Below are 113,881 nucleotides of genomic sequence, written 5' to 3'. Positions count from 1 at the left end.
GCGAACCCAACGTGGTCAACTCGTGATTTCCCAGTTCTAGATGCTGTGGTGTCGATGCTCGATGACGGTGCAATGGAGGTGACGGACGATCAGATCGTCCAGCGCACCGGTCTCGATCCGAAGACTGTGCAAGTCGCCCTTCGTGGTTTGTCTAGCTCGCCGTCCTATCTTCGGCTCGCCTCCAACCAAGACGCGGGCGGTCGCATTCAGTACGTCTTCGGCGTCACCCACGAGGCCCGTCGCTTGGTGGGCTCGTGGCCAACTGCGGAAACTCTTGCGGACGCTTTGATCAGTCGTCTGCAGAGAATGGCTGACGACGAGACGGTAGAACCGGAGACTCGTGAGAGGGCAAAGGCGGGCCTGAGGGCATTCCTGGGAGCGGGGCGAGACGTTTTGGTGGGTGCTGCGGGGTCGGCACTCAGCGCAGGAATCATCGGCGCATGACCGACACATGGGCCGATCGCGATCCTCCGGTGTTGCGGGCGGCTGTCGCGCCTCGCGAGGAGAAGCGCTCGGCACGACGTGAAGACATCATGGAAGCAACGGGTTTCGGCAAGCGGACTGTCATCGCAGCCATAGATGCACTGTCCGCTGAGCAGCCGCCGTTCTTCGACGATTTACGGAACCACACAGTCAACGCTGGGTACAGATCGGTCGCCATGCCGACCGGCCATGCGCGCCGGACTGTGGGTCGATGGCCGTCGGGGGAATCAGTAATTGCTGCGCTGCTGCAGCAACTGGCGACCACAGCTGAGGACGACACCCAGAATGAGGGCACTCGGTCCCGTGCCAGGAAGATCAGAGACGCCCTGACGGACAATGGGGGCGCTGTATTGACTGGTGTGCTTACGTCGGTTCTCACCGCTCAGATGGGCTTGTAGGGAGTTTGCTGGACACGGGCTCGGGGAGACCCGACAGTAGGGTGTGAGTTCGCGTGTCGGAGCCTTCACGCATTCGAGTCGGAGAGGCCAGATGGGTAACGCGGGTGGGTTCAAGTCGCTGAGAGCGACCAAGCTGCTTCAGATCTTGAAATCTGAGCTGGGATATCGGGCGGTCACTAATAGCGGTCCCGGTAGCCACACGTGGCTGAGGGCCGATGGACGACCGCAGATCCGGTGGGCGTTTCACAACAAGGTCAATCTGTCCCCACGCACCGTCAGGGATGTACTGGTCAAACAAGCTGGGCTTACACTGGATGAAGCTAAGGAGGTGCTCGGTGTCGACTGACCTACATATCGTCTACTCGGAGAGTGGCGAGGACTATGGCTGGACTCTGGAGTCCCCTCAAATCCCCGGTCTGATTGGCGGTCGTTCGAGCAGCTCTGAACTCCTGCGTGACACCGACGAGATCATTAGGTTCGCTGCCCCAGGAGAATCTTGGGAGAAGACGTTCCTTCATGAGCAGCACAGCGTGGAGGACCCAGATGGGAACGAGTACCTGATCAGGTGGCTCGTCGCAGTAGACGGTGATCTGGAGGACGAGGACCGAGCGGAGGGTAGACAGCAAGTCGCTGGTCGGCTGAATGCTGCTGCTCAGGCCGGATTTCCGGAGTCGGAGCGAGCGGCGCAACCGGTACTTCCCACATCCGAGCGGCTACTGATCGCCGTTTTAGCTGACGACACCCTCGGTTTCGTGGAGGACCAGCTCGGCGATGGGTGCGCGGTGCTCAGTCAGTACGGGGGTCAAGATGTGCTGATCTCGATTCCGTTTGGAACTTCTGGGTTGGGGACATCGACTGGCAAGTTCTCCCTGGAGGAGCTGGGTCTCACTCGGCAGAGCACATTCGCTGAGATGTACGACTCGGTCCTTACGCATGAAGCGGGACGTATTGATCGGTCAGTGCACCAGGAGTCCAAAGCGATCGAACGGCCAGTGTCACTGTCAGTTTGATTCTATGAGCCAAGTGATCGTCCCGTGACTCGCTTCGCAGATGCGCCATCCGCACGGGCGTTCGTACCGAGATGCGGCGGAGCTAAGGTGCCCCATCAGTCCCCTCGGTGAGTCACCGACGCGAAGGGGGCTTTGCAACTCCGGTCGCACTGGAATCGTTACGGATCGACCCGGCGGTGGAACAGGCCCACCATTGAATGGAACGCACTGCGACGCTAAGGAATGACCATGAGCTACTTCGGTGATGCACAGAAGGCGATTGCGGACCTGGACCTCGGTGACTTATCTGTCGATCAGAAGATCGAGTTGTCGAAGAGTCGGGCGCTACTTGCGGTCGCTGCGGAACTGTCGATCCTGAGGGAGAGGTTCCCTGAGCGGACCGAGCGCTAGTTGCATGTGAGCCCGGCAAATCCACCCAACACTTTGACCCCCAATCAGCCCCGAAAACCGACGATTAGACGCGATCGTCCGCAACCACTTGAAGCACATAAAACGCCAGCTCTAAGTGGATACAGGCGAACATCTGCGGTCAACGAAAATTCGTGGATACAGCTACGGAGGGTTCCTGGTTCGAGTCCAGGTGGGGGAGCGCATTCCCCGTCAGGCTTGTCCGGGCGGGGATTTTTGCTGTCCGGGGTCGCTCGCCCGTGACCGGGTCGGTCGGCGAGAACGTACCGCACATGTGGTACCGAGAGTCCCGGACAGCTATCAGATCGTGACCGAATCTTCTGTATATCGATCGAATGAATCAGGTCGACGGATGCCAGTTTTGTCGGTGTCTCGCGACATACTGTTCGTGCGATCCGGGACGCTCGGAAGTGCTGGAAAAAGACGGATCGGTCGGGTTCTAAGGGGCTTTGAAGTGAGTTTGAGTTACGCATCGACCGTTCCACGCCAGCTCGTGCATCGGCGCTCTCCGGCGGACGTGCTGTTGACCGACTACGAGACGGTCGACGGTATGCATCGTGCGGCGGTACAGCTGCCGACGTCGCATCGCATGTTCGTGCCGGTACGTCGCACCCACGATTCGTTGATGATCGCCGAGGCGCTGCGGCAGGCAGTGAGCCTGTTCTGTCACGTCGAACACGACGTCCCGCTCGACCACGTGGTCTACATCGAGCACTTCCGGTTCGACATTCTCGACCTGCTGTCGGTCGACAACATCGACGATTCGCTTGTCGCCGAGTCGATCACGACCGACCGCACATTCGAGGACGAGTCGCTGGACAACCTGAAGCTGTCGGCTCGACTGCTCAACCGCGGTCAGGTCGTCGCCTCCGGAACGGCGTCCGTGCGTCCCATCGGACCGGACGTCTACTCCAAGGTCCGCAAGCCGACCATGGCCGACCCACACTTTCGGTACCTTCCCGCCGGAACCGAGGTGGTAGAACCGGCCGGAGTCGGCCGTCTCGACCCCTCAGATGTCGTACTGGCTCGTCATACCTCGGACGGGACGCTCGTGGTGGCTCCGGATCCGCGGAACCTGGCGATGTTCGATCATTCGGTGGAATACCTACCGGGCGTCACCATGCTCGAAGCCGCCCGTCAGGCGTTGCGTTTGGCCACCGGTTGCGTGGGACTGGACTTCACGTCCCTCGAGGTCAGGTTCTTGGGGTTCGCCGAATGGGCCAACCCGTGCACGGTCATCGTCGACAGCGACACGACCGACGGCATTCACCGCATTCAGTTCGAGCACGACGGGGTCGTGCTCTCGGCGATGTCCGTCACGGCGACACCCGAACCGTGGCTACCGCTCAGCGATCGTTCCAGTCGATGAGCGGTGCATCGGCTACCGCTCGTATCCGGGCCAGTCGCCGGCGAGGGGCGATCGACGGTAGCAACAGGTGCCACATCTCGGTCATCCGAAGCTGGAGGTCGGCGCGTCCGGTGAGCATCTCCGAGACGGTCTGAACTCCCGTGAAGGATGCGACGATCATCCTGGCGAGTGCGGCCGTGTCCACGTCGTCGACGATGTCGCCTTCGGTCCGGGCGCGCTCGGTCAACTTCGCGATCATTCCGATCCAGTCGTCGAACGATTGCGCATTCGGATTCTGAGCCGTCGTCGATTCCAACGTCAACCGCATGCCGCCACGTGCGATGGGGTCGGTCTGCAGCTGACGCGCCAACTCCTTGGTGATCAGGATCAGGGCATCGATGGCCTTCGGTGTGCTTTCGATGATGGTGACGGTGGCAGCGGTGGCAAGAGCCATCTGTGCCTCGATCACGGCCTGCGCCAGATCTTCCTTCGACGAGAAGTGGAAGTACATCGCACCCTTGCTGACGCCGGCGTTGGCGATGATGGTGCTCAGACTGGCTGTGCCGTAGCCGAACTTGTCGAAGCTCGATGCGGCTCCCACGAGTACGGCCTGCCTGGTCGATTCTGCGCGCTCTTGCATCGGTAGACAATAGCTGGTACCCGCTTTCGCGGCACTCTCCGAGTCAAAAGACGGCAATTCACCGAAAATCGGTGTCGATGCCCAAGGGGCGAACCGTGCGGGCCTGCTCGAATGGTGATGGGGAATGACGGTGAGCGTGCAAATTGATGGCACGCTCATCACATGGTCAACAAGAGCGCGGGCATTCTGCTGTTTCGGGTGAACGCCGACGTGGTGGAGGTTCTGATCGCCCATCCCGGCGGCCCGTTCTGGGCGCGGAAGGACGACGGTGCGTGGTCGATAGTGAAGGGGGAGTTCACCGAAGCCGAAGACCCGTGGGCGGCGGCTCAGCGTGAATTCCGAGAGGAAGTCGGCATCGAGGTGCCTGCGGGCAACCCCATCGAGCTCGGCACCGTCACACAGCGCGGCGGGAAGATCGTCACCGCGTTCGGGATCGAGTCCGACCTCGATGTCTCCACTGCGATGAGCAACACATTCGAGATCGAGTGGCCGCCGAAATCCGGAAAGATGCAATCGTTTCCCGAGGTAGACCGCATCGAATGGTTTTCGGTGCCGCTGGCGAGGACAAAGCTACTGGCCGCGCAGCACCCATTTCTCGACGCAGTGGAGGCCATTGTGGAGTCGCGCTAGTTTCGGCGTCGAATCCAGGGGTATCCGGCGGCCGGAAACGACGGCCGCGGATGCAGGGTGGGAAGTGGAACATGACACCGATGGAAACGACCGACGCCGACACGGCTCGCGTGGAAACGGCTCTGCTGGAAGGTCAGTGGGCAGGTCGAATCGTGGCCTCGGGGTTCGTGGCTCTGGCCACCGGCCTGTCCTGGATGTTCGCCGCGTCCGCAATGATCGGCTAGCAATACCAGACCGTTCGGTCGATACTGCTCAGCGACTACTACGAAGGGCAGTGCAGTGACCGACGGTATTGCGTCAGCGACCCCACCGGCGATCGAGGTACCCAAGCGCGCCTGGCAAGCCCTGGTGGTTCTGTTGCTCGGCATGTTCATGGCCCTGCTCGACACCACCATCGTCAACGTCGCATTGCCGACGATCAGCACGACGCTGGAGGCATCGGAATCCGTTCTGTCGTGGATCATCTCGGGTTACGCGCTCGCGTTCGGTCTCGCTTTGATTCCGGCGGGCAAGGTCGGGGATCGGATCGGGCACAAGTGGGTGTTCTTCACCGGCCTCGCTCTGTTCACAGTGGCCAGCTTTGCCTGCGGACTCGCTCAGGACGATCTGCAGTTGGTGGTTGCCCGAGTGGTTCAGGGTCTGGCAGGCGGGATGTTCGTGCCCGCTGTCACAGCGTTCATTCAACTGCTGTTTCCAGGCCCTGTGCGCGGCAAGGCATTTGCGATCATGGGTGCGGTCATCGGAGTGTCGACTGCGTTGGGGCCGATCGTCGGCGGGTTGATCATCCAGGCTTTCGGTGAGGAGAACGGCTGGCGGTTGGTCTTCTGGGTCAACCTGCCGATCGGCATCGTCGGTCTGATCGCGGCGGCGGTTCTGCTGCCGAAGAAGGATGAATCCGAGCCGACTGCAAGGCCGGGCATCGACTGGCTCGGGTTGGTGCTGATCTCCGCCGGCCTCATCGCGCTGCTCGTACCGCTGATCGAAGGCCAGGAGCTCGGGTGGCCGTTGTGGACCTACGTGACCATTGCTGCAGGCGTGGGCCTGATTGCAGTGTTCGGCTGGTGGGAGGTGATCCACAGCGGTCGTGGACACAATCCGCTCGTGCCGCCGCGACTGTTCACCCGACCGGCATTCACCGGCGGTGTGATTCTCGCGCTGGTGTACTTCGCAGCGTTCACCAGCATCTTCTTCACCATCTCGTTGTTGTGGCAGACCGGGCTCGGCAATACGGCCCTCTCGTCCGGGTTGGTCTCGATACCGTTCGCGATCGGCAGCATCATCGCGTCCTCGCAGAGCAACAAGCTCACGATCCGACTCGGCCGCACCGTACTGATCCTCGGCGCATCGCTGGTGTCGATCGGCTTGATCTGGCTGTGGATCATCTTGGCGACCAGTTCCGCCGACACCATCTCCCATTGGACTCTGCTGGTCCCGCTGTTCATCGCGGGCTTGGGCAACGGCGCGTTCATCGCTCCCAATGCGCAGTTCATCGTCGCAACCGTCGACCGCGACGACGCAGGGGCCGCGAGCGGCGTCATCTCGACGATGCAGCGCGTCGGCTCCGCAATCGGTATCGCAGTCATCGGTAGTGTGCTGTTCGGCTCACTCACCATCACCGGCCCCGATACCGTGGGATCCGGCTTCCTGCACGGTGCCGCAATGGCCATGGCCGTCAGTGCCGCGTTCAGCGTCGTTGCGTTGGCGTTGGTGTTCGCTCTACCGAAGAAGGTGCAGAGCGGTCACTGATCTCGGCTCGTTCAGCTCGACAGGCCCTTGCCGTGCCGCTGGACGACCGTCGATGCGAGATCGGCGATCTTGACGTTGAGATCCTGCGACGATTTGCGGAGCAGTGCGAACGCTTCTTCGTCGGATACTTTGTGCAGCGCCATGATGAGGCCGATCGCCTTGCCGATCTCACGGTTACTCTCGAGGCCGTCGCGCAAGGTCGATGCCTCTTGGCCGTTCAGCATCGCCCCTACCGTCACAGAAGTGAATGCAGTCAGGATGACGGCTTTGTCGGCGGTGTCGGCATCGAAGGCACCTGCGGTGTCGGTGAACAGGTTGAGAGCACCCACCTTCTGCTCGTCGACCTTGAGGCGGAACCCCATCGCTCCCCGGACCGGCGTGCGGTTCAGGACACCCCGAGCCATTGCGGGCCACTGGGTGGGGCTGCTGAAATCCGGCTCGAGTTGGACGGCCTCGGTGGTCAGCGCATCCAGGCACGGTCCCTGACCTGTGGCGCGTTCGATGTCGTCGACGACGCGTGCCACGTCATCCGAGGCCGCGACGGTGACGGCCTTTCCGTGGCGCAACAACATGAGACTCGCGTGATCGCAGTGAGGGACAACCATCGTCGCGGCGTTGCAGATAGCGGTGTAGACCTCTTCTGCGCTACTGCCGCGATACACGATGTCGGCCAGAGCGGCGAATACAGTTGCCGGGTCGGTCGACGGAGCGTCGAACTGTTCGTCGTCGGTCATTGCTTCTCCCGTCGTGTGGCGCATGCCGGGCAAACCGGTTGCGCAGCACATCAACCGTACCGCCCTGCGCCGGGGTCCCTGCACCAACGGGCTGGCAGTAGCCTCATGTCGTGAGCAATGCGCAGGAATCTACGGGATTCGAGTACGGCCACGACGGCCCGAAGTCCATCGTGGTGGGCGTCGACGGCTCGGATTCGTCCTGGCGGGCCGCCGCATACGCCGGAGGACTGGCCCGTAGGCAACAATCGCTTCTGGTGCTGGTCTACGTGCAGCCCATCGCCACCGCGTCGTGGGGCCAGGCGGGGATCTCGATGGTGGAAACGGGCCGACAGATCGCCGACGAACTCCTCGACTACATCAGAACCTCGGTGGCCCGCTTCGGGGAGCGAGAGCAGGTTCGCTGGGAATTCCGCACTGCGCAGGGTGATCCTTACAACGGACTCGTCGCGGTTGCCGATGGACTCCGCACCGACGCCGTCGTGGTGGGGGCCTCCGAACGCGCCGGGCACCGATTGGCGGGATCTGTGGCAGTGCGACTGGTCAAGGCGGGCCGCTGGCCGGTCACAGTGGTGCCATGAAGGCTCGAATTCCAACCAGTCCGCGGTTTTCCCTGTAAAAATAGGCATTCACCTCGTCGGATGCGAGGCGCATGTGGTGCGGTTCTCGGATTCGGGGAGTTCCATGGCTGGTCTGTCGCGTCGTCAATTCGTCACCCGGGTGGGCACCCTCGCCGCGGCATGGGGAATCGCACCGCAGGTTCTGGGCCACGCCCTTGTCGCTCGGGCGCAGCCGGCGTCAGGAGAGACAGATGTCGGCGGAACGCTGGCGCAGACCATCCTGAGATCGTCGACCGGCCCCGGTCGGTACCGGGTGCTTGCTGCGGGGCCGGGTGAGCCCTACGTCCCTCGCCTCGACATCCTCGGGCGGGCACCCAGCGCGTCTCGGGTGCAGGCCAGGCGGTCGTTGCTCTACCTGGGGCACCTGTCGGACATGCATGTCATCGATGCGCAATCGCCCGGTCGGATCGAGCCCATGATCGTCTCCGACCATGCGGCGTGGGGCTCGGCCTTCCACCCGCAGGACCCGCTGACCGTGCACGTCACGGCAGCGATGGTGAAGGCATTTGCGGATGCACGAATCAGTTCGGTCACCGGCGCTCCCATGGGGGCCGCGGTTGTCACCGGTGACAGCGCCGACATGCATTCTCATCTCGAACTTCGTTGGTACATAGACGTTCTCGACGGCGTCGCGGTCCGGCCTACGAGTGGCGCATCCGACGTCTTCGAGGGCGTGCAAGCGTGGCCCGAGGCGCAGTGGGCGTATCGGCCGGGCGACCCGTCGGGAGGGTCGTTCGGGGACTACGGATTTCCGACGCTTCCCGATCTGTTGACGCAGGCGATGTCGGGGACCGTCGAATCGGTGGGGCTACCCGTCCCGTGGTATTCCGTCTACGGCAATCACGACACGTTGTTGCTCGGCACGTTCGATCTCTCCTCTCAGCTGCATGCCCTCGCGGTCGGCGGACAGAAGGCGTACACACTCGAAGCGACGGCCACGTCGGCATTGGCTGGGTACGCATCGACGGGTAGTCCGCTGCAGAGGATGGTCGATGCGCTCGGAGTCGGATCCGGTGCCCGGCCCGGGTTTCGAGCAGTGTCGGCAGATCCGGCTCGGTACCTCTTCGAGCAGCGTGAGTTCATGCAGGAGCACTTCGAGACGACTCCCACCCCAGGGCCGATCGGGCACGGTTTCACCCAGCACAACCTCGACTCGGGTGAAACCTGGTGGGCGGCGGACCCGACTCCGAACGTTCGCACGTTCGGACTCGACACCTGCAACGCCGTCGCCGGGCCCGACGGTGCGGTGCCCGAGGACCAGTTCGACTGGCTCACCCAGCAATTGGAGAAGGCGCAGGCCGAACGCAAGCTCGTCCTGATCTACACCCACCACAACAGCCTGACCCTGGAGAACCGTGCACAGCGGCCGGGACAGTCGGTGAAGCTGTACGGCGCAGACGAATTCATCGACCTGCTTCTGAAATATCCTGTGGTGATCGGTTGGCTCAACGGTCACACCCACCAGAATCAGATCCTGGCGCATTCGCGAGACGGACGAGGGTTCTGGGAGATCACCACCGCGTCGTGCATCGACTTTCCGCAGCAACAGCAGGTGGTGGAGATCGTCGACAACAGAGACGGGACATTGTCGCTGTTCACGACCGTGCTCGATCACGCGTCGCCGATCACGCCCGGGAACAGCGGCAGCTACCTGGACCTCGCCTCGCGTAGTCGTGAGTTGGCTGCGAACGACTGGGCCGAGAATCCGCTGATGCGACGAGGTTCGCGCCTCGACCGCAACACCGAACTCCTCCTGCCCGCGCCGTTCGACCTGAGCGCCATCACCGACGCTGCTCTGGAACAGCAACACCTCGACGAGCACGCCAGACTGATTGCGTACGAGACGAGGCAGGGACGATGAACGTTGTTCGTAGACATCTCATCTCGGTGGCGGCAGTGCTGGCCTGCGCGGGGTGCTCGCAGACCGCCGCGCTCGCGCCGGTCGGGGGAGCCGAACTCGGGAACCTCCGCTACGCGGTGAACGACGTTCTGTTCGAGCAAGGAATCGAGATCCTGGTTGCGCCCGTGTGCTCGGGCACCGGGGCGGACATCGAATGTGCCGGGACGACAACCGGTAACGAGACGATTACCGGTACGGCCACGTCCGACGATGCCAGTACCGTCGAAGTGAAGGTCGGCGCAACCGTTCTCTACTCGGGTTCGGTGCAGGACGTACTCGACCGCAATTCGACGGTCGGTGCGCCATGAGAGGGGTGCTACTGCTCGCATCGGTGGTTATCGTCTCGGCTCTGATTCAGGCGCTGACCGTGGTGGGGGATCCGGCTCCGACGTCCTCCCTGAGATTCGCTGCGCTGGTCGTCGTTTCCGCCGCAACGGTGGTGTGTGCGCTGTGGTTCACCGCCTCGATAGCACTCGACGTGGTGGACGGTAATGCGTCGGGCGCATCGAGCCGGACGTTGCGACGACCGCGGGTACTGGCGTGGTGCGTGGTGCTGACCGGGATGGCCGTTGCGCTCGCAATTCTCTTCCCCCTGCTCCCGGCTGCCGTCATAGTCATTGCGCTGCTGATACTTCCAGCGGCGGTCGACGGTCGCCGAAACCCTCTGCGCGCTGCACTACACACCGTGAAGCAATCCCCGTGGCGCTGTACCGCAGCGGCGGTCATCACGATCCTCGCCTACCTACTCGGCTGGGTGGTGGCACTCGTGCTGGGATTCTTCGTTACCGGCGTGGTGGCGGCATTCCTGACGTGGCTGTGGTTCGGGGCCACTGCTGCTGCACTGCTGGTGTATTGGTCGGCGTTGTATCGCAAGGTGGTAAGGACTTGATTGGCGCTCGCGAAACGGCTCCACTCAGCCGCGGGCACGTCGACCGATCGCGGCCTCGGCCACGATCTGATCGATTCGACCTGCACGAGTGTCGTCTCGAACGGCGCTGACAATCCACCACAGCATCTGCTTACGGGCGCTGGGAGGGAAGTCGTCCCAATTGTTACGGGCGTTTGGGTCCCGGTCGAGTGCTGTTTTCAACTCGAGCGGTTCTTCGAGATTCTCGACCGGATCGGAAATTGTCCACCACCCGTTCGACTGTGCGGCAGCAATGGCGTGGCGACCTGCGTCGGTCATGAGGTCGCGTTCTTCCATATCGGCTGCGCGTTCTCGGTTGAGTCTGGTCCACGGGCTCTTGGGTCTGCGCGGTGTGAACAGCTGCAGGCCTCGGTCCTCGTCGAGAATGCTGCTGGTGGAGTCGATCCAACCGAAGCAGATGGCTTCCTCGACAGCCGCGGGATAGGGGCAACGGGGTCGGTCGGCACCGGTGCGCCATGAACAGAGCCACACGCCTCGGGTCGAGCTGTGATACTGCGACAACCAGGATCGCCACTGCGCCCGCGTCTCGGCATGGATGATCGGGTAGTCGAACTTCCACGTCGGGGGATGGGCTGACGCGGGCGGCGACGATTCCGACGCAGTCATGCGCTCGCGCGATCGACTCGACCCGGTGTTGCCTCGCTCTGGTTCCACATCGCTTCAGTGTCCCCACCATCGAGGACATCCGCTGTCCTTGATGGCTCGCACATTTCGACAGCCGGCTCGTGGTGGGGCGGGCGGGGCTCGAACCCGCGACCAATGGATTATGAGTCCACGGCTCTAACCGACTGAGCTACCGCCCCAATCCCGTACCAGGTACGAGCCAGCAGAATCGTACAGAATCACGCCGTCTCGTGGTTCCATCGGGGGCGCTACTTGGCCCTCACCTGCACCGGAACGCCGTTGAGAATCGCGTTCGCCGATACCGCGTCGACTCGGGCGGGGTCGGTGATGTCGTTGACGCTCGGTCCGGTGACAGTGGTGGCGACCGAGAGCTGCACGCCGGGGCGCTGATGACCGAATCCGTGCGGCATGCTCACCACCCCGGGCATCATCTTTTCGGACGCCGCAACCTCGATGTCGACGGTACCGGCCGCGGAGGTGACCGACACCATCGAACCGTCCTCGATCCCGCGCTGGAGGAGATCGTTCGGGTGGGCCAGAAGCTGATGTCGCGCTTTGCCTTTGGTGAGCCGAGCGGTGTTGTGCATCCACGAGTTGTTGCTGCGCAGATGCCGTCGACCGATCAGCAGGAGCTCGTCGTCCTTGGGGACAACGCTCGAGTTCATCAGATCCACCAGAGCAGGCAGTTCGCCGACCACCACGTCCTGAATCAGTTGAACGCGCTTGTCCTTGGTCTTCAGTTTCTGTGGAAAGCCCGGCCGCAGCGGACCGAGATCGATGCCGTGTGGGTTGGCTCGAAGCTTTCTCAGCGACAACCCTTTTCGTCGGCTACGGAGCAGGATGTCGAGAGTGCGAGCAGGGGACAGGCGCCGACGGGCCTCGCCGATGACGCTCTTCGGCGTCAATCGTGCCTTCAGGCGATCGACGGTGGAGCCTGCCATGCGGTTCTTGTAGCGCAGTGACAAGTCGCGGAAGATCTCCCAATCGTGCTTGGCGTCAGTCTGTTTGAGTAGAACTGCGGGCATGTACTTGGCAGTGTTGTGTACCGCGAAAGAATTGAAGATCAGATCGTAGTGATCGCGTTCGAGGGACATCGTCGGCGGCAGAATTACGTGTGCGTGCCGCGAGGTCTCGTTGATGTAGAAGTCGAACGACACCATGAAATCGAGTCCCGCGAACGCGTCGTTCAGGGTAGTACCGCCGGGCATCGACAGCACCGGATTGCCGGACAGGACGGCCATGGCACGAATCTGGTCCTTGCCCTCGGTGGTGATCTCGTCGACAAGCGTCGAACAGGGATACTCGCCGGCGAACTCGGGGAGATCGCGAACGCGGCTGCGCCACTTGTCGAAATGGCCACGACCGACGATGCCCTGCGAGATCAGATCGATCGCCGGATCGGTCACCATCGCACCGCCCGGTCGGTCGAGATTGCCCGTGATGATGTTGAGTACCTGGATCGCCCACTGGCACACCGTGCCGAACTGCTGCGTCGACACCCCCATCCTGCCGTACGCCACTGCAGACTTCGCCGCAGCGAATTCCGTTGCGAGAGAGGAGATGTCGTCTGCCGACATGCCGACGATCGGCGCCACCGCCGTCGGCGTGAATTCGGCGACGAGATCGGCAAGTCGATCGGCACCGTCGACGTAGTCGGCGACTCGGACGGAGCCGTCGGCGACAATCGTGTGAATCATCGCCAGCAACAGCAGCGCGTCGCTGCCGGGACGAACGAAGAAGTGGGTGTCGGCAATATCCGCCGTTTCGGTCTTACGTGGATCGACCACTACCAGTCGGCCACCCCGCTTACGGAGTGCGCGTGCTCTTTTGGCGAAGTCGGGCACCGTCATCATGCTGCCGTTGGAGGCCATCGGATTGCCGCCGAGGACGAGGAAGAAATCGGTTCGATCGATATCCGGAATGGGCAGCAGGAGCTGGTGGCCGTAGAGCAGATGGTCGACGAGCTGGTGCGGCAACTGATCCAAGGACGTCGCCGAGTACCGATTGCGGGTGCGCAGCAGCGACGTGAACGGAATGCCGTGGGTCATCGCACCCATCGAGTGCACGTTGGGATTGCCCTGATACAGCCCGACAGCATTGGATCCGTAATTCTTCCGCGTCGAGACAAGGCCATCGACGACGAGGTCGTACGCTTCCGCCCAGCCGATCTTCTCCCACTTCTCACCCACCCGCTTGACCGGTGTGGTGAGCCGATCGGTGTCGGCATGAAGGTCGATCAACGACAGAGCCTTCGGGCAGATGTGGCCCCGGGAGAGTGGGTCCTTCTCGTCGCCGCGGATCGAGACCACCGCGTTGTTCTCCACCGTGAATTCGAGACCACAGATCGCCTCGCACAGATTGCACGATCCATACACAACCGACATCGCATTTCTCCCATTCCTGTCGTCCGAGACTAGCCCGGCGGGGGACCGATCCACCGGCATCGACGGACAATTAGGCTTTGGGGTCGTGACTACCCTCGATCTCACTGCCTCGTGGCCCGTCGACCATGTCAGTGCTGCCGTCGTCACCGACGCCGGAGTGCGGGAGGAGGTGGGGGACACCGCGCGCGTCTTCGAGCTGGCGTCGGTCACCAAATTGCTCGCCGCCTATGCGGTGCTCGTTGCGGTCGAGGAAGGTGCCGTCGAGCTCGATCAGCCCGCAGGGCCGGAGGGGTCGACTGTGCGGCATCTGCTGGCGCATGCCTCGGGACTGGCGTTCTGCGAGCGGAAGGTGCAGGCTCCTGCCGGCACAAAGAGGATCTACTCGAGCGCGGGATTCGAGGTCTTGGCCGAGCTCATCGAAGCAGAGTCGGGAATTACCTTTCCCGACTACCTGGATGAGGCCGTCTGCGGACCGCTCGGGATGGTCGACACGTCGCTGCCCGGGTCGGCCGGTCACGGTGCCCGTTCGTCCGTTGCAGACCTGACCAAGTTCGCCGCGGAGCTGTTGGAACCGACTCTCCTCGCGTCGCAGACACTGTCTTCGGCCGTCGACGTGCAGTTTCCCGGCCTGAACGGAATCGTGCCCGGGTACGGATCGCACAAGCCCTGCGACTGGGGTCTGGGGTTCGAGCTGCGCGACGACAAGACCCCGCACTGGACTGGCAGTAACAACTCGAGGGCCACGTTCGGCCACTTCGGACAGGCCGGGACGTTCCTGTGGGTGGACCCGTCGGTGAGGATCGCGTGCGTGGTGCTGACCGATCGAAACTTCGGAGATTGGGCCAAACCGCTCTGGCCCGAGCTCTCCGACGCCGTCCTGGCCGGGTGAAACACCACCGTTCACAGATTGCACTGGCGCAACAGGGGCAACTCGGGGCACACTAGTGCACACACGCGTTGAATCGCTGCAACCAGTTCGAGCATGTCGAGGTCGTTGGGGAAGACGTCCCTCGTCGAAGCTGGAGGTAGTGCAATGCGTGGATCGAACCAATTCGCAGATGCGACGTCGGGTGTTGTGTACATCCACTCGTCGCCCGCTGCGCTGTGCCCGCATGTCGAATGGGCGTTGTCCGACGCCCTCGATTGCCGTGCCAATTTGAAGTGGTCCGCGCAGCCGGCCTCCGACGGACAGCTGCGTGCCACCACTGACTGGATCGGGCCCGTGGGCACCGGGGCGAAGCTCGCCGGCATCCTGCGGTCCTGGCAGATGCTGCGCTACGAGGTGACCGAGGATGCCAGCGAAGGCGTCGACGGCGAACGGTTCTCGCACGTACCCGGCTTGGGTCTGTGGCGCGGATCGACGAGTGCCAACGGGGACGTGGTGCTCGGCGAGATGCGACTGCGCGCGCTGATGGAGAACAACCAAGGCAATCTCGCCGCCGCAGTGGAGCACGCGCTCGGCTCGGATTGGGATGCCGCTCTCGAGCCGTTCCGCACCGGAGGCGCAGGAGCAGAAGTGACCTGGCTCAGCCGCAACGTCGGCTAGCAGCGGTTGCCGGGAATTCGTCGCGGCGGTAGTTTCGCGTTCGTGCCTGGGGTAGGCATGTGGGAACGACCGTGGAGTGGTGAGTTCGATGTTGTCGACCGGAAAAGTGATTCGATTCGACGAGTTCAAGGGGTACGGATTCGTAGCGCCGGACGAGGGCGGCGAGGACGTGTTCATCCACGTCAACGATCTGGACTTCGACAAACGACTGTTGGCACCGGGAGTACGCGTCGAATACGTTGCCGTAGACGGTGACCGTGGTCTGAAGGCCACCGAGGTCCAGATCATCGACGGGCCGACGTCGACCGCTCTGGTTACCCGTCACAAACCCGACGTCCCATTTCACAACACCGCACCCGTCAGTGGTCACCAGCGCCACGACGACGCAGGCGCGGACGTCCTGTCCGAGGCGGACTTCACCACAGAGCTGACCGAACAACTACTGACGTCGAACGGCACGCTCACGGCTGCGCAGATACTCGACGTGCGATCGGCCGTAGTTCGACTGGCCCACGATCACCGATGGATCCAGGGCTGACCGACCTCGATTGCCCTCGTTCGCCCGCCCTTTGCCCTCGTTTCGCCCGTCCCCGGTGTGAATCAATGTGGCTTTCTTGCACATGGAGTGCCTGAAAGGCGCATTGATCCCAACCGGGGTGGGGTCTCGGGGTGGGTTCTCGGGGCAGGGCTGACGGACCGCAGGAAGTAGCGGTCGGAGTCGATCAGAGCGGGATGTTCTTGTGATTTCCGCGAGCCGCCGGTGCTGCGGCGAGAGCCTTCGCAACCGTGCTTCGGGTCCTGCTGGGCTCGATGACCTCGTCGACGACGCCGATGGCAACTGCGCGATCGACACCGCCTGCGATGCTTTCGTGCTCGACGGTGAGGCGGTCGTGCAGTGCCTCTCGCTCTTCTTCCGGTGCGGCGGCGAGCGCCTTCTTGTGCAGGATGCCGACGGCAGCCTTCGCGCCCATCACGGCGACCTCGGAGCCGGGCCAGGCGTAGACCGCGGTGGCACCGAGTGCGCGGGCATTCATGGCGATGTACGCGCCGCCGTAGATCTTGCGAGTGACCAGCGTGACGCGGGGGACGGTGGCCTCGGCGAACGCGTGCAGCAACTTCGCTCCGCGGCGAACGACGCCTTCCCATTCCATGCTGACGCCCGGCAGGTAGCCCGGAACGTCGACGACCACGATGAGCGGAATGCCGAAGGCATCGCAGAGGCGAACGAAACGCGCTGCCTTCTCGGCACTTTCGGAGTTCAGGCAGCCGCCGAGTCGGATGGGGTTGTTGGCGATCACGCCGACGGTGCGGCCACTGATGCGGCCGAGCCCGATGACGATGCTGCGAGCCCAGCCGCCCTGGAATTCCTCGAACGTCGATTCGCCTTCGACGTTGTCGAGCAGTTCGTGAATGATCGGGTGCACGTCGTAGGCACGACGGTTGGATTCGGGCATCAGTGCGCGTAGATCGGTGTCGCCGTGTTCTGCGGCGGCGATGTCGAACACGCCCTGCTCGCAGAACATCGACACCAGACGGCGGGCGCGGGTGAACGCGTCCATCTCGCTGTCGGCGACGATGTGGCAGACCCCGGACTTCTTGTGGTGCGTGTCGGGGCCGCCGAGCGACTCCATATCGACCTGTTCGCCGGTGACGCTGCGAACGACGTCGGGTCCGGTGACGAAGACGCGTCCCTCGGGAGCCATGATGACGACGTCGGTCAAGGCGGGACCGTACGCTGCACCACCGGCTGCGAAACCGAGGACGACGGAAATCTGTGGGACGAGGCCGGACGCTCGCACCATGGCCTCGAAGACGAGTCCGACGGCATGGAGAGCCTCGACGCCCTCGGCGAGGCGAGCACCACCCGAGTGCCAGACGCCGACGATCGGGGCGCGCTGTTCGATGGCGGTGTCGATCGCGGCAACGATGTGCTTGCAGCCGTCCACCCCCATGGCACCGCCCATGACGGTGGCGTCGGAGCAGTAGGCGATGGTACGGACGCCGTCGATTTCGCCCGATGCGGCCAGAATTCCCGACTTGTCCCGATCATGCAGGGGGACAGTGGTTCCGGCGTCGAAGAGCTTTTCGAGGCGGGTGAGGGGGTCGCGCGGATCGGTGGAGGTGCCGGATCGTGTGACAGGGGCCAGAATGGTCATCGCGTTGTCCTTCTTCAGGGCCCCTGGCGGGGGCGAGGCCCGAGCCGGGGCCGTCCGTCGAAATAACGGCCCCAGCTCGGATCATGCACTGCGAGAGCGGGATTCGCTGAGTCGAGAAGTCGACTCAGCGGATCACGCCTTACCGAAGGCGAGCGCTACGTTGTGCCCACCGAATCCGAACGAGTTGTTGATCGCGTAGTCGATCTGTCCGACGCGGGGCTCGCCCTTGACGACATCGAGATCGATTTCGGGATCCTGGTTCTCCAAATTCAGTGTGGGAGGGATGATTCCCTCTCGCACTGCCAGCACCGTCAGTACCGACTCGAGGGCGCCGACAGCGCCGATCGAGTGGCCCAGAGCGGATTTCGGTGCGTACACCGCTGCGTGATTTCCGACTGCCTTGTTGATCGCCAGCGCTTCGGCGGTGTCTCCGATGGGAGTTGCCGTTGCGTGGGCGTTCACGTGGGTGATGTCGGACTTCTGCAGGCCTGCGGTCTCGATGGCGCGCTGCATCGCACGCGCGGCACCCTTGCCCTCGGGGTCGGGGGCCACGAGGTGGAACCCGTCCGAGGTGATTCCGGCACCGAGCAGGCGGGCGTGGATCGTTGCGCCGCGTGCCTTGGCGTGCTCCTCGGTCTCGATGACCATGAGCGCACCCGCTTCACCGAAGACGAAGCCGTCACGATCCTTGTCGAACGGACGTGACGCACCCTTCGGGTTGTCGTTGTTGGTGCTCATCGCCCGCATCATGGAGAAGCTGGCGATCGGAACCGCGTCGATGTATCCCTCGACGCCGCCGGTGACGACCATGTCCGCGTCGCCCATCACGATCATCCGCCATGCATGCGCAATGGCTTCCGATCCCGAGGAGCAGGCGGAGACGGGCGTGATGACGCCGGCTTGTGCTTTGAGCTCGAGCCCGACGACCGCTGCTGGGCCGTTCGGCATGACCATCTGAACGGCGAGCGGGGACACCTTGCGGTAGCCGCCGGCCTTCATCTTGTCGTTGGCGTCGATGAGAGAATCGCCGCCACCGAGTCCGGTACCAATCGACACGCCGAGGCGGAGGGGATCGACGTCGGGCGAGCCGGCGTTCTTCCAGACCTCACGACCGAGCACCGTGGACAACTGCTCCACGTAGCTCAGGCGACGGATCTCGACCCGCGAGAGCAGACTCTGCGGGTTCACCGCGAGGTGTCCGCCGATCCGCACGGGCAGGTCGTACTCGGTGACGAAATCGTCTTCCAGAGTGCCGATTCCGCTTTCGCCGTTCAGCAGACCCTTCCACGTGGCATCGACGTCACCCGCGAGTGACGTGGTCGCAGCAAGGCTGGTGACGACGACACTGGGGAAGCGTCCGTTGGCGGTGGATGGGTTGGTCATGGGTCGTGTCACTCGCTCGCGGAGTCGTCGAGCTTGGCCTTGATAGCTTCTGCGGCTTCGGGGTTCTCCGCTTCGAGCTTCTGGATGTAGTTGACGGCGTCGCCGACGGTGCGCAGACCTGCGAGGTCTTCGTCGGGGATCTTCACGCCGTACTTGTCCTCGGTCTGCACTGCGATCTCGACCATGGAGAGCGAGTCGATATCGAGGTCGTCCACGAAGGACTTCTCGATGGTCACCTCGGACGGTTCGATGCCCGTGACCTCCTCGATGATCTCTGCAAGTCCGGCGATGAGGTCTTCCTGGCTGGCCACTGTTGTGGCTCCCTTCTCTTCTGTGTCGAACGCCGAAGTCATGTGCTTCGAGACGCGGTTGTGCATTTCTGCCACTCGGGGAGTGGAAGTCGATCCGCAGTACCGAGACTGCGGTGTGAAGGTGACCGAGCTATCCGAGCTCGGCCAATGCGGAGATGTCCGCCGGTGTCTTCAGGCCGAGGTTGGGCACGCCGCGCAGTTCACGCTTGGCGATGCCGACCAGTGCGCCTGCCGGGGGCAGCTCCGCAAGTCCGGTGACCTGCGCGGTACGCAGGTATGCGCTGCACAGATCCCACCGCACGGGGCGGGTGACCTGGGCGGCAAGTTTGGTGAGCGCATCGGCACCCGATGCGACCGGCTGACCGTCCGAGTTGGACAGCAAGGTGTGCGTCGGCTCGGACGGGGTGATGGCGGCTGCGGCCGCGGCGACAGTGTCGCCTGCCGATGCCATGTACTTGGTGTGGAAGGCACCTGCGACCGGAAGTGCCCGGACCCGCGCCTTCTCGGGTGCGCTTTCGGCCAGTTCTGCCAGCTTCGTCAGCAGACCTGCAGCAACGATCTGACCGGCTGCGTTGACGTTGGCCGGGGCGAGATCGAGTTCTTCCAGCCGGGCCAGAACTGCGGCTTCGTCGCCGCCGAGCACGGCGGACATGCCGGTCGGTTCGAGGGCGCAGGCCTTGGCCATCGCAGCACCGCGCACCGCCGCCAGAGATACCGCGTCGTCGGAGGAGATCACGCCGGCAATGGCTGCAGCCGCGAGCTCGCCGACCGAGTGGCCGGCCACGATGGCGTCATCGGGGAACAGTCCACGCGAGGCGATTTCCTCGAAGGCCAGTAGGGCCGACGCCACCACCAGTGGCTGAGTCACCGCAGTGTCGGTGATTTCCTCGGCGGTGGCGGTGGTGCCGAGTCGCACGAGATCCAGGCCGGAGGCCTTGGACCACAGCGCCAGCCGATCGGCCGCGCCCGGGATTTCGAGCCAAGGCAGCAGCATGCCGGGAGTCTGGGAGCCCTGACCGGGCGCAAGCAACGCAATCACAGGGTTAAGAGAACACTGTCGGGCCCTCGATGAGTGATGTCGCGCTCGATGAACTCTCGACAAGCAATTTGTGGGAACCCTACAAATTGCCTCGTGGAGACCCGCTATCGCCGGAAGGCGGTTCGGCGTTACGTGACCACCTCACCAAATGTGACTTGTGTGACATATGGGGCTGGATATGTCGGTTCGTGATGCGTTCGAGCCAACCTACCTACCGTTGCCGCGACCCGAAGGACGTACGCATCGCGCGGGTGAGTGGGATCACGACCGGTCACCTCGGCGATGCGCTTGAGCCGATACCGGACGGTATTTGGATGAACAAACAGCTGCCGAGCGCAGGTTTCCACGGCACCGCCGCAGTCGAGATACGCATCGAGCGTGTCGGCCAAACCCGAACCTGCCGCGGCCAATGGCACGACGACATGATCGTTGAGAGCCGAGATGGCCGCCCCGTCGTTCAGCAGCGCTCGTTCGGGTAGCAACTCGCCGGCGTGCACCGGACGCGGCGCGCCCCGCCAGCCCGCCACGGCCTGCATGCCGGCAAAGGCTTCCACCGCGCTCGAGTGCGCTGCGCCCAGCGTGCGAGTGGTGGGACCGATGACGACCGGGCCGTCGGAGAAGTTCTGCAACATGTCGTCGATGAACGCGTGATGCGCCGCGGTGTCGTCGAGCTGGCCACTGACCACCATCACCAATCGGGTCCCCTGAACCACCGCCAACGCAGCTCGACCGTGCTTCTGAGCGACGGAGTGCACGGTGCCCACCACGGACACGCCGCGGTCTTCCGGGGGAGTCCCCACCAATACCGTCGCGGGCGCAGTGGCGTCCCAGTTCAAAGTGGCAGCACGGGAGAGCATGTCCGATCCTGTATCGCCGCGGACGACGGCGTCGACGACGAGGGCTTCGAGGCGGGTGTCCCACGCCCCTCGTGACTCGGCTGCACTGGCGTACACGGACGCCGCGGCGAACCCCAGCTCGCGGCCGTACCGCAGCACGGCCTCGGTCAGCGCGACCAACTGCTGGTCGTTGCGCGCGAGCGCGGGGAGCCACTGCTCGAAGAACTCCATCGCCACCCGAACCATGTCGACGGTCTGACGCAGCGTGAGGCGTCGGGCAAGGTCTTGCGGGATCACCTGGAAGGCGTCGAGGCTGAATCGAATGTCGCTGTTCGGATTCTTGAGCCATTCGAGAAAGTTGTCGACGGCCGTCTGGATCAGCAGCTGGACGCTGGCCCGCTGGGCGGCGTCGAGGTCGCCGAAGAACGGCAACTGGCCCTGCATCGTGGTCACTGCCTCGGTCGACAGGCGGCCGGAGAACTGTTTGACGCGTCGCAACAGGGCGTCGGGCAAAGGGTCGCGCTTCTGGCGCGAAGGGGCCAACGAGTTGACCGGAAGGTGGACCTCGTTGTCGGTCGTGAGCGAATCACGGGTGGGGGAGTCACGGGCCGGGGAGTCACGAGCCAACGACTCACGCAACGCTTCACGGTAAGCGTCGCGCCGGGAGACATCACGCGCGGACGAACTGTCCGGTGAATCGGGTTTCGCATCGGACATAAGGAGAACCTACGCCCGACCCCCGCCCACCTCGCGCTGGACACTCGTTGCGAGGTGGAACGGGGGTCGGCCGATCACGGCGAAGACCTACGCCGAGCCGGTGTCGGCGTACGACGTCGGAGCTGCGGTGACGTCGTCGATCTTGTACTTTTCGGCAGCCTCGACAGCCTTGGACTTGTCGATCTCGCCCGATGCCGCGAGAGCGGACAGTGTGGCGACGACGATGGACTCGGCATCGACGTTGAACACCCGTCGTGCAGCCGGTCGGGTGTCGGAGAAGCCGAAGCCGTCGGTTCCGAGGGTGACGTAGTCGCCCGGAACCCACTGGCGGATCTGATCCGGCACGGCGCGCATCCAGTCGGAGGACGCGATGACCGGGCCGTTGGCAGAGGCCAGAGCCGAGGTGACGAACGGAACGCGCTTGTCGGCACCCGGGTTACGCAGCGACTCCTTCTCGGCCTCGACGCCGTCGCGGCGCAGTTCGCCCCACGAGGTGACGGACCACACGGCCGAACGAACGCCCCACTCCTCGAACAGCAATTCACGTGCCTTGCGGGCCGAGACGATGCCGACGCCGGACGCGAGCAGCTGTGCCTCGGGTCCGTCGCCCTCCTGCGGTTCTGCGAACCGGTAGATGCCCTTGAGCAGCCCCTCGACGTCGAGGTTCTCGGGCTCGGCCGGCTGTACGTACGGCTCGTTGTACAGGGTGATGTAGTAGAAGATGTTCTCCCCGCCGAAGCCCTCGACACCTTCGGTGCCGCCGTACATCCGTCGCAGACCGTCCTTGACGATGTGCGCGATCTCGTACGAGAACGCCGGGTCGTACGCCACCGCTGCCGGGTTGGTCGACGCCAGAAGTAGCGAGTGACCGTCGGCGTGCTGGAGACCCTCACCGGTCAGCGTGGTGCGTCCTGCCGTGGCACCGAGCACGAACCCGCGGGCCATCTGGTCTGCTGCAGCCCAGAGACCGTCGCCGGTGCGCTGGAAGCCGAACATCGAGTAGAAGATGTACAGCGGGATCATGACCTCGCCGTGCGTCGCGTACGAGGTACCGACCGCGGTGAACGACGACGTGGAGCCTGCCTCGTTGATGCCCTCGTGCAGGATCTGACCGACCGAGCTCTCCTTGTAGGCGAGCATCAGTTCCGAGTCGACCGAGGTGTACAGCTGGCCGTTGCGGTTGTAGATCTTCAGCGACGGGAACCACGAGTCCATACCGAACGTGCGGGCCTCGTCGGGAATGATCGGCACGATTCGGTGGCCGATCTCCTTGTCTCGCAACAGCTCCTTCATGACGCGCACGAGCGCCATGGTGGTGGCGACTTCCTGCTTGCCCGAGCCCTTGCGAAGCGTCTTGTAGGTGTCGTCGCCGGGCTGCGGCAGTGGCTTGACGTCGACGCGGCGCTCGGGGACGAATCCGCCGAGCTTGCTACGACGATCGAGCATGTACTGGATCTCGGGAGCGTCCGCACCGGGGTGGTAGTACGGCGGCATGTACGGATCCTTCTCGAGCTCCTCGTCGGAGATCGGGATGTGCTGGAGATCGCGGAACGTCTTGAGATCGTCGAGCGTCAGCTTCTTCATCTGGTGCGTGGCATTACGGCCCTCGAAGTGCTTGCCCAGGGTGTAGCCCTTGATGGTGTGCGCCAGGATGACCGTCGGCTGGCCCTTGTGCGACATCGCAGCTGCGTAGGCAGCGTGCACCTTGCGGTAGTCGTGGCCGCCGCGCTTGAGGTTCCAGATCTCGTCGTCCGAGAGATCCTTGACGAGCTCCTTCGTTCGCGGGTCGCGGCCGAAGAAGTGATCGCGGACGTAGCTGCCGTCGTTGGCCTTGTAGGTCTGGAAGTCGCCGTCGGGCGTGGTGTTCATGAGGTTCACCAGTGCGCCGTCGCGGTCCTTGTGCAGCAGCGAGTCCCACTCGCGGCCCCACACGACCTTGATGACGTTCCAGCCGGCACCGCGGAAGAACGACTCCAGTTCCTGGATGATCTTGCCGTTACCGCGCACCGGGCCGTCGAGACGCTGCAGGTTGCAGTTGACGACGAACGTGAGGTTGTCGAGGCCTTCGGTCGCAGCCACGTGTGCGAGTCCACGCGATTCCGGCTCGTCCATCTCGCCGTCGCCGAGATACGCCCAGACGTGCTGGTCGGAGGTGTCCTTGATGCCGCGGTCGTTCAAGTAGTGGTTGAAGCGCGCCTGGTAGATGGCGTTCATCGGACCGAGGCCCATCGACACCGTCGGGAACTCCCAGAAGTCCTGCATCAGCCGGGGGTGCGGGTAGGACGGCAGTCCGCCGCCCTCGTTCACGTGGCTCGCTTCCTGACGGAAGCCGTCCATCCGCTCGGCCGGGATGCGGCCTTCGAGGAAGGCGCGGGCGTAGATGCCGGGGGAGGCGTGGCCCTGAATGAAGATGTGGTCGCCGCCGCCCGGGTGATCCTTGCCGCGGAAGAAGTGGTTGAAGCCGACCTCGTACAGCGCAGCCGACGACGCGTAGGTCGAGATGTGGCCACCGACGCCGACGCCCGGACGCTGTGCGCGGTGCACCATGATCGCGGCATTCCAGCGGATCCAGGCTCGGTAGCGGCGTTCCATCGACTCGTCGCCGGGGAACCACGGCTCGTTCTCGGTGGGAATCGTGTTGACGTAGTCCGTCGATGTCAGCGACGGGAGCGCAACGCGGCGCTCACCGGCGCGCTCGAGCAACCTGAGCATCAGGTAGCGAGCGCGGTTGGGTCCGGACCTCTCCAGCAAGCCGTCGAACGACTCGATCCATTCGTTGGTCTCGTCGTTGTCGATATCGGGCAGGTACGACGCGACACCCTCACGGATGACGCGGACCCGGCCGTCCGAGCCCTTCTTGCCTGCAGACGATGTGTTCTGCCGTTCGCCGCTGTTCACTTCGGACAACGTGTGCACTCCTCAATGTGGCGGACGCTCGGTGTGGCGCCCGGTCCGGTAGCTCGCCCCTGTGACGGCGATCTACATTCCTCGTTCTCGTGATTCCTCCCCAATCCTGCCGCATCTCGTCGGTTCTGGTAGTACAGAGGTCCGATACCCACCAGTAGAAATTTATGTACGCAATTTCGGCGCGGTCAGCTTGCGCGAACGGCTTCGACCCTGTTCGCTTTGTCTACTGCACCCACAATTCAAGGAGGTCACCACCGTGGTCGCCGCGGCGGACGCTCAGAACTACGCTCAGAAACTTGGCATCACTCGCGACATGGTCGTTCAAGAGCTGGGCTGGGACGAGGACACCGACGATGATCTGCGCGCCGACGTAGAAGATGCGATCGGTGGCGAGACCCTCGACGAGGATTCCGACGAGGTGATCGATGTCGTACTGCTGTGGTGGCGCGACGGAGACGGTGACCTGGTCGATGCACTCATGGATGCCATCGGTCCGCTCTCGGACGATGGAATCGTGTGGGTCCTCAGCCCCAAGACCGGCATGTCCGGTCATGTGGAGCCCAGCGAGATTGCCGAGTCCGCTCCGACAGCCGGATTGACGCAGACCTCTGCGGCCAATCTCGGTGACTGGATCGGAAGTCGATTGGTTCAGCCCAAGACCCCTGCCAGCAAGCGGTAGGCCCATGCTCGACACAGGAAGACGGTTCTAGATGCCGATCGAGGTTGGCGCTGTTGCGCCCGACTTCACCCTCAAAGACCAGAACAACCAATTGGTCACGTTGTCGTCGTACCGGGACGTGAAGAACGTTCTGCTCGTGTTCTATCCACTGGCCTTCACCGGAACGTGCCAGGGCGAGCTGTGCCGAGTGCGCGACGAGCTACCGACATTCGAGAACGACGACACCGCGATCCTGGCGATCTCGGTGGGTCCGCCTCCGACCCACAAGATCTGGGCAGCAGAGCAGGGTTACACCTTTCCGCTGCTGTCCGACTTCTGGCCACACGGTGAAGTGGCTCAGGCGTACGGCGTGTTCAACGACAGCGCAGGATTCGCCAATCGTGGAACCTTCGTGGTCGACAAGTCCGGAATCATCAGATTCGCCGAAATGAACGGTCCCGGGGAAGCCCGAGACAGTTCATCGTGGGCTGAGGCACTCGCACAGGTAAGCTGACCTGCGGAATTGTAGTTAGACAGCAGACACGATAAATTTCTCCAAGCGTTCCGGTGGCCCGGGGATGTCCCCAGGCCACCGGTACTCGGGCGTATAGCTCAGCGGTAGAGCTCTGGTTTTACACACCAGCGGTCGGGGGTTCGAACCCCTCTGCGCCCACGGAAAACAGATGGCCTCACTCGTAGAAGCGAGTGAGGCCATTTGTCATTTTTGAGTCTCTTGATTTTCAGTTGCCGACGGAGGCGGCTTCCCGCCTCTCGGCTCTCGAACCTGAGTATGTCTTGGTGCGGATGGTGGCCACGGTGACCAATCCAACGATGCAAGAGCCGACGACGAAATACGCCGGAGACACCGAGTTGCCGGTGCGATCGATGAGCCACGTCGCGATGTAAGCAGCTGTACCGCCGGTAGCGATGGTTGCGACGTTGAAGCCGAGAGCGACACCCGTCAGCCGTACCCGGGCGTCAAACAGCGACGGAAACAGGGGAGCGGTAGCGGTCTGGATCAGCGGGGTGCCGAACGCGAAGAACGCGAAAGCTATTGCTGCGACGAACAGTCCGTGATCCCCCATCATCACCATCGCGGGGTAGGCGAGAATTGCGGATGCGAGTAGCCCGGTGATCAGTACGCGGATGCTGCCGAACTTGTCGACGAACAATCCTGCGATCGGCATCGACAGTGCCACGAGAACGATGACGAGTGCAGCTGTCCACGTGACCGCTGTCTGACTGTAGCCGCCCTCGCGGACGAGATGAATTCCTATGTAGGTGAGCACCATGTACCCGGTTGCGTTCTGCGCGACTCCGAGGCCGAAGACCTGAAGCACCTGCTTGGGGTGCGTACGCAGCAGATCTCCCAGCGGCGCTTTGGCGAGCTTGTTGTCGTTCGCTGCCCTCTCGAACTCGGGAGTGTCCTCGATACGACTACGCGTCCACAAGCAGAACAGGACGAGGGGAACTCCGAGTAGGAACGGAATCCTCCACCCCCAGTTCGTCATCTGAGCATCGGAAGTGAACGCAGACGTTGTTGCCACGGCGATAGCCGCCAGAGCGAAGCCGCTGTTGCTGCCTAGCGCAACGAACGAGGCACCCAGGCCTTTTCGTTTCTCCCCAACGGTCTCGTAGACGTAGGTCAGTGCGCCGCCCAGCTCTCCGCCGGCCGAAAAGCCCTGTACCAGACGCGCAATCACCAACAGAATGGGCGCAAGGACTCCTGCGCTCTCGTAGGTTGGGAGAAACGCCATCAACGCGCTGCCGACACCCATCAGAAGAACCGAAATCAACAGGGCGCGCTTGCGTCCGTGCCGATCTCCGAGACGTCCGAAGAAGATTCCGCCGATCGGGCGCATTAGGTAGGCCGAAGCGAATACGGCCAAGCTTTTGAGCAGCGACGCCGTGGGATCGTCCCCGGGGAAGAATAGCGGGCTGACCACGACGGCGAGATAGGCGTACACGGTCAGGTCGTAATACTCGACGATGGTGCCGACGGCTGCAGCGATTACGCCGCGGCGTCGGGTCTGCTCGAGTGTGCGAGATGTGGCCACGATCGGCTCCGGTTCTGTGTGAGTGGCGTAGAGCGCACCGTCGTCGCCGTGGATATTGCGGCCTTTGGAGTGTGCGCGATCACACCCTAACTCCAAACATGTCAAATGTGAACAGGTTTTGAACGGGCCGTGGATTTCAAAGCTGCCAGTGAACCGGACGAGAAATAATCGAGGCCAACCGCTTTCGGTAGTAGAGCGCAGTGTCATGGACGAAGACGCTCATGGCCGCAGATGCGCCGTCGGCATCGTGAAGCCGAAGGGCGTCCAGAATCTTTTGCTGCGCCGCGATGGCAGCCTTCCTGGTTGCCATCGGATGTTCGGACGGTTCGGCGTCGCGCACGAGCAGCCACAGAGCTTCCATGACGATCCGAAATGCGGGGTTCCCCGCCGCCCTGTAGATCGTGGTCTGAAACGTCGCATTGTTGCTCTGGAAGTTTGCGTAGTCGCTTGGATCGGCGCGCATGCTGTCGAGCGCTGACTGCATCGTGTCCAGTTGATCGTCGGTGACGCTGGTTGCGGCCTGTGCTGCCACGATGGGTTCCAAAGTCAGGCGAACGTCGATGACATCGCTGATATTCGCGCCTTCGAGCTGAAGAAACAGTTTCATCGTGTTGCCGAGGGATGCGTACTGCGGGCGGCACGCCACTGGACCGCCGCCGATGCCGGCTTTGATGGTCACCAGTCCTCGGCTCTCCAATAGGCGGAGTGCCTCGCGGACGGTAGTTCGAGCTACTCCGTATTCCGCGACCATCTCCTTTTCGGTGGGCAGCCTTTGGCCGGCGACGATGCCACCGCCGAGAATGTCGTCCGCGATCACGTTCGCCACCTTTTCGGACATCTTCTGGGGGCGGCCGAGTCGGGGTCTGTGCTGTTCTTCGCTCATGGGCGTCCTAACGGATTCGGCGTCGACGGAATCTCACCTTATCGAGCGGCCGAAAATGTGACGCGCGACAAATCTGTACATATTTGACACATTTAGCTACGATGGGTCGGATGCAGTTCGCTGCTCCATGTTCCGGAGGTCTCAATGTTTCCGACCCGATTGCCCATTTAGGCTGTAGCGCAGTCGTTTCGCGCTGGCGGCCATTGGCAGGACAAGCCGGTCGGCTATTTCTTGACCCGGGCTGCACGCAGATTTCCGAACGCGCTCGCTGTTGTCGACGGACACCGAAGGCTCACGTTCTCGGACGTTGAACAACAGGTGAACGTGTTGGCGAGCGCATTGCGAGGCCGGGGGATCGGGGCAGACAGTGTCGTGTCGTTTCAGTTGCCCAACTGCGCCGAGGCCGTGATCGTTTTTCAGGCACTCATGAAGTTGGGAGCCGTCGCCAACCCGATCGTGCCTATCTATCGTGGCCGGGAAGTTCGCTTCATTCTCGGCCAAGCTCGCAGCGCCATGGTCTTCGTGCCGTCGACCTACCGGGGATTCGACTACGAGGCCATGTATCGGGACCTGGGTATCGACGTCGAGGTGGTCGTCGTAGGCGGCGAATCGTGGGCAGCTCTGCTGGACGAGGCAACACCCGACGGCTTGGCCGGCAACGCTGAACCCGACGCGGACAGCGTGTGCCTGCTTCTCTATACCTCGGGCACCACAGCCGATCCGAAAGGTGTACTGCACAGCCACAATACACTCGTCTACGAGAACCAATCCATCATCGATTGGTTCGGTCTCAACGAACGAGACGTGGTGTTCAATCCATCCCCGGTGACCCATGTAACCGGGGTGAACTGTGCTCTCACCCTGCCGTTTCTGCTCGGGGCTCCTGTCGTCCTCCAGGAGATCTGGGATCCTTCTGTCGCGATGGAGCGCATCGTTTCCGAGGGTGCTAGTTTCATGATCTTTTCGACGCCGTTCCTTCGGGGGCTACTCGACGCGGCGGATGCTTCGGCTGTTTCGACGCCGTCGATCCGCTACATCGTCTGTGGAGGCGCCGACATCCCCGATGCTCTCACCGCGGCCGCGACGACTCGACTGGGCACAGTGGTGCGTATGTTCGGTGCTACGGAGGGCCCGTCGGTGTCGTGTACCGACCGATGGGACACCGATCGGCTGCGAATGCAGTCCGACGGGCGACCGATGACACCGACCGAGGTGATCGTCTCCGTCGACGGTGCAGGTGTCGCGGAGCCCGGTGTCGTCGGTGAAGTGCTTTGGCGTGGCCCGGATACCTTCCTTGGCTATTTAGACAGTTCACTCAACGACGCAGCTTTTACCCCCGACGGCTTCTTCCGTTCTGGTGATCTCGCCACCACCGACAGCGAGGGCGGGTTGCACATCGTAGGGCGGATCAAGGACATCATCAACCGTTCCGGTGAAAAGATAAGTACCCACGACGTAGAGAACCTGCTGAGCGAGCATCCCGACGTACTGGAAGTGGCCGTGGTTGCAGGTCCGGATCCGCGAACGGGTGAGCGCGGATGTGCCTTTGTCGTCACCCGGGACGCGCACGGGCTCAGCCTGCGACAGGTGTACGACTTCCTTTCGGGCCGTGAGGTCGCGATCCAGAAAATCCCCGAAAGCGTGTTCGTCGTCGATTCGCTCCCCAAGACGGCCAGCGGAAAGATCCAGAAGTTCGCGCTTCGGGATTGGACGCGTGATAGGTCCGTGATCCCGCCGCCTATGGCCGAGATGACTGTCACGGCGAGTGACGAAAAGTGAGGAACGTAGTGGTCGAGGGGATTACGGTCACCGTACCCGAGCCAGGCATCGCGGTGGTCGAGCTCGCGCGGGGCAAGGTGAACGCACTCGACTCGTCGATGTACGAGCAGATCGCATCGGTGTTCGACGCCCTGTCCGACGACGCCGACATCAAGGTGGCCGTTCTGACCGGCCGTGGCCGGACCTTCTGCGCTGGAAACGATCTGAACGAATTCCGTACGATGGACGCCACCAGCGGCGAGGTCCAGATGCGCGGCGTCAGGCGGGCGATTTTCAACGTGATCGACTGCTCGGTACCGGTCATCGGTGCCATCAACGGTCCCGCGCTGGGAAGCGGTTTCGGGTTGACGGCGGCATGCGACCTCGTCGTCGCCTCCGAAAAGGCGACATTCGGGCTTCCCGAAATGAACGTGGGAGTCCTCGGCGGCGGCCGCTTCACGGCGAGAATGCTGCCGCAGCAGGCGATGCGTCGGATGTTTTTCACGGCCGAGGCCGTCGATGCTGCCACGCTCCAGTCCTGGGGCGCTCCGATCGAAGTGGTACCGCACGAGAGCCTCATCGACTTCGCATTCGCGCGGGCGCGGTCGATCGCCGCGAAGAGTAGGTACGCCATCATGCTGGCGAAGCAATCTCTCAACGGTTGCGAGGGCCTCGACCTCAAGCGTGGCTACGAGTTGGAACAGACCTTCACAGTTCGGTTGTCCGAACACCCCGATTCCAAGACCGCGATCGAAAAGACAGTGGCAGAGATGGTAGCGAAGGCGGACAAGTGAGCACGAACCTCGACACAACCGTCGGATTGGACGAGTTCGACGCGGCCGCCTCAGCCTGGTTGGAAAGCCATCTCGGCACCGCGGCGGGTGACAAGGCACCCGAACCGAGCTATGCGGTTTTCCACAACCGCAGCGAGGACGAGGAACGCGCGCTGATCGAAGCCGCCAAGGCCTGGCAGTCCACCCGAGTGGATGCAGGTTACGGTGCCATCACGTGGTCCCCAGAATGGGGCGGCGCTGGACTGTCGGCGAGCCACGACCGGGTGTACCTATCACGCGAGCGTGCATTCCGCGCGCCCGAGCGTCACGAAAACGTTTTGGTAACAGTCGAACTGGTAGCACCGACGATCCATCTTCTCGGAACCGAGGATCAACGCGCAAAGTTCATCACCCCGTTTCTAAGGGCCACCGAACTGTGCTGCCAGTTGTTCTCCGAACCTGGCGCAGGCTCCGATCTGGCCGGCCTGTCGACGAAGGCCGTCAGACACGGAGATAACTGGACGATCAATGGGCAAAAGGTGTGGAGCTCGGGTGCTCAATTCTCCGAGTGGGGACTTCTGATCGCGCGCAGTGACAGTGCCGCAGCGAAGCATCGCGGAATGACCGCGTTCATGGTGCCGATGAATGCTCCGGGCGTCGAGATCCGCCCGATTCGACAGATGTCCGGAGGGTCGACCTTCAACGAAGTGTTTTTGACCGACGTACAACTCGACGATTCGATGCGACTCGGCGACGAGGGCCAGGGGTGGAACGTCGCCTTGACCACTCTCGGGTTCGAACGAAGCTCGAGTGCAGGCATCGTCAGCGCGGGAGGCAGCGGAACAGATCTGCTCAGGTTGGCTCGTCGCCTGAGCATCCACGACGAGCCGTTGGTACGGCAGAGGCTCGCCAACGTGGCAGTCTACGAGCGGGCGTCGGCACTGATGGTGGCGCGCTACGCGGAACGTGAACAAGCCGGCCACATACCGGGTGTCGAAGGGTCCATCGGAAAGCTGGTGTGGACACAGAGCCTGAAGCGCATCGGCGACGCCGCGGCGAGCCTACTTGGGCGTTCGATTCTGGCCGACACCGGTGAATCCGACACGTTTGCGTGGACGGAACATCTGCTGGGCGCTCCTGGATACCGAATCGCAGGCGGGTCCGACGAGATACAACGCAACATCATTGGCGAGCGCGGGCTTGGTTTGCCCAGAGAACCGCGGTAGGAGCACAGCACATGGCACTCGAACTGACATCCGAGCAGAAGGAACTGCGGGACAGTCTTCGCGGACTGCTGACCAAGCGCACCGATACCCTCTGGCCGGCACTCGTCTCGCTCGGAGTCTGCGAGATCCCGTTCCCAGAACGATGGGGCGGTGCCGGATACGGAGCCAAGGAAATCATGGTGGTGATGACCGAACTCGGACGATCACTTGCAGGCGTTCCGTACCTTTCCTCGGTCGCGGCGGCCGGTTCGGTACTGATCGAGGGAGCTACCGATTCCGTGTGCGCACAGCATGTTCCAGGCATGGCGAGCGGATCTGTGACGGCCGCACTCGTGGCAGGCTACCCGTTGACGACGAGCGGAATCTCGGCACTCGCCGACGGTGACGACCTCGTTCTGTCGGGCCGACAGGACTTCGTGATCGACGGCACCACCGCGGACCTTCTTGTCATTGTCGCTAGTGGCCCAGACGGCCTCGAGCTCGCCGTCGTGTCCGGTGACGCGCCCGGTGTCTCACGAACCCCATTGGAGGCGTTGGACTTCACCCGGGAACTTGCCCGCGTCGAGCTCGACGGCGTCCGTGCACGCCGTGCGGGAGGAAAGAACTTGCTGTTCGGATTGGCGCGTGCGCAGACCCTCCTGCTGGCTAGCGTTGCGGCCGAACAAGTGGGCGCAGCTCGTGCATGCCTCGAAATGTCGGTCGAGTACGCCAAGACTCGACAGCAGTTCGGTCGGGCCATCGGATCGTTCCAATCGATCAAGCACAGACTCGCGGACATGCTGATCGCGATCGAGTTGGCCGAGGCTGCTGTTCTGGACGCCGCCAACGCTGCCGAGGACCGCCGACAAGACGAGTTCGTGAACGCGGTAGCCACTGCGCGGGTCCTCGCGAGTAGGGCGTCAGTGTTCGCTGCGGAGGAGTCCATCCAAGTGCACGGTGGCATCGGGTTCACGTGGGAACACCCCTTGCACAGGTACTTCCGCCGCGCGAAGAGTAACGAGCTGATGTTCGGTTCGATCGAGTCGCACCTCGAGGTCTTGGCGACGTCGCTGTAGCTGCTCTGGTTTTTGGTCTCGACGAGGTCACCTCTGGCCTGAATCCGAATCCATCGTTCGTCACACACGAGACAAATGTTGTACTGCGAGCTGCTGATTCGGTGGACCGACTCGATCACGGACGGATCGCCGAATTTGGTCGGATGGCCGACCGACCACACGTCGCGCTCGGTCAGCGATGACGAGGTGGCTGTGCACATAGAGCACAGGGTCTGTGGGTACTCGAGCGAGCCGGTCTGATCACCCTCGACCCCGCGGTCGACAAGTCGACGGCCACGCAGAAGGACATCGTCGGAAACCCGAAGAACCTGAAGTTCACGTTGCTGGACTTCGCCGCGCAATCGCGGGCACTGCCGGATCTCGATGCAGCAGTGGGCTATACGGAGTACTACCTCGCGGCCGGAATTCCCGTCGAGAAGCAGATCTTCGCGCCGCCTGCGCCGGACGAGTTCGCCGGCCAGCTCACGATCGGTAGCCGGTGGGCGGACAGCGACAACATCAAGAACCTCGTCGCCGCGTTCAAGGACCCTGCGGTCCAGGAGTTCCTCGCCACCGACCCGCGGGTGAAGGACATCCTCCTGCCACTTCAGTAACGGCCTCGCACCCGACGGTCCGACAGCGGACCGTCGGGCACAGCGGTGGTGCTACGTTCGATCTGCACCCGACGGCACTGATACGAGGCGGATCCGACGTGACCCGGTACGAAGCACTGACCGAACTTCTCGACGAGCGCTACTCGTGCCGGCAATTCCTGCCCAAGCAGGTTTCGCGCGATGTGCTCGAGCAACTGCTCTCTGCCGCCCGGCGTACACCCTCCTGGTCCAACACTCAGTCGTGGCAGGTCATTGTCACCGAAGGCGACGCCACCCGTAAGTTCTCCGAGGCGTTGGTCGAGCATGTGGCGTCCGGGGTTCCGCAGCCGGACTTCCCGTTTCCGGCCAACTACAACGCCCTGCATCGGGCTCGACGACGTGAGTGCGGCGGCGCGCTCTACGAGAGCATCGGCGTGGTCAAGTCCGACACCGAGGCGACGACGCGTCAGTTCATTCGCAATTTCGAGCTGTTCGACGCCCCGCACGCGGCAATCATCACCACCGATGCGGACCTGGGTGTCTACGGTGCCGTCGACTGCGGGCTGTATCTGCAGACGTTCCTGCTGGGCGCGCAGAGTCTCGGGCTCGGCGCGATAGCTCAGGCCGCGCTCGCCGCGTACTCGCCATTCGTCCACGAATGGTTCGATATCCCGGATACCCGCAGGGTGGTAGCCGGCATCTCGTTCGGCTACCCCGACGAGAGCCACCCGATCAACGGATTCCGCACCAGCCGTGCACCGTTGAGTGAGACGGTGACCTTCATCAGCTGAGGTGTGACGGCGTCAGCTCTGGAGCCGACCAACCAGTTCCGTACCCAGATCCGTGCCCGATCGCCATGCGCTTTCCACCCTGGGCGCGCCGGATTCACACCATTGATCGCCTGTGAATCCGACGAGCCGCCCGTCCCGGCGTTCGAGCGCAAAGGTGGAATCATGTTGCGCCGCAGGCTTTGCGAACGTCCAGCGATGGGCATGCGTCCAGTTGGGTGCCGTGGAAATTACCGACAGTTCGCGTAGCGCGTCGAGGACCGGGGCGATCACTGCGTCGGGATCGGCGAGGTGCTGCTGTGCCCGCTCGGGGGTCGTGTGAACCACCAGCACGGGCGCACCGTCACCCCGCCGGGCACCGTCGTCGACAACGAACGCGATATCGGGATGATCGTTGACGAAGGCCGCGTCGCGGAACGGCACATCCAACCCGTCGAATCCACATGCCACCGCGATGACCGGTTCGTAATCGACTGCGTCGGGGACCGTGGTCAGTCGAGTCGCTTGAGGATCGGGCATCGCAACCACGACGTGGCCGTCGGGTAGGTCGGTCAACTCGGAGGCACCTTCGATGTCGAAGTCTGCCAGCAAGTCTCGCACCAGAGAACGGAGTCCGTTCGGGGTGGCCCATCGAACCGGGCCGGTGGTGGTGCACGGCGCGGTATCGGGCTTGAGGATGCCGAAGGTGTTGGCCCACTGGCGCGCGAGGCCCCTCGACTCCCAGTCGGCCACGACTGTCGCGAAATCCTGATCGCGGACGGTGAAGTAACCGGCACCCAGATCGACACGACGCCCGTGCAGCTCGGGGGATGACATCCGCCCGCCCGGGGCACGTCCTCGATCGACGATGCGGAACGGGACGCCCGCCGCGCGCAGTACTCGGGCACAGGCGGCACCCGCGATACCCGCGCCGACAATGGTGATCGAGTCCGTGGTGCGCCCAACATCGACAGTCATGTCGTCAGTATGCCCGGCAGAGGCCGCGCGTAAGCCCGCCATTTGTACTACTGCTTGTCTGGACAATTCGGTCACCTGCTGCGGAGGGCCCGACCTTGTGCTGAACTGTTGAAATGGCAATTACGGATAAGCCAGATACCGGAGAGCACGGACTGGGAACCAGTCTCAAACCGCGGCACGTGACGATGATCTCGATAGCCGGAGTGATCGGTGCCGGACTGTTCGTCGGCTCCGCCAACGCCATCGCCACCGCAGGACCTGCGGTGTTGCTGGCCTACTTCTTCGCCGGACTCCTCGTCATCCTGGTGATGCGCATGCTCGGGGAAATGGCCACCGCCAACCCCGACACCGGTTCGTTCTCGACGTATGCGACCCGGGCACTGGGACATTGGGCCGGCTTCTCCGTCGGATGGCTGTACTGGTGGTTCTGGGTGTTGGTGATCCCCGTCGAGGCGACCGCCGCTGCCGCCATCCTCACCAACTGGCTGGGCGGTGCCCAATGGATGTGGGCCCTGATCATCGTCGTCGCGCTCACCGCGACCAACCTGATCAGCGTCGGCAATTACGGCGAGTTCGAGTTCTGGTTCGCGTTGGTGAAGGTCGTGGCCATCGTCGCGTTCATCGGTCTCGGCATCGCGGCCATCCTGGGCTGGCTGCCGAACTCCGAAGTCAGTGGCGTGGACCAATTGTGGGCCTCCGGCGGCTTCATGCCGCTCGGCTTCGGTGCGGTGATCGCAGCCATGCTGACGACGATGTTCTCGTTCATGGGATCCGAGATCGTCACCATCGCTGCAGCCGAATCCAAGGACCCCGCAAAGGGGATCACCCGCGCCACCAACTCGGTGATCTGGCGTATCTCGATCTTCTACTTCGGATCGATCTTCGTCATCGTCGCGCTCGTCCCCTGGAACGAATTGGACCCGGCAACCGGCTCCTACCAGTATGTGTTGTCCAAGATGGGAATTCCTCACGCGGAGACCATCATGGACATCGTCATTCTGACCGCCGTGGCGTCGTGCCTGAATTCGGCGCTTTACACCGCCTCCCGCATGCTCTACTCGCTCGGTGATCGTGGCGATGCGCCGCGCGCAGTCAAGAAAATCACCGCCAACGGGGTGCCGTGGGTTGCCGTCATCGCCTCGATGGTTCTCGGCTTCCTTGCCGTGGTCGGAAACTACATTCTTCCCGAGAAGCTCTTCACCTACCTGCTCGCGACGACCGGTGCCGTGGCTCTGTTCGTCTACCTGGCCATCGCCAGCAGTCAACTGGTGCTGCGTCGCCAACTCGATCGCGACGGCGAACGCCCGGCCGTTCTGATGTGGCTCTACCCGTGGCTCACCTATTTGGCCATCGGATTCATCGTCTTCGTCCTCGTCATGATGGTCGTGCGACCCGAGCAGCGATCGTCCATCCTGCTCTCGGCCGTGCTGGCGGCAGTGACGGTGATCGGCGGAATCATCGTTCAACGCCGAAACACGCGGCGCGACAAGGTTGCCGCCCGCGTATCCGGTGACTCGGCCTAGATCCCGGCATACACCTGGCGGTACAGATCGACGATCTGCTCCGCCGTCGGAACGACCGGATTGTTACCGGGGCTGCCGGACGCGAGAGCCTGCTCGGCCATCAGCGGCAACATGTCGTCCCACGTCGACTTGTCGATGCCGAACGTCTCCGGAGTGGGAACTTCGACCTCACGACACAGCATGACGATGGCGTCCTGCAACTTGCCTCCGGCAACCGCGTCCGAATCGGCTTCCGATGCCGCACCGAGGGCGCGGGCGCAATCGGCGTAGCGGGACTGGGCTCCGCCGATGGAGAAGGCTGTGACGGCAGGCAAGAGCATCGCATTGGACAGTCCGTGTGCGACATGGAAATGCGCGCCGATCGGTCGACTCATCCCGTGGACCAGACAGACGCTGGCGTTGGAGAACGCCATTCCCGCCTGGGTGGACGCATGCATCATGGCCTCGCGTGCCTGCCGGTCGTCACCGTCTCGATACGCCCGCAGCAGCGACGTTCCGATGGTGCGAATTGCGCTGAGCGCCAAGCCGTCGGAGATGGGGTTAGCTTTCTTGCTGACATACGCCTCGATGGCGTGAGTCAGAGCGTCGACGCCGGTATCGGCGGTCAGACGTGCCGGCATCGACATCGTCAGCTCGAAGTCGATGATCGATGCGATCGGCAGAAATGACAGGCCGGGGCACAGCATCTTCTCGTCCGAAGCCACGTCGGTGATGATGGTGAACTGCGTTGCCTCCGAACCACTTCCCGCGGTAGTAGGAATCGCGATGATCGGAAGCGCCGGACCGGTGGAGAGCACCGGAGCTTTGAAGTCCCGCATCGTCCCGCCCTGCACAGCGAGTATGGCCAGCGCTTTGGCCGTGTCCATCGGACTGCCGCCGCCGAACCCGATGATGGAATCGGCCGAATGCTGCTGCACTGCTTCGAGACCGGCGATCAGCGAATCCGTCGTCGGATCGGGCACGGTGCCGGAGAACAGCGCAGGCGACTTACCGGCCTCGGTCATGATCGTCATCAGTCGATCGGCCGAACCGTTGCCTGCCATGAACGCATCGGTGACGAGTAGGGGACGAGATACGGCCAGGTCGGTCAGTACCGTACCCAGCTCCTCGACAGCACCGCCGCCGAGTTTCAGAAAACGTGGGAAAGAGATATTGGCAACCATGGAGTGCTCCTTCGCGGTATCTCCATGTGCGTGGAACTTCGTAGTGGGCTACGAGTTTCCACGCACATGGGCTTTGTAGAACTCAGTTGTTTGCAGGAAAGCCGAGATCGATACCGCCGTGGCTGGGATCGAGCCAGCGACTGGTGACGGCTTTGCCTCGCGTGAAGAAGTGCACTCCTTCGGTGCCATGAGCGTGGCTGTCGCCGAACAAACTGCTCTTCCAGCCACCGAAACTGTAGTACGCCATGGGAACAGGGATCGGCACATTGACGCCGACCATGCCGACCTCGACCTCGTTCTGGAAACGCCGCGCCGCCCCGCCGTCGTTGGTGAAGATCGCCGTGCCGTTGCCGTACGGATTGTCGTTGATCAGGGTGAGGGCTTCGTCGTAGGTCTCCACACGCACGACCGAGAGCACAGGACCGAAGATTTCGTCGGTGTAGATGCTCATGTCCGGTGTCACATGGTCGACGAGCGTGGGGCCGAGCCAGAATCCGTCCGCAGCCCCGTCGGGTTGGACGGTGCGGCCGTCGACGACGATCGTGGCACCGGACGCCTCGCCTGCGTCGACATAGGACGCAACCTTGTCGCGGTGTACCCGGGTGACAAGCGGGCCCATGTCGGCGCCGCGGGTGCCGTCGCCGGTGACCAGTGGCGTAGTGCGTTCGGCGATCTTGGCGACGAGCTCGTCGGCGATCTTCCCGACGGCCACGAGAGCGGAGATGGCCATGCATCGCTCACCCGCCGAGCCGAAGCCGGCGTTGACCATGGCGTCCGCGGCCAGGTCGAGATCTGCATCGGGGAGGACGACGGCATGGTTCTTGGCACCGCCGAGGGCCTGAACACGCTTGCCGTTGGCGGTGCCTGTCGAGTAGACGTACTGAGCGATGGGCGTCGATCCGACGAAGGAGACCGACTTGATCTTCTTGTTCTCGAGCAACTCGTCGACGGCCTCCTTGTCTCCCTGCAGCACGTTGAACACGCCGTCGGGCAGGCCTGCTTCGGCCCAGAGCCGCGCGAGCCAGATGCTGGCACTCGGGTCCTTCTCCGATGGCTTGAGCACGACGGTGTTACCGGCGGCGATGGCGATGGGGAAGAACCACATCGGCACCATGGCAGGGAAATTGAAGGGGGAGATGATGGCCACCGGCCCGAGCGGCTGACGAATGGAATAGACGTCCACTCCGGTGGACGCATTCTCGGTGTAGCTGCCCTTCAGTAGATGGGCTATGCCACAGGCGAATTCGACCACTTCCTGGCCGCGAGAAATCTCGCCGAGGGCGTCCGAGAGCACCTTGCCGTGCTCGGCCGTGATGATCTCGGCCAGCTCGTTCTTCTTCGCGTTGAGCAGTTCTCGGAAGGAGAAGAGGATCGAGGTGCGCTTGGCCAGGGAGGTGTCGCGCCACGCGGGAAAGGCAGCTGCGGCGGCGTCGATGACGGCGCGGGCATCGCTCCGATCGGCGAGCGTGAGCGTGCCGGTGACCTCCCCGGTGGCGGGGTTGGTGACCGGCGACGTCCGATCGGAAGATCCGGAAAAAGTCTTACCATCGAGCCAGTGTGAGATGACGTCGGTCAACGTTCGTTCCTTCCATCGGTGTGTCTCAAGTCTCATTCGAATCGATGCACATGTCAAAGGCCAAAATCGCAGATTGTCGTGCAGAAATGCACAGGGGGATAGGCTGGACGAGTGTTCAACCCAGACCACCTTCGCTATTTCCTCGAAGTGTCGAGAACGGGACGTCTGACCGACGCGTCTCGAACACTCGGCGTGGACCACACCACGGTCGGTCGGCGTATCACGGCACTCGAAAAGTCCGCAGGACAGCGACTTTTCGACCGAACCCCGACGGGTTGGCGATTGACCGAGGCGGGGCGAAGGCTGGTTGGGTACGCCGAAACCGTCGAGTCCACGCTGATCGCCGCCTTCGAGGATCAGACATCCGATACCGGATCGCTGCGAGGGACGGTACGCATCGCTGCCCCGGACGGGTTCGGTGCCTTCGTTCTCACGCCGAAGTTGGGTGCGCTTCGCGACAAGCATCCCGATCTGGATATTGAACTCGTCACCGCCACCGAGCACAACTCGTTGGCCACCAGGGAATTCGACATTGCCATCACGTTGGAACGGCCGTCGCCCAGGTTGGTGGTTGCGCGGCAATTGGCGACCTACACCCTGGCGCTCTATGCCGCCGAGCGATACCTGGCTGCGCAGCCGACGATCGACTCGGTCGACGGTTTGCGTGGGCACACCCTGATCTCCTACGTGGATGCGCTGCTCGACGTTGCGCCGCTGCGCATCCTGGATTCGATTGTGCCCGACGGTCGGGCGCAGATTCAGACCAACAACATCACCGGCCAGTGGATCGCGGCGCGGTCCGGCGTGGGAATTGCGCCGTTGCCCAGCTACATCGGCGAACCGGACGACACGTTGATTCCGGTGCTGCCGGGCCTCGTCTCGGTCGAACGCACCTACTGGACGGTGATTCCGCGGGAGTTGACGGGGTTGGCGCGGGTGAAGGTGGTGGACGACTTCATCGGATCGGTCGTGGCCGAGGAGCCCCACATGCGTGCGGTGCCCGGCGGTCGATAGTCGCGGTCACTAAATGCACGAGATCGTCGGTGGCCGTTGAATTTTGGACGTTCGATGTGTCCGGCGTCTCGTGACGACAGACACACGTGACGCCGACCTCAAAGCGGTGGGAATCGCCCTACCGGCGGGTAACAATCTGTTACGGAACACGTCGGCCACGGCACCGCCGCGGCAGGCCCACAACGATTCTTGGGGGAATCATGACCATGTTCGTAGTAGCAGCAATCGGTTTCGTCGGTATGGCCGTCGCCTTGCTCAACGACGGAAGCGACATCGACTTCAGGAGCCGTCAGCTCTCCGGCGCGTACAACCGGCACTGGGCCTGACCCGTACCGATTCCGCACACCGGATGGCCGGTGGATAGATTCGAGCGATGTGGACACACCCCCGAGCGATCGGATTGCTGGTCGGTTACGTCCTGGATCGAGTGTTCACAGACCCACAGCGCTGGCATCCGGTAGCAGGATTCGGAACGGCTGCCCTTCGCGTCGAGGCTCGGCTCTACCGCGACAACAGGATTGCGGGTGTCATCCATACCGCCGTACTGGTAGGGGGCGTCACCGCACTCGGAATCGCATCCACGCGAGCAGTGTCGCGTCTCGGCCCACCGGCCGAGGCCGCTCTGGTGGCCACCGCGACGTGGGCCGCGCTGGGCGGAACGTCGCTGTCGGTAGTAGGTCGCTCGATGGCCGATCGCCTCGACCGAGACGACCTGCCCGGCGCACGCGCATTGCTCCCGTCACTGTGCGGACGTGACCCGGCATTCCTCCACTCCGACGGGCTGGCACGCGCGGCACTCGAATCCATCGCCGAGAACACATCCGACGCAACAGTCGGTGTCGTGGTGTGGGGAGCCCTGGCCGGCGTACCGGGAATCCTGGCGTACCGAGCCAGCAACACACTCGATGCAATGGTGGGATACCGGTCTCCGAAATACCTACGTTTCGGATGGGCCGCCGCACGCCTCGACGACGCGCTGAACCTGGTGCCGGCACGAGTCACGGGTGCGGCGACTGTTCTCGCGGCACCGCTGGTGCAGGGTTCTGCTGCACACGCGCTACGGGTGTGGCGACGCGACGCGTCCCGTCATCCCAGCCCCAATGCCGGGGTGCCGGAAGCCGCGTCGGCGGGAGCGCTCGGACTCCAGCTCGGCGGGCGCACCCAGTACCGGCACGGCGTGGAGATCAGGCCGACACTCGGCGACGGGCGAGCGCCCACGGCACGGGACCTTCGGCGAGCAGTCGTCCTGTCGACGCGGGTGCAAGAGATCGCGACGGCTGCGTCAGCGGTTCTTGCCGTATCGATCCGCCAGGCGAGGATCCGTCGGCGTTCTCGCCTGTGATGCCGCGCGGGCCCTGGCCCGCTTCTCGCGCCGGGTCGGAAGAGTGAATTCTTCCTCGTCGTCCGACGCGGAATCGTCGTCGGACGTGGGGTCGGACTCATCGGACATCGCGTCGGCCATCTCGGTTCTAGACATGCGTCGCTCCCGCAGCTCGGCGCGGACGAAATACGCAAGACCCAACGGTGCCATGATGCCGAACGCCAGCCACTGCAGCCCGTAGGACAGATAGGGGCCCGCGTCGGTCTGCGGGAGCTCGATGAGGCCGAGGCCACCGGGCTGACCGTCGTCGAGCTGCAGGTACCCGTCGATCGCGTCGACACCGACCGCTGCGCCGATCTGCTCCGGGTTGATGTTGTACACCTGCAGGCGGCCGTCCTCCTGGATCGGCTCACGTGATGTTCCTTCGGCCTGACGAACGCGGGCATCGAGAGTGACCGGGCCGGTTGGGGCTGCTGCGAACTCGGGCGGTCGCGTTCCCTCCACCGGGAGCACGTATCCGCGGTTGACGAGAACAGTAGGGCCATCGTCGATGACGAACGGAGTGATGACCTCGTACGCGGGCTGCTCACGAATGCTGCGCAGCCGCACCAGGGCGTCGGAATTCTCCACGTAACTGCCCTGCGCGATCACCCGCCGCCATTCGTCGTCGGCCGCGAATCCGTTCCCGGTGAGAACGTCGGTGATCGGCACCGGATCTGCCCCGACCGATCGGGTGATCAAGTCGTTGCGTGCAGAAGTCGAGGTGTTCTTGCCCAGCTGCCACGGAGCGAGCACGCTGAAGCACAAGAATGCGAACGCCAGCGCGACGGCAGCCAGCACCAACCACTTCGGACGTAGCAAGAACCGTAACTTCTCCACCCCACCACGGTAGCCGGGTCAGGCGGTCAGCCGAGACCGCGCCCAATCGATCAAGCCGGGCACGGCGTCCTCGATCTGTTCTCGCACCTCGGTGAACGCAGAATCCGACGAGTAGTAGGGATCTGCGACCGACGCATCGTCGGCGTCGGGATCGAACGAACGCAGCAGCTGCACCCGATCGGCCGGTGCACCCAACTGCAGTAGAGATCGAGCGTGGCCGGTGTCGAGAGCAACGATCAGATCGGCGGCGAGGTGGTCCGGTCCCACCTGGTTCGCTTCGTGCTCGCTCTCGTAGCCGTGCGCATCGAGTTCCGCGACCGTCCGCGGGTCTGCGCCGTCGCCGACATGCCACCCGTCGATTCCCGCGCTCGATACGCGGACTGCATCACTTAGGCCCGCCTCGGTCAGGTGGGCGGAGAACACCTTCTCGGCCATCGGTGATCGACAGATGTTTCCGGTGCACACGAACGTCACATGCAGTGGCTCGCTCACCGCGACGCCTCCGTGTTCTGCTCGAGCACGGCGGCCAGTTCGTCCATGTCCGACGCGGTGAACGCGGCGTCGTCGCTCTCACCGTCGATGCCGTAGCCCCATTCCACGTAGACCGCCGGAATTCCGAACCGGGCCGCGCCGTGCACATCGTGATCGCGGTCGCCGATCATGATCACCCCTGCGGTGCCGCCGTCCGAGGATTCGACGGGATCGATGCCGAGATTGGTCAGCGAGTGCGCGATGACGTCGGACTTCGCTCGCCGCGACCCGTCGTTGCTGGCACCGCCGATGAAGTCGAAGTACCGCGACAAGCCGAAGTGGTCGAGAATTCGGACGGCGAAGCGCTCCGACTTGGACGTCGCCACGCCCAGCCGAACACCGCGATCCCGCAATCGCGTCAGCACCGTCTCGATGCCGTCGAACGCGGTGTTCTCGGCCCAACCCCGCTCGTCGTAGCGGTCGAAGTAGGCGGCGAGCGCGCGCTGAGCTGCCTCCTCGTCCAGGCCCATCGAGCGCAGCGTGTCGATCAGCGGTGGACCGACGACGAGAGAGAGTTGCTGTTCGGTCGGTTCGGGAGCGCCGACCGAGGCCAGCGCGTGGCGAAATCCTGCGTGAATTCCCGGTGCGGAATCGGTCAACGTTCCGTCGAGATCGAACAGGACAACGGATGCGGGCAGAGCGGCAGACATGGCCTGAGCCTATCGGTGCACGTGACGGCTAGGCTCGTCGCGATGTCCGATACAGCGTCCGGCCCCGATGCATTTCTCCGTCATCACGGAGATCTCGAGGTCGGCTCGGGCCTCGTCGACTTCGCCGTCAACGTGCGCGGTGATGGCCCGCCCCCGTGGCTTCGTGATCGGCTCGCTGCAGCCCTGAACTCGCTCGGTTCGTATCCATCGGGGGCAGCCGAGCGGGCGGCTCGGGAGCAGGTCGCCGCACACCACGGACGCTCGCCGGACGAGGTACTGCTGCTCGGTGGCGGAGCCGAAGGATTCGCGATGCTGCCGCGGCTCGAGCCGGCCCTCGTGGCAACCGTGCACCCGTCGTTCACCGAGCCCGACTGGGTGCTCGAGCAGGCCGGCATTCCCGTGCATCGGGTGTTACTCCAGCCGCCGTTTCTGCTCGATCGGGGCCTGGTGCCCGAGGCCGCCGACATGGTGATCGTCGGCAATCCCACCAATCCGACGTCGGTGCTGCATCCCCGAGAAGTAGTACTCGGTCTGCGTAGGCCCGGCCGCACGGTCGTGGTCGACGAAGCATTCGCCGACGCAGTGACGGGAGCAGGGGAATCGGTCTCCTCGGACAGCGTCGCGGACGTGCTGGTACTCCGAAGCCTGACGAAGACGTGGGCATTGGCGGGGTTGCGGTGCGGCTACGCTCTGGCCCATCCCGACGTACTCGAACGAATGCAGCGGGGCCGTGCGCACTGGCCCCTGGGCACTCTGCAGCTCGAAGCAATCCGCGCCTGTACCGAGCCGTTCGCGGTCGAGCAGGCCCGAGCCGAAGCGCTGCGTATCGACGCCGAACGTGACGCCATGATCGCGAGACTGACCGCACTCGGTCTCGACATTGCCGGACCGGCGCGAGCGCCGTTTCTTCTGGCGCGGGTCGACGGCGCCGACGGGATCCGAGAACGCCTGCGCACGAAGGGAATTGCGGTTCGGCGCGGCGACACGTTTCCCGGACTGGATCGCAACTACCTACGCGTCGCCGTACGGGACTCGGCACACGTCGACATACTGGTGCATGCGTTGAACACCGTTCTGTGAGGAGAGCAATCGACATGGCAGTGACTCTGGCGAACGTCATCGAGGTTCTCGACAAGGCATACCCGCCTCGATTGGCCGAGAGCTGGGACTCGGTGGGATTGGTATGCGGAGATCCGGAATCCGAAGTGCGACAAGTGCTCTACGCCGTCGACGTCACCCCGGCCGTCGTGGACGAGGCCATCTCCTGGGGTGCCGACCTCATCGTCGCCCATCACCCTCTGCTGCTCAAAGGAGTCGATTCGGTTGCGGCCGACACCGCCAAAGGCTCGGTGATCCACCGCCTGATCAAGGCCGACTGCGCGCTGTTCACCGCCCATACCAACGCCGACTCGGCCGATCCCGGTGTCTCCGACGCACTCGCGTCGGCCCTCGGTGTGATCGACACCAGGCCACTCGATCCCATTCCTGCTCCGGCGCACGACAAATGGGTCGTATTCGTGCCGTCCGCCGACACTGCGGCGGTGCGCCAGGCGCTGTTCGACGCCGGAGCCGGTGAGATCGGCGACTACAGCGAAGCGAGTTGGCACACCGAGGGGCTCGGCCAGTTCCGGCCGCAGCCCGGTGCTCATCCGACGCTCGGTGTCGTCGGCGAAGTCCACACCGTGACCGAGGACCGAATCGAGGTGGTTGCATCCCGGGCCGACCGCGCCCGGATGCAGTCCGCGCTCAGGCGCGCGCATCCGTACGAGGAGCCCGCGTTCGATGTCTTCGAATCCGCGGCCCTACCGTCGTGCACCGGTCTGGGGCGGATCGGACGATTGCCTGATCCGATGACGCTCGCCGAGTTCACCGATGTCGTCCGAGACGCTCTGCCGGCCACCAGCTGGGGAGTGCGAGCAGCGGGCGATCCGGACGCGACGGTGTCGATCGTCGCCATGTGCGGGGGAGCAGGGGACTCGTTCCTCGCAACCGTCGCGCGGACCGACGCCGACGTTTATGTCACGTCCGATCTCAGGCATCATCCCGTCGACGAGCACCTGAGGGCGGGTGGGCCCGCGGTGATCGACACGGCCCACTGGGCCTCGGAGTTCCCGTGGTGTGCTCAGGCGAGGAGCATCGTGGACGCCGAATTCGGCGACACGGACGGCTGGAGCAGCAGGGTCAGCGATGTCCGTACCGACCCGTGGACGTTGTGACCGACGAACCCCGCGACCGGGGGAGTGGACGGATCCGGCTCGGTACGTTCTGCGCAGCCGGTAGGGTAATCGGAATCAACTTCCATAGTCGCAGGAGTCATCAAGCGTGAACGTCGATCCCAAAGTCCAGGCCTCGCTACTCGAATTGGCCGGTGTGGATACCGAACTCTCGCAGATCGCCCATCGCCGAAAGACCCTCCCCGAGCAGCAGGAGGTCGACAAACTCGAGGCCGAGCGCGTCACCCGCAAGGATGCTGCCGTCACGGTGCAGATCTCGATGGACGACCTCGATCGCGACATCCGCAAGCTCGAGGGCGAAGTCGATGCCGTTCGCCAGCGCGAGGCGCGCGACAAGAAGATGCTCGAGAGCGGCACGATTGCGCCCAAGCAGATGACCGAGCTGCAGCACGAGCTGGGCAGTCTCGAACGGCGGCAGAGCATCCTCGAGGAAGAACTGCTCGAAGTCATGGAACAGCGCGAGGCCAGCGAGCGCGATTACGAGCACGCCGGGGCGCAGTTGACGCAGATCGAGGACGAAATGGTCGACGCCGGTCGTCGCCGCGACGACGCTGTCGCAGACCTGGACGTCGCGGAGAAGCGGAGCGCCGAGCGTCGCGAGGCATTGATCTCGGGTATGCCGGCCGATCTGCTGGCGCTGTACGAGAAGCAACGCGCACTGACCGGTCGAGGCGCAGCGTTGCTGCAGGCCCGCCGGTGCGGCGCATGCCGAATAGAGCTCGATCGCAACGAAATTGCGAGCATCGCCAACAAACCTGCCGACGCTCTGGTTCGTTGCTCGGAATGCAACGCAATCCTGGTGCGCACCAAGGAGTCCGGAATTTGAGTGCCGCGCAACGGGTCGTCGTCGAAGCCGACGGCGGCTCCCGCGGCAACCCGGGTCCCGCCGGGTACGGAGCCGTGGTGTTCTCGGCAGATCGCAGCGAGGTGTTGGCCGAACGCCGGGAGGCGCTGGGAATCGCAACGAACAACGTGGCCGAGTACAGGGGCCTCATCGCTGCGTTGACGGCGGCCGCGGACGTCGGTGCCCGTGAGGTCGACGTTCGGATGGACTCCAAACTCGTCGTCGAACAGATGTCGGGACGCTGGAAGGTCAAGCATCCCGACATGATTCCGCTCAATCGCCGAGCGGCGGAGCTTGTTCGGACGTTCGATCACGTCACTTTCCAATGGATTCCGCGGGAGCAGAACTCACACGCCGACGGTCTGGCGAACGAGGCGATGGATGCCGCTGCCAAGGGGATCGACCTTCCTGATCTGCCCGATACCGAACCGGCCGCGAAGCAACCCGCGGCGGCCCCCGGGTGGACCGGTGCTATCGGCGACCCCACCCGAATGTTGTTGTTGCGCCACGGCCAGACCGCGCTGTCGGTCGACCGGCGATACTCGGGTCGCGGAAATCCGGAACTGACCGAGCTGGGGGTTCGACAGGCCACCGCTGCAGCGGCACGGCTCGGCGGACACGACGACATCGCAGCGATCGTCTCGTCCCCCCTCGGCCGCGCCCGACAGACCGCCGACGCCGCGGCAGGTTCACTCGGACTCGACGTGACCACCGTCGACGATCTGACCGAAACGGACTTCGGCGACTGGGAAGGTCTGACCTTCGCGGAGGCGAAAGACCGCTATCCCGAACAACATCGGGCCTGGCTGGGTGACACCTCGGTGGCCCCGCCCAACGGTGAGAGTTTCGACGCAGTGCGCACTCGAATCGAAGCGGCACGCGATCGATTGATCGAGGAGTACGCGGGCAAGACGATCGTCGTCGTGACACACGTGACGCCGATCAAAACACTGCTGCAACTGGCACTGGACGTCGGACCGTCACTGCTCTACCGAATGCACCTGGACCTCGCGTCGCTGAGCATCGCGGAGTTCTACCCCGACGGCGGGGCATCGGTGAAATTGGTCAACGACACGTCTCACCTGACCTGATCCTGCGGAGGTGCGGGTCTCAGATCTGCAGCGCCAGCCATAGGCCCGCCACTGCTCCGACGATGGTCAACGGGGTCGTGATGACACCGAGCACGGTGAACGTGCGCAAGTCTGCCGGCTCGTCGTTGGCCGACGCGACGCGTCGCCACAGCATGATCGCCAGTGAACCGACGTAGGTGAGGTTGGGGCCGAGGTTGACCCCGATCACCATGGCCAGCAACAACGCCGGGGGAGCGTCCGCGCCGAAGGCCGCCAGGAGCAGCAACGTTGCGGGCAGGTTGTTGACGATGTTCGACGCCACCGCCGCAATGGCAGCTGCGGCCAGCAGGGACGCGAAGGTGGTGTCGGACGGCAGGATTCGCGCCAGCCAGTCGCCGATCGGGCCCGTCGTCACGCCGAGCACGACGATGCCGAGAAGGAAGACGAAGCCACAGAACGGCAGATCGGCACCGCGCAGAATGGCGCGAGGTGTGGTGTGGCGAGCTCGAAGTGCTGGGATCGCCAGGGCCACGGAGCCCACCGCAGCCACCCAGAACGGTTCGATATCGAACAGTCCCGCGACGGCAAATCCGACGAGGGTCGCGCCCAGGATGGCGAGCGTGCTGCGCGGTGCTGGGACGTCGTCAGTGCTGTGTTCGGTCGCGGAGTCCGTCGGTGTCGCAGTGCGGGTCAGATCCTCGCGGAAGAAGATCAGGAACACCGCCAGTTCGATGGCGACCGCGAAAATCCACGGCAGTGCCATCAGCGCGGTGAAGTGCAGGAAGGTCAGGCCCGTCGCAGCGAAGGCCAGCAGGTTGGTCAGATTCGACACCGGCAGCAAGGTCGACGCCGAATTGGACAGGTGCGCAGTGGCGTAACTGTGTGGACGTGGCGACATCCCCAGGATCCGAGCGGCACCGATGATGGCCGGTGTCAGCAGAACAACGGTCGCGTCGAGGCTCAGTACGGCTGTGGTGGCCGCGGCAGCGGCGAACACGAGGGTCAGCAGTCTGCGGGGGCTGCCCTTGGATCCGCGGCGTAGCTTCGCAGCGATCCAGGTGAACACACCGAGGGCATCCGACAGATGCGCCAGGATCAGGATGAAAGCCAGAAAGACGACGGTGGGTGCGAGTTCGAGTACCTGCTCACGGGCGGCGTCGAGGCTGACGAGGCCGACGAGAAGAACAACTGCGGCCGCTGGAAGTGCAGCAACGATCTCCGGAAGACCGCGCGGGCGAACGATGGCGAAGACGAGAACGGCGGCGACCAATGCCGCAGCGAGAACGGTCACGCGAGAATCTTCACGAGAGTGCGGACGTTCCGCGTGGTGGTCGTGGCCTTGTACTTCGCCTTCGCTGTGGCTTTTCCGAACGTACTGTCGGTGGTGTTGCCCTTGCGCACCTCCCAGTAGAGTACGCTGTTCCCCTCGGCAATCCTCTCGAGATCGGGGTCGAGTTCCACTGCAAGAGCGGACAATTCGGTCAAATGGCTATCGTCGTTACCGAACACCACATAAGGATGCCAGCCCTCCCGTTCGGCGTCGAACGGGTAGGACTCCACTATCGCCCTCAGTGTCGGGACGTCGAGTACGACAACCCAGGCTCGGTAGCCGAACGCCTCGGCGAGCGTGCTCTCCACCTGTGCTTTCAGGGCGGCGGCCGCTAGCGGCGACTGCAGCAGTACGTTGCCGGTCGCCAGAATCGTGCGGACATTCGTGAAGCCGGCCGAGGCCAGAGCTGCGCGGAGGTCGGCCATCTTGATGTTGACGCCGCCGACGTTGATGCCGCGCAGCAGCACAACCCATTCACTCATGGGAGGAACTGTAGTGAAGCGCACGAGAACAACCATTGAAGTCAGTAGTTAGTAACCAGTAACTTGGCGGTATGCCGCAGAGAGGACGGATGACAGGCCCGGAACGACGGCAGCAAATACTGCGGATAGCGGCAGACGAATTTGCAGCGTCCGGACTGCACGGCGGTTCGACCGACAGGATCGCCCGCGAAGCAGGGATCACCCAGGCCTACATCTTCCGAATATTCGGAACCAAGAAGGCACTCTTCTCCGAGCTGGTGGTCGCGTCGTTCGACCGTGTGGCGGATGGGATGCGCGAGGCCGCAGGTACCGCCACCGGTCAGCAAGCCTTGGCCTCGATGGGGGAGTGCTATTACGCCATGCTCGAGGATCGAACCTCACTCCTGCTGCAGCTGCAGGGGATCGCCGCGTGTGGCGACGAAGAGGTGCGCGACGCCGTTCGAGAGGCGTTCGGCCGGATGTGGAACACCGTCGTAGAGGTCACCGGTCTCGACGCCGTGACCGTCAAAGCGTTTCTGGCGTTCGGTATGCTGCTCAACAGTGGCGCGGCCCTGCATATTCATGACGTCGACCAACCCTGGGCGAACGGAGTGGGCACTCGTATCCACGCCGGATTGTTCGACCACATCACGAGCGAGACGAACCGTTGATCTCCGGCTCCGAGCACGACGAATCACGAATGTTCGTGCCTTCTCTGTTGTTCGTCGGAGTCGTCGTCGCCGCTGTCGGTAGCCTCGGTGCCCCGCTGATCACCAGCGTCGCAACCACTTTCGACGTCTCCCTCTCCAGCGCACAATGGACGTTGACCTTGGCTTTGTTGACCGGTGCCGTCACGACACCGGTTCTGGGCCGCCTCGGATCGGGTCCGCATCGACGGGCAGCAATCCTCGGGACACTGGGCGTCGTCTCGGCCGGAGGCATTCTGACCGCACTGCCGCTGTCCTTCTCCTGGCTGCTCCTCGGCCGCGCAGCCCAGGGAGTGGGACTGGCCCTGACTTCGATGCTGATGGGTGTGGTGCGAGATCATCTGTCCGACAAACGGTCCGGATCGACCATCGCTTTGTTGTCGGTCGCGTCTACTGCGGGTGTCGGTGTGGGCTATCCCTTGTCGGGGTTTCTGGCCGAGCACGGCGGTCTCCGGCTCGCATACGGATTCGGTGCTGCGATGACGGTCATGGCGTTTGCCGTTGCTCTGCGAGTTGTTCCTGCCTCGACGCGCAAGCGTGCGACCCGGATCGACGTTCCGGGTGCGGTGCTGCTGGCGCTCCCTCTCACCCTGGTGCTCGCTCTCATCAGTGAGACCGCGCTGTGGAGGAGCCGCCCTTGGACGGCGGGGGTGCTGGCTGCAATCGCGGTCGTCGCTGCGGGCATATGGGTACGCGTCGAACTGAGAAGCTCGGCGCCGCTCGTCGATCTTCGGTTGTTTCGTCACAGGGCCGTGGTCGGAGCGAACGTCGCAATGTTTCTCGGCGGCATCGGAATGTATCTGCTGCTGACCCTCGCTACGCGCTACGCGCAGACGCCTTCCGGTGCCGGATACGGTTTCGGCCTCGACGTGTTCGCGGCGGGCCTCGTCCTGGTTCCGTTCTCGGTGTTCGGATTTCTCGCCGGCAAGCTGGTACCCAGAGCGCTGCGTCGGGTGGGGGCAGGCAGCGCGCTGACGGTCAGCGCACTGATCGTTCTGGTGGCTCTCGCCTTGTTCGCCGGTACCCGCGCCGGCATCGTTGAACTCTGTGCGGTGATGGCGATTCTGGGTTTCGGAGTCGGAAGCTTTTCGGCCGTGCTGCCGGCCGTCGTGCTGCCGGTGGTGCCCTCCTCGGAGACCTCGAGCGTCATGAGTATCAACCAGGTGGTGCGCAGTGTCGGATTCTCTTTCGGAAGCGCGATCGGTGGTCTGGTACTCGCCGCCGGAACGCGTCCGGGCTCCACCTTCCCCGGAGAGGATGCTTACACGGCCGCCGCCTGGGTGGGGGTGGTCGTCACCGCTGCCGCGGCCATCGTGAGTGCCTCTGTTCTTCATGGCCCGGCAATCGCCGGGCATCCGACGTGAGGCGGGTAGAGTACGCAATCGCGAACGAGTTGGCTGGACGGCTGCGGCTCGAAGTACTGACGGACAGGTTCCGTTCCGCTTCGGGCCGAGGAAAGTCCGGACTCCACAGAGCAGGGCGGTTGTTAACGGCAACCCGAGGTGACTCGCGGGACAGTGCCACAGAAAACAGACCGCCTGCGGTTCGGTTCTTCGGAAACGAAACGCAGGTCAGGGTGAAACGGTGCGGTAAGAGCGCACCAGCATCCCAGGTGACTGGGGTGGCTAGGTAAACCCCGCCCGGAGCAAGGTCGAAGGCTGCATCGCGCAAGGGGTGCAGCTGCGCAGGTGCTCGAGGGCTGCTCGCCCGAGCCTGCGGGTGGACTGCTCGAGGTACCCGGCAACGGTGTGCCCAGATGGATGGTCGTCTATTCGATCTCGCGAGAGCGGGTCGATGCACAGGATCCGGCTTACAGGCCGACTCGTTCGCACTCCAATTTCTCGCGCGGTACACCTGCGGCGTGGCTGTATGGGGCACACTGGAAGTCATGACCGACGACGACAGCTCCTGGTACTACGACATCAGCACCAAGCAGGTTGTGCAGGGCAAGGAGACCAATGCCCTCGACCGCATGGGTCCGTATCCGGACAAGGCCACCGCAGAGCAGGCGCTGAAGATCGCAGCCGCCCGCAACAAGGCCGCCGACTCCGACGACGACTGGAACAACTGACGGTGCTGCTCACCCGGCTGAGGGCTCCGAACTTCGATTTCGAGTCCATCAGATCCGAGTTCGGTCTGTCCGATGTCTTCGACGCAGACGTGATGCGCGAAGCGATCGAAGCCCGAGACCTGCACGCCGACAGCAGAATCGACCGCACCGACATTCCTTTCGTCACCATCGACCCACCCGGCTCGAAGGACCTCGATCAAGCCGTACACATCGAGAAGACGGCCAACGGCTTGGTGGTGCACTACGCGATCGCCGACGTGGGTGCGCTGGTGATGCCGGGGGGAGCGCTCGACGTGGAAACCCGCCGACGCGGCCAGACGTACTATCTCCCCGACGGATCTGTTCCGTTGCACCCGCGTGAGTTGTCGGAGGGCTCGGGAAGCCTGTTGGAGGGACAGACTCGCTGCGCTGCATTGTGGACCATCGAACTCGACGACGTCGGTGAAGCCGCGGCGTGGACCGTTACTCGGGCGCTCGTGCGTTCGACCGCGCGTCTCGATTACGCGGGAGTGCAAGCCGACTTCGACGCCGGCACACCGCACCCGTCGATCGCTGCCCTTGCCGAATTCGGACACCTACGGGCGGAGGCAGCGAGGCGTCGAGGAGCCGTCGACATCACGCTCCCCGAGCAGGAAGTGGTTCCGGACGGGCACGGTTGGCGAATCGTTCTGCAACCGCGAACAGCAGTGGACGGCTGGAACGCCGAGGTGTCCTTGCTGACGGGCATGTGCGCAGCCAGAATCATGCTCGACGCCGGAATCGGCATCGTACGCACGCTTCCGCCCGCACCGCCCGAGGCCGTCGAGACCCTGAAGAAGACCGCGAACGCACTCGGAATCGAGTGGCCCGCCGGCGCGTCCGCCGGCGCGGTACTCGCCGGCCTGCCCACCGACGAACCGTCGACTCTGGCGATGATGACTCAGGCCACGGGATTGCTTCGGGGAGCGGACTATTCGGCGTTCGACAGTCGAACTCCGAACTCGACCATCGATGCACCCGGCACCGACGATTCCGTCGAACACTCGGGTATCGGAGCGCCGTACGCCCATGTGACGGCCCCGTTGCGACGGCTGTCGGATCGGTTCGCCACCGAGGTGTGTCTGGCCGTGGTCGCCGGTGTGCCCGTCCCCGAGTGGGCGGCGCAGGCGCTGCCGGAGCTACCGGCGATCATGCGTGGATCGGATTCTGCAGCATCGAAAGTGGACCGAGCCTGCATCGATCTGACCGAAGCGCACGTGCTCGAAGACCGCGTAGGTCATACGTTCGACGCAGTGGTGCTGCGCGGTGCCGAGGGCAAGCGCGACGCCGAGGTGCTCGTGTCCGAACCGATCGTCATGGGCAAGTGCGACGGCGAGCCGCCTGCGGGGGAGTCGGTGAAGGTCCGATTGACTCGGGCCGACACCGACTCGCGCACAGTCCGATTCGACTATCCGTCTGTCACGGCCTGAATCGGTCGGTCGCCTCGACCAGGTGGTGGACGATGCCCGGCTCGGCCGCAGAATGGCCGGCATCGTCGACGATCACCAGATCTGCACTCGGCCAGGCCTTGTGCAGTGCCCACGCGCTCGTGGCCGGGCACACCACGTCGTAGCGGCCCTGCACGATCACGCCAGGAATACCGTCGAGCAGGTGCGCGTCGCGTAACAACTGGTTCTCTTCGAGGAAGCACCCGTTGCGGAAGTAGTGGTTCTCGATTCCGGCGAAGGCGCGAGCGAAACGCACATCCGAATTATGCTGTACAGCATCGGGTTTCGGGAGCAGGTAACTCGTCGCTGCCTCCCACGACGACCACGCCACCGCGGCCCGGGTCGCGGCAGCGTCGTCCTCGGACATCAACTGTCGGTGATATGCCTCGACAAGATCCCCGTCTCGTTCGCCTTCCGGAATGGGAGCGAGAAACTCCTCCCACAGGTCCGGGAAGATGTGTCCGGCACCGCCGCGGTAGTACCAGTCGATCTCCGACGGCCGGACGAGGAAGATTCCTCGGAGCACGAGTCCTCGCACCCTCTCGCGATGCGTCTGTGCGTAGGCCAGCGACAACGTGGAGCCCCAGGATCCGCCGAACACCAACCAGGTGTCGATGTTCAGGTGCTCGCGGAGTTTTTCCATGTCGGAGATCAAGCGATCGGTGGTGTTGACCGACAGATCCGCCCCGTCGGCAATATGAGGGGTCGACAGCCCGCAGCCTCGCTGATCGAACAACACGATGCGGTAGACCTGCGGATCGAAGTAGCGACGCTGCAGCGGATTGGTGGCACCGCCGGGACCGCCGTGCACGAACACCACCGGTTCGCCGTCGGGGTTGCCGGAGATCTCCCAGTAGATCCGCTGCCCTTCGCCGACGTCGAGGTGACCGGTCTGCACGGGCTCGATCTCGGGGTACAAGGTGCGCATCCTAGAAACCGACCAGACCGGAGGCCAGATCCGGGATGTCGAGGGAGCGGATGGCCTCGTCCCGCACGTCCGAGCACGTTTCCTTCGTGATGTCGTCGACGAGCGCGCGATTCTGCACCACCTGGAGATTGATGACGCCGCTCTGCGCAGCCCAGGTCTGCACCAGAATGTTCAGACCGCCGCGACCGAGAGTGGGGCCCTGCACGCGCCAATTGGACAGCTGCGCCTCGAGATCGGTGCACAGCTGCTGCTTCTGGGCATCGGTGACAGCCGCTCCCACAGGAGTCGTCGTCGCCACCGTCGTGCTCGGAGCGGTCGTCGTGGTCGACGACGAACCCGTATTGGTCGTGTCGGTGCTGCATGCCCCCACTACGGCGAGAAGCGCAGCCGCACCGACCAGTGCGACTGCGCTTCGTCCTGCAATGGACGTCGTACCCCGTCTGATTGTCATGGCCCGAGTGTGCCATCCGAACCGGGATCAGACGACGACGGTCAGTAGCTGTGTTCGGGTCCGGGGAAGACTCCCGAGCGCACCTCGGACATGTACGTGGTGGCTGCGGTGCGCAGCGAATCACCCACGTCGGCGAACTTCTTGACGAACTTGGCGGTCTTGCCGTTGGTGTATCCGGCCATGTCCTGCCACACGAGAACCTGAGCGTCGCATTCGTTGCCCGCTCCGATGCCGACCGTCGGGATCGTGAGCTTGCGGGTGACCTGGCCGGCGATGTCGGCGGGGACCATCTCCATGACGACGGCGAAGGCACCTGCCTCCTGTACGGCGATGGCGTCGGCGACGAGTTGTTCGGACGCGTCACCGCGACCCTGAACGCGGAATCCGCCGAGAGTGTTGACGCTCTGCGGGGTGAATCCCACATGAGCCATGACGGGGATACCGGCAGCGGTGATGGCGGCGATCTGCGGTGCGACCCGCTCGCCGCCCTCGAGCTTCACCGCGCCCGCGAGGCCTTCCTTCATGAAACGAACAGCGGTTTCGAGTGCCTGCTGCGGTGAGGCTTCGTAGGTACCGAAGGGCAGATCTGCGACGACGAGCGCGTGCGGTGCGCCGCGTACCACTCCACGTACGAGAGGAAGCAATTCGTCCACGGTGATCGGCACGGTGGTGTCGTAGCCGTACACGACGTTGGCCGCGGAGTCGCCGACCAGAAGCACAGGCACGCCGGCTTCCTCGAAGATGCGGGCACTGGAGTAGTCGTACGCAGTGAGCATTCCCCAACGCTCACCCTCTGCTTTCATCTGCAGCAGATGGTGGGTACGGGTCTTGCGGGTCAGCGCGGTCGCCGGAGATTCGGTTGAGGAACCGCCGTACACAGCATTTTCGGACATCTTTGTCCCTTTCTGGTCCTCGAGGCCCGCGCGGCGGGTCCCCGGGATGGGGTGTGATGACGTGACCAGTCTGCCACCGCCCTTCCGTCGCAGGAATGCTGGTAGGGAGTGCAATTTGTCACAGTCGAGGCAACAGCTGATCGTCACATCGGGGGCTCGTACGCGCCCCTCCCGACCGTGATCGGCATCCGGCGATCGCGTCTGAACGCCCGCGAGGTGACCTTGGTGCCGATCGGATACTGCCGCCGCTTGTATTCCGCCGTGTCCACCTTGCGCACGATGTCCGCCACGACGGACGCGTCGAAACCCGCCGCGACGATGTCTGCGAGGCCCTGATCGTGGTCGACGTACCGAAACAGGATGGCGTCGAGGGTGTCGTAGTCGGGCAGTGAATCGGTATCGAGCTGACCCGGCCGAAGCTCGGCCGAGGGCGGCTTGTCGATGCTCGATTCGGGGATCGGCGGGACGTCTCCGCGGTCGATCGCGGACTCGTTGCGCCATCGCGCCAATCCCCAGACCAGCGTCTTGGGCACGTCCTTGATCGGTGCGAAGCCGCCGACCGCGTCGCCGTAGATCGTCGAATAACCCACCGCCAGTTCGGACTTGTTCCCGGTGGCAAGGACCAGATGACCGAAGGTGTTGGACAGCGCCATCAACACGATTCCCCGGCATCTCGCCTGGACGTTCTCCTCGGCCACGCCGGTCAGGTGCAGCTGGTCGACGAAGCCGGCGACCATTTGGGAAATCGGTTCGGTTCGAAAGTGAATGCCGGTGCGCGCGGCGAGATCCTCGGCATCGATGCGCGAATGCTCCGAGGAGAACTCCGAGGGCATCGACACTGCGTACACCGCGTCAGCGCCGAGGGCATCGACGGCGATGGCGGCGACGACCGCCGAATCGATTCCACCGGACAGACCGAGGGTGACCGAACGAAAGCCGTTCTTGTGCACGTAATCTCGTAACCCGGTCACCAACGCGCCCCACACCTGTTCCTCGGCGCCCAGGGGCTGAGCCAGGGACGGCTCGGTGCGCTGCCAGCCGCTGATCGCGACGTCGGGCAGAGCGACGCGATCGATCGTCCAGCCTGTCACCGCGGGGGAGTCCGCGACCGGATCCGCGGGGGCATCCACGTCGACGATCAACAAGTGCTCGACGAATTGCGGAGACCGGCCCCACGTCGAGCCGTCGGGACCGAGCACGAGACTTCCCCCGTCGAACACCAGCTCGTCTTGACCACCGACCGCGTTCACGTACGCGATGGGGGTCCCGATCTCGGTGGCTCGGCGCTGGACGACAGAGTGACGGATAGTGTCCTTCCCCTGCTCGAAGGGACTCGCGTTGAGGCACAGCAGCAGATCGACTCCGGCCGAGACGTAGGCTGCCACGGATCCGCCGGGTTGCCAGATGTCCTCGCACACAACGAGTCCGAGTCGCACGCCGTTGACCGTCACGATGCTCAACCGGGAGCCGGGCGCGAAATAACGTGCCTCGTCGAACACCCGGTAGGTGGGCAATGAATGCTTGTCGTACCGAGTTGCGACCCGGCCGTCGACGATCACCGCCGCGCTGTTTCTCGAGCCCTCGACGTCGCGGTCGAGATATCCCGCCACAACGATGCGATCGCCGCACCCCGCTCGGTCCAGGGACTCCGCCAGCCCGGTCAGAGCCCGCGCCGATGCCGCGGCGAACGACGGATTCAGCGCCAGATCCTCGACCGGATACCCGGTCAGGGCCATCTCCGGAAACACGACCACGTTGGCACCGTCATGGGCGGCACGGACGGTCCATTCGACGATCGCCGCCGCATTCGCTTCGAGATCGCCGACGACGGGATTGATCTGGGCGAGGGCGAGTCTGAGGGCCTGCACCGTGTAGACGCTAGTGCTCGACGGCCGTCCCTGCCGGGCAGCGAGAATGGAGTGTGGCCGGAAAGACCTGGCACGATCGACTCATGAGAACGCGCACCACGACGTCGGTCGTGGCACTGTCCGCAGTCGCCTTCGTCCTCGCCGGCTGCTCCGCGCCCGGGCCCGGTGCCGACCCCGATCCGTCCACCGCGTCCGACTCCACGTTCTCGGCTCCGGCCGGTCCTGTTCCTGCCGGGCTCGAGGCGTTCTACACCCAGAATCTGCAGTGGGAATCGTGCGAGTCCTACAACACGGATGGGTCCGAACTCGGCGACGCAGTCCAGTGCGCCCGAGTGACCGTGCCACTCGACTACGCCGATCCGGGCGGCAAGACCATCGACATCGCGATCTCACGCACACAGGCGACGGGGGAGAAGATCGGGTCGATCCTGATGAACCCGGGTGGTCCGGGGTCGTCGGGGCTCTACCTTGCCGAGCAAGCCGACGGCACCCCGATCGCCGACCGGTTCGACCGCATCGGATTCGACCCACGTGGGATCGGGGCCTCCGAACCCGAAGTGCGCTGCCTGACGTCCGAGGGAGTCGACGAAGAGCGTCGGGAACCGGATGTCGACGTCAGCCCGGAAGGGATCGCCGCCACCGAAGCCGATCATCGTGATTACGCGGCGCAATGTGTCGAACGCACCGGTGCCGACGTGCTCGAACACGTCGGCACCCGCGAAGTCGTCCGCGACATGGATGTCATCCGCGCAGTGCTCGGCGACGAGAAGCTCACGTACGTCGGGTACTCGTACGGGACACGCATCGGTACCGCCTACGCCGAGGCGTTCCCGTCGAACGTTCGAGCCATGGTGCTCGACGGAGCACTCGATCCCGACCAGTCGCCCGTCGACGAGGCCGTCGCCCAGGGTGCGGCGTTCCAGACCGCGTTCGACCAGTTCGCTGCGGACTGCACGAAGACCGATACCTGTCCGCTCGGCACCGATCCGTCCCAGGCCGTGGCGCAGTTCCGGACCTTGGTCGATCCGCTGGTCGACACGCCCGCCGACACCACCGATCCGCGCGGATTGAGCTACGACGATGCGATCACCGGAGCGCAACAGGCGCTGTACTCACCGCAGCTCTGGAGATTGCTGCGCGCCGGACTGAGCGAACTGCGAGAGGGCAGGGGAGACACGCTGCTGCGCCTCGCCGACACCTACTCCGGACGGCTCGAGGACGGTAGCTACACCAACATCGACGACGCGTTCAACGCCGTCCGATGCGTCGACGGCCCGCCGACCACCGACCGGGGGGAGGCCGACGAGGCCGACGCCAGGTTCCGAGCGGCAGCGCCGTACCTCGACGACGGCCGCTCCACCGGGAACGCGCCGCTGGATCTGTGTGCGTTCTGGCCGGTGCCGAACACCAGCGAGCCCCACATCGTGGAGGCGGAGGGGCTGCCCACGCTGGTGGTGGTCTCGACGACGAACGATCCGGCGACGCCCTACCAAGCGGGCGTGGAACTGGCCGACCAGCTGCGCGGCGACTTGGTCACCTACAACGGCACCCAACACACGGTGGCGTTCTCGGGAGTGGAATGCATCGACGATCCGCTGACGAACTACCTGGTGGACCTCGTCCCACCAGGCGAAGGGCTGGTCTGCTGACACGTACCTCACCGGGCGCGCGGTGAGCGGAGAGTTCCACGAAGTGAGACTGAATTCACGATGTAACACAGATTTAACTCCGTTTGCTTACTCTCGCGTTCATGGATCGTCAAAAGGAATTCGTGCTCCGGACTCTCGAAGAGCGCGACATTCGTTTCGTCCGCCTCTGGTTCACCGACGTCCTCGGGTACCTCAAATCGGTGGCCATCGCGCCCGCTGAACTCGAAGGTGCATTCGACGAGGGAATCGGCTTCGACGGCAGCGCCATCGAAGGATTCGCCCGCGTCTCCGAGGCCGACACCGTCGCCAAGCCGGATCCGTCGACGTTCCAGATCCTGCCGTGGTCGACCAGCAAGGGTCACCAGCACTCTGCCCGCATGTTCTGCGACATCGCCATGCCCGACGGCTCGCCGTCCTGGGCCGATTCGCGCCACGTGCTGCGTCGCCAGCTGAGCAAGGCAGCCGACCTCGGATTCAGCTGCTACGTGCACCCCGAGATCGAATTCTTCTTGCTCAAAGACGCTCCCCAGGACGGCTCACCGCCGACCCCGGCAGACAACGGCGGCTACTTCGACCAGGCCGTGCACGACTCGGCTCCGAACTTCCGCAGGCATGCCATCGACGCGCTCGAGTCGATGGGCATCTCGGTCGAGTTCAGCCACCACGAGGCAGCGCCGGGCCAGCAGGAGATCGATCTGCGGTACGCGGACGCACTGTCCATGGCCGACAACATCATGACCTTCCGCTACGTGGTCAAGGAAGTCGCCATCGAAGAGGGCGTGCGCGCGACGTTCATGCCCAAACCGTTCAGCGACCAGGCCGGATCGGCGATGCACACGCACATGAGTTTGTTCGAGGGCGACGCCAACGCCTTCCACAACCCGGACGATCCGATGCAGCTGTCGGAAACCGGCAAGTCCTTCATCGCCGGCATCCTCGAGCACGCCAACGAGATCAGTGCCGTGACCAACCAGTGGGTCAACTCGTACAAGCGTCTCGTGCGTGGTGGCGAAGCCCCGACCGCTGCATCCTGGGGACCGGCCAACCGGTCGGCATTGATTCGTGTGCCCATGTACACCCCGAACAAGGCGTCGTCGCGACGCGTCGAGATTCGCAGCCCCGATTCGGCCTGCAACCCGTATCTCGCGTTCGCGGTGCTGCTCGCGGCAGGCCTGCGCGGAATCGAGAAGGGGTACACCCTTCCTCCCGAGGCCGAGGAAGACGTGTGGGCATTGACCTCCGCGGAGCGTCGCGCCATGGGCTACAAGGAACTGCCGGGCAACCTCGACCAAGCGCTCAACGCGATGGAGGGTTCCGAGCTGGTCGCAGAAGCACTGGGCGAGCACGTGTTCGACTTCTTCCTGCGCAACAAGCGTCGCGAGTGGGAGGAATACCGCAGCCACGTCACGCCGTACGAGCTGAGGGCGTACCTCGGTTTGTAGAGCGGCGGGGTCTGTAACAACCCACCGCTGCCATGGGCTACGTTCTAGTCGATCCCGAATGTAGGTTCGATGCCGGCGTGGGCACCCTCGCGTCGCATTACTGACGACGAGGTATATCTGTGGCACCCCGAGGTGGATTCTGATGGTGCGTCCTCCCACTTCCAGGTCGGTCGTACCCGGACCTGGCCGCCTCGGTCTCGTCGAGGAGACTGCGCCGTCCGATCTGCGCACCCTGGGCTGGACGGGCGAAGAGAGTCTGGAGCTGCTGTGGTCGCTCTCGCGTGCCCCCAATGCCGATCTCGCACTGCGCACGCTGGTGCGCATGTACGAGATGCTCGGCAGTGGCTGGGCCGAATTCGACGCCGCACTGCGTAACGACAAGGGATTCCGCGGCCGCCTCCTGGGACTCGTCGGCGCGTCCAGTGCGCTCGCCGACCACCTCGTTGCCGACGACACCACCTGGCGGTTGTTACTGACCGCGGAAGGTCAGAGCAGCGGAGTGTCGGCGAAGATCCAGTTGCCCAGCAAGGCAACGCTGGTCGCAGAACTGCTCGAGGCCGTCGGGGCCGAGCCGGAGACCGGGCCCAATGCCGCACCCGATCTGTACCGGGCGTCCGTCACCGGCCCGCCCGCCGTGATCGCCCTGCGCAAGAAGTACCGCGACCAGATCATGGTGTTGGCCGCCTACGACCTCGCCGCGACCGTCGAGAACGAACCGGTTCTGCCGTACACGGTGGTGGGAGCTCAACTGTCCGACATGGCAGACGCGGCGCTCACTGCGGCTCTGTCGGTGGCGGTGGCGACCGTGTGTCCCGATGCCCCGTGTCCGACGCGGCTGGCCGTCATCGCCATGGGCAAATGCGGTGCGCGCGAACTCAATTACGTTTCGGACGTCGATGTCGTGTTCGTCGCCGAGCCGGCGGACTCACAGGCGAGTCGGATCGCCGGCGAGATGATGCGCATCGGGTCCTCGGCGTTCTTCGAGGTCGACGCTGCGCTTCGCCCCGAAGGTAAGCGCGGCGAGCTGGTTCGCACGCTCGACTCGCACGTGGCCTACTACAAGCGCTGGGCCAAGACGTGGGAGTTCCAGGCCCTGCTCAAGGCTCGGCCGATGACCGGCGATATCGCCCTCGGCAACGATTACGTCGATGCCGTCAATCCGATGGTGTGGCTGGCCAGCCAGCGTGAGGACTTCGTGCCCGAGGTCCGCGCGATGCGGCGACGGGTCGAGGAGATGGTGCCGACCGAGCTGCGCGAACGGGAGATCAAACTCGGACGCGGCAGTCTGCGCGACGTCGAATTCGCCGTCCAGCTCCTGCAGTTGGTGCACGGCCGAACAGACGAGTCGTTGCGCGTACTGGGCACGACCGATGCCCTGACGGCTCTGACCGAGGGCGGGTACGTCGGCCGTGACGACGCCGCGAACCTGACCGCGTCCTACGAATTCTTGCGATTGATCGAGCACCGACTGCAGTTGCAGCGGATGCGTCGCACACACACCCTGCCTCCACCGGACGACGAGGAAGGTCTGCGGTGGCTCGCGCGTTCCGCGCACATGCGCCCCGACGGTAACCGCGATGCGCTCGGTGTGCTGAACGCCGAGATCAAGCGCAACGCGCAGCGCATCCGTCGGCTGCACGCCAAGCTCTTCTACCGACCGTTACTCGACTCGGTGGTCAAATTCGACTCGGAGACAGTGCGTTTGACCCCCGACGCGGCGACGCGTCAGCTTGCCGCGCTCGGGTACGCGACGCCGCAGAATGCGTTGGGCCACCTGCGAGCGCTGGTCGGTTCCGGTACCCGCCGCGGTCAGATTCAGGCCGTGCTGCTGCCGACGTTGCTCGAATGGCTCGCCGACACACCGGATCCCGACGCCGGACTGCTGAACTACCGACGGCTCTCGGAATCGGCCGGCGAGCAGACGTGGTTCCTGCGAGTGCTGCGCGACGAGGGTGCGGTGGCCCAGCGGCTGATGATCGTGCTCGGATCCTCGGCGTACGTGCCGGACCTGCTGATCAAGGCCCCCGAGGTCATCAGGTTGTTCGCCGACGGGCCCACCGGCCCGCGCCTGCTGGACGCCGAACCCGAAGAGACCTACCGCGCCATCCTGTCGTCCTCGGCTCGCTACGAGGACCCGGTTCGGGCGATCAACGCCGCCAGAGCGCTGCGCCGCCACGAACTGGCCCGGGTGGCCTCGGCCGACATACTCGGCATGCTCGACGTCCCTCAGGTCTGCCGGGCGTTGTCCTCGGTGTGGGCCGCAGTGATCAACGCGGCATTGGCGGCCGCCGTGCGGGCGAGTGAGAAGGAGCGCGGCGAGCCGGCACCGGCGACCCTGGCCGTCATCGGTATGGGACGCCTCGGCGGCGGCGAACTCGGCTACGGAAGCGACGCCGACGTGCTGTTCGTCTGCGAACCGGTGGACGGCGTCGACGAGACCGTTGCGGTCAAGTGGGCCAACACCATTGCCGATCGCATCCGGAAACTGCTCGGGGCACCGAGCACGGACCCGCCGCTCGAAGTCGACACCGGCCTGCGCCCGGAAGGTCGCAACGGCCCAGTGGTGCGCACGCTGTCGTCCTACGCCGCGTACTACGCCCAGTGGGCGCAGGCCTGGGAGGTGCAAGCTCTGCTGCGTGCGCATCAGGTGGCGGGAGATCAGGACCTGGGCATCCGATTCCTGCTGATGGCCGACAAGGTTCGCTACCCCGAGGGTGGAGTGTCCGCCGACGCCGTCCGTGAAATTCGGCGTATCAAGGCGCGGATCGACTCCGAACGTCTCCCCAAGGGAGCCGACCCGGCCACCCACACCAAGCTCGGACGCGGGGGACTGGCGGACATCGAGTGGACCGTACAGCTCATCCAGCTCCGCTACGCACACAAGGTCGAATCACTGCACAACACCTCGACGCTGCAAACTCTCGACGCGATCGGCGCAGCCGAGCTGATGAGTGAGACCGACATCGAGTTGCTGCGCGAAGCGTGGATCCTGGCGACGAAAGCGCGCAATGCGCTCGTCCTGGTTCGCGGTAAGCCGACCGACCAACTGCCGAGACCGGGTGCCGTACTGTCCGCCGTCGCACAGGTGGCGGGGTGGGAGAACGGCGACGCCGGGGCATTCCTCGACAACTACCTGCGCGTCACGCGTCGGGCCAAGGCAGTCGTGGAGAGGACGTTCGGAGGGCTCTAGTCGCTGCCCGCGGTGACGAAGCCCTGCTCGACCATCCAGTCGCGTGCCACGTCCGCGGGTTCCCGGCCGTCGATGTCGACCTGCTTGTTCAACTCCGAGATCGCTTCGTTGGTGAGCGCAGCGGAGATGGGCGCGGTGACCTGGGCTATCTCCGGATAGCGATCGGCGATCTCCTGCCGCACGACGACAGTCGCGTTGTACCGCGGGAAGAACGCCTTGTCGTCCTCGACCACGGTCAGGTTCAAGCCCTTGATTCGGCCGTCGGTGGTGAACACCTCACCGAAGCGGCACTGCGAACCGTCCGCAGTTGCCTGATAGATGACGCCGGTCTGCAGAATTTGCACCGAGATGGCGTTGGCGTCGAAACCGTACGTGGCGGCGAGGCCGGGGAGCCCGTCCTGGCGACTGTTGAACTCGGTCTCGACGCACAGCGACGCGGCGGCGGGATCTCGGTTCACCAGAGCGGCGTAGTCCGACAGCGTGCGCACGCCGGTTTCTTGCGCAACCTGCTGATTCATGGCCAGCGCGTAGGTGTTGTCCATCGGCGCGGGATTGACCCAGTCGATGCCGTTGGCCTTGTCGGCGTCGCGCACTGCCTCGAACTGTTCCGTGGCATCGGGAATGGGCTTCTCGTTGCCCAGGTAGTTGATCCACCCGGTTCCGGTGTATTCGTAGGCGAGGTCCACCTGGCCGTTCTGCATCGCGAGTCGAACGCTCTGCGAGCCCACGATGTTGGTGAGGTCTCGCACGTCGGCACCGGCTGCGCTCAGCGCGAATTCGAGGATGTAGCCGAGGATGATCTGCTCGGTGAAGTCCTTCGATCCGACGGTGAACTCGGCACCTTCGAGCCCCTCGAGCGGAGTGATGCTGCCGGCCTCGACCGACAACGGCATCGCGCCGCCGGACTGCAATCCGCACCCCGTCAGCGCGAGAACGGTGGTGGCGGACAGCGCTGCGAGTCGTCGGGTGGTGCGCCGCATCAGCGGAGTCCTTTCGGTCCGAGGTAGGCCTCGGCGAGTGCGCCCAGCCAATCCACCAGCAGCGCGAGTGCTACCGCGAGAACGGCACCCACGACGAGAATGAGTGGTTGGTTGAGCTTGTAGCCGGTGTCGATCAGCACGCCGAGCCCGCCTGCTCCGACGAGAAAGCTCAGAGTTGCGGTGCCGACGGCGAGCACGAGCGAGGTGCGCAGACCCGCCAGAATGAACGGCACCGCGAGCGGAAATTCGATGCGGCGCAGAATGCCCATGTTCGACATGCCCTGTCCGCGAGCGGCATCGATGTAGTTCGGCTCGACTGTCTGAAAGCCCAACATGGTGTTGCGCAGAACGGGGAGCAACGAATAGAACGCGATCGGGAGAACGCCGGTCCAGAAACCCGTTGCGCCCGTCCACAGGAACAACAACACCAGCAAGCCGACGGCTGGTGCGGCCTGCCCGATGTTCGCGATACCGATGAACAGTGGTGCAGCCTTGCGATACCCATTGCGAGTCAACAGAATTCCCAGAGGCACGGCGATGACCAGCACCAACGCGGTGACGACGAAGGTGATCAGCACATGCTCGAGAACCCGGGTGGAGATCGTGCTGATGTTGATCGTCTCGGCCTGCGTCGCGGTGAGGTCTCTGGTCAACGCGTAGACCAACAGAATCGCCACGATCACCAGCACCAGGGCCGGCTGGATGAGAAGACGAATTCGCTCGGCGCGCTTGGCAGTACGCGCGGCGTCCTTGGTCTCGTCGCCGGTATCGGCGAGTGTCGTCACGACGGAGTCCCAGCAGCTTCGCGCGGCTCGTCGTGATCGTTCGCGTGTTGCGACCGCAACGACTTGATGGTGTCGATCAGCACGTCGATGGTCACGGTGCCGACGTACTCGCCGCGATTGCCGGTGACGGTCGCCGTCGCATTGCCCTCGGACAGTAGAGCTTCCAGAGCATCCTGCAGGGTCGACTGGGTCGACACCAGTTCTCCCATCGGCACCCCGACGTCACGGAGGCTCCCCACACCCGCGAGGTGGCGTCGATCCGTCCACCGAATCGGGCGTCTACGAGAGTCGACGATGATTCCCCAGGCTTCCGGATCCGATCCCAGCGCGGAGTTCATCGACTCCACCGAGTCGTCCTCGCCGAACACCGGCACGTCGGACAGCTCGATGTCGCGTACTCGCATCAACGTCAGCTGCTTCAACGCGGCTCCGGCTCCGACGAACCCGGCCACGGTGTCGTCGGCCGGGTTGGCGAGCACCGCCTCGGGGGTGTCGTACTGGAGGATCGTGGACTGGTTACCGAGCACGGCGATGCGGTCACCGAGCTTGACCGCCTCGTCGAAATCGTGCGTGACGAAAACGATGGTCTTGCCCAATTCTGCTTGCAGACGCATCAATTCGTCCTGCAGCAACCCGCGGGTGATCGGGTCGACGGCACCGAACGGTTCGTCCATCAACAGCACCGGGGGATCGGCGGCAAGAGCGCGTGCGACTCCGACGCGTTGCTGCTGACCGCCGGAGAGCTGCCGCGGATAACGCTGGCGATAGACCGCCGGATCGAGGCCGACGAGGTCCAGCATCTCGTCCGTGCGGTCGTCGATTCGCTTCTTGTTCCACCCGATCAGACCCGGCACCATGCCGACGTTCTGCGCGATCGTCATGTGCGGGAACAGACCTGCCTGCTGAATGGAATAACCGATGGTGCGGCGCAATTCGTTCGGATCGATCGACAGTGCGTCCTTGCCACCGATCGTGATGCGGCCCGATGTCGGCTCGATCAGACGGTTGATCATGCGCATCGTCGTCGTCTTGCCGCAACCGGACGGCCCGACGAGTACGACGACCTCGCCCGCGGGGATGGTCATCGACACGTTGTCGACGGCAGCGAGCTTCTGCCCCGGGTAGCTCTTGGTCACGTTCTCGAGCACGATTTCCGCGCCGGAGACATTCGATGTACGGGTCGAGTCACTCACGGATACCCCTCGAGGTGGTCAGTTTGCCGATCAACACGTAGATCCCATCGAGGATCAACGCCAGCAGGACGATCAGGACAGTGCCGGTCAGAGCCTGCGGTAGAGCTGTGGGGCTACCCACGCGGGCGAGGCCCGAGAAGAGGAGGTTGCCGAGTCCGGGACCCTTGGCGTACGCGGCGATGGCGAGAATGCCCATGGCCATCTGCGTACTGACGCGCATGCCGGTGAGGATCGACGGCCACGCGAGTGGGATCTCGATGCGGCGCAACACCAGAGCGCGGCTCATTCCAATTCCGCGAGCCGCGTCGGCAACGGCCGGATCGACGGCTGCCAAGCCCACCACGGTGTTGCGGATGATGGGGAGAAGCGAGTACAGAACAAGTGCTGTCACAGTGGGTTTGACGCCCAGACCCAGCACCGGAATGAGAACTCCGAGCAGTGCGAACGACGGGATGGTGAGAACCGTACTCGCCAGGGCCGTCGCGACTGCGGAGCCCGCAGGGCTTCGGTACACGAGCACACCGATCGCCACCCCGATGACGGTTGCAATGACGACACATTGAATGACGGCCGACACGTGGAGATACGAATCGATCGCCAACTGCCTTCGCCGCCCGACAATGAAGTCCCACAGAGCGTCCATGCAGTTGTAGTCCTCTGTTCGGCTGAGCGCGGATGCTTTTCTGTACCCCGTCGTTACCCATTCAAACGTCAGGTGAACCCTTTTGCAGCGAAACGACGAAATGGCTTCGGCGACAAGCCCATTCGAACCGCGAACGCCCGACCGGGTCAGCCCGGTCGGGCGTTCGTGGACTATCGACGGGTCACCGACGAAAGATGACCCGAGAACTCACACGTCGTAGTAGAGCGAGAACTCGTACGGGTGCGGACGCAGGTTGACCGGAGCGATCTCCTGCTCACGCTTGAGCGAGATCCACGTCTCGATGAGGTCGGTGGTGAAGACGCCACCCTCGGTGAGGTAGTCGTGGTCGGCCTCGAGACGGTCGATGACCGCGTTGAGCGAGGTGGGTGCCTGAGGAATGTTCTTGGCTTCCTCGGGCGGCAACTCGTAGAGGTCCTTGTCGACCGGAGCCATCGGCTCGATCTTGTTCTTGATTCCGTCCAGGCCCGCCATCATCTGAGCGGCGAAGTTCAGGTACGGGTTGCCCGAGGAGTCCGGCGCGCGGAACTCGAGGCGCTTGGCCTTCGGGTTGTTACCGGTGATCGGGATGCGCACCGCCGCAGAGCGGTTGCGCTGGCTGTAGACCAGGTTGATGGGGGCTTCGTAGCCCGGCACCAGGCGGTGGTACGAGTTGATCGTCGGGTTCGTGAAGGCCAACAGCGACGGAGCGTGGTGCAGAATGCCGCCGATGTAGTGACGTGCCAGATCGGACAGTCCGGCGTATCCGGCCTCGTCGTGGAAGAGGGGCTTACCGTCCTTCCACAGCGACTGGTGCACGTGCATGCCCGAGCCGTTGTCGCCGAACAGTGGCTTCGGCATGAAGGTTGCCGACTTGCCGTTCTGCCAGGCGGTGTTCTTGACGATGTACTTGAACAGCTGCAGATCGTCCGCCGCGCGGAGCAGCGTGTTGAACTTGTAGTTGATCTCCTGCTGACCGCCGGTGCCGACCTCGTGGTGGGCACGCTCGAGCTCGAAGCCTGCGTTCTGCAGGTTGGTCGAGATCTGATCGCGCAGGTCGACGTAGTGGTCGTAGGGCGCGACGGGGAAGTAGCCGCCCTTGAAGCGAACCTTGTAGCCAAGGTTGGGGCTGCCATCGGCTTCGGTCTCGGCTCCGGTGTTCCACCAACCCGAGGACGAGTCGACCTCGTAGAACGCACCGTTGGCCTGCGAATCGAAGCGAACCGAATCGAAGATGTAGAACTCGGCCTCGGCACCGAAGTACGCGGTGTCGGCGATGCCGGTGCTGGCCAAGTACTCCTCGGCCTTACGAGCAACGTTACGCGGATCGCGGCTGTAGGCCTCACGCGTGAACGGGTCGTGGACGAAGAAGTCGATGTTCAGCGTCTTGGCGTTGCGGAACGGGTCGACCTGAGCGGTGGCGTAGTCCGGCAGCAGGATCATGTCGGACTCGTGGATCGACTGGAAGCCGCGGACGGACGAGCCGTCGAACGCGAGGCCGTCTTCCAGGGTGTCGGCCGTGAAGGCCTTGGCAGCAATGGAGAAGTGCTGCTGCGCACCCGGCAGATCGGTGAACCGGATGTCGACGTATTCGATTCCTTCATCTGCGATGAACTTGATGACCTCTTGGGCCGTGGAAAACGCCACGCTTTTGCTCCTTAGTTGAGTCCGTCGAACTGACGGTATGGACTCGGTGTTGCCCGCCCGTCAAGCTCGTGTTTCGCCCGTGTTACACGTCGTGGTTCACGGTTGGCACGAACAACAGTACGTCCACCCGTTTTTCCGTGTGCCCGACCGCGCCTATCCTGGGAATCATGGCACGAATGACAGGGTCCTGGTTGTCCGGACCGGCGGCCGCGAACCCACGACCGCCGCAGAACTTCCGTGGGGAACAACTCGGTCTGCCCGCGCAGGGCGTCGGCGCACTCGCCGGAACCGGTCGTAGAGTCCTGGCGTTGCTGCTGGACTGGACGATGGCCACCGGTGTGGCGTCGCTGATTCTCGGCGGTTACACCACCAGCGGACTGATCTCGACGATCGTGCTGGCCGTGTGGTTCGTCGTAGGAATCGCGAGCGTCTCGCTGTTCTCGTTCACCCCGGGGCAGTTCATCGTGGGAGTGCAGGTGGGACGCATCGACGCCCATGCGCGAGTCGGTTTCGTCCGGGCATTGGTGCGGCAGCTCATTCTGCTGTTCGTCGTCCCGGCCGTGATCACCGACATGGACGGCCGGGGAATGCACGACCGCGCAACGGGAACAGCCCTGCTGCGGACCCGCTGAGGGGTCGACGCACCAGGGCTGTCGGTCGAAATACGGGTCAGCGACGCTTCATGGTCCGCTGAACGCCCTTCATCTTGGCCCCACCGGGAATCGGTCCCTTGGGCATTGCCGGGCCACCCTTGGTGCCCAACGCGGCCAGCCGGGACTCGATGGTGTCCATCCGCTTGCCGTCGATGTTCTTCGGCAGCTTCGACAGATACTTCTGCAGACCCGACAGTGGAATCTGGTTCTCCCCGTTGCCGACGATGATGTCGTAGATCGGAGTATCGCCCACCAGCCGGGCGGTCTTCTTCTTCTCCTGGGCCAGCAGGGTCTTCACACGCTGCGGCGCACCCTCGGCCACGAGTATCACTCCGGGCTTCCCGATCACCCGGTGCACGGCGTCGAGATGAGTGGTGCCTGCGATCGCATTGGTGACACGCCACGATCCCTGAAGATTGTCCAGGGCCCACGCCGCAGCACCGGCCTGACCGTCGGCCTTCTTGTACACGGACTTCTGAACCCGCCGGCCGAAGATGATGAACGCGACCAGCACGCCCAACAGGAGACCGATGGGGAGAAGGAACCACTGGAAGCCGAAGGCCAGACCGATCAGGAAGCCGATCAGTCCGAGACCGACCACCGCTCCGATCATGAGCGGAAGGAGAGCCTTGTCGTCCTTACGCTGCATCTGGAACGCCTGCCACAACTGGCTGCGCCGTTCCTTCGATGCCTGCTTGCGGGCTGCCTTGGCAGCCGCCTTTGCTTCCTTGCTGGGCTTTGCCGCTTTGCCAGCTTTACTGCCGTTCGCCATACCTCACAGGATACGGCCTGTGCCGACGCTCACGTGCATCGCGCCACGTCGAGTGGAGCGATCAGCGAGGAGCCAGCCGAGCCATCAACGAGCTGGCCTCCTGAGAAGCTTCGCCGCCGTCGGTGAGGTGGCTCATGCTCTCGGGCAGTTCGCGACCGTGGTGTGCCATGGCCTGCGCGTAGAGGCGTCCGGCGCGGTACGAGGAGCGGACCAACGGGCCGGCCAGCACGCCGGCGAACCCGACCTCGGTGGCGTAGTCGGAGTGCTCGACGAACTCCTCCGGCTTGACCCACCGCTCGACGGGGTGGTGCCGCGGTGACGGTCGCAGGTACTGGGTGATCGTCAGAATGTCGCAGCCCGCCTCGTGCAGGTCGCGAATCGCTTCCTGGACTTCCTCGGGAGTCTCGCCCATGCCGAGTATGAGATTCGACTTGGTGACCAGACCGTCGTCACGCGCGGCGGTGATGACGTCCATCGACCGCTGGTACCGGAATGCGGGACGGATGCGCTTGAAGATGCGCGGCACGGTCTCGACGTTGTGGGCCAACACCTCCGGGCGGGAGGAGAACACCTCGGCCAGCTGATCGGGTTTGGCGTTGAAGTCGGGGATCAGCAGCTCGACGCCGGTGTTGGGGTTGAGCTTCTTGATGTACCGGACGGTCTCTGCGTACAGCCACGCACCACCGTCTTCGAGGTCGTCGCGGGCGACTCCGGTGATCGTGGAGTAGCGAAGGCCCATGGCCTGCACACTCTCCGCCACGCGGCGAGGCTCGTCGCGATCGAGATCCTCGGGCTTGCCGGTATCGATCTGGCAGAAATCGCATCGACGGGTGCATTGTTCGCCGCCGATGAGGAAGGTCGCCTCGCGATCTTCCCAGCATTCGTAGATATTCGGGCAGCCGGCTTCCTCGCACACCGTGTGCAGACCCTCACGCTTCACAAGACCTTTGAGCTCGGTGTATTCCGGGCCCATCTTGGCTTTGGTCTTGATCCAGTTGGGTTTGCGTTCGATGGGGGTCTCCGCGTTTCGGATCTCGAGGCGGAGCAGCTTGCGTCCTTCTGGGGCCACAGTCACGCCAGCAATGCTACGCGCCGAACCGAACCGTCGTGAATTGCGGGTTCACCGTCGCGGTGGTGATCTCCGGGTGCTCGAGCTCGTGCTCTCTGACCGGCATCGATCCGTCCAACGCGGCCAGAACTGCCGTCGTGACCGACTCGAGTACCTCGGCGACCGGGACGTCTCGCCCCAGCTCGAGCGACAGCGACGTCACACCGGCGTCGGCGATTCCGCACGGCACGATCGCGTCGAAACCCGTCATCGCCGAATTGCAGTTGAGGGAGAAGCCGTGCAGGGTCACGCCGCGCTGAACTCGCACGCCGATGGCCGCGATCTTGCGCTCGGGTAGAAGCACGCCGTCGCGAACCTCGGACGCGAGCCACACCCCGGACCTGCCGTCCACCCGCCCGCACGCGATGCCGTGATCGGACACCACGGAAATCAGCGCTTCCTCGATCCGGCGGACGTACTTGACGACATCGATCGGCTGCGCCAGCGCGACGATGGGGTAGCCGACCAGTTGGCCCGGCCCGTGCCAGGTGATCTTGCCGCCGCGGTCCACCTCGACCACAGGAGTACCGTCGCGCGGCATGTCTTCTTCCGAGGTGCGCCGCCCCGCGGTGTACACGGAAGGGTGCTCGAGCAACAGCAACGTATCCGGGCCCCGATTGTCGGCGCGGGCGTCGGCCAGTTCCCGCTGGAGAGCCCACGCCTGGGTGTACTCGACGGTGCCCAGCTCTCGCACGACGACCGGTTCGCTGCTGGCCCGGGCCGAGTCGGTGCCGGTGGCCGGAATCGACGGGGCGTTCACGTCACTCATGAACCGAGACGCTACGCCGGGTCATGAGCCGACAGCCACCCGCAGTGCCTCGCCCACGGTGTTGTGCTCAAAGGTGTAGCCGGCATCCTCGAGTGCCTTGGGAATGGCTCGCGGCCCGGTCAGGATCGCCTCCTCGGCAAATTCACCGATGACCGCTTTCAGGGCGAATCCGGGCACCACCCACGGGGCCGGACGATGCACCGCTCGCGACATCGCGCTGTTGAACTGGGCGTTGGTCACCGGAGTCGGACCCACCATGTTGACCGGTCCGCGCAGCGAGTCGTTCTCGATACCGTGCACGATGGCACCGATTTCGTCTTCCAACGAAATCCACGGGAAGTACTGTCGGCCACTGCCCAATCGACCACCGAGCGCGAACAGGTACAGCGGGCGCAGCTTGCCCAGCATGCCGCCGCGCTGCGACAGCACCACACCGCTGCGCAACAGAATCGTGCGAACACCTGCCTCCGACGCCGCAGCCGTGGCGTTCTCCCAATCGCGGCACACCTCGGCGAGAAATCCGTCTCCTACCGGAGCGGTCTCGTCGACCACGCGGTCGCCGGTGTCACCGTAGAAATTGACGCCGCTGGCATTGATCAGGGTGGGGACACCCGCGTCGGCCGCAGCCGACGCGATCACCTCGGTAGGCGCTATGCGGCTGTCGCGCACCAGCTGCTTGTACGCACCGGACCATCTTTTGTCGCCGATACCGACACCACACAGATTGACGACCGCATCGGCACCGGCCAGCACAGCGGGGTCGATACTGCCGTGCGACGGGTCCCACTGCGACTCGTCCGGTCCCGCCGGTGAGCGTCTGACCAGTCTGGTGACGTCGTGGCTGCGGCCGCGCAAAGCTGCAACGAGAGCTGTGCCGATCAAGCCTGATGAACCTGCAATGACTACGCGCATGTGAACGAAAGCCTCCTTGACGCACTCCGGGGCACCATTCGCGAACGAATGATGCCCCGGATGCTCTGTCCGTGCCCCTGGTGAACGAGACCCCGATGCGAATGTTTCGCGCTCCTACGAGAATACGTGGCGCGACACTCGCCGGTTGTCTACAGACCCAGATCGGCCTCGAACGATGCCACTTCGAGACGCTGCTTGATCGTCGTCAGGAAGCGTCCTGCGTCGGCTCCGTCCACCAACCGGTGGTCGTAGGTGAGCGGCAGGTAGCACATCGAGCGAACACCGATCGACTCGTTGCCCGAGTCGTCCTTGACGACGACGGGACGCTTGACGATCGCACCCGTACCCAGCATGGCCGCCTGCGGCGGAACCAGGATCGGGGTGTCGAACAGCGCGCCCTGGCTGCCGATGTTGGTGATCGTGAACGTGCCACCGGACAGCTCGTCGGGCTTGAGTCCACCCGAACGTGCGCGGGTGGCGATGTCGTTGATCGCCCGCGCGAGTCCGGCCAGCGACAGGTCGCCGGCATTGTGGATGACGGGGGAGAGCAGGCCCTGCTCGGTGTCCACGGCGATGCCCAGGTGGACATCGGCGTGGTACGTGATCTCCTTGGCGTCCTCGTTGATGCTGGCGTTGACGTTCGGGTGAGCCTTGAGTGCTTCCACGACCGCCTTCGCGAAGAACGGCAGGTACGTCAGGTTGACGCCCTCGTTCTCGGCGAACTTCGCCTTCGCCTTGGTACGCAGGCCGGCGATCTTCGTCACGTCGACCTCGAAGGTCTGCGTCAGCTGAGCAGAAGTCTGCAGCGACTCACGCGTCTTCTTCGCGGTGATCTGACGAATTCGGTTGATCTTCTGCGTGGTGCCGCGCAGGTGTGCGAGCTCGGGACGAACTCCCGCGGTCGCCGGTGCTGCGGGCTTCGACGCTGCGGCGGGTGCCGCGGCCTCGGCCGGAGCAGCGGGAGCCTTCTTGGCCTCGGCTGCAGCGAGAACGTCCTGCTTGCGGATGCGTCCACCCACGCCGGTGCCCTTGACGGACGACAGATCGACGTCGTTGTCCGACGCCAACTTGCGGACCAGGGGAGTGACGTACGGGCTCGAATCGCCCGACGGTGCCGATTCCTTGGCGGGAGCGGCCTTGGGAGCCTCCTGCTTCGGTTCGGGCTTCGGCTCGGCCTTGGGAGCTTCCTTCTTGGGGGCTTCCTGCTTCGGCTCGGGCTTCGGCTTTTCCTTGGGCTCTTCGGCCTTCGGGGCCTCGGGCTCCGGAGTTGCCTCGGGCTCGGGGGCCTTCTCGGCGGGCGAGCCGGAGCCGATGACTGCGAGCTGGCCGCCGACGGCCACGGTGTCGTCTTCCTCGGCGGAGATCTCCAGCAGGGTGCCTGCGACCGGAGACGGAATCTCGGTGTCGACCTTGTCCGTGGACACCTCGAGAAGCGGCTCGTCCACTGCAACCTCGTCGCCGACGGCCTTGAGCCAGCGCGTCACGGTGCCCTCGGTGACGGACTCACCCAACTCGGGCATCGTCACCGGGGTGCCGGATCCGGACGAGTCGGAGGAGCTGGAAGAGGCACTTGCTGCGGGAGCTTCCTGCTCGGCCTGCGGCTCGGGCTCGGCTGCGGGAGTGGGCTCCTCGGCAGGCTCCTCCGGCGCCGACTCCTCGGCGGGAGCGGCGTCCTCGGCCGGCGCGTCGGACGAGGAAGACTCGTCCGCGTCACCGATCTGAGCGAGCTCGCCACCGATCTCGACGGTGTCGTCTTCCTGAGCGACGATCTTGGTGAGAACACCGGCAGCAGGCGACGGGATCTCGGTATCGACCTTGTCCGTGGAGACTTCGAGCAATGGCTCGTCGACTTCGACGGTGTCGCCTTCTTGTTTGAGCCACCTCGTGACAGTTCCCTCGGTGACACTCTCACCGAGAGCTGGCATCTGGACGGAGAAGGCCATGTCTGTTGACTCCTCGACAGTTGTATGCGGGTGATGTAGTTCTTACGACTTGTGGTCGCAGACCATTGTGCTGGCGGAACAGGGTTCATGGACGAGAGTTGGGTGATTCGGTTCGACGGAGGCACCGGTGCGATCGACACTCACCGAGCACGTTCGGCTCGATCCAGCGCCCACGTCGACACTCCCTCTCGGCAACTCACTTACTCACTTCACGAGCCTTGGTTCACAATCAAGAGAGCTGAACCCTCTAATGTCATCCTTCCATTGATGTCGCCTCGCCGTTCCCCTAGGGCGTGCAACACGCCTGTCGAACTGGTGGGTAACAAAGATCCGGCACCGAAACTCGGACTTCGCCGGCCGTACGAAAGAGGAGTTCGCGTGGGATTGTTCGATCGATTCAAGTCGAGCGGCGGGGGCGCGAAACGGGCACCCGAAGGCTCGGTTGCCCAGTACCTGGCCGATTGGACCTCGGCGCGAATCGGCGTCGAGGCCTACGTGGAACCGAAAACGACGGTCACGCCGCTGACGGTGGTTCTGGTCGCGAACGACGGTGAGTGGACGCGTCGACCGCTCGATGAAAAATATGTACGAAAGATCGGATCGGACCTGAAGATTCCGGTGTACGACGTCCGCAAGACGGGCTATCCGCAGCGGATGCGTGATCACGACGCTCGGCAGAAGATCGTTCGGCAGCGCGAACAACAGCAGCGCGACAGCTGACACCGTCCGTGCGCGAGGGCATGGGCCTCGCGCACGGACGGGAGACGATCAACCGTTGTCGGCGATGTCCTCGAGAACCGCGAACATGGTTCGGACCGGAACCCCGGTGCCGCCCTTGCCGGTGTAGCCGAACGGACCACCGGTGTTGTATGCCGGGCCTGCAACGTCGATGTGAGCCCATTCCACGCCGTCGGCGACGAATTCCTTCAAGAACAGAGCAGCGGCGAGCATGCCACCTGCTCGACCGTTGGTGACGTTCGCGAGATCTGCGATCTTGGAGTCGAGTTCGCGGCGAATCTCCTTCGGCAACGGCATGGCCCATCCGTTCTCGCCGATCGCCTGCGAGATTGCTGCGACGCGGTCGCGGAAGTCGTCGGTACCCATCACGCCGGGAGTCCTGTTGCCGAGTGCGACGACCTGAGCGCCCGTCAGCGTCGCGGTGTCGATCAGGTAGTCCGGGTCGTCCTCGCAGGCCCGCACGATCGCGTCGGCGAGTACCAAGCGGCCCTCGGCGTCGGTGTTGATCACCTCGACGGTGATGCCGCCGTACTGGGTGAGCACATCGCCGGGGCGCTGAGCGGTGCCCGACGGCATGTTCTCCGCCATCGGGACGGTGGCGATGACGTCGAGCGGCAGACCGACCTTGGCGGCGAGCACCACCGTGGCGATGACCGCTGCCGCACCGCCCATGTCCGAGGTCATGTTCTCCATGCCGGCAGCAGGCTTGATGGAGATGCCGCCGGTGTCGAACGTGATTCCCTTACCGACGAGGGCAACCTTCTTCGCGCCGCGCTTGCCTCCCGAGTGCGTCAGGCGCACGAGCCGAGGCAGTCGGGACGATCCCTTGCCCACTCCGTGAATGCCGCCGTAGCCACCCTTCTCGAGTGCCTTGTCGTCGAGAATCTCGACCTCGAGGCCGGCCGCCTTGCCCAGCGCCTTGGCCTGAGCCGCGAACTCCTCCGGGTAGAGATGGCTGGGCGGAGTGTTGACGAAATCCCTTGCGACAGCCACCGATTCGGCAATCGCGATCGACCTCTCCAATTCTCGCTTGGCATCCTTGGAACGAGTGTCGGGCACCAACAACTCGATGCGAGTCACCGGAAGCGCAGACGGCTTCGGTGCCGAGAGAGCCGACTTGAACTCGGCGAACTGGTACGCGCCGAGGAAGAAGCCCTCGGCAGCCGCACCCAGATCGAGCGCCGAGAGCGTCGTGGCCGCCGTCTCGACACCGGACAGCGCGCGAGCCGCGGTGCCGGCCGAATGACGAATGCGTTCACTGTCGATGTCGGCGGCGTTGCCCAGGCCCACGGCCAACACACTCGCCACGGCCAGGCCGGCCGGAGCCGGAATACGCACTACTTCGTCGGCCTTGCCGGTGGCACCGACGGCTTCGAACGCGTCGAGCAATTCGGTGGCGATCGCATCGTCGGAAATGTCGTCGGTGATGGAGAGTTCGAGGCCGTCGTCACTCGTGCTCAATGCGACGACGAGTACGTCGACTTTCTTACCGAGCTTGCCCGCGAGAATCAGGTCGGGTCCGAGAGTGCGGGTGAGCGTCGAGGGGGAAGGCACGTGGCTGCTCCTGTAGGGGTTGACGTGTATGTCCCTCGATCCTAATGACGGTCGGCGGCGTCGACGATCGAGGGACGTACCGGGGCGACCGACCTGAGACGCTCCGCGAGGTGAGCTAGCGTGGCCGCCATGACCGACACCGAGTTGATCGAAGGACCACTCCACGCCGTGCACACCGAACTCGGCGCGACGTTCGCACCGTTCGGTGGATGGACCATGCCGGTCTCGTACGCCGGCGTCGTCGTCGAGCACACGGCAGTGCGTGAAACGGTGGGTCTGTTCGACGTCGGCCACCTCGGCAAGGCGTCGGTGACCGGCCCCGGGGCCGCCGCATTCGTGAACTCCGTCCTCACCAACGACCTGGCCAGGATCGAACCGGGCAAAGCGCAATACACGCTGTGCTGCACCGAGTCCGGTGGCGTCGTCGACGACCTGATCGCCTACTTCGTCTCCGACGAGGACGTGTTTCTGGTACCCAATGCTGCGAACACGGCAGCTGTGGTCGAGGCGATGGCTGCCGCTGCCCCCGCCGGGGTCTCGGTGGTGAACCGGCACCGCGAGTTCGGAGTGCTGGCCGTGCAGGGGCCGAAGGCGTCCGAGGTTCTGCAGGAACTGGGTCTACCGACCGATATGGACTACATGGCATTCGAGGACGCCACCTGGCACTCGCTGCCTGTCCGGGTCTGCCGCACGGGTTACACCGGCGAACATGGCTACGAGCTGATCCCGTCTGCCGACGACGTGAAACCGCTGTTCCTGGCGCTGCTGGCTGCGGTGCGGTCTCGGGACGGTCAGGTGTGCGGGCTCGGAGCGCGCGACACACTGCGCACCGAAATGGGGTACCCGCTGCACGGACACGAACTGGCGCAGGACATCTCGCCCCTCGAAGCACGATGCGGCTGGGCGATCGGGTGGAACAAGGACTCGTTCTGGGGCAAGGACGCATTGACCGCCCAGAAAGCAGACGGTCCGGCACGGATTCTGCGTGGGCTCAAAGCTCTCGATCGCGGCGTTCTACGCCCCGGTCTCACGGTGCGCGCGTCGGGACGCGATCTCGGAACGACGACCTCCGGAACTTTCTCGCCCACTCTCAAGGTCGGTATCGCCCTTGCACTCCTCGACGCGCAGGCCGCTCCCGCGGTGGGTTCGGAGGTCGAGGTCGACGTTCGGGGCCGCGCCCTGCGCTGCGAAGTGGTCGCACCGCCGTTCGTCGTCGCCAAGACCAGGTGACCGCGTGAGACCGCCACGAACCCCACGATAGGATTCCCGGCATGACAGGTGTTTCCGAATTCACGTACGTGCAGCATCCTTCGCCCGCAACCTCCGCGGCGCGTGACGCGGTACTTGCTGCGCCCGGATTCGGAAAGCACTTCACCGACCACATGGTCAGCATCGACTACACCCGCGACGGCGGCTGGCACGATGCGAGGATCACTCCGTACGGTCCGATCGAGCTCGACCCCGCGGCGATGGTCCTGCACTACGGCCAAGCGATCTTCGAGGGCCTGAAGGTCTACCGCCAGCCCAACGGCGATCTGTCCACGTTCCGGGTGCAGTCCAACGCCGAACGATTCCGTACCTCGGCCAAGCGGCTCGCCATGCCCGAGATGCCGGACGAGTTGTTCATCGGCTCTATCGAGAAGCTGCTCGAGCTCGATCACGAGTGGGTCCCGGCGGCGGGCGGCGAGGACGCGCTCTATCTGCGGCCCTACATGTTCTCCACCGAAGCCGGTCTGGGTGTGCGCCCCGCCGACGCCTACCGGTACATGCTGATCGCCTCACCCGCAGGCGCGTACTTCCCCCGGGGCGTCAAACCGGTGAGCGTGTGGTTGTCCACCGAATACGTCCGGGCAGCACCGGGCGGCACCGGTGCCGCGAAGTTCGCAGGCAACTACGCCGCCTCCCTCCTTGCGCAGGCGCAGGCCAGCGACGAGGGCTGCGATCAGGTGGTCTGGCTCGACGCCACCGAGCGCCGCTACGTCGAGGAGATGGGCGGCATGAACCTGTTCTTCGTCTTCGGCTCGGGTTCCGACGCTCGGTTGGTGACGCCCTCGCTGTCCGGGTCCTTGCTCCCCGGAATCACGCGCGACTCGCTGTTGGCCTTGGCGACGGACTCCGGCATCCCCGTCGAAGAACGACGGATCTCCACCGACGAGTGGCGCAAGGGTGCCGAAGCGGGCGAGATCACCGAGGTGTTCGCTTGTGGCACAGCAGCTGTCATCACCCCGGTGGGCAGCGTCAAATCCACCGACGGTTCTTTCGAGATCGCAGGCGGAGAACCCGGCGAGATCACGCTCGCACTGCGAGACACCCTCACCGGCATCCAACGCGGCACCTTCGCCGATACCCACGGCTGGATGACCAAGCTCCGCTGATCAGCTGCCGATCAACAGACCCACCGCGGCCGACGCCGTGGTGGTCTCGATCGCGGCACCGAGAACATCGCCCGAGAGGCCACCGAAGCGTCGGACGCAGTGTCGAACGGCAAACACCGACAGGGTCAGGACCGCGACGACGACCAGCGGCCCTTGCCAGGGTCGATCGGGTTGCGCGAAGACCGACGCAGCTGCTGCCGCAATGACCCACAGCGTCAGGACGGCGTTGGACTGCGTTCCGGCCACGAGCGCACCGAAGCCGCCCGACGTCGATGCGTCGATTCCCTTGCGGCAGGCCAGGACTGCCGCCACCCGGGCAGTCACCGCGACCACGACGACAGCCCACCACAGTCGCTCCTGCGCGAGTTGACCCAGACTCGCGGCCTGAATCGCCGACGTCAGAGCGATGGCCGCCACCCCGAACGGTCCGGCACTACCGGACTTCATGACCTCGCGCGCACGTTCGGGCGGGCCGTAACAGCCGAGCCCATCGGCGGTGTCGGCCAACCCGTCGATGTGCATCCCGCGCGTCAGCAGCGCGGCGGCGGCAACGGCGATGAGGCCGCACAGGATTGCCGACAGCCCGGCAACCGTCGTCGCCCACAGCAGTGCCGAGCACACGCACCCGAGAACGAGACCGACCAGGGGAGCGTGCGCTATCGCGCGACCGGCGCGGACCCTGTCGACCTGCGACGGGCCGCGCACTGGCAGCACCGTCAACCACGAGAACGCGAGCACCAGACCCTCGGCCCGCAGCCTCACGGTCAGCGGACTTCGGGGTCGCCGGTGCTGACGCCGGCGTCGGCGAACGTCGCCATCGAATTCAACGTGTCGACTCCCGCACGAACGAGCGGCAACGCCGCCAACGCGCCGGAGCCTTCACCGAGTCGCATCGACAGCTCCACCAACGGCTCGAGTCGCAAGTGCCGCAAGGCAAGTGAATGGGCGGGCTCGGCCGAACGATGCCCGGCGACCCACCAGGCACTGGCACCGGCCGCACCGTCCTCCGCCACCAGCGCCGCTGCTGTGACGACGAGACCATCCAGGATCACCGGGGTACGCCGATGCGCCGCCTGCGCGAGGAAGCCGGCGAGGGCGGCGATGTCGGCACCACCGGCCACCCGCAGCAGGTCGGTGGGATTCTTGGCGACCGGCCGAGCCCGCCGCATCGCGTCCCGGATCGCAGCGGTCTTCCTGATCCACCCGGCGTCGTCGATTCCGGTGCCGCGGCCGACGGCAGCGACCGGTTCGGTATCGGTGAGGGTGGCGATCAATACGGTTGCGGGCGTGGTGTTTCCGATGCCCATGTCGCCTGCGACGAGAAGGTCCGCACCGGCGTCGACCTCCTCGTCCGCGATGGCAGCGCCGGCGGCGACGGCGGCGCGCACCTCGTCCTCGCTCAGTGCGTCCTCGCGGTCGATGGAACCACTCGAGCGCCGAATCTTGAAGGCGGACACCGACGGATCGGTGTCGGCGTCGACAGCGATGTCGACCACCCGAACAGTGGCCCCGGCGATGGTCGCGAGGACGTTGACCGCAGCACCGCCCGCGCGAATGTTCTCGACCATCTGCGCCGTGACCTCGGGCGGGTAGGCGGACACTCCATGAGCGGCGACGCCGTGGTCGCCGGCGAAGACGACGACACGGACGCGCTCGAAGGACTTCGGCGGACTGACATCTTGGCAGGCGGCGATCCACTCGCCGAGCGTCTCGAGACGGCCGAGGCTACCGGCCGGCTTGGTCAACCGACCTTGCCGCTCGGCAGCTTCGTACCGCGCGGAATCGGACGGCGAAGGCACCGGTCGAAACGGTGATGGTGCCGGATTCTCGTCCACAGGAGTTGTCACACTGGGCCTTTCGCGGTCAGGGAATCCGCCGGTGGTTCTTTGAGGGTCAGCGCGAGGCCCGCGACGACCAGCAGAACCCTGTCACACACGTGCGCGAGACGCGCATTGAGGACACCGAGCTCGTCACGGAACAGTCGACCCGAACGCGACTCGGGAACCACGGACATGCCGACCTCGGGGCTGACGATGACGAGAGTCGACTTGCAGTCCGAGACCGCCGCGACCAAGTCGTCCACGGCCGGAGCAATCGTCCCGCGAGGCAGGTCCCAGGCCGCTGCGTCGTCGAGCATTCCCGTGAGCCAGGTGCCCAGATCGTCGATCATCGTGGTGCCACCCCAGCGCTGAGCCACCACCGTCGCCAGCCCGGTGACGGTTTCGACCGTGGTCCACTCGGGCGGACGCGACGCACGATGGAGTTCGATGCGCTGCTGCCAGTCTTCGTCGGACGCATCGCGCTGTCCGGTCGCGACGTAACGGACCGGGCGGGTCGTGACCAACGATTCTGCGTGCGCGGACTTACCGGATCTGGCTCCACCGAGGACGAGCGTTCGAGACGGCACGGCCACCGACGTCAGACGGCCTCGCCGGCGCTCACTCGCGGCTTGGGGGCACGCATCTTCCGAATTTGCGACGCCCGTACGAAGGCGTACCAGCCGATCTTGAAGCCGCCGTCGGGAGTGTCGGGGAACCGGACGCGAATGCGGTTGTTGATCATCTTGCCGAGATAGATGCCCTCGCCGACCATGAACAGCATCATCACGAACATGCCGAGAGTGACGTACTGCTGTACCTGCGGCTGCAGAAACAGCGCAAAGATGAGAATGAGAGCGAGCGGCATGAACAAGCCGACAAGATTGCGCCGCGCATCGACGATGTCGCGAACGTAGGCACGCACCGGGCCCTTGTCACGAGGCAGCAGATACTTGTCGTCGCCCGCAAGCATGCGCGCCCGACGCTCCGCAGCTGCTGCACGCCGTTCGTTCGAGGCAGCCTTACGGTCTTCCTTGCTGCCTTTGTTCGCCTTGCGGCGCTCTCGTGCCTCTTTGCTCGTCAGGGGAGCCGGAGCGACCGGCCCACGGCGGCGGGCCTCGGCGTCACGGCGCTTGGGGGTCGGTCGGCCTTTGCCGAGAGACACCGGCGAGGTCGCCTCGCCGGCGGACACAGTCGACTCGGGCTCGTTCGAGTCCTGTCCGTCCGAATTGTCAGAGTTTCCACGGCGTAGCAGCTTCACGCAACCAGAGTATGGGATGAGCGGAGGCACTCGAACACCGGCCAGGTCAGCGCCGCAGCACCGGATGCTGTTCGGGCACTGCGGTCCTACACTTCCGAGAATGCGAGTGATGATTGCGCCGGACTCCTTCGGGGACACCCTGACTGCCGCAGATGCAGCCGCCGCCATTGCCAGAGGATGGGCGGGCGTCCGGAGCGGTGACGAGCTGGAACTGGCACCCCAATCCGACGGTGGACCGGGGTTCGTCGAGGTACTGGCCTCGCGCATCGGCACAATCCACGTCGCCGACGTGGACGGACCGCTCGGGACGCCGGTGCAGGCCCGCTGGCTGCTCGACGGCACGGTGGCGTACATCGAGTCTGCTCAGGCCTGCGGGCTGCACCTCGTCGACGGTCCACTGACTCCGCAGTCGGCGCTGAAGGCGAACAGCTACGGCGTCGGACAGCTGCTGAGCGAGGCGTTGAACAGTGGCGCCACGTCGATCGTGGTCGGACTCGGCGGGAGCAGTTGCACCGACGGTGGACGAGCGATGATCCGCGCACTCGGCGGGCTGGGGTCGGCAATCGAACGGTTCTCGGGAATCGACCTCGTCGCCGCGTCGGACGTGGAGAACCCCCTGCTCGGCGATGCCGGTGCTGCTCGGGTGTTCGGGCCGCAGAAGGGTGCCGACACCGAGACGGTCGAGCGACTCGAAGAACTGAACGCCGACTGGGCTGCCGTTCTGTCGGCTGCGGGCCACGACGTGGCAGACCGTCCCGGTGCGGGTGCCGCGGGCGGGATGGGGGCGGCCCTGTTCGCGCTCGGTGGCAGGCAGGTGCCGGGTGCTGCCGTCGTGGCGGAACGAACCGGTCAGCGGGAACTCCTGGACTCCGTCGACCTGGTGTTGACCGGGGAGGGAAAGTTCGATTCGCAGTCGCTGCGAGGCAAGTTGGTGACCAGGATCGCCGCTGCAGGCGGTGCCACCGGAATCGAGACCGTGGTGCTCGCCGGCCAGGTGACGTTGAGCAAGGACGACTTGGCGTCGGCCGGTATCTCGGCCGCTCACTCGATCAGCGAGTTCGCCGGGTCTGTGGAGGTGGCCATGACCGATGCGGCCAATCAGCTCGAGAAGCTGGCCGCGCACGTGGCGAGCAGTGCTGTTGCCGGGCCCTCGAACAGGGGCGGCGCGCGCAAGGAATAGAGCAACCCGGAGTACGGTTGAGTTTGTTCACGGGTTTGGTACGACTGATAGGGAGAGCCCATGACCGTTTCGAATGAGACCACAACGACCGAAACCACGGCGCACAAGGTCACCATGACGGAGACCGCTTCGGCCAAGGCCAAGGCGTTGCTGGATCAAGAGGGCCGCGACGACCTCGCGCTGCGCATTGCTGTACAGCCCGGTGGGTGTGCAGGACTGCGCTATCAGCTCTTCTTCGACGATCGAAGCCTCGACGGCGACCTCGCGGTCGACTTCGGCGGCGTCACCCTCGCAGTCGACCGGATGAGCGCTCCCTACGTGGAGGGTGCATCCATCGACTTCGTGGACACGATCGAGAAGCAGGGCTTCACGATCGACAACCCGAACGCGACCGGATCGTGCGCGTGCGGCGACTCGTTCAACTGAGCTGACTCGCTCTCGACTGTGACCGATACACGTATACGTGTATCGGTCACAGTCGTGTCTGCTCGTCGATCATCCAGAACTTCACTCCGAAAGGCCCTTCTTCGTGACTCTCGCGGTATCCGGCTCGATTGCAACCGACCATCTGATGCGATTCCCCGGTCGGTTCGCCGAGCAGATCGTCGCCGATCAGCTCGCGAACATTTCGCTGAGCTTCCTGGTGGACGACCTGGTCATCCGTAAAGGGGGAGTGGGCGGAAACATCGCCTACGCCCTTGGGGTCCTCGGCGGCTCTCCGCTCCTCGTCGGAGCCGTGGGGCCGGACTTCGCCGAATATCGGACCTGGCTCGAAGAGCACGGAGTCGATTGCAGTGGCGTCAGCGTGTCCGCCACCGCGCACACAGCACGCTTCGTCTGCACCACCGACGAGGACATGGCGCAGATCGCGTCGTTCTATCCCGGTGCCATGAGCGAAGCCCGCGACATCTCCATCGACGCGCTGGCCGCGCAGCACAAGCTCGATCTCGTGCTGATCGGGGCCAACGATCCGGAGGCGATGACCGCCCACACGGACCAGTGCCGCGCAGCAGGTGTTCCCTTTGCCGCCGACCCGTCCCAGCAACTCGCGCGACTCGACGCCGCACAGGCCACCGACCTGATCGACGGGGCGGCATACCTGTTCACCAACGAGTACGAATGGGCACTGCTCAAGCAGAAGACCGGGATGTCCGACGCCGATATCGCGGACAAGGTGGACCTGCGGGTCACCACGCTGGGCAAGCGGGGCGTGGACATCGTCGAAAAGGGTGGGAAGCACACCCACATCGGTGTCGTGCCCGAGACGAGCAAGGTCGATCCCACCGGAGTGGGCGACGGGTTCCGTGCCGGGTTCCTCACCGGCCACCTCGCCGGAGCGAGCATCGAACGAGCTGCTCAACTCGGTTCTCTGGTTGCCGTGCTGGTCCTCGAGACCACCGGAACGCAGGAATGGAGTCTGAACCGCGACGACGCGATCAAGCGCCTGAGCGCGGCGTACGGTGCCGAAGCCGGCGAGGAGATCGGCGCGTTGCTGCCCGCCTGAGCTCGCCTTCTCTCAGCGGGATCAATGCGGCTTTGTTGCAATCTGAGCGACTGAAATCCACATTGATCCCGGGGGAGACGGGTGTACCAGTCAGATGTTGACCGGGTACTCCGGTTCGGCGATCTGCGGCACGATGCGCTTCTCCACGAAGATCCCGTGCCACACCATGAAGATGAGCAGCGTCCACAGGCGACGGCTGTGATCCGATTTGCCTGCCCGATGGTCGTCGAGCATGGCGACGATGGCTGCCTTGTTCAGAAGGTGATCGGTCTGTGACTCGGCGATCTGCTGGTGAGCCCAGTCGAAGAGTTCGGTACCGCGCAGCCAGTGGCGCAGTGGCACCGGAAAACCGAGCTTGGCGCGGTGCAGCACATGACCGGGAACGATGCCTTCCAGCGCCTGGCGAAGCGCGTATTTGGTAGTGCTCTTGGTGATCTTCTGCTCCAGCGGCAACTTCTCTGCCACGCGATAGACCTCGGAATCGAGGAACGGGACGCGAAGCTCGAGCGAGTTCGCCATGGTGATCTTGTCGGCCTTGACCAGAATGTCGCCGCGAAGCCAGGTGAACAGGTCCAAATGCTGCATACGCGCCACGGGATCCCACCCCTGCGACTGCGCGTAGATGGGCGCGGTGACGTCCTGATGCGTCCACTCCGAACGGAAATCACGCAGCACCGATCGCAACTGCGCGTCGTTGAAGCTGCGTGCGTTGCCGTAGTAGCGCTCCTCGAGGGTCATCGATCCTCGGTGCAGCAAGCTCTTGCCGCGCGTGCCTTCGGGAATGCGCTCGCTCAACGATCCGGCTGCGCGGCGTAGAAATGCGGGTAGAGACTCGAACGGCTTCAACGACAGCGGCTCGCGGTAGATGGTGTAGCCGCCGAACAGTTCGTCCGCGCCCTCTCCGGACAGCACGACCTTGACGTGTTTGCGAGCTTCTTTGGCGACGAAGTAGAGCGGTACGAGCGCCGGATCGGCTACCGGGTCGTCCAGGTACCAGACGATCTCGGGAATGGACGCCGCGAACTCTTCCGGTCCGACCACTTTCACGATGTGCCGAGCACCTATCGCGGCTGCCGACTCCGCTGCAACGTCGACCTCGGAGTAACCCTCGCGCTCGAAGCCGGTCGTGAAGGTGATCAAGTTCGGATTGTGTCGAATCGCCAGTGCCGCGATGGCCGTGGAATCGATGCCGCCCGAGAGGAAGGAACCGACGGTCACGTCGGCTCGCATGTGCTTGGCGACCGAATCTTCGAGCGCCTCGGCAATCTCCTGGTAGCGAGCCTTCTCGCTGCCGGGAGCGAAGGGCTTCACCGGGAAGGTCGGTGTGAAGTATCGGGTGATCTTCGGCGGCGTACCGGGGGAGAGGGTGGCGTAGCAACCCGACTCGAGCCGCCTGATCCCCGCGTGCAGCGTCTCCGGTTCGGGGACGTACTGAAGCACGGTGTAGTGCTCGATGGCCCGCGGGTCGAGGTCGAGATCGACGCCCAGCAGCTCCATCAGTTCGAGAACGCTCTTCTTCTCACTGCCGAACGCGGTTCCACCCGGGCCCGTGGCGTAGAACAACGGCTTGATGCCGAAGGGATCGCGCGCGATGAACATCTCGCGCGTCTCGGTGTCCCAGATGGCGAAGGCGAACATTCCTCGCAGACGCTGCACGGCGGCAGCGCCCCAGTAGTGAAATGCCGCGACGATCGACTCGCTGTCACCTTCGGTGGCGAATTCTGCACCGTGATCGCGCGCGAGCTCAGCACGCAACTCGAGGTAGTTGTAGATCTCGCCGTTGAACACCAACGCGTACCGGTCGGGTGAACCCGGAGGTCCCCACCGCATCGGCTGATGCGAGTGTTCGATGTCGATGAACGAGAGTCGATTGAAGCCGTACACGACGTCGTCGTCGTGCCAGGTGCCACCGGGCTCGTCCGGGCCTCGATGGCGCATGCAGTGAGTCGCCGAGCTCACCAGCTCGACGCCGGCGGCGGTCGTTCCGTGAGATGTCAGTACTCCGAGCAGTCCACACACAGCGTCTGCTACCTCTTCTCGCAGTTGGGGACAATGCCGGGGGCCGGATCTCCGCGTATCGTCAGCGGGACGGTCGATCAGCAACCGAGTATGCCGCAGACACGCTCGAACCTAGGTAACGACCCAAGGGTGGCTCCGCGTCAGCTTTGGTCTACGCTGCGTAGTACTCGGGCATCTCCATGTGGAAGCCCTTATTCTTCAGTGGTGGGCAATCAGGAAGGCGTGAACGTGGCGCATAGTCGGATCCTTCGGCGAGCGGGGCTGACAGCATTTCTCGGTGTAGCCGCGTTGATGCTGTCGGGCTGTTCCATCAGCAGTGACAACGTACTCAATTTCGGTTTCGCCTCGGGCGTCACTCCGCAGGGACGACGCATCGGCGACCTGTGGACCTGGTCGGTCATCGCCGCCCTGGTCATGGGCATCGTCGTGTGGGTCTTGATCTTCTGGGTGGTGCTCTTCCACCGTAAGAAGAAGAGCTCCCCGGAGTTCCCGCGTCAGACCGCGTACAACGTTCCGCTCGAGCTGTTCTACACGGCGGTTCCGTTCGTGATCATCGCCGTGCTCTTCTACTTCACCGTCGTGGTGCAGAACTACGTCGACGAGAAGCAGGCAGATCCCGACGTCCAGGTCGACGTGACCGCATACCAGTGGAACTGGAAGTTCGGATACCGGACCATCGACCTCAAGGACGGTGCTGCCAAGTACGAGGGCACCGACGAAGAGGAGCAGGCCGCCGCGGAAGCCGCCGCAACTCCCGGTGAAGGTGCCGAGGGTAGCGAGGACGGCGAGTTCGTGCCCGGCGCGATCCACGGTGCAATTCCCCAGGATCTGTCCTACCTGCACTACAACAAGATCGAAACGGTCGGTTCCAGCGCCGAGATTCCGGTGCTCGTCCTTCCCACCGGAAAGCGCATCGAATTCGTGCTGGCATCCTCGGACGTCATCCACGGCTTCTGGGTTCCGGAGTTCTTGTTCAAGCGTGACGTTCTCCCCAACCCTGCGGAGAACCATTCCGACAACGTGTTCCAGATCAGCGAAATCGAGCGCGAAGGTTCGTTCGTCGGTCGATGCACGGAGATGTGTGGCACTTTCCACTCGATGATGAACTTCGAGGTTCGCGCCGTGTCTCCGGACAAGTTCGAGCAGTACATCGAGCTGCGCAAGCCGTTGTCCGAGGGTGGCGAAGCGCTGACCAACGCGCAGGCACTCGAAGCCATCGGCGAGAGCCCGCTCGCAACCAGCACCTCGCCGTTCGAGACCGATCGCACCGTCCGTACCGCCACCGTCGCCGAAGGCAACTGACCAAGGAAGCATGCTGATATGAAAATCGAAGCGAAGATCTTCGAGATCCTCACGGTCTTCTTCCTCCTGGTCGGCATCGTGTATGCGCTGTTCACAGGATTGAGCCGAACCGGCGTCGAGTGGGCAGGCGTCACGGCGATCTTCCTGTCGGTCGGCCTGACACTGATCGTCGGAACGTACTTCCGATTCGTAGCTCGACGGCTCGACACTCGGCCCGAAGACTTCGACGACGCCGAGGTAAGTGACGGCGCAGGCGACCTGGGCTTCTTCAGCCCCGGCAGCTTCTGGCCGTTCGTGCTGGCCGTGGCGGCGTCGATCACCGCTCTGGGCTTTGCCTTCTTCCAGCCCTGGTTGATCGCTCTGGGCGTCGTGTGCGTCATCGCCTCGGCCGCTGGATTGGTTTTCGAGTACCACATCGGTGCCGAACGCCACTGATTTAGTAGACACCCGAAAAGGGCCCCGATCGTTCACGAACGCGATCGGGGCCCTTTTCTGTGCTGGGACGTGCACGCCGGGGACATCGCTCGAGTGCCGGGGCATTCCGACCGGGTCAGCCGGCGGGGGTCGAGTGCTTTTCGGCCAGAACTGTGGCGAGCTGACCGATGCGTTCGCGAGCTGCGGCTGGTGTGAGTACTTCGATGTGATCGCCGAATTGAAGTAGTTGACGTACCGACTCGATATCGGGATAGCGGACGACGACGGTGCACCAGCCGTCTTTCGCGGCGGCGACCTCGTGGATGCGACCGGCGAGTACCCGTCGAGCCAGGTCGAGGCCTTTCTCCGGCAGGCGGACGGTGACGCTCACGTGACCTCGTCTCTCGGTGCGACCTTTCAACGCTGCCCATTTCGTGCGGAGGGTTTCCCCGGGTTGAACAGCAGCTGGTGCGGCGAGTTGTTCGTAGGTCGAGAGCCGTTCCAGCGCGAACAGTCGACCGTCTCCCTGGTCGTCGGCGACGAGATACCAGCGACCTGATTTCGCTACGATCCCGTAGGGGTCGACCACCCGCGTCGAGGCCTGATTCTCGGCGCTCCGCCGGTACTGGATTTGCAGTCGTCGTCGGCGTCGAAGTGTCGAGGCCAGGTCCGATACGTCGATCGCTGCTTCCGAGTCGGCGAACCATGCGGTGCTGTCGACCAGTACCAGGTCCGCCAGACCCAGCCTGCCCGGTATATCCGGTGCCGCAGCATGCCGGGCGGCGATCTTGCGCGCGGCCGACTCCCATACCGCAGACAGCCCCAAACGTTCGAGCTGCGCGCTGTCCAAACCGGCTATGGAGAGGGCCTCGAGTTCTGGTGGATCCAGATGGGATGCGTTGAGTCGTGCATTGGGGAGCAAGACAATCCCGCCGTTCCGTCCGCGTTCGGCATAGACGGGCACACCAGCCGCCGAGAGCGCCTCGACATCTCGCAGCACAGTCCGCCGAGACACTTCCAGACGGTCGGAGAGCTCGGTAGTTGTCATGCGCTGACGGGTCTGTAGAAGCAGCAAGATATGCAGCAGCCTCGAAGCCTTCATGCGGACCGATGTTGGCACACAAAGGTGACAGGTTCTGTCGCGATGAGGCGATCGGATGGTTCGGTATCGATACGACATCCACTCGAGGAGCCCTCCATGCCTGCACCGAACCTGTTCTTGATCGGCGTCCGGGAGACCCAGGCCGCCACCGCCTTCTACAGCGACCTGTTCGAGATCGAACCGACCTTCACGAGTCCCCACTATGTTGCTTTCGACGTTGCCCCCGGTGTACTGCTCGCGTTGTGGACGGGCTACGCCGAGCACTCTGTACCGAGCACACCCCGCATGAGCGAGATCGGACTCATGGTGCCCGGCCCCTCGGAAGCAGTCGACGACATATTCACCGATTGGGTCGCGAAAGGAGTTGCCGTAGTGCAGAAGCCACACGACGCCGTCTTCGGCCGCACTTTCGTGATCGCGGACCCCGACGGCAACCTCATCAGGGTCTCGCCGATCGACTGAGAAGCACCACGCCTACCTACTGCGGGTCGGTGAGAGACCGGCCGCACCCCAAGGGCCGGTCTTTCGTCATGAACTGGAACGCATGAACGTCCCGGAAGACCACGGCGCGGATCCGAACCAGTCAGGACGCGTCTGCCTCCCGCAGGGTCGACGACGCATCCGTCGTGGATTCCAGCAATGCATCGAGTGAGATCTCCAACGCAGTGCACAGTGCGGCGACGGTAAAGAATGCCGGGGTTGCGATACGCCCGGTCTCGATTTTTCTGAGTGTTTCGACGGAGATGCCGGCGGCGTCGGAAACCTCGGTCATGGTCCGGTTGCCCCGGAAACGGCGCAGAGCTGTGCCCAAGCGAGCACCACGCGCGAGTTCACCGGGACTGAGTGGGATACGGACCATATACCGATACTAATACCGGTCGAGACCGACCGGGCCGATGCTCGTCACCGATGGGTCTGCAGACTACCGGCAGGTGACTGCCGGCTCCGAGTCGAGCATTACCGCGCTCTGAATCGGCAGTCCTCGGGCGGGGGAGGGGAGTGGAGCCTGTGAGAGTTGCGGCCTCCGTTCACAGGACTCCCGCGGACCGATGGAGATCCAGCCGGATCGTCTCCGGACATATATCGAGCGGGTAGCACCGCCACCACACGGAGAAGGGCGGCACCGTTGCCGGTGCCGCCCTTCAGCGGAATGCGTTGTCAGGACTCAGTGATCGCGATCGCTGTCCTGACGACCCGAAGAAATCGAGGTGTCTTCGTGCCCGTTGGCATGGCCGTTGCCGTTGGCGTGGCCATTGGAATGACCGTTGCCGTTGGCGTGACCGTTGCCGTTCGTATGGCCGTTGCCGTTGCCGTTGCCGTTGGCGTGACCGTTGCCGTTCGAGTGGCCATTGCCCAGAATGCCCGCCTGGTAGTTGCGAAGCATTGCCAACTGCTCGTGCTCGCCCTTGTGGAGTGCATCCTCGAGGGCCTTGCTCTGCGCAACGGGGTCCGGGGTGAACAGTGAACCCGAGCCGGGCTTGCCGGCAGAACCGAGCTTGTTCATCTTCTTGGGGACCGCTGCACCCTGGTAATCGAGCGGGATCGGGTGACCGTGATCGTCGACCGGTCCGAGCGGCTGGTGGATTTCCACGTACTGGCCGTGCGGGAGTCGCTTGATGATTCCGGTTTCGATGCCGTGCTCGAGAACTGCCCGGTCGCTGCGCTGTAGGCCGATGCAGAACCGGTACGCGACGAAGTATGCGATCGGCGGAGCAATGAGCACTCCGATTCGACCGATCCACGTCATCGCATTGAGCGAGATGTCGAACTTGTACGCGATCAGGTCGTTGACGCACGAGAGCGTCAGAACGACGTAGAAGGCGATGGACATTGCGCCGATTGCAGTACGGACCGGCACGTCGCGGGGACGCTGCAGCAGGTTGTGGTGTGCGTTGTCTCCGGTGAGACGCTTCTCGATCCACGGGTAGGCAATCATCACGGTGAAGACGAGGCCCATGATCACGGCCACCCAGAAGACTGCAGGAATCGTGTAGCGACCAGCGATGTAGATGTCCCATGCCGGCCACAGACGCGCCAGGCCGTCGGTCCACATCATGTAGAAGTCGGGCTGCGAACCTGCGGACACCTGAGACGGGTTGTACGGACCGAGCGCCCAGATCGGGTTGATCTGCAGCAGTCCGCCCATGGCAGCGATAACGCCGAACGTCACGGCGAAGAACGCACCGGACTTGACGGCGAAGACCGGAAGGATACGAACGCCGACGACGTTGGTTTCCGTACGGCCGGGTCCGGGAAACTGCGTGTGCTTCTGGTACCAGACCAAAGCCAGGTGAGCTGCGATCAGCGCCAGGATGATGGCCGGCAGCAGCAGCACGTGCGCCACGTACAGGCGAGGAATGATGATCGTGCCGGGGAAGTCCCCGTCGAAGATCAACCAGTGCATCCAGGTGCCGACGATCGGGATGCTCATCGTGATTCCGGAGAACGCGGCGCGGAGGCCGGTGCCCGAGAGCAGATCGTCGGGGAGCGAGTATCCGAAGAAGCCCTCGAACATCGCCAGGATCAGCAGCAGGCAGCCGATGACCCAGTTGGCCTCACGAGGACGACGGAACGCACCGGTGAAGAAGATGCGCATCATGTGCACGATGATCGACGCGGCGAACATCAGTGCTGCCCAGTGGTGGATCTGGCGCATGAACAGACCGCCGCGCACCTCGAACGAGATGTCGAGTGCTGTCGCGTAGGCACGCGACATGGTCACGCCGTTCAGCGGGGTGTACGCGCCCTGGTAGACGACCTCGCTGAGCGAAGGATCGAAGAACAGGGTGAGGAAGACGCCGGAGATCAGCAGGATCACGAAGCTGTACAGCGCGATCTCACCGAGCAGGAACGACCAGTGGGTGGGGAACACCTTGTTGATCTGGCGGCGCAAACCTGGTGCCAAGTGGTAACGACTGTCTACGTCGTCCGCCTGCTTGGCGGCGAGGGTTTGCAGTGAAGGACTCATGAATCACGCTCCGGTCGACGTTCCCAGAAGGCGGGACCCAGTGCTTCGTGGAAGTCGTGCTGTGCCACTAGGTAACCCTCCTCGTTGACTGTGATGGGAAGCTGAGGCAGCGCGCGCGCAGCCGGTCCGAAGATCGGCTTGCCGTACTCGAGCGCGTTGAACTGCGACTGATGGCAAGGGCAGAGAATGCGGTTGGTCTGCTGCTCGAACAACGATGTCGGGCAACCCAGGTGCGTGCAGATCTTGGAGTAGGCGTAGTAATCGCCGTAGTTGTAGCTCTCCTGGCCCTTGCGCTTGATGACCGTGCTTGCGTCGTCGGGACGCAAACGGATGAGCATGACTGCGTTACGGATACCGCGGAGTGACATGAGCAGGTCGTGCTCGCTCTCGCGGTCCGCCTCGCGGAACGGGAAGACAGTTTCCATGGCACCAGCGTCCAAGTCCTCGGGCCGTACGAGAACAACATCTTCCGGTCGCCCGGTGTCTCGTCGGAGGTAGATCGTCTCTCCATCGTAGCGAGGCGTCCAGCCGGATACCCACAACGGAGAATCTTCGCCCTTGGCCCACGGATTCTTGATGAGGCCGCCGAGGGGGAGCAGTGCCATGACGCCGAGAGCGCCGCCGCCGAACAGAAGCGAACGCTTGATGACCTTGCGTCGTCCGATGGTCGACGTGTCGAGCGAATCGCCCAGCTCGGCGACCAGCGTCTTGCGGTCCGTTTCCGACGAGCTTCCGTCGTGGCGGTCCTGGATGGAGACCTCTTCGGGAATGAACTTCTTGGTGAACTGCACGGCACCGACGCCGACGGCGAGGATCGCAAGACCCATCGTTCCGCCGATCAGAGGCGTGTACAGCGAGTACAGGTTGTAGTTGTCGTCACCGATGCCCGCGTACTGCCAAGGCCAGAAGAGGTAGACGCCGATGAACGCGACTGCCGACAGGCCGGCGATGGCAAACCAGATCGCCACGCTGCGCTCTGCGCGCTTCTCGGCGCGAGTACCTTCCACAGCCCAGCGATTACGACGGAATGCGACATCCACACCGTCGAGATTGGTGCCGAGTTCGACCAACTCGTCCCGGCTGAGCGCTGCCAACTCCTCGTCGGTGTACTTCTTGTCGGGATTCACACCCCCGGCATTGGTGCCGTCGGTGTTGTCGGCGTCCTTACGGCCGGAATCGCCGTCGCTCATGATCTAGCTCCGATCCACAATGTTGCGCCGACGACAGCGGCGATTCCGACAACCCACAGGGCGATCATCTCGGTACCGGGACCGAAGCCACCGAGACCCCAGCCGCCTGCGGCCTTGGTTTCCTGGGCCGACTTGACGTAGGCGATGATGTCCGACTTCTCCTCGATCGTCAGCTGACGGTCGGAGAACTTGGGCATGTTCTGCGGACCGGTGACCATCGCGGTGTAGATCTCCTGCTCGTTGGCAGGCCCGAGGTCCGGCGCGAACTTGCCCGACGACAGTGCGCCGCCCTGGCCGGTGAAGTTGTGGCAGGACGCGCAGTTCAAGCGGAACAGCTCGCTGCCTCGGGCGATGTCGTCGCCGCGAAGCGACTCCTGCGCCACCTCACCGTTCTCGTCGAGAATGACCGTCGGGCCGCCGCCGTTGGCCTGGATGTAAGCACCGAGCGCGTCGATCTGCTTGTCGTCGAACTTCGGCGGCTTGCGCAGTGCCTGTGCCTCGTTGCGAACAGCCGGCATACGGCCACTCGACACCTGGAAGTAGACGGCAGCTTCACCGACACCGATGAGACTCGGTCCGCGATCCTGAACACCCTGCAAATTGGCACCGTGGCACGTCACGCACGACGTGTCGTAGAGCTGCTTGCCTTCGCGGATCAGCGCCGCCGAATCGGTATCGGCTGTTGCAACCTGGGGTGTAGGCGTCAGGGCCGACGCGAGGAAACCCGCGCTCAGAAGGCCCATCATCAGAACGAGTGCACCGGTGACGCGTCGACGCGTCTTACGCTTGCGTCGCGCCTTCGAGGCCGAAGTGTCGTCGGTTGCTACTGGGGGAGATGTACTCATCTTCTATCCCTTGTCGTGTCGGGACGGGCCGAACGTCGGGGGCTGAATCCGTTCGCTCGATATCTGTGGCTTGCTGACTGTCACTAGCGGATGAAGTAGATCGTCGCGAAGAGGGCAATCCAGACGATGTCGACGAAGTGCCAGTAATACGAAACGACGATGGCGGCGGTGGCCTGCGCGGGCGTGAACTTGCTGACCAGGGTTCTGGTGATCAGGAAGACGAAGGCGATGAGTCCGCCGATCACGTGCAAACCGTGGAAGCCGGTCGTGATGTAGAAGACCGAGCCGTACACGCTGCTCGAGAGCGTCGTGCCCTCGTGGACCAGGTGGTAGTACTCGTATCCCTGACCGGCGACGAAGAACGCGCCCATTGCCAGGGTGACGATGTACCACCGACGAAGCCCGAACACGTCGCCACGCTCGGCAGCGAACACGCCCAGCTGGCAGGTGAACGAAGAAGCGATCAGCACGGCCGTCACCGGAACAGCCAGCCCGAGGTTCAGCTCGGTCGGCTCCGGCGGCCAGTTTCCATTCGCCTGCGCGCGTGCGACGAAGTACATCGCAAACAGCCCGGCGAAGAACATGAGTTCACTCGACAGCCACACGATCGTGCCGACGCTGACCATATTGGGACGGTTCAGCGAGTGCACGCGTTGGGTGATTGCCGATCCTTGAGTCCCTACAGCGCTCGTCACAGAAAGAAGTATGACCCGTCGTAGTACGGAAGGCATATCCGGGTCCGGTCTTGGCGCGTCGCGGAGGAACGATTCCGAGCGCGCCCTTGTTCCCGCGCTGGTGGAAGGGCCTGTACGGGCCGGTAGGGTCCAGTCGTGCAAGGCTGGCCTCATGGCAAAGAGCAGTGCAGGTGGGTGGTTTCGGCGGTTGTTCTCGCGGTCGACCGCGGAACGTCTGGACCCCACGCGCGAAGATCTGGTGGTAGTGGCGAGCTGCTTCGACGACGCGCGGGCGTGCTCCGCCGTTCTCGACGAGGCGGCGAACACAGAACCCACGTGGATCGAGTCCTCCGAGGTGCTGTTGCGGCATCACCTCGTGCTGCCCGCGCACGAAGTCGACGATGCGGCAGCCGTCGCGGCGCAGGATGCGTACGAGGTCGGTCCGCGGGTCGAACTACCGGACGACACCGGGTATCGGCCGCAAGTCGATGACGGTGTCGCTCTGGTCCTGCAGCGGGTACAGGTGCTCGACGCGTTGCACTGTTCGCAGGAGAGGTCTCGCATGGCGGGTCTCGCGCAACGGCGTGGGGGAGCGGTACTGGGGTGGGATGCGCTGCAGCCCGCCTCACCCGCCGACACGTCTGACTAAGCTTCCACCGCACCGCGCGCATCGACAGCAGAAGGGCACGGCACATCCACCATGACCGCAGGGACCAGTGACGAGCAGCCGCGAACGTGGCGTCGAATCCTCGGAGCGTTGACCACGCACGCCGACCTGTCGAGCGCCGATACCGGCTGGGTGATGGACGAGATCATGTCCGACAACGCCACAGCCGCTCAGATCGCTGCCTTCGGGGTGGCACTGAAGATGAAGGGCCCCACGCCCGCGGAACTGGAGGGCCTCGCCGACTCCATGCTCTCGCACGCATTTCTGGTCGAGACCGACCGTGACGCGGTGGACGTCGTCGGAACCGGCGGCGACGGTGCGGACACGGTGAACATCTCCACGATGGCCGCGATCGTCGTCGCTGCCAGCGGAATACGCGTCGTCAAACACGGTAACCGTGCAGCGTCGTCCAAGAGTGGTACGACCGATGTGCTCGAGGCGCTGGGCGTGCGGGTCACCCTGGGGCCCGCCGGGGTGGCGTCGAGCGTCGAGCAGGTTGGGATCGGGTTCTGCTTCGCGCCGATCCACCACCCCGCACTTCGGTTCTCCGGTCCGGCGCGCAAGGAGATCGGCATTCCGACGATCTTCAATGTGCTGGGCCCCTTGACCAACCCGGGCCGCCCACGTGCCGGACTGATCGGCTGCGCATTCGAGAATCTGGTGCCCGTCGTCGCCGGCGTGTTCGCTCGACGCGGTAGTTCCGCTCTCGTCGTCCGTGGTGACGACGGGCTCGACGAAATCACCCTGTCCACCACGACCACCGTGCACGTGGTGTCCGACGGGACCGTCTCCGTCGACTCGATCGACCCGGCCGATTACGGAATCGCTCGGGCACCCATCGAGGCCCTCCGAGGCGGGGACGCGAAATTCAATGCAGCAGTGGCACATCGCGTGTTCGCAGGCGAACACGGACCCGTCCGTGACGCCGTGCTACTCAACGCCGCCGCGGCCATGGCCGCGCATCGAGGAGTCTCGGGAAACCTGCACGAGCAAATCGAAGCCGGATTGGCAACTGCGGCAACGGTTGTCGACAACGGTTCCGCGGCCCGCCTGCTTGCCGACTGGGCACGCTGCACCACCGCGCTGGCCGACTGAATCACACCGAACTACTCGCCGATCGAGAATCCTGCATCGACGTCGGCACTCGAATACGACTGAAACGCAATGTGAGTCGTCGTACTGCGAACACCACGAACACGATTGATGTGCTTGGTGATGACCTCGGCTATCGACGCATGATCACGCACCTTGACGATGGCAATCAGATCGACGTCGCCGGCGCACGAATACACCTCCGACACACCGTCCACATCGGCAACGGCCTGCGCCGTCTCCGGAATCAGATCGGCTTCGGCGTCGATCAAGACGATGGCATTGATCATCTGTGCTCCTCACGCATCTCCGGGCCCACACACGACGCGAGCTCGACCCAACCGAGACAACACTAGTTGCTCAACCGACTCCACTCTCGCTTCATCGGTCGTTCCGCGGGCTCCACTCCTGCCTCATCGGTCGTTCCGCGGGCTCCACTCCTGCCTCATCGGTCGTTCCGCGGGCTCCACTCCTGCCGCGTTGCTTCTCGGGCCGTTCGACACCACTCCTCCCACGAACCCGCAGACCGAGCAGGGCTGCAGTAGCCACTGCTGGTGCGAACGATGCGCACTCCGTCCGTGTGGAGCCACGACGCGATCAGGCCCACCTCTTCCGGCGGCGCACCGCGAAGTGGCGTCGCATCGGGCATCACCGTCTCGGCCGACGCCGTGATCGCATCGACGACGGGCATCGGGTGCACCCCTCTCGGCGCGACGGCCGCCCCGGCCAAGCGGCCGAAGCGCACCACCATCAGCTCCCAGCCACCGTCGGCCGTCCGCCTGGCCGCCACGAGCTCGGCGATGGCCGCAACGGCGGCTGCTCGGTGCATCCTGCGGAGCACGTTCACCGTCACCGCGATTCGATCGCGGAGACGCGCGGCTGTCTCGAACAGTTCACGCTCCGCGAGTTCGGCGACGCGGCGTCGCATCGCGAACAGCAGCTCGTCGTCGTGTCCACACACGAACGCCAGAAATTTCGCCGGGGCACCCGAGTACTCCTCGGCCGTCAGGGGCCCGGAGAACGCCGCTGGGCAGCCACCGACGTCCGTCGCGGTGCACTCGTCACCGTGTCGAACTGCGCGGCCCAACCGGCGGGTGCATGTACGAAGTCGACAGAATTCTGCGGCGAGGGCGGAGGCCTCCGCCGCGTCCGCCCGAACAGCGAACGGTCCGAGGCTGTTGGGTGCGGGAGTGCGCACGATCGACAGACGCGGAAACGCTTCGTCGGTGAGGGTGACCCACCACCCTTTGCGGGGAAACTTCGATCGGCGGTTGTAAGGCGGGACGTGAGCCGAGAGCAGCCGTAATTCGCGGACTCCTGCCTCGAGTGCGTGCGCACATTCGACGTGGTCCACGCGAGTAGCGAGCGAGACCATCTCCTTCATTCGCCCACGTGTCTCGGAACCGGTGAAGTAGTTGCGCACCCGACGCTTGAGGTTGTTCGAGGTGCCTACGTACAGGACCTCGTCCGACGGTCCTCGGAAGAGGTAGACGCCGGGTGTATCGGGCAGGTGTGCGGCCAGGCCGCGTTTGGCTCGTTGCCCCGCCGACACCGCAGGGAGGTAGTCGACCAGTTCCGCGTAACTGTGTACGCCCTGGTTGCCCACTCGTTCGATCAGGCCGTGCAACACGTCCACCGTGGCACGCGCGTCGTCCAATGCTCGGTGAGTCGGCCGAGTGCTGGATCTGAACAACGTCGACAGGGCGGACAGTTTCACCGAGGGTGCCTCGTCGCGCGTGAGCACTCGCCGGGCGAGTTTGACCGTGCAGAGCACCTGGAAGCGGGGCCAGGAGATGTCGAGTCGACTCGCTGCAGCCTTGAGAAATCCCGTGTCGAACCCGGCGTTGTGTGCCACCAGTACCGATCCGCGAGCGAACTCGAGAAAGCCGGGGAGAACGCGTTCGATGCGGGGAGCCCCGATCAGCATCGCCGTCGTGATGCCGGTCAACTCGACGATGTAGGGCGGGATCGATCTGCCCGGGTCGACGAGGGTGGCGAATTCGCCGATGATCTCGCCGCCTCTGACCTTGACTGCCCCGATTTCGGTGATCGCCTCCGTGTCAGCGCTGCCACCAGTGGTTTCGAGGTCGACGACGACGAACGTGGTGGCGTGAAGCGGGGTGTCGAGTTCGTCGAACGTCAGCTGGATCGGCAGGCTCACTGCGACGACGTTAGGGCCGACCTCCGACAAGAACGCCGAACACGGCGTCGGAGGGCATCGTGTCGGTCGGTGCCGATTGTCGAGTCGCGGAACCTGTCGGTGGCTGGCGCTACCTTTCGTTCGATCGGCCGATTACACCGTCCGACGCGACAAAGAGACAAGGATCACAATGATCATCGACTGCAGTGACTGCCTGGTTCGTGACATCGCCTGCGCCGACTGCGTTGTGACGGTGCTTCTGGGGGCTCCCGGGATGCCCGCGAGATCGGATGGGCAATGGGTCGGTTCACCGTCTCGTATCACCCTCGAGCAGGAAGAACTCGGTGCCATGGGAGTACTCGCCGAGGTCGGTATGGTGCCCGCGCTCAAGCTCGTCGTGAACGACGACGGCACCGCGGATGTTCCCCTGTTATCGACTCGTGACACACCGGGCGATCAACGCGCCGGGTAGCGAGAACACGGCCGAATTCGGTCCGTTCGGCGCGTTGGGGTCGACACAGGGGTATGCCATTTCGTAACCTTCCTGAGACCTTGCGGAGTCTTGCCAGTCCAAACCGGAGTGGCGTCGCAAGTCACCGCCTAATCGATCACTCGCGAGAGTGTTCGTACCGGGAACCCGATATTTACTGGGGTGAATCCCGCCGAGTCACCGATGGTGGCCGGTGGGTAGGGCTGCTCTTCCCAGCCCGAACCCGTCAGCTAACTCGGTCGGCGGACGAGTGGAAGAAACGGAGCACCATCTTTCGTGGCGTCACAACTTTCCAACCGAACATTGCGGCGAGCTCTCGTAGCCGGAGCGCTCACGGCAGGCGTGGTGATTCTCCCCGCTGCACCGGCAATGGCGGCCCCAGTCACCATCCCCGGCGTCGGAACCTTCGAGATTCCTGACATCCCGGGTCTCCCTCCCCTCAACATTCCGGGCATGCCCGCTCCGGGTGCGCCCCTTGCCCCGCAGGTCACCCCGGCTGCCAAGGCCGTCCAGGCAGCGGAGTCCAAGATCGGCGCTCCGTACGTGTACGGCGCTTCGGGTCCGGATTCGTTCGACTGCTCGGGCCTGATCCAGTGGGCCTACAAGCAGGCCGGCGTCAGCCTGCCCCGTACGAGCTACGACCAGGCAGCCGCGGGCACTCCGGTCTCGCGTGACAGCCTGATGCCCGGCGACGTCGTCTCGTTCTACGGCGGCTCGCACTCGGGTATGTACATCGGCGACGGCAACGTCGTGCACGCATCCACGTCCGGCGTGCCGGTCAAGGTTGCTCCCGTGGACTCCATGCCGTTCGACGGTGCTCGACGCTACTGAGCCGAGCGCTCCGACCGGAGTTGTGTACCGACCGACAGGGTCGATCCGTTTCGACGGTTCGGCCCTGTTGTCGTTTCCAGGGACGGTTTCCGGGCGACACGCCGGTACGGTGGACAGCAGAGCGTCCAGTTCGTAATCTGATCGAGACCTCTCCGACGTTTGGTTTGTGATCTGTCACGTGCAGACTGCGTCGATTTCGGACCGTGTTCACGTCCGCGCCCAGCTGAGCATGGGTATCGTTCGGTTCCGGTCACTTTTTCCAACCGCCACTCCAGCTGGAATGGCATATGTCAGGACGGAGAGTCGCTTTCCGTGGCGATATCGAGAACCACCCGAGTTCTACGGCTAGTAGGTAGCTCGGTGACCACAGCCGTTGCGGCCGCGTGCATCATGGTGGTGCCGATCACGACGGCGACCGCCGATCCGGGCTTCGGCTCGGCTTCCGACGCGCAGGCGAAGCTGGCGGAGCTGTCCCGGGAGTCGGAACAGACCAACGAGTCGCTGCACAACGCGCAGATCGATCTCGACGCTCGGGCTCGCGAGCAGCTCGATGCGCAGACCGCCGTCGATGCCAGTCGGGCGGCCCTCGACGCCGCCCAGTCGCAGCTGGCGCAGCTCAAACCCGCCATGGACAAGGTGGCCAATGTCAACTACCAGGGCGCTCGCACCAACCGGTTGTTCGCGGTCATGGTCAGCGACTCCCCGCAACAGTTGCTCGACCAAATGTCGGCCCTCGACGTCATCTCCGCCGAGACAGCCGGCCAGGTAGCTCGGTTCCAGCAGGCCAGCGCGGATGCATCCGCGGCAGAGCAGGCCGCCGCGATCGCCGCAGAACAGGCCAGAGTCGCCGCCGAGCAGGCCAAAGCGGTCAGCGACGATCTGCAGGCGAAGCAGAGTGAACTTCAGGGCCAGATCGCCGAAGTCATGGCCGCGTACAGCGCTCTTTCCTCGTCCGAGCAGCTGGCCCTCGCGGGATCGGCGCTTCCTGAAGGTTTCGACCCCTCCACGATTCTGAAGAACTTGACGCCGGGATCCGGTTCCAGCGCGTTGCAAGCCGGTCTCACACAGATCGGCAAGCCGTACGTCTGGGGAGCGACCGGCCCCGACGGTTTCGACTGCTCCGGGTTGGTCGTCTGGGCTTACAAGCAGGTCGGAAAGACGTTGCCGCGGTCGAGTCAGGCTCAGGCTGCCGGCGGAACTCCCGTCGATCAGAAGGATCTGCAGCCGGGAGACGTCGTTCTGTTCTACCCGGACGCATCACACGTCGGTATCTACGCCGGTAACGGCAACGTTCTGCATGCCTCCACCTTCGGGGTACCGGTGAAGGTCCAGTCGATGGCGTCGTTCCCGTTCTACGGGGCCCGTCGATACTGACTGTGCCGCGAACGACGACTGACGCCTGAATGAGCGGTACGGAACGGCCGTCCGTTGTCCACGCTCTCGCCGCGTCGGGGCGGGCGCGATGGGCGGCAGTCCTGGTCGTTCTGGCAGTGGCGTCGACGCTGCTGTTGGTTCATCGTCACGACGGTCCTGCATCGGGAGCGGCGACATCGAGCGCATCGACTTCGTCCGATCCGTCGGCCTCCCAGAATCCGCCGACCTACGACGAGCAGCGCCGCGCCGAAGTGACCGAGCTGCTCGAGCGCTGGGCGGCTGCCCTCCGTTCCGGCGACGAATCGGCGCTGCGTGGGTTGCTCGACCCCCTCGCGGATCCGACGTTCGTGGATGCGCAGGTTCGCCGGGCGACTGTCGTTCCGACGGTTCCTTTCTCGGACTTCGACTACGAGATCGGTGACGAACCCGAGACCCCCGTGCCGTCGTCGATTGCCGAGCAGCTGGATGCCACCGATGTGTGGGCTCCACCGGTGTACCTGCGGTATGCCGTGCAGGGCCCGGATGTCTCGCCGACCCGCCGGCCGGTTTCGCTGGTGGTCGCCGAACGCGACGGCCAGTGGCGACTGGTCGACGACGCCGACTTGCCGACCTACCGTCGCCACACCTGGCGCGGGCCGTGGGATTTCGGGCCCGTGACGGTGCGCTCGGTCGCCACTGCATCCGGCACGTCGGTGGTGTTGGGACATCCCGACCGTGAGCAGTTCGTGGCAGATGTGGCCGCCGAGCTGCCCGCGGCGACCGCTGCGGTCACCGACTTCTGGGGAGCCGACTGGGCCCGGGACGGACTGGTGTTCGTCAGTTCGACGGCCGAGGAGTTCGACGAATCGACGGGGTCCTCGCCCTCGACGGACGTGGCCGCAGTGACCGTGTCCGACGCCGTGGCCGGCGGGTCGCGTCCGACGGGTCAGCGCGTGGTGTTCGGTCCCGATGCCGAGTCGCGGCTGACTCCGTTCACTCTTCGTTCGGTGCTTCGGCACGAGTTGACGCATGTGGCGGCGCGGGCGAAGACGGCGGAAGGCACCGCGTTGTGGGTGGCGGAGGGTTTCGCCGACTACTCCGGGTATCGCAGTTCCGGTGCCGACTTCCGGCAGCTGGCACCTACTCTGGCATCGATCGTGGCTGCCGGTGGCCCGCCGACCGTGTTGCCGAAAGACGAGGATTTCGGTGCAGGCGGCACCCGCTCCAACGTGGCCTACGAGTCCGCCTGGTCGGTCTTCGCGTTCGTGGCCGACCGGTACGGCGAGTCCACGTTGCGCAGGTTCTACGAGGCGCTGGCGGCCGGACCCGGATCGAACGGAGTCGTCGACGCAGCGATCACCTCGGTCCTTAGTTCGAGCCGAACCCGGTTCGTCGCGGAGTGGGGCAACTGGGTGGCCGCTCGGTCACGCTGACCCGGACGTGTGCGTCGTCGACACGAGCTGTCCGATCGGGAGCGCTACGGTTGTCGTCATGCGTCGGACTCTTCTGGTGACGAACGACTTTCCGCCCCGGCCGGGCGGAATCCAGTCCTATTTGCACAGCTTCGCCTCGCAGTTGCCCGCCGACGAGCTCGTGGTCTACGCGCCGCGGTGGCGTGGGGATTCGCACGTGAAGTTCGATGCGAAACAACCCTTCGAGGTCATCAGGCATCCGACCACGTTGATGCTGCCTACTCCGTTGGTGGCTCGCCGCGCAGCACGCATCGTGAAGACCCGAGGGTGCGACTCGGTGTGGTTCGGTGCCGCGGCCCCGCTGGCGGTGATGTCGTCACACCTGCGCAAAGCCGGGGCGGATCGCATCGTGGCGAGTACGCACGGCCACGAGGTGGGGTGGTCGATGGTGCCCGGTGGTCGCGCGACGCTGCGCACTATCGGGGAGAACACCGATGTGGTGACCTACGTGAGCAAGTACACGCGGAGCCGATTCAGCTCGGCGTTCGGGGCGTCGGCGGCACTCGAGCATCTGCCGCCGGGGGTCGACACCGATCGCTTCGTGCCCGACGATGCCGCGAGGACGGAGTTACGTGCTCGGTACGGCCTCGGTGACCGACCGACGGTTCTGTGTCTGTCGCGGCTGGTGCCGCGAAAGGGCCAGGACTTTCTGATCCGGGCGCTACCGGAGATCCGGCGCGCGGTGGACGGGGCGGTTCTGGTGATCGTCGGCGGCGGTCCGTACGAGAACACGTTGCGCGAACTGGTTCGCTCCACCGGGATGGAGCAGCACGTGGTGTTCACCGGGACAGTACCGTCGGCGGAACTGGCTGCCCATCACACGATTGCCGACGTGTTCGCGATGCCGAGCCGCACCCGAGGCGCGGGCCTCGACGTCGAGGGGCTCGGAATCGTCTACCTCGAGGCGTCGGCCTGTGGCGTTCCGGTGGTTGCAGGGATGTCGGGAGGCGCTCCGGAAGCTGTGCAGCACAACAAGACCGGGCTCGTCGTCGACGGGACTTCGGTGTCGTCCATCGCCGACGCGATCGTGACGATCCTGTCCGATCGAACACTGGCGACGCAGATGGGCAACGCCGGTCGGGCATGGGTCGACGCGGAATGGCGCTGGGACGTGCTGACGGAGAAACTGCGGTCGCTGATTTGACCGGGCGGTCCGCTCGCACCACGGCTCACGCCACGCGTGTCACCTCGCGTAGATCGCCTCGATCTCATCGGCGTACGCCTTGGTGATGACATTGCGCTTGAGCTTCATCGTCGGCGTCAGTTCGCCGCTCTCCTCCGAGAAGTCGTGGGGGAGCAGGCGGTACTTCTTGATGGATTCCGCGTGCGAGACCGACTTGTTGGCATCGGCGACGGCGGCGTCGATCTCGGCGACGAGATCGGGGTCGGCCTGCAGATCCGCTGCGGTGGCGTCGGAGTCCTTGCCGTGTGCGGACTTCCACTTGTCGAACGCATCCGGATCCAGGGTGATGAGGGCACCGATGAACGGCTTCTGGTCACCGACCACCACGGCCTGACTGATCAGTGCTCCGGCACGAAGGTGATCTTCGAGGCCCGCGGGGGAGACGTTCTTGCCGCCGGCGGTGACGATCAGTTCCTTCTTGCGGCCGGAGATCGTGATGTATCCCTCCTCGTCGACGGATCCGAGATCGCCGGTGCGGAACCACCCGTCGTCGAGGGATTCCGCGGTCGCCTTCTCGTTTCGCCAATATCCGTCGAACACAACGGGTCCGCGTAGTTGGATCTCACCGTCGCCGGCGATGCGGACGGTGTTCCCGGGTAGCGGGCGTCCGACGCTGCCCACACGTTGGAATCCGATGGTGTTCACCGCGAACGCCGCAGTGGTTTCGGTCAGGCCGTAGCCCTCGTAGATGGTCACGCCGATGCCGCGGTAGAAGTGGCCGAGTCGCGCTCCCAGTGGTGCGCCGCCCGAGATGGCGAGTTCGCACTTGCCGCCGAGAGCGGTCCGCAGCTTCGCGTAGACCAGCTTGTCGAACACGAAATGCTTGGCGCGCAACACGATCGACGGGCCACCGGAATCCTGCGCCTGGCTCCACGCCACTGCGCACTCGGTTGCGAGATCGAAGATCTTGCCTTTGCCGTCGCTGTGTGCCTTCTGCTTCGCAGTGTTGAAGACCTTCTCGAACACGCGCGGCACGGACAGAATGAAGTCCGGTCGAAATGTCCCGAAGGTTGCGACCAGGTTGGGAATGTCGTTGGTGTGGCCGAGGGTGACTCCGGCATCGAACGACGCGATACTCACCGCGCGAGCGAGGACGTGCGCCATCGGAAGGAACATCAACGTACTGCGGCCCTGTGTCAGAAGAGCTTTCAACGACGTCTGGCGAATGCCGCGAGATTCCGCAAGGAGGTTCGCATGCGTCAATTGCACACCTTTGGGGCGGCCGGTAGTGCCCGAGGTGTAGATCAACGTGGCCGGATCGGACGAGCGAAGTGTCGAGACTCGTTCGTGCACAACGTCTTCGGAGACGTCCGCGCCGTTGTCGATCAGAGCCTGCACTGCGCCCGTGCCGGAAGCGTTGTCGATCACGAACGTTCGACGTACCGACGGCGCCGCAGCTACGACGGCTTCCGTCTCCCGTACGTGCGCGTCGTTCTCGAGGACCAACAGAACCGGCTCGGCGTCTTCGAGAATCCACTCGACCTGGCCCGCCGACGACGTCTCGTAGACTGGCACGGTCACTCCGCCCGCGGCCCAGATCGCGTAGTCGATGACCGACCACTCGAATCGCGTGGACGACATGAGCGCGACGCGATCGCCCTGCTCGATACCTGCCGCGACGAGGCCCCTGGCCACGTCGACGACCAGTCGCTCGAATTCTGCGGCACCGACATCGGTCCATCGGCCGTCGTCGAGCCGACGGAACACCACGGCATCCGGCGACGTCCGAGCGCGGGCGAAGACGCTGTCGACAGCCGAGTCGGTGTCCGCGATGTCGTACTCGGCGGAAACAGTGAACTCGCGCACGGGATTACCTCCGGATCGAACGGGTTGGAGAAAGTCGATAGCTCGGCTTCACAGATACTCTAGACCCGGGGCGCGCGGTCCCGAATGTGCCTCGGCGGTCCTGGTCTCGGACCCGATATGTGAAGCTCTGACGATGAGCAGTATTCAAGTTGCGGATCAGACATTCGTGGCAGCACCCGGTGCGGCGGTGGCGCAGGCGTTCGCCTCGCCGGAGCGGTGGCGGCGGTGGTGGCCGGACCTGTCGCTGACCGTGACCGAGGATCGCGGCGAGAAGGGCATTCGGTGGTCGGTCCGCGGCGGCGTCGTCGGAACGATGGAGCTGTGGCTCGAGCCCGTACTCGACGGCGTGATCGTCCACTACTTCCTGCACGCCGAGCCGGCCTCACCAAGTGAGTCGGCCACCGAGCAGCATGCGCGTCGGGTGGCCGGCCGCGCCATGACCTTCGAGCTGAAGCGGGAGCTCGAGGCCGGGAGGTCAGCGGGCGAGGCACCCCACCACGTAGCGTCGAGTTCAGCTCCCGAATGAACCGCGCGGTACGGTCGGCCGGTTCGCGTTGTGCGTCGGCGGTTCGATCGTGTGAGATAGGCCTGCCGCGGGTTGCACAGCAGGCAGCGAACGAAGCGGATCGAAGTACCCGAGAGGAAGCGGACCAGTAGTCATGGCGGAGAAAACCCAGAGGTCGATCGTCGTCGAAGCCCCACCGAGTCGGGTCATGGACGTCATCGCCGATTTCGACGCGTATCCCACGTGGGTGTCCGCCGCGAAGTCCGTCGAGGTCCTCGAAGTCGGTGCGGACGGACGGGGAAAGCGGGTCAAGTTCGTGCTCGACGCCGGAATGGTGAAAGACACGTACGAACTCGAGTACGACTGGGCCGCGGACGGCAATTCGGTGTCGTGGAATCTCGTCTCGGGCGAAATGCAGAAATCTCAGAACGGGTCGTACTCGCTGCGTGAGACCGGTAACGGCACCGACGTGACGTACGAGCTCACTGTCGATCTGAACATTCCGATGATCGGCCTGTTCAAGCGCAAAGCAGAGAAGGTCATCACCGACACTGCGCTCAAGGAATTGAAGAAGCGGGTCGAAGGCTGACCGACGCTCGCCCCGAACTCCGCACCACGGTATCGCTGTTCATCGGCAAAGGTGGCGCGGGGAAGACCACCCTGGCGTCTGCATCGGCTCTTGCGCTCGCGGCCACGGGCCAAGAGGTGCTGATCGCCTCCCTCGACCAGGCGCACTCGATCCGCGACGCCCTCGGCGCAGACGGTGACACCGACGAGGACTCGGGCATCGGAGCGGTTGCTCCGAACCTGGACGTCGTCGAGATCGATACCTCGCGGCTGCTCGAAGAGCGGTACCGCGGTCTGGGATCGATGCTGTCGGTGGCCTCGGCAGGCCACGAACACGGCGTGAGTTTCGGCGCGATCGAGCCGGAGGAGCTGATGGGGTTCCCGGGTATCGAGGAGCTGTTGGGATTGCACGAGGTGTCCCGGCTCGTCGACGAAGGTCGTTGGGACACAGTGATAGTCGATCTTCCGGCATCGGGGGATGCGCTGCGAACACTGCAGCTGCCCGGCACCGTCTCGTCCTATTTCGAGCGCGTGTGGCCGCGCCACGATCGCATGGTCGCCGGCACCGGAACCGACGTGCGGCTCACGCTCGTGGTGGCCATGATCGAGCGGATCCTCGGACAGATCGAATCGGTCCGGGCGCTGATCACCGATCCCGACCGGACCGGGGCAACCGTGGTCCTGACCCCCGAGCACCTGTCCATCGTCGACGCCGAACGCACGCTCTCCGCAGCGGCTCTGTTCGGCGTTCGCGTCGACCGACTGCTGGTGAACCGGATGCTCCCGGCCCTCAATTCCTCGTCGATCGGTCTGGTCGGAGCTCATCCTGCGGTGTTCTGGTTCGAGCGATGGCGGGCTGCGCAGCTCGACGCCGTGGCCGAACTCCGACGACGCGTCGGCTCGGTTCCGATCGTGGAGGTGGAGCACTGTGAAGTGGAACCGGTAGGGTTGGGCCCCTTGCAGGATGTGGCCGAGCACCTGGCACCGCACTCCCTCGAACGACGTGCGTCGAGCCCGGCCGGTCGACCGTCGGTCGAACTCGAGTCGGGGAGCGGACTCGAATCCGTGTACGCGATGAGAATGCTTCTGCCGGTAGTCGATTCGACCACCTTGGGTCTGGGGCGAGTGGAGGACGACTTGATAGTGAGTGCCGACGGTAGGCGGCGACGCGTCACGTTGGCGTCGGTGTTGCGTCGGTGTATCGCCGATTCTGCGGAACTCGACGGCCCGTTCCTGGTGGTGCGTTTCCGACCCGACCCCGATGTGTGGCCGCTGTGAGCGGCCGAGCCATGACCGGAAGAGCAATGACCGGAAGAGCAACGACCGGAAGAGCTGTGAGCGGAGAGACGCTGTGACGGCCGGGCATTCGGAGTTGGGCGCGGACCTGCTGGCGTTGGCCGACACCGTCCTGACACGTCTCGAGCCCATCCTGCGCCGAGTTGCCGAGACACAGCAGGACCGCGATCAGCAGGGCTGCAGCTGGTGCCCGGTGTGTGCGCTCGCGGCGTTGGTGCGCGGTGAACGGCACGATCTCGTCGAACTCGTTGCCTCGGAAGGGGCCGTCGTCGTCGCACTGCTGCGTCAGTTGTTGATCGACCACACCGCGCCGGGCACCGAACACGCCGCTGGGGGTAGTAGCGAGTCCAGCACCGAGTCGACAGCGTCCGCTGCCGACCGGGTCGACGCCGCCGCGGACGTGTCGGAGGACACCTCTGCGCCGTCCGTTCGTCGACCGGCGTTCGTACCGATTACCGTTCGGGTCAAGGAGTGACCATCGCCGTGGGGGGACGGCCGAGGAAGGCATGAACGAATGAAGCGTCATCATCAGCGATTGACGGTCGGGATCGACGTGGGCGGCACGAGCCTGCGCGCCTCGGTTGTCGACGCGGACGGTCAGGTGCTCGACTCGACCGCAGCACCCACGCCCCACACTGCTCGTGCACTCGAGCGGGGTCTCGACCGCGCCGTGCAGGAGCTGGCCGGCCGACACGACATCGCTGCCGTCGGTCTGGCGGTGGCGGGTCTCATCGATTCCGACCGCACGACGGTCCGGTTCGCCCCGCACCTGCCGTGGGTCGACACGCCGGTCGCAACCGAGATGAGCGAACGCATCGGACTACCGGTGCTGCTCGAACACGACGCCAACTCCGCCGCGTGGGCGGAATACCGTTTCGGAGCGGCATCGGGTGGCCGCAACGTGGTGATGGTGGCGATCGGAACGGGAATCGGTGCGGCGCTGCTGATCGACGGCCGAATCTATCGAGGGAGCCACGGGGTGGCACCCGAACTCGGTCACATTCAGGTGGTGCCCGACGGACGCGCGTGTCCCTGCGGCAAACGCGGGTGCTGGGAACGGTATTGCAGCGGTACCGCACTGGTGGATACGGCGGTGGAGTTGTTGGCCGCAGACCCGTCGTCCTCGACGAGGTTGGCGCGCGAGGTCTTCCTCGATCCCGGCTCGTTGACCGGGCGTCGGATCGCGAGCGCCGCGCACGACGGCGACTCGATCGGCCGACGCACCATGGAGGATTTCGCACACTGGCTCGGCGTCGGACTCTCGATGGTCAGCGATGTGTACGACCCCGATCTGATCGTGTTGGCCGGCGGTGTGGCCACTTCGTCGAGCCAATTCCTCGCTCGTGCCACGGACAAGTACGCCGAGCTCGTCACCGGCGCGGGGCATCGCCCGCTGGCACGGATTCGCAGCACCGAACTGGGTGAGGCCGCGGGGATGATCGGTGCGGCCGAGCTCGCGCGAGCACAGTTCGTCACCACCGCACGATGACGGTCCGGACCGACGCCATGTGATGTCGCACGACGACTCCTCGTCGATGTGGCTGGTGTCATAAACCCTGGGTACAGTTCACTACGCGGCACGGTTCGAGAACGCACGGCCGCAGTCGGTTCGCCCCGCGCGAGCCGGCACACCAACGATTGCCGACCATGATCAGGGAGCACGTCAATGTGGTACTGGCTGTTCAAATACATCATCGTGGGGCCTCTGCTCATTGCCCTGGGTCGGCCCACGATCGAGGGTGCGGAGAACATTCCGACGCACGGCCCGGTGATCCTGGCCAGCAACCACAAAGCGGTTCTCGATTCGTTCTATCTTCCGCTCAAGACCCCGCGGCGCATCACCTTCCTCGCCAAGAGTGAGTACTTCACCGGCTCGGGTCTCAAGGGTGCGTTCCAGAAGTGGTTCTTCACCGCGGTGGGTCAGGTGCCCATCGACCGCACCGGAGCCGACGCGGCACAGGACGCACTGAACGCCGGTGCCCGCGTGATCGAAGCCGGCAAGGTGCTCGGTATCTACCCCGAAGGCACCCGGTCGCCCGACGGCCGGCTCTACAAGGGCAAGACCGGAATGGCGCGCCTGGCATTGCAGACCGGCGTTCAGGTGGTGCCGGTCGCCATGATCGGCACCGAGAAGATGAACCCGATCGGTTCGCGCGTGTGGCGTCCGGCAAAGGTCACCATTCGCGTCGGCAAGCCCATCGACTTCTCCCGGTTCGAGGGAATGGCAGGCAACCGATTCGTCGAGCGCGCCGTCACCGACGAGGTGATGTACGACCTGATGCTGCTCTCGGGTCAGGAGTACGTCGACGTGTACGCGGCCTCGCTGAAGAAGGTTGCGACATCCGAAGATTCGGCTCCGTCCGCGCGCCGTATCCCCGACTCGAAGGCCAGCTGACGACGGCGGTCAGTGAACCGCGGTGTCGCTTTCCTTCGGGGTGACCCGAGGCGAGAGTTTCACGGCCGCGACGGCGACCACAGAGGCCAGCGCCCACCACACGTAGGCGGATGCGGCGAACTGATCGACCAACGGCCAGTCGAGTCCACTCGATCGACCTTCACCGAGTTTCCAGTGCGGTGCGTACACCATGATCGCCAGTCCGACGGCAACCAGAGCCAGTAGCAGTGCGCTTCGACGGCGGTATCCGACGGCGGCCAGCACCATCGCGAACGGTATTGCCCACACCCAGTGGTGTGACCAGGAGACCGGCGAGACCAACAGGCCGAACATCGCGTTCACGGTCAGCGCCAGGGCGATCTCACCGGCGGCGAATGCTTTGCGCATCGCGATTCCCGCAACGAGCAGTACCCCTACCGACACTGCGATCCACAGAATGGAACGGGGGAGCTCGTCCATTCCGAGGCGGGCCAGTACACCTGTGATGGACTGATTCGCCGGGTACGCCGGGCCGCCGATCCGATCGGAATCGATGATCGTCTCGGTCCAGTACTTCACGGAGTCCGACCACGTGAGCGCGAACCCGATCGCCGTGAACACCGCGAAGCTCAATGCCGATACCACTGCAGCGCGAAAGTCCTTGCGCAGCAAGAAGAACAAGACGAAAACTGCGGGAGTGAGTTTGACGGCGGCGACCAGACCGATCAGCGCACCCCGAGGCCACGGAGTCTTCTTCGGCAAGCAGTCGAGCGCGACGAACATCATCAGAACGATGTTGATCTGCCCGTAGTTCAACGTGGACGTGACCGGCTCCAGTACGAGGACGGACACCGCGAACACCGCGCCTGCACTCCACCACACGAGCGTGCGAGGGCGAACCCCCAACGAGATCAGCGTGAGCACAACGGTCGCCAGCAACGCGAGCATGGACAACGACGTCACCGTCATCGACGCGGCGTAGAGCGAGACCTTCGAGAGCGGGCTGAACAGAGCGGCAGCAATCGGG

The 113,881-nt window shown here is 64.3% G+C and carries 110 protein-coding genes, 2 tRNA genes, 1 other RNA gene, 1 pseudogene and 1 riboswitch (2 of these 115 cut by a window edge); of the genes and pseudogenes, 63 read left to right on the top strand and 51 right to left on the bottom strand.

From position 1 onward, the window contains the following. From JLZ96_RS17965 to JLZ96_RS17940, 5 genes are all read left to right on the top strand, one after another. Nucleotides 1–444 carry the 3' portion of a hypothetical protein gene (locus JLZ96_RS17965; protein WP_201010881.1) on the top strand. 3 nt of this gene lie to the left of the window's left edge, so the window shows 444 of its 447 coding nt (coding positions 4–447); its start codon lies off the left edge, out of view; the stop codon is at nt 442–444. Continuing rightward, nucleotides 441–881 (top strand): hypothetical protein, encoded by a 441-nt coding sequence (locus JLZ96_RS17960; RefSeq protein WP_201010880.1) that lies wholly within the window; start codon nt 441–443, stop codon nt 879–881. Before JLZ96_RS17965 ends, JLZ96_RS17960 begins: the two co-directional genes overlap by 4 nt. 335 nt (nt 882–1,216) lie before the next feature. Further along, on the top strand, nt 1,217–1,891 hold the full coding sequence (locus tag JLZ96_RS17950; protein ID WP_201010878.1) for a hypothetical protein: 675 nt from the start codon (nt 1,217–1,219) through the stop codon (nt 1,889–1,891). Between the two features lie 228 nt (nt 1,892–2,119). Then, nucleotides 2,120–2,281, top strand: coding sequence for a hypothetical protein (locus JLZ96_RS17945; RefSeq protein ID WP_201010877.1), 162 nt, complete (start codon nt 2,120–2,122; stop codon nt 2,279–2,281). A 472-nt stretch (nt 2,282–2,753) separates the two neighbouring features. Then, a complete protein-coding gene (locus JLZ96_RS17940) occupies nt 2,754–3,668 on the top strand; it encodes an AfsA-related hotdog domain-containing protein (protein WP_048318625.1) in 915 nt (304 codons plus the stop codon). On the opposite strand, the gene JLZ96_RS17935 is transcribed toward JLZ96_RS17940, so the two are convergent. Further along, on the bottom strand, nt 3,646–4,287 hold the full coding sequence (locus JLZ96_RS17935; RefSeq protein ID WP_027497477.1) for a ScbR family autoregulator-binding transcription factor: 642 nt from the start codon (nt 4,285–4,287) through the stop codon (nt 3,646–3,648). The two genes, JLZ96_RS17940 and JLZ96_RS17935, sit on opposite strands and share 23 nt — an antisense overlap. 162 nt (nt 4,288–4,449) lie before the next feature. Here JLZ96_RS17935 and JLZ96_RS17930 point away from each other — a divergent pair, with 162 nt between their 5' ends. From JLZ96_RS17930 to JLZ96_RS17920, 3 genes are all read left to right on the top strand, one after another. Continuing rightward, nucleotides 4,450–4,917, top strand: a complete 468-nt coding sequence (locus JLZ96_RS17930) for an NUDIX domain-containing protein (protein WP_094644300.1) — start codon at nt 4,450–4,452, stop codon at nt 4,915–4,917. A gap of 71 nt (nt 4,918–4,988) precedes the next feature. Beyond that, entirely contained in the window at nt 4,989–5,141 is a 153-nt protein-coding gene (locus tag JLZ96_RS17925; protein WP_155288446.1) for a hypothetical protein, read from the top strand. A 55-nt stretch (nt 5,142–5,196) separates the two neighbouring features. Then, entirely contained in the window at nt 5,197–6,663 is a 1,467-nt protein-coding gene (locus JLZ96_RS17920) for an MFS transporter (RefSeq protein ID WP_027497475.1), read from the top strand. Nucleotides 6,664–6,674: 11 nt separating this feature from the next. On the opposite strand, the gene JLZ96_RS17915 is transcribed toward JLZ96_RS17920, so the two are convergent. Continuing rightward, the gene (locus JLZ96_RS17915) at nt 6,675–7,397 is read right to left on the bottom strand and encodes a GAF and ANTAR domain-containing protein (RefSeq protein WP_027497474.1); all 723 of its coding nucleotides are present in this window, start codon (nt 7,395–7,397) and stop codon (nt 6,675–6,677) included. A 110-nt stretch (nt 7,398–7,507) separates the two neighbouring features. On the opposite strand from JLZ96_RS17915, the gene JLZ96_RS17910 reads away from it, so the two are divergent. The 4 genes from JLZ96_RS17910 (at nt 7,508) to JLZ96_RS17895 (ending at nt 10,803) form a co-directional block, all read left to right on the top strand. Continuing rightward, nucleotides 7,508–7,975, top strand: a complete 468-nt coding sequence (locus tag JLZ96_RS17910; protein ID WP_027497473.1) for a universal stress protein — start codon at nt 7,508–7,510, stop codon at nt 7,973–7,975. Between the two features lie 103 nt (nt 7,976–8,078). Then, nucleotides 8,079–9,875 (top strand): TIGR03767 family metallophosphoesterase, encoded by a 1,797-nt coding sequence (locus tag JLZ96_RS17905; RefSeq protein ID WP_201010876.1) that lies wholly within the window; start codon nt 8,079–8,081, stop codon nt 9,873–9,875. Continuing rightward, entirely contained in the window at nt 9,872–10,222 is a 351-nt protein-coding gene (locus JLZ96_RS17900) for a hypothetical protein (protein ID WP_167327169.1), read from the top strand. The genes JLZ96_RS17905 and JLZ96_RS17900 overlap by 4 nt, the downstream gene beginning before the upstream one ends. Next, entirely contained in the window at nt 10,219–10,803 is a 585-nt protein-coding gene (locus JLZ96_RS17895; RefSeq protein ID WP_201010875.1) for a hypothetical protein, read from the top strand. Before JLZ96_RS17900 ends, JLZ96_RS17895 begins: the two co-directional genes overlap by 4 nt. A gap of 24 nt (nt 10,804–10,827) precedes the next feature. On the opposite strand, the gene JLZ96_RS17890 is transcribed toward JLZ96_RS17895, so the two are convergent. The 3 genes from JLZ96_RS17890 to JLZ96_RS17880 form a co-directional block, all read right to left on the bottom strand. Further along, nucleotides 10,828–11,448: a YdeI family protein gene (locus tag JLZ96_RS17890; RefSeq protein WP_201010874.1), complete on the bottom strand. Its 621-nt coding sequence runs from the start codon at nt 11,446–11,448 to the stop codon at nt 10,828–10,830. A gap of 120 nt (nt 11,449–11,568) precedes the next feature. Further along, nucleotides 11,569–11,645, bottom strand: a tRNA-Ile gene (locus JLZ96_RS17885). A 69-nt stretch (nt 11,646–11,714) separates the two neighbouring features. Then, a complete protein-coding gene (locus tag JLZ96_RS17880) occupies nt 11,715–13,850 on the bottom strand; it encodes a molybdopterin-dependent oxidoreductase (RefSeq protein ID WP_201010873.1) in 2,136 nt (711 codons plus the stop codon). An 85-nt stretch (nt 13,851–13,935) separates the two neighbouring features. Here JLZ96_RS17880 and JLZ96_RS17875 point away from each other — a divergent pair, with 85 nt between their 5' ends. From JLZ96_RS17875 to JLZ96_RS17865, 3 genes are all read left to right on the top strand, one after another. Further along, nucleotides 13,936–14,739 carry a serine hydrolase gene (locus JLZ96_RS17875; RefSeq protein WP_201010872.1) on the top strand — a complete coding sequence of 268 codons (804 nt, stop codon included), beginning with the start codon at nt 13,936–13,938 and terminating at the stop codon, nt 14,737–14,739. A gap of 144 nt (nt 14,740–14,883) precedes the next feature. Next, complete coding sequence (locus JLZ96_RS17870; RefSeq protein WP_032368158.1) at nt 14,884–15,396, top strand: DUF3145 domain-containing protein; 513 nt, start codon at nt 14,884–14,886, stop codon at nt 15,394–15,396. Nucleotides 15,397–15,484: 88 nt separating this feature from the next. Further along, on the top strand, nt 15,485–15,934 hold the full coding sequence (locus JLZ96_RS17865; protein ID WP_032368157.1) for a cold-shock protein: 450 nt from the start codon (nt 15,485–15,487) through the stop codon (nt 15,932–15,934). 184 nt (nt 15,935–16,118) lie between these two features. On the opposite strand, the gene JLZ96_RS17860 is transcribed toward JLZ96_RS17865, so the two are convergent. The 6 genes from JLZ96_RS17860 to aceE form a co-directional block, all read right to left on the bottom strand. Further along, nucleotides 16,119–17,552: an acyl-CoA carboxylase subunit beta gene (locus tag JLZ96_RS17860; protein ID WP_201010871.1), complete on the bottom strand. Its 1,434-nt coding sequence runs from the start codon at nt 17,550–17,552 to the stop codon at nt 16,119–16,121. Between the two features lie 132 nt (nt 17,553–17,684). Then, entirely contained in the window at nt 17,685–18,935 is a 1,251-nt protein-coding gene (locus JLZ96_RS17855) for a KasA/KasB family beta-ketoacyl-ACP synthase (RefSeq protein WP_027497449.1), read from the bottom strand. Nucleotides 18,936–18,943: 8 nt separating this feature from the next. After that, nucleotides 18,944–19,288, bottom strand: coding sequence for a meromycolate extension acyl carrier protein AcpM (acpM, locus tag JLZ96_RS17850; protein WP_045841363.1), 345 nt, complete (start codon nt 19,286–19,288; stop codon nt 18,944–18,946). 88 nt (nt 19,289–19,376) lie between these two features. Next, nucleotides 19,377–20,285 carry an ACP S-malonyltransferase gene (locus JLZ96_RS17845; protein ID WP_032382776.1) on the bottom strand — a complete coding sequence of 303 codons (909 nt, stop codon included), beginning with the start codon at nt 20,283–20,285 and terminating at the stop codon, nt 19,377–19,379. 128 nt (nt 20,286–20,413) lie between these two features. Then, entirely contained in the window at nt 20,414–21,838 is a 1,425-nt protein-coding gene (locus JLZ96_RS17840; RefSeq protein ID WP_228139233.1) for a CdaR family transcriptional regulator, read from the bottom strand. Nucleotides 21,839–21,925: 87 nt separating this feature from the next. Continuing rightward, nucleotides 21,926–24,745, bottom strand: coding sequence for a pyruvate dehydrogenase (acetyl-transferring), homodimeric type (gene aceE, locus JLZ96_RS17835; protein ID WP_201010870.1), 2,820 nt, complete (start codon nt 24,743–24,745; stop codon nt 21,926–21,928). Nucleotides 24,746–25,001: 256 nt separating this feature from the next. Here aceE and JLZ96_RS17830 point away from each other — a divergent pair, with 256 nt between their 5' ends. From JLZ96_RS17830 to JLZ96_RS17820, 3 genes are all read left to right on the top strand, one after another. After that, nucleotides 25,002–25,424, top strand: coding sequence for a DUF3052 domain-containing protein (locus JLZ96_RS17830; protein ID WP_027497444.1), 423 nt, complete (start codon nt 25,002–25,004; stop codon nt 25,422–25,424). Nucleotides 25,425–25,455: 31 nt separating this feature from the next. Then, a complete protein-coding gene (locus tag JLZ96_RS17825) occupies nt 25,456–25,917 on the top strand; it encodes a peroxiredoxin (RefSeq protein WP_027497443.1) in 462 nt (153 codons plus the stop codon). Nucleotides 25,918–26,004: 87 nt separating this feature from the next. Next, a tRNA-Val gene (locus tag JLZ96_RS17820) sits at nt 26,005–26,076 on the top strand. 67 nt (nt 26,077–26,143) lie between these two features. On the opposite strand, the gene JLZ96_RS17815 is transcribed toward JLZ96_RS17820, so the two are convergent. Together JLZ96_RS17815 and JLZ96_RS17810 are read right to left on the bottom strand one after the other, a co-directional pair. Beyond that, nucleotides 26,144–27,460: an MFS transporter gene (locus JLZ96_RS17815; RefSeq protein ID WP_230590995.1), complete on the bottom strand. Its 1,317-nt coding sequence runs from the start codon at nt 27,458–27,460 to the stop codon at nt 26,144–26,146. A gap of 136 nt (nt 27,461–27,596) precedes the next feature. Further along, complete coding sequence (locus JLZ96_RS17810) at nt 27,597–28,343, bottom strand: FadR/GntR family transcriptional regulator (protein ID WP_032384603.1); 747 nt, start codon at nt 28,341–28,343, stop codon at nt 27,597–27,599. Nucleotides 28,344–28,574: 231 nt separating this feature from the next. Here JLZ96_RS17810 and JLZ96_RS17805 point away from each other — a divergent pair, with 231 nt between their 5' ends. The 6 genes and pseudogenes from JLZ96_RS17805 (at nt 28,575) to JLZ96_RS17780 (ending at nt 34,518) form a co-directional block, all read left to right on the top strand. Beyond that, the gene (locus JLZ96_RS17805) at nt 28,575–30,122 is read left to right on the top strand and encodes an AMP-binding protein (RefSeq protein WP_236254141.1); all 1,548 of its coding nucleotides are present in this window, start codon (nt 28,575–28,577) and stop codon (nt 30,120–30,122) included. Between the two features lie 8 nt (nt 30,123–30,130). After that, complete coding sequence (locus tag JLZ96_RS17800) at nt 30,131–30,895, top strand: enoyl-CoA hydratase-related protein (protein ID WP_032384605.1); 765 nt, start codon at nt 30,131–30,133, stop codon at nt 30,893–30,895. Then, complete coding sequence (locus JLZ96_RS17795) at nt 30,892–32,100, top strand: acyl-CoA dehydrogenase family protein (RefSeq protein ID WP_201010869.1); 1,209 nt, start codon at nt 30,892–30,894, stop codon at nt 32,098–32,100. The genes JLZ96_RS17800 and JLZ96_RS17795 overlap by 4 nt, the downstream gene beginning before the upstream one ends. A gap of 11 nt (nt 32,101–32,111) precedes the next feature. Further along, entirely contained in the window at nt 32,112–33,155 is a 1,044-nt protein-coding gene (locus JLZ96_RS17790) for an acyl-CoA dehydrogenase family protein (protein WP_201010868.1), read from the top strand. A 194-nt stretch (nt 33,156–33,349) separates the two neighbouring features. Then, a pseudogene (locus JLZ96_RS17785) lies at nt 33,350–33,748 on the top strand (MetQ/NlpA family ABC transporter substrate-binding protein); the annotation flags it as partial. Nucleotides 33,749–33,846: 98 nt separating this feature from the next. Further along, nucleotides 33,847–34,518: a nitroreductase gene (locus JLZ96_RS17780; protein WP_201010867.1), complete on the top strand. Its 672-nt coding sequence runs from the start codon at nt 33,847–33,849 to the stop codon at nt 34,516–34,518. A gap of 12 nt (nt 34,519–34,530) precedes the next feature. Here JLZ96_RS17780 and JLZ96_RS17775 read toward each other — a convergent pair whose 3' ends face one another. Further along, nucleotides 34,531–35,472 (bottom strand): NAD(P)/FAD-dependent oxidoreductase, encoded by a 942-nt coding sequence (locus tag JLZ96_RS17775; RefSeq protein WP_201010866.1) that lies wholly within the window; start codon nt 35,470–35,472, stop codon nt 34,531–34,533. A gap of 113 nt (nt 35,473–35,585) precedes the next feature. On the opposite strand from JLZ96_RS17775, the gene JLZ96_RS17770 reads away from it, so the two are divergent. After that, on the top strand, nt 35,586–36,995 hold the full coding sequence (locus JLZ96_RS17770) for an amino acid permease (RefSeq protein WP_032382782.1): 1,410 nt from the start codon (nt 35,586–35,588) through the stop codon (nt 36,993–36,995). On the opposite strand, the gene JLZ96_RS17765 is transcribed toward JLZ96_RS17770, so the two are convergent. Together JLZ96_RS17765 and JLZ96_RS17760 are read right to left on the bottom strand one after the other, a co-directional pair. Then, on the bottom strand, nt 36,992–38,158 hold the full coding sequence (locus JLZ96_RS17765; protein ID WP_201010865.1) for an iron-containing alcohol dehydrogenase: 1,167 nt from the start codon (nt 38,156–38,158) through the stop codon (nt 36,992–36,994). The genes JLZ96_RS17770 and JLZ96_RS17765 overlap by 4 nt on opposite strands. An 82-nt stretch (nt 38,159–38,240) precedes the next feature. Further along, nucleotides 38,241–39,770 (bottom strand): CoA-acylating methylmalonate-semialdehyde dehydrogenase, encoded by a 1,530-nt coding sequence (locus tag JLZ96_RS17760; protein WP_201010864.1) that lies wholly within the window; start codon nt 39,768–39,770, stop codon nt 38,241–38,243. Between the two features lie 75 nt (nt 39,771–39,845). Between JLZ96_RS17760 and JLZ96_RS17755 the strand changes: the two genes are divergently transcribed. The 3 genes from JLZ96_RS17755 (at nt 39,846) to JLZ96_RS17750 (ending at nt 42,090) form a co-directional block, all read left to right on the top strand. Beyond that, a complete protein-coding gene (locus tag JLZ96_RS17755) occupies nt 39,846–40,748 on the top strand; it encodes a LysR family transcriptional regulator (RefSeq protein ID WP_027497432.1) in 903 nt (300 codons plus the stop codon). Nucleotides 40,749–40,948: 200 nt separating this feature from the next. Beyond that, a complete protein-coding gene (locus JLZ96_RS25135) occupies nt 40,949–41,074 on the top strand; it encodes a hypothetical protein (RefSeq protein WP_268963056.1) in 126 nt (41 codons plus the stop codon). Nucleotides 41,075–41,121: 47 nt separating this feature from the next. Then, nucleotides 41,122–42,090: a cobalamin biosynthesis protein gene (locus JLZ96_RS17750; RefSeq protein WP_201010863.1), complete on the top strand. Its 969-nt coding sequence runs from the start codon at nt 41,122–41,124 to the stop codon at nt 42,088–42,090. On the opposite strand, the gene JLZ96_RS17745 is transcribed toward JLZ96_RS17750, so the two are convergent. Genes JLZ96_RS17745 through JLZ96_RS17735 form a run of 3 tightly spaced genes read right to left on the bottom strand, consistent with a single transcriptional unit; the run spans nt 42,031 to nt 44,129 of the window. After that, nucleotides 42,031–42,948 carry an SURF1 family protein gene (locus tag JLZ96_RS17745; protein ID WP_094621135.1) on the bottom strand — a complete coding sequence of 306 codons (918 nt, stop codon included), beginning with the start codon at nt 42,946–42,948 and terminating at the stop codon, nt 42,031–42,033. The genes JLZ96_RS17750 and JLZ96_RS17745 overlap by 60 nt on opposite strands. A gap of 18 nt (nt 42,949–42,966) precedes the next feature. Next, nucleotides 42,967–43,440 (bottom strand): low molecular weight protein-tyrosine-phosphatase, encoded by a 474-nt coding sequence (locus JLZ96_RS17740; protein ID WP_174557281.1) that lies wholly within the window; start codon nt 43,438–43,440, stop codon nt 42,967–42,969. Further along, on the bottom strand, nt 43,437–44,129 hold the full coding sequence (locus JLZ96_RS17735; RefSeq protein ID WP_094652557.1) for an HAD-IA family hydrolase: 693 nt from the start codon (nt 44,127–44,129) through the stop codon (nt 43,437–43,439). The genes JLZ96_RS17740 and JLZ96_RS17735 overlap by 4 nt, the downstream gene beginning before the upstream one ends. A gap of 42 nt (nt 44,130–44,171) precedes the next feature. Here JLZ96_RS17735 and cobC point away from each other — a divergent pair, with 42 nt between their 5' ends. The 4 genes from cobC (at nt 44,172) to JLZ96_RS17715 (ending at nt 48,298) form a co-directional block, all read left to right on the top strand. After that, nucleotides 44,172–45,209 (top strand): Rv2231c family pyridoxal phosphate-dependent protein CobC, encoded by a 1,038-nt coding sequence (gene cobC, locus JLZ96_RS17730; protein WP_032406726.1) that lies wholly within the window; start codon nt 44,172–44,174, stop codon nt 45,207–45,209. A 14-nt stretch (nt 45,210–45,223) separates the two neighbouring features. Then, nucleotides 45,224–46,345, top strand: a complete 1,122-nt coding sequence (locus JLZ96_RS17725; RefSeq protein ID WP_201010862.1) for a Nif3-like dinuclear metal center hexameric protein — start codon at nt 45,224–45,226, stop codon at nt 46,343–46,345. A 106-nt stretch (nt 46,346–46,451) separates the two neighbouring features. Continuing rightward, nucleotides 46,452–47,189, top strand: a complete 738-nt coding sequence (locus JLZ96_RS17720) for a zinc ribbon domain-containing protein (RefSeq protein ID WP_201010861.1) — start codon at nt 46,452–46,454, stop codon at nt 47,187–47,189. Further along, nucleotides 47,186–48,298 carry a bifunctional RNase H/acid phosphatase gene (locus tag JLZ96_RS17715; protein WP_236254140.1) on the top strand — a complete coding sequence of 371 codons (1,113 nt, stop codon included), beginning with the start codon at nt 47,186–47,188 and terminating at the stop codon, nt 48,296–48,298. The genes JLZ96_RS17720 and JLZ96_RS17715 overlap by 4 nt, the downstream gene beginning before the upstream one ends. Nucleotides 48,299–48,317: 19 nt before the next feature. Here the strand turns inward: JLZ96_RS17715 and JLZ96_RS17710 are convergent, their stop codons facing one another. Together JLZ96_RS17710 and JLZ96_RS17705 are read right to left on the bottom strand one after the other, a co-directional pair. Then, nucleotides 48,318–49,568 carry an SLC13 family permease gene (locus JLZ96_RS17710; protein ID WP_201010859.1) on the bottom strand — a complete coding sequence of 417 codons (1,251 nt, stop codon included), beginning with the start codon at nt 49,566–49,568 and terminating at the stop codon, nt 48,318–48,320. Next, nucleotides 49,565–50,089, bottom strand: coding sequence for a DUF1697 domain-containing protein (locus tag JLZ96_RS17705; RefSeq protein ID WP_201010858.1), 525 nt, complete (start codon nt 50,087–50,089; stop codon nt 49,565–49,567). Before JLZ96_RS17705 ends, JLZ96_RS17710 begins: the two co-directional genes overlap by 4 nt. Before the next feature lie 89 nt (nt 50,090–50,178). Here JLZ96_RS17705 and JLZ96_RS17700 point away from each other — a divergent pair, with 89 nt between their 5' ends. From JLZ96_RS17700 to JLZ96_RS17680, 5 genes are all read left to right on the top strand, one after another. Continuing rightward, entirely contained in the window at nt 50,179–50,739 is a 561-nt protein-coding gene (locus JLZ96_RS17700; RefSeq protein WP_201010857.1) for a TetR/AcrR family transcriptional regulator, read from the top strand. Nucleotides 50,740–50,768: 29 nt separating this feature from the next. Next, nucleotides 50,769–52,139, top strand: a complete 1,371-nt coding sequence (locus JLZ96_RS17695) for an MFS transporter (RefSeq protein ID WP_201010856.1) — start codon at nt 50,769–50,771, stop codon at nt 52,137–52,139. A 25-nt stretch (nt 52,140–52,164) separates the two neighbouring features. Beyond that, nucleotides 52,165–52,604, top strand: an RNA gene (rnpB, locus tag JLZ96_RS17690) — RNase P RNA component class A. A 59-nt stretch (nt 52,605–52,663) separates the two neighbouring features. Next, a complete protein-coding gene (locus JLZ96_RS17685; protein WP_027497419.1) occupies nt 52,664–52,846 on the top strand; it encodes a hypothetical protein in 183 nt (60 codons plus the stop codon). Between the two features lie 2 nt (nt 52,847–52,848). Beyond that, entirely contained in the window at nt 52,849–54,294 is a 1,446-nt protein-coding gene (locus JLZ96_RS17680; protein ID WP_201010855.1) for an RNB domain-containing ribonuclease, read from the top strand. On the opposite strand, the gene pip is transcribed toward JLZ96_RS17680, so the two are convergent. The 4 genes from pip to JLZ96_RS17660 form a co-directional block, all read right to left on the bottom strand. Next, nucleotides 54,284–55,240, bottom strand: coding sequence for a prolyl aminopeptidase (pip, locus tag JLZ96_RS17675; protein WP_201010854.1), 957 nt, complete (start codon nt 55,238–55,240; stop codon nt 54,284–54,286). The two genes, JLZ96_RS17680 and pip, sit on opposite strands and share 11 nt — an antisense overlap. Nucleotide 55,241: 1 nt before the next feature. Further along, entirely contained in the window at nt 55,242–55,691 is a 450-nt protein-coding gene (locus JLZ96_RS17670) for a hypothetical protein (protein WP_176457963.1), read from the bottom strand. A gap of 41 nt (nt 55,692–55,732) precedes the next feature. Continuing rightward, nucleotides 55,733–56,584 carry a 3-methyl-2-oxobutanoate hydroxymethyltransferase gene (gene panB / locus JLZ96_RS17665; RefSeq protein ID WP_032368131.1) on the bottom strand — a complete coding sequence of 284 codons (852 nt, stop codon included), beginning with the start codon at nt 56,582–56,584 and terminating at the stop codon, nt 55,733–55,735. A 143-nt stretch (nt 56,585–56,727) separates the two neighbouring features. Continuing rightward, nucleotides 56,728–58,452 (bottom strand): NAD+ synthase, encoded by a 1,725-nt coding sequence (locus tag JLZ96_RS17660; protein WP_201010853.1) that lies wholly within the window; start codon nt 58,450–58,452, stop codon nt 56,728–56,730. Between the two features lie 83 nt (nt 58,453–58,535). Here JLZ96_RS17660 and JLZ96_RS17655 point away from each other — a divergent pair, with 83 nt between their 5' ends. The 3 genes from JLZ96_RS17655 to JLZ96_RS17645 all read left to right on the top strand — a co-directional run bounded on the left by JLZ96_RS17655 (nt 58,536) and on the right by JLZ96_RS17645 (nt 64,733). Further along, nucleotides 58,536–60,101 carry an alpha/beta hydrolase gene (locus JLZ96_RS17655; RefSeq protein WP_201010852.1) on the top strand — a complete coding sequence of 522 codons (1,566 nt, stop codon included), beginning with the start codon at nt 58,536–58,538 and terminating at the stop codon, nt 60,099–60,101. Nucleotides 60,102–60,202: 101 nt separating this feature from the next. Next, on the top strand, nt 60,203–61,543 hold the full coding sequence (gene glnA, locus JLZ96_RS17650; RefSeq protein ID WP_027497412.1) for a type I glutamate--ammonia ligase: 1,341 nt from the start codon (nt 60,203–60,205) through the stop codon (nt 61,541–61,543). Between the two features lie 142 nt (nt 61,544–61,685). After that, nucleotides 61,686–64,733, top strand: coding sequence for a bifunctional [glutamine synthetase] adenylyltransferase/[glutamine synthetase]-adenylyl-L-tyrosine phosphorylase (locus JLZ96_RS17645; protein WP_094644280.1), 3,048 nt, complete (start codon nt 61,686–61,688; stop codon nt 64,731–64,733). Here the strand turns inward: JLZ96_RS17645 and JLZ96_RS17640 are convergent. The 5 genes from JLZ96_RS17640 to glnA (JLZ96_RS17620) all read right to left on the bottom strand — a co-directional run bounded on the left by JLZ96_RS17640 (nt 64,730) and on the right by glnA (JLZ96_RS17620) (nt 69,978). Then, nucleotides 64,730–65,713: a glycine betaine ABC transporter substrate-binding protein gene (locus tag JLZ96_RS17640; RefSeq protein WP_201010851.1), complete on the bottom strand. Its 984-nt coding sequence runs from the start codon at nt 65,711–65,713 to the stop codon at nt 64,730–64,732. The two genes, JLZ96_RS17645 and JLZ96_RS17640, sit on opposite strands and share 4 nt — an antisense overlap. Next, nucleotides 65,713–66,498, bottom strand: coding sequence for an ABC transporter permease (locus tag JLZ96_RS17635; protein WP_027497409.1), 786 nt, complete (start codon nt 66,496–66,498; stop codon nt 65,713–65,715). The genes JLZ96_RS17640 and JLZ96_RS17635 overlap by 1 nt, the downstream gene beginning before the upstream one ends. Beyond that, complete coding sequence (locus JLZ96_RS17630; protein ID WP_027497408.1) at nt 66,495–67,691, bottom strand: ABC transporter ATP-binding protein; 1,197 nt, start codon at nt 67,689–67,691, stop codon at nt 66,495–66,497. The genes JLZ96_RS17635 and JLZ96_RS17630 overlap by 4 nt, the downstream gene beginning before the upstream one ends. Continuing rightward, nucleotides 67,684–68,334, bottom strand: coding sequence for an ABC transporter permease (locus JLZ96_RS17625; RefSeq protein ID WP_027497407.1), 651 nt, complete (start codon nt 68,332–68,334; stop codon nt 67,684–67,686). The genes JLZ96_RS17630 and JLZ96_RS17625 overlap by 8 nt, the downstream gene beginning before the upstream one ends. A gap of 207 nt (nt 68,335–68,541) precedes the next feature. Continuing rightward, on the bottom strand, nt 68,542–69,978 hold the full coding sequence (glnA, locus tag JLZ96_RS17620; protein ID WP_032368128.1) for a type I glutamate--ammonia ligase: 1,437 nt from the start codon (nt 69,976–69,978) through the stop codon (nt 68,542–68,544). 167 nt (nt 69,979–70,145) lie between these two features. Between glnA (JLZ96_RS17620) and JLZ96_RS17615 the strand changes: the two genes are divergently transcribed. Next, on the top strand, nt 70,146–70,610 hold the full coding sequence (locus JLZ96_RS17615; protein ID WP_032368127.1) for an RDD family protein: 465 nt from the start codon (nt 70,146–70,148) through the stop codon (nt 70,608–70,610). Nucleotides 70,611–70,647: 37 nt separating this feature from the next. On the opposite strand, the gene JLZ96_RS17610 is transcribed toward JLZ96_RS17615, so the two are convergent. From JLZ96_RS17610 to sucB, 5 genes are all read right to left on the bottom strand, one after another. Continuing rightward, complete coding sequence (locus JLZ96_RS17610) at nt 70,648–71,403, bottom strand: DUF4191 domain-containing protein (RefSeq protein WP_027497404.1); 756 nt, start codon at nt 71,401–71,403, stop codon at nt 70,648–70,650. Between the two features lie 61 nt (nt 71,404–71,464). Next, nucleotides 71,465–72,478: a lipoyl synthase gene (lipA, locus tag JLZ96_RS17605; RefSeq protein WP_176456727.1), complete on the bottom strand. Its 1,014-nt coding sequence runs from the start codon at nt 72,476–72,478 to the stop codon at nt 71,465–71,467. A 10-nt stretch (nt 72,479–72,488) separates the two neighbouring features. Beyond that, nucleotides 72,489–73,280: a lipoyl(octanoyl) transferase LipB gene (gene lipB / locus JLZ96_RS17600; RefSeq protein WP_032370282.1), complete on the bottom strand. Its 792-nt coding sequence runs from the start codon at nt 73,278–73,280 to the stop codon at nt 72,489–72,491. A 21-nt stretch (nt 73,281–73,301) separates the two neighbouring features. After that, on the bottom strand, nt 73,302–74,192 hold the full coding sequence (locus JLZ96_RS17595) for a TIGR01777 family oxidoreductase (RefSeq protein ID WP_032368125.1): 891 nt from the start codon (nt 74,190–74,192) through the stop codon (nt 73,302–73,304). 149 nt (nt 74,193–74,341) lie between these two features. Continuing rightward, nucleotides 74,342–76,135 carry a 2-oxoglutarate dehydrogenase, E2 component, dihydrolipoamide succinyltransferase gene (gene sucB / locus JLZ96_RS17590; RefSeq protein ID WP_201010850.1) on the bottom strand — a complete coding sequence of 598 codons (1,794 nt, stop codon included), beginning with the start codon at nt 76,133–76,135 and terminating at the stop codon, nt 74,342–74,344. A 378-nt stretch (nt 76,136–76,513) separates the two neighbouring features. Between sucB and JLZ96_RS17585 the strand changes: the two genes are divergently transcribed. Further along, nucleotides 76,514–76,855, top strand: a complete 342-nt coding sequence (locus JLZ96_RS17585) for a hypothetical protein (protein ID WP_032368429.1) — start codon at nt 76,514–76,516, stop codon at nt 76,853–76,855. Between the two features lie 48 nt (nt 76,856–76,903). Here the strand turns inward: JLZ96_RS17585 and JLZ96_RS17580 are convergent, their stop codons facing one another. Then, nucleotides 76,904–78,427, bottom strand: coding sequence for a leucyl aminopeptidase (locus tag JLZ96_RS17580; protein WP_201010849.1), 1,524 nt, complete (start codon nt 78,425–78,427; stop codon nt 76,904–76,906). Between the two features lie 129 nt (nt 78,428–78,556). On the opposite strand from JLZ96_RS17580, the gene gcvT reads away from it, so the two are divergent. Together gcvT and JLZ96_RS17570 are read left to right on the top strand one after the other, a co-directional pair. Next, the gene (gcvT, locus tag JLZ96_RS17575; protein ID WP_201010848.1) at nt 78,557–79,657 is read left to right on the top strand and encodes a glycine cleavage system aminomethyltransferase GcvT; all 1,101 of its coding nucleotides are present in this window, start codon (nt 78,557–78,559) and stop codon (nt 79,655–79,657) included. A 41-nt stretch (nt 79,658–79,698) separates the two neighbouring features. Beyond that, nucleotides 79,699–80,802: a branched-chain amino acid aminotransferase gene (locus JLZ96_RS17570; RefSeq protein ID WP_027497396.1), complete on the top strand. Its 1,104-nt coding sequence runs from the start codon at nt 79,699–79,701 to the stop codon at nt 80,800–80,802. Here JLZ96_RS17570 and JLZ96_RS17565 read toward each other — a convergent pair whose 3' ends face one another. The 4 genes from JLZ96_RS17565 to JLZ96_RS17550 are packed head-to-tail and all read right to left on the bottom strand — an operon-like array spanning nt 80,803 to nt 83,880. Further along, the gene (locus tag JLZ96_RS17565) at nt 80,803–81,564 is read right to left on the bottom strand and encodes an adenosylcobinamide-GDP ribazoletransferase (protein ID WP_048318652.1); all 762 of its coding nucleotides are present in this window, start codon (nt 81,562–81,564) and stop codon (nt 80,803–80,805) included. A gap of 2 nt (nt 81,565–81,566) precedes the next feature. Next, complete coding sequence (gene cobT, locus JLZ96_RS17560) at nt 81,567–82,601, bottom strand: nicotinate-nucleotide--dimethylbenzimidazole phosphoribosyltransferase (RefSeq protein ID WP_228139231.1); 1,035 nt, start codon at nt 82,599–82,601, stop codon at nt 81,567–81,569. A 44-nt stretch (nt 82,602–82,645) separates the two neighbouring features. After that, a complete protein-coding gene (gene cobU, locus JLZ96_RS17555) occupies nt 82,646–83,215 on the bottom strand; it encodes a bifunctional adenosylcobinamide kinase/adenosylcobinamide-phosphate guanylyltransferase (RefSeq protein WP_201010847.1) in 570 nt (189 codons plus the stop codon). A 5-nt stretch (nt 83,216–83,220) separates the two neighbouring features. Beyond that, nucleotides 83,221–83,880 carry a DUF3043 domain-containing protein gene (locus JLZ96_RS17550; RefSeq protein WP_027497392.1) on the bottom strand — a complete coding sequence of 220 codons (660 nt, stop codon included), beginning with the start codon at nt 83,878–83,880 and terminating at the stop codon, nt 83,221–83,223. A 100-nt stretch (nt 83,881–83,980) separates the two neighbouring features. Between JLZ96_RS17550 and JLZ96_RS17545 the strand changes: the two genes are divergently transcribed. The 3 genes from JLZ96_RS17545 to JLZ96_RS17535 all read left to right on the top strand — a co-directional run bounded on the left by JLZ96_RS17545 (nt 83,981) and on the right by JLZ96_RS17535 (nt 86,564). Continuing rightward, entirely contained in the window at nt 83,981–85,060 is a 1,080-nt protein-coding gene (locus tag JLZ96_RS17545) for a glycerate kinase (RefSeq protein WP_063216722.1), read from the top strand. 60 nt (nt 85,061–85,120) lie between these two features. Then, complete coding sequence (locus JLZ96_RS17540) at nt 85,121–85,486, top strand: iron-sulfur cluster assembly accessory protein (protein ID WP_027497390.1); 366 nt, start codon at nt 85,121–85,123, stop codon at nt 85,484–85,486. A gap of 103 nt (nt 85,487–85,589) precedes the next feature. Beyond that, on the top strand, nt 85,590–86,564 hold the full coding sequence (locus JLZ96_RS17535; RefSeq protein ID WP_094621146.1) for a carbohydrate kinase family protein: 975 nt from the start codon (nt 85,590–85,592) through the stop codon (nt 86,562–86,564). Between the two features lie 90 nt (nt 86,565–86,654). On the opposite strand, the gene asnB is transcribed toward JLZ96_RS17535, so the two are convergent. After that, nucleotides 86,655–88,583: an asparagine synthase (glutamine-hydrolyzing) gene (gene asnB / locus JLZ96_RS17530; RefSeq protein ID WP_201010846.1), complete on the bottom strand. Its 1,929-nt coding sequence runs from the start codon at nt 88,581–88,583 to the stop codon at nt 86,655–86,657. A 222-nt stretch (nt 88,584–88,805) separates the two neighbouring features. On the opposite strand from asnB, the gene JLZ96_RS17525 reads away from it, so the two are divergent. Both JLZ96_RS17525 and JLZ96_RS17520 read left to right on the top strand, forming a co-directional pair. Next, nucleotides 88,806–89,885, top strand: a complete 1,080-nt coding sequence (locus JLZ96_RS17525; protein WP_201011022.1) for a cytochrome c oxidase subunit II — start codon at nt 88,806–88,808, stop codon at nt 89,883–89,885. Nucleotides 89,886–89,903: 18 nt separating this feature from the next. Next, nucleotides 89,904–90,320: a cytochrome c oxidase subunit 4 gene (locus JLZ96_RS17520; RefSeq protein ID WP_027497386.1), complete on the top strand. Its 417-nt coding sequence runs from the start codon at nt 89,904–89,906 to the stop codon at nt 90,318–90,320. Nucleotides 90,321–90,435: 115 nt separating this feature from the next. On the opposite strand, the gene JLZ96_RS17515 is transcribed toward JLZ96_RS17520, so the two are convergent. Continuing rightward, on the bottom strand, nt 90,436–91,401 hold the full coding sequence (locus JLZ96_RS17515) for a YafY family protein (RefSeq protein WP_201010845.1): 966 nt from the start codon (nt 91,399–91,401) through the stop codon (nt 90,436–90,438). Nucleotides 91,402–91,497: 96 nt separating this feature from the next. On the opposite strand from JLZ96_RS17515, the gene JLZ96_RS17510 reads away from it, so the two are divergent. Further along, nucleotides 91,498–91,863, top strand: a complete 366-nt coding sequence (locus JLZ96_RS17510) for a VOC family protein (RefSeq protein ID WP_032387838.1) — start codon at nt 91,498–91,500, stop codon at nt 91,861–91,863. 121 nt (nt 91,864–91,984) lie between these two features. Here JLZ96_RS17510 and JLZ96_RS17505 read toward each other — a convergent pair whose 3' ends face one another. The 5 genes from JLZ96_RS17505 to JLZ96_RS17485 form a co-directional block, all read right to left on the bottom strand. After that, a complete protein-coding gene (locus JLZ96_RS17505) occupies nt 91,985–92,260 on the bottom strand; it encodes a helix-turn-helix domain-containing protein (RefSeq protein ID WP_201010844.1) in 276 nt (91 codons plus the stop codon). A 306-nt stretch (nt 92,261–92,566) separates the two neighbouring features. Then, a complete protein-coding gene (locus tag JLZ96_RS17500) occupies nt 92,567–94,369 on the bottom strand; it encodes a cytochrome bc complex cytochrome b subunit (RefSeq protein ID WP_201010843.1) in 1,803 nt (600 codons plus the stop codon). Further along, the gene (locus JLZ96_RS17495) at nt 94,366–95,559 is read right to left on the bottom strand and encodes a ubiquinol-cytochrome c reductase iron-sulfur subunit (RefSeq protein WP_052053198.1); all 1,194 of its coding nucleotides are present in this window, start codon (nt 95,557–95,559) and stop codon (nt 94,366–94,368) included. The genes JLZ96_RS17500 and JLZ96_RS17495 overlap by 4 nt, the downstream gene beginning before the upstream one ends. Then, on the bottom strand, nt 95,556–96,404 hold the full coding sequence (locus JLZ96_RS17490; RefSeq protein WP_032399966.1) for a c-type cytochrome: 849 nt from the start codon (nt 96,402–96,404) through the stop codon (nt 95,556–95,558). The genes JLZ96_RS17495 and JLZ96_RS17490 overlap by 4 nt, the downstream gene beginning before the upstream one ends. Nucleotides 96,405–96,487: 83 nt before the next feature. Next, the gene (locus tag JLZ96_RS17485; RefSeq protein ID WP_027497380.1) at nt 96,488–97,099 is read right to left on the bottom strand and encodes a heme-copper oxidase subunit III; all 612 of its coding nucleotides are present in this window, start codon (nt 97,097–97,099) and stop codon (nt 96,488–96,490) included. A 151-nt stretch (nt 97,100–97,250) separates the two neighbouring features. On the opposite strand from JLZ96_RS17485, the gene JLZ96_RS17480 reads away from it, so the two are divergent. Next, the gene (locus tag JLZ96_RS17480) at nt 97,251–97,727 is read left to right on the top strand and encodes a hypothetical protein (protein WP_201010842.1); all 477 of its coding nucleotides are present in this window, start codon (nt 97,251–97,253) and stop codon (nt 97,725–97,727) included. A gap of 51 nt (nt 97,728–97,778) precedes the next feature. Next, nucleotides 97,779–98,840, top strand: coding sequence for an anthranilate phosphoribosyltransferase (gene trpD, locus JLZ96_RS17475; RefSeq protein WP_201010841.1), 1,062 nt, complete (start codon nt 97,779–97,781; stop codon nt 98,838–98,840). Nucleotides 98,841–98,851: 11 nt separating this feature from the next. Here trpD and JLZ96_RS17470 read toward each other — a convergent pair whose 3' ends face one another. Further along, nucleotides 98,852–99,127, bottom strand: coding sequence for an Lrp/AsnC family transcriptional regulator (locus JLZ96_RS17470; RefSeq protein ID WP_032370294.1), 276 nt, complete (start codon nt 99,125–99,127; stop codon nt 98,852–98,854). A gap of 155 nt (nt 99,128–99,282) precedes the next feature. After that, on the bottom strand, nt 99,283–100,998 hold the full coding sequence (locus JLZ96_RS17465) for a DEDD exonuclease domain-containing protein (RefSeq protein ID WP_201010840.1): 1,716 nt from the start codon (nt 100,996–100,998) through the stop codon (nt 99,283–99,285). Nucleotides 100,999–101,167: 169 nt separating this feature from the next. On the opposite strand from JLZ96_RS17465, the gene JLZ96_RS17460 reads away from it, so the two are divergent. The 5 genes from JLZ96_RS17460 (at nt 101,168) to JLZ96_RS17440 (ending at nt 106,267) form a co-directional block, all read left to right on the top strand. Next, on the top strand, nt 101,168–101,449 hold the full coding sequence (locus JLZ96_RS17460) for a hypothetical protein (protein WP_027497376.1): 282 nt from the start codon (nt 101,168–101,170) through the stop codon (nt 101,447–101,449). 115 nt (nt 101,450–101,564) lie between these two features. Then, a riboswitch (cyclic di-AMP (ydaO/yuaA leader) is annotated at nt 101,565–101,725 on the top strand. A gap of 18 nt (nt 101,726–101,743) precedes the next feature. Next, the gene (locus tag JLZ96_RS17455; protein WP_027497375.1) at nt 101,744–102,298 is read left to right on the top strand and encodes a C40 family peptidase; all 555 of its coding nucleotides are present in this window, start codon (nt 101,744–101,746) and stop codon (nt 102,296–102,298) included. 390 nt (nt 102,299–102,688) lie between these two features. Next, nucleotides 102,689–103,672 (top strand): NlpC/P60 family protein, encoded by a 984-nt coding sequence (locus JLZ96_RS17450; RefSeq protein ID WP_081371364.1) that lies wholly within the window; start codon nt 102,689–102,691, stop codon nt 103,670–103,672. Between the two features lie 29 nt (nt 103,673–103,701). Then, on the top strand, nt 103,702–105,084 hold the full coding sequence (locus JLZ96_RS17445) for a hypothetical protein (protein WP_201010839.1): 1,383 nt from the start codon (nt 103,702–103,704) through the stop codon (nt 105,082–105,084). 58 nt (nt 105,085–105,142) lie between these two features. Beyond that, complete coding sequence (locus JLZ96_RS17440) at nt 105,143–106,267, top strand: glycosyltransferase family 4 protein (protein WP_027497373.1); 1,125 nt, start codon at nt 105,143–105,145, stop codon at nt 106,265–106,267. A gap of 39 nt (nt 106,268–106,306) precedes the next feature. On the opposite strand, the gene JLZ96_RS17435 is transcribed toward JLZ96_RS17440, so the two are convergent. After that, the gene (locus JLZ96_RS17435; RefSeq protein WP_201010838.1) at nt 106,307–108,112 is read right to left on the bottom strand and encodes a long-chain fatty acid--CoA ligase; all 1,806 of its coding nucleotides are present in this window, start codon (nt 108,110–108,112) and stop codon (nt 106,307–106,309) included. Nucleotides 108,113–108,245: 133 nt separating this feature from the next. On the opposite strand from JLZ96_RS17435, the gene JLZ96_RS17430 reads away from it, so the two are divergent. From JLZ96_RS17430 to JLZ96_RS17405, 6 genes are all read left to right on the top strand, one after another. Continuing rightward, nucleotides 108,246–108,638, top strand: coding sequence for a polyketide cyclase / dehydrase and lipid transport (locus JLZ96_RS17430; protein ID WP_201010837.1), 393 nt, complete (start codon nt 108,246–108,248; stop codon nt 108,636–108,638). Nucleotides 108,639–108,771: 133 nt separating this feature from the next. Continuing rightward, nucleotides 108,772–109,206, top strand: a complete 435-nt coding sequence (locus JLZ96_RS17425) for an SRPBCC family protein (protein ID WP_027497370.1) — start codon at nt 108,772–108,774, stop codon at nt 109,204–109,206. Continuing rightward, nucleotides 109,182–110,462 (top strand): ArsA family ATPase, encoded by a 1,281-nt coding sequence (locus tag JLZ96_RS17420; RefSeq protein ID WP_308436831.1) that lies wholly within the window; start codon nt 109,182–109,184, stop codon nt 110,460–110,462. Before JLZ96_RS17425 ends, JLZ96_RS17420 begins: the two co-directional genes overlap by 25 nt. Nucleotides 110,463–110,535: 73 nt before the next feature. Continuing rightward, nucleotides 110,536–110,955: a hypothetical protein gene (locus tag JLZ96_RS17415; protein ID WP_027497368.1), complete on the top strand. Its 420-nt coding sequence runs from the start codon at nt 110,536–110,538 to the stop codon at nt 110,953–110,955. Nucleotides 110,956–110,994: 39 nt separating this feature from the next. Continuing rightward, the gene (locus JLZ96_RS17410) at nt 110,995–111,969 is read left to right on the top strand and encodes an ROK family protein (protein WP_201010836.1); all 975 of its coding nucleotides are present in this window, start codon (nt 110,995–110,997) and stop codon (nt 111,967–111,969) included. Nucleotides 111,970–112,146: 177 nt separating this feature from the next. Further along, nucleotides 112,147–112,875: a 1-acyl-sn-glycerol-3-phosphate acyltransferase gene (locus JLZ96_RS17405; RefSeq protein WP_201010835.1), complete on the top strand. Its 729-nt coding sequence runs from the start codon at nt 112,147–112,149 to the stop codon at nt 112,873–112,875. A 9-nt stretch (nt 112,876–112,884) separates the two neighbouring features. Here JLZ96_RS17405 and JLZ96_RS17400 read toward each other — a convergent pair whose 3' ends face one another. Beyond that, a protein-coding gene (locus tag JLZ96_RS17400) for a glycosyltransferase 87 family protein (protein WP_201010834.1) crosses the window boundary here: on the bottom strand, nt 112,885–113,881 show its 3' portion. The gene runs 296 nt beyond the window's last position; 997 of the gene's 1,293 nt are visible here — the last part of the coding sequence; its start codon lies off the right edge, out of view — the gene reads right to left on this strand; it ends in the stop codon at nt 112,885–112,887.

Source organism: Rhodococcus sp. NKCM2511, assembly GCF_014905595.1.
Lineage (GTDB): Bacteria > Actinomycetota > Actinomycetes > Mycobacteriales > Mycobacteriaceae > Rhodococcoides > Rhodococcoides fascians.
This window is presented reverse-complemented; position numbering and strand designations above follow the sequence as displayed.

What these genes read in the sequence shown, in the direction of transcription:
- JLZ96_RS17825 (WP_027497443.1), top strand. Translation starts at nt 25,456, where the DNA reads ATGCCGATCGAGGTTGGCGCTGTTGCGCCCGACTTCACCCTCAAAGAC.
- JLZ96_RS17570 (WP_027497396.1), top strand. Translation starts at nt 79,699, where the DNA reads ATGACAGGTGTTTCCGAATTCACGTACGTGCAGCATCCTTCGCCCGCA.
- glnA (WP_027497412.1), top strand. Translation starts at nt 60,203, where the DNA reads ATGGATCGTCAAAAGGAATTCGTGCTCCGGACTCTCGAAGAGCGCGAC.
- JLZ96_RS17645 (WP_094644280.1), top strand. Translation starts at nt 61,686, where the DNA reads ATGGTGCGTCCTCCCACTTCCAGGTCGGTCGTACCCGGACCTGGCCGC.
- cobC (WP_032406726.1), top strand. Translation starts at nt 44,172, where the DNA reads ATGTCCGATACAGCGTCCGGCCCCGATGCATTTCTCCGTCATCACGGA.
- JLZ96_RS17840 (WP_228139233.1), bottom strand. Translation starts at nt 21,838, where the DNA reads ATGTCCGATGCGAAACCCGATTCACCGGACAGTTCGTCCGCGCGTGAT.
- acpM (WP_045841363.1), bottom strand. Translation starts at nt 19,288, where the DNA reads ATGACTTCGGCGTTCGACACAGAAGAGAAGGGAGCCACAACAGTGGCC.
- panB (WP_032368131.1), bottom strand. Translation starts at nt 56,584, where the DNA reads ATGTCCGAAAATGCTGTGTACGGCGGTTCCTCAACCGAATCTCCGGCG.
- JLZ96_RS17930 (WP_094644300.1), top strand. Translation starts at nt 4,450, where the DNA reads ATGGTCAACAAGAGCGCGGGCATTCTGCTGTTTCGGGTGAACGCCGAC.
- JLZ96_RS17770 (WP_032382782.1), top strand. Translation starts at nt 35,586, where the DNA reads ATGGCAATTACGGATAAGCCAGATACCGGAGAGCACGGACTGGGAACC.
- JLZ96_RS17880 (WP_201010873.1), bottom strand. Translation starts at nt 13,850, where the DNA reads ATGTCGGTTGTGTATGGATCGTGCAATCTGTGCGAGGCGATCTGTGGT.
- JLZ96_RS17900 (WP_167327169.1), top strand. Translation starts at nt 9,872, where the DNA reads ATGAACGTTGTTCGTAGACATCTCATCTCGGTGGCGGCAGTGCTGGCC.
- JLZ96_RS17685 (WP_027497419.1), top strand. Translation starts at nt 52,664, where the DNA reads ATGACCGACGACGACAGCTCCTGGTACTACGACATCAGCACCAAGCAG.
- JLZ96_RS17760 (WP_201010864.1), bottom strand. Translation starts at nt 39,770, where the DNA reads ATGAGACTTGAGACACACCGATGGAAGGAACGAACGTTGACCGACGTC.
- JLZ96_RS17705 (WP_201010858.1), bottom strand. Translation starts at nt 50,089, where the DNA reads ATGAGTGAATGGGTTGTGCTGCTGCGCGGCATCAACGTCGGCGGCGTC.
- JLZ96_RS17500 (WP_201010843.1), bottom strand. Translation starts at nt 94,369, where the DNA reads ATGAGTCCTTCACTGCAAACCCTCGCCGCCAAGCAGGCGGACGACGTA.
- JLZ96_RS17640 (WP_201010851.1), bottom strand. Translation starts at nt 65,713, where the DNA reads ATGCGGCGCACCACCCGACGACTCGCAGCGCTGTCCGCCACCACCGTT.
- JLZ96_RS17540 (WP_027497390.1), top strand. Translation starts at nt 85,121, where the DNA reads ATGACCGTTTCGAATGAGACCACAACGACCGAAACCACGGCGCACAAG.
- JLZ96_RS17765 (WP_201010865.1), bottom strand. Translation starts at nt 38,158, where the DNA reads ATGGTTGCCAATATCTCTTTCCCACGTTTTCTGAAACTCGGCGGCGGT.
- JLZ96_RS17890 (WP_201010874.1), bottom strand. Translation starts at nt 11,448, where the DNA reads ATGACTGCGTCGGAATCGTCGCCGCCCGCGTCAGCCCATCCCCCGACG.
- JLZ96_RS17855 (WP_027497449.1), bottom strand. Translation starts at nt 18,935, where the DNA reads ATGACCAACCCATCCACCGCCAACGGACGCTTCCCCAGTGTCGTCGTC.
- JLZ96_RS17670 (WP_176457963.1), bottom strand. Translation starts at nt 55,691, where the DNA reads ATGACAATCAGACGGGGTACGACGTCCATTGCAGGACGAAGCGCAGTC.
- JLZ96_RS17520 (WP_027497386.1), top strand. Translation starts at nt 89,904, where the DNA reads ATGAAAATCGAAGCGAAGATCTTCGAGATCCTCACGGTCTTCTTCCTC.
- JLZ96_RS17625 (WP_027497407.1), bottom strand. Translation starts at nt 68,334, where the DNA reads ATGGACGCTCTGTGGGACTTCATTGTCGGGCGGCGAAGGCAGTTGGCG.
- JLZ96_RS17480 (WP_201010842.1), top strand. Translation starts at nt 97,251, where the DNA reads ATGGCAAAGAGCAGTGCAGGTGGGTGGTTTCGGCGGTTGTTCTCGCGG.
- JLZ96_RS17545 (WP_063216722.1), top strand. Translation starts at nt 83,981, where the DNA reads ATGCGAGTGATGATTGCGCCGGACTCCTTCGGGGACACCCTGACTGCC.
- JLZ96_RS17655 (WP_201010852.1), top strand. Translation starts at nt 58,536, where the DNA reads ATGAGAACGCGCACCACGACGTCGGTCGTGGCACTGTCCGCAGTCGCC.
- JLZ96_RS17445 (WP_201010839.1), top strand. Translation starts at nt 103,702, where the DNA reads ATGAGCGGTACGGAACGGCCGTCCGTTGTCCACGCTCTCGCCGCGTCG.
- JLZ96_RS17470 (WP_032370294.1), bottom strand. Translation starts at nt 99,127, where the DNA reads ATGATCAATGCCATCGTCTTGATCGACGCCGAAGCCGATCTGATTCCG.
- JLZ96_RS17865 (WP_032368157.1), top strand. Translation starts at nt 15,485, where the DNA reads ATGTTGTCGACCGGAAAAGTGATTCGATTCGACGAGTTCAAGGGGTAC.
- JLZ96_RS17610 (WP_027497404.1), bottom strand. Translation starts at nt 71,403, where the DNA reads ATGGCGAACGGCAGTAAAGCTGGCAAAGCGGCAAAGCCCAGCAAGGAA.
- gcvT (WP_201010848.1), top strand. Translation starts at nt 78,557, where the DNA reads ATGACCGACACCGAGTTGATCGAAGGACCACTCCACGCCGTGCACACC.
- pip (WP_201010854.1), bottom strand. Translation starts at nt 55,240, where the DNA reads ATGCGCACCTTGTACCCCGAGATCGAGCCCGTGCAGACCGGTCACCTC.
- JLZ96_RS17515 (WP_201010845.1), bottom strand. Translation starts at nt 91,401, where the DNA reads ATGAAGGCTTCGAGGCTGCTGCATATCTTGCTGCTTCTACAGACCCGT.
- JLZ96_RS17895 (WP_201010875.1), top strand. Translation starts at nt 10,219, where the DNA reads ATGAGAGGGGTGCTACTGCTCGCATCGGTGGTTATCGTCTCGGCTCTG.
- JLZ96_RS17870 (WP_032368158.1), top strand. Translation starts at nt 14,884, where the DNA reads ATGCGTGGATCGAACCAATTCGCAGATGCGACGTCGGGTGTTGTGTAC.
- JLZ96_RS17750 (WP_201010863.1), top strand. Translation starts at nt 41,122, where the DNA reads ATGTGGACACACCCCCGAGCGATCGGATTGCTGGTCGGTTACGTCCTG.
- JLZ96_RS17505 (WP_201010844.1), bottom strand. Translation starts at nt 92,260, where the DNA reads ATGGTCCGTATCCCACTCAGTCCCGGTGAACTCGCGCGTGGTGCTCGC.
- lipB (WP_032370282.1), bottom strand. Translation starts at nt 73,280, where the DNA reads ATGAGTGACGTGAACGCCCCGTCGATTCCGGCCACCGGCACCGACTCG.
- trpD (WP_201010841.1), top strand. Translation starts at nt 97,779, where the DNA reads ATGACCGCAGGGACCAGTGACGAGCAGCCGCGAACGTGGCGTCGAATC.
- sucB (WP_201010850.1), bottom strand. Translation starts at nt 76,135, where the DNA reads ATGGCCTTCTCCGTCCAGATGCCAGCTCTCGGTGAGAGTGTCACCGAG.
- JLZ96_RS17945 (WP_201010877.1), top strand. Translation starts at nt 2,120, where the DNA reads ATGAGCTACTTCGGTGATGCACAGAAGGCGATTGCGGACCTGGACCTC.
- JLZ96_RS17595 (WP_032368125.1), bottom strand. Translation starts at nt 74,192, where the DNA reads ATGCGCGTAGTCATTGCAGGTTCATCAGGCTTGATCGGCACAGCTCTC.
- JLZ96_RS17510 (WP_032387838.1), top strand. Translation starts at nt 91,498, where the DNA reads ATGCCTGCACCGAACCTGTTCTTGATCGGCGTCCGGGAGACCCAGGCC.
- JLZ96_RS17960 (WP_201010880.1), top strand. Translation starts at nt 441, where the DNA reads ATGACCGACACATGGGCCGATCGCGATCCTCCGGTGTTGCGGGCGGCT.
- JLZ96_RS17695 (WP_201010856.1), top strand. Translation starts at nt 50,769, where the DNA reads ATGTTCGTGCCTTCTCTGTTGTTCGTCGGAGTCGTCGTCGCCGCTGTC.
- JLZ96_RS17775 (WP_201010866.1), bottom strand. Translation starts at nt 35,472, where the DNA reads ATGACTGTCGATGTTGGGCGCACCACGGACTCGATCACCATTGTCGGC.
- JLZ96_RS17460 (WP_027497376.1), top strand. Translation starts at nt 101,168, where the DNA reads ATGATCATCGACTGCAGTGACTGCCTGGTTCGTGACATCGCCTGCGCC.
- JLZ96_RS17735 (WP_094652557.1), bottom strand. Translation starts at nt 44,129, where the DNA reads ATGTCTGCCGCTCTGCCCGCATCCGTTGTCCTGTTCGATCTCGACGGA.
- JLZ96_RS17490 (WP_032399966.1), bottom strand. Translation starts at nt 96,404, where the DNA reads ATGAGTACATCTCCCCCAGTAGCAACCGACGACACTTCGGCCTCGAAG.
- JLZ96_RS17790 (WP_201010868.1), top strand. Translation starts at nt 32,112, where the DNA reads ATGGCACTCGAACTGACATCCGAGCAGAAGGAACTGCGGGACAGTCTT.
- JLZ96_RS17450 (WP_081371364.1), top strand. Translation starts at nt 102,689, where the DNA reads ATGGTGGTGCCGATCACGACGGCGACCGCCGATCCGGGCTTCGGCTCG.
- JLZ96_RS17700 (WP_201010857.1), top strand. Translation starts at nt 50,179, where the DNA reads ATGACAGGCCCGGAACGACGGCAGCAAATACTGCGGATAGCGGCAGAC.
- JLZ96_RS17430 (WP_201010837.1), top strand. Translation starts at nt 108,246, where the DNA reads ATGAGCAGTATTCAAGTTGCGGATCAGACATTCGTGGCAGCACCCGGT.
- JLZ96_RS17615 (WP_032368127.1), top strand. Translation starts at nt 70,146, where the DNA reads ATGGCACGAATGACAGGGTCCTGGTTGTCCGGACCGGCGGCCGCGAAC.
- JLZ96_RS17495 (WP_052053198.1), bottom strand. Translation starts at nt 95,559, where the DNA reads ATGAGCGACGGCGATTCCGGCCGTAAGGACGCCGACAACACCGACGGC.
- JLZ96_RS17725 (WP_201010862.1), top strand. Translation starts at nt 45,224, where the DNA reads ATGGCAGTGACTCTGGCGAACGTCATCGAGGTTCTCGACAAGGCATAC.
- JLZ96_RS17925 (WP_155288446.1), top strand. Translation starts at nt 4,989, where the DNA reads ATGACACCGATGGAAACGACCGACGCCGACACGGCTCGCGTGGAAACG.
- JLZ96_RS17405 (WP_201010835.1), top strand. Translation starts at nt 112,147, where the DNA reads ATGTGGTACTGGCTGTTCAAATACATCATCGTGGGGCCTCTGCTCATT.
- JLZ96_RS17810 (WP_032384603.1), bottom strand. Translation starts at nt 28,343, where the DNA reads ATGAGCGAAGAACAGCACAGACCCCGACTCGGCCGCCCCCAGAAGATG.
- JLZ96_RS25135 (WP_268963056.1), top strand. Translation starts at nt 40,949, where the DNA reads ATGACCATGTTCGTAGTAGCAGCAATCGGTTTCGTCGGTATGGCCGTC.
- JLZ96_RS17905 (WP_201010876.1), top strand. Translation starts at nt 8,079, where the DNA reads ATGGCTGGTCTGTCGCGTCGTCAATTCGTCACCCGGGTGGGCACCCTC.
- JLZ96_RS17440 (WP_027497373.1), top strand. Translation starts at nt 105,143, where the DNA reads ATGCGTCGGACTCTTCTGGTGACGAACGACTTTCCGCCCCGGCCGGGC.
- JLZ96_RS17915 (WP_027497474.1), bottom strand. Translation starts at nt 7,397, where the DNA reads ATGACCGACGACGAACAGTTCGACGCTCCGTCGACCGACCCGGCAACT.
- JLZ96_RS17410 (WP_201010836.1), top strand. Translation starts at nt 110,995, where the DNA reads ATGAAGCGTCATCATCAGCGATTGACGGTCGGGATCGACGTGGGCGGC.
- JLZ96_RS17425 (WP_027497370.1), top strand. Translation starts at nt 108,772, where the DNA reads ATGGCGGAGAAAACCCAGAGGTCGATCGTCGTCGAAGCCCCACCGAGT.
- JLZ96_RS17860 (WP_201010871.1), bottom strand. Translation starts at nt 17,552, where the DNA reads ATGACCATTCTGGCCCCTGTCACACGATCCGGCACCTCCACCGATCCG.
- JLZ96_RS17935 (WP_027497477.1), bottom strand. Translation starts at nt 4,287, where the DNA reads ATGCAAGAGCGCGCAGAATCGACCAGGCAGGCCGTACTCGTGGGAGCC.